The organism is Oceaniovalibus sp. ACAM 378, assembly GCF_008085915.1.
Classification (GTDB): domain Bacteria; phylum Pseudomonadota; class Alphaproteobacteria; order Rhodobacterales; family Rhodobacteraceae; genus Oceaniglobus.
In genome coordinates this window covers 1-112,439 of the sequence record NZ_VSJK01000003.1, presented here as the reverse complement: position 1 = coordinate 112,439, position 112,439 = coordinate 1, and the positions used below count along the sequence as shown (strand labels likewise).

The window sequence follows — 112,439 nt, the reverse complement described above, 5'->3', positions numbered from 1 at the left end:
TCCAGATGATAGGCGATGATGAATGAGATCAAGAGACTGAGCGGCGTGCCGATCAACAAGTATTTGAAGGTGTTGGCAAACACTTTCCAGAACACCGGATCATTGAACAGCTTGATGTAATTGTCGAACCCGGCCCAAGTCCGGGTGCCCAGCAGGTTCCAGTTCTGAAAGCTGATCAGGATGGCATTGCCCGTCGGATAGAACCGGATCACCGTATAGAACAGCACCGGAAGGGCCAGGAAGCCCCAGGCCCAGACGATCTGCTTCTGACGGATGGTCAGGCTCTTGTACATCGCGCGCGCCTTTGGTTGGCCCCTCGCTGGAGATCGGGCGGCCCCGGAGGCCGCCCGCACCTTGCGGCGTCGTTACTTTGCGTCGTCGATAATCTTCTGTTCTGCGGCTGCCGCCTCGGACAGGGCGGCCGCGGGATCGCCGCCCTCCAGAATGATCTTGTCGACCATCTGAACCAGCACGTCGCGCTGGGCGCTTTCATTCACGAACTTGGTTGTGTGAGCATACTCAAGTCCGCGGATGAACGGGCCGAACACCGGATCGTTGGCGTTCTTTTCCGTCATGCCGACCGACGGTTTGGCGGGCAATTCACCGACCACATCCAGCCACAACTGCATCGCTTCGTCGCTGACGATATATTCCATGAACTTGACCGACGCGTCGAATTTTTCGCCCTCGGCCTTGGTGGTGATCGCGTTGACCCAATAGGAGGAATAGTTGGATTTTGTCCCGTCCGGCCCGGCGGGCAGTTCGGCCACCCCCCATTTCAGCCCACGGATTTCGGCCAGTGCGCCAATGCGGAACGATCCGTCGATGTGCATGCCCGCACGGCCCGCCTTGAACGCCGCCTGTGGTTCATCCATGAATCCGAATGACGTGGCGGGCGGCGTGCCCGATGCCAGACCGGTATAGAAATCCAGGGCCTTGCGCCCTGCCTCGGTGTCATAGTTCACCTTGGTATAGTCATCCAGATAAGGCTCGCCACCCATCTGCCGCACCAGAACCTCGCGCAGCCAATGGTGGTCTTGCGCGGTCATTCCTGCGGTCAGGCCAACGGTTGTCACATTGCCCGCACCGTCAAGCTTGGTCATCGCCTGTGCGGCTGCGACCAGTTCGTCCAGCGTTGCGGGCGGGGCGTCTATCCCCGCCTCTTCCATCAGCCGTTCGTTGTAAAACAAGGCAAGGCTGCGCACGGCGGTCGGCAGTGCCCAATAGGAATCGCCCTCTTTCATCGCCTGAACCATCGGGAAGAATTCGGCATCAATTCTGTCGACCGGAAAGACATCCGCGGGCAGCGGCTGAATCAGCTTGGCATCGACATAGTCGTTCAGCCAGCCATAGAACAACTGCACCACATCCGGCCCCTCGCCGGCCGGAACCGCCGCTGCAACCTTGGTGCGATAATCGGCATAGGGGAAATGGGTCATCTTGACCGTGATGTCCGGGTTTGCTGCCTCGAACTTCTCGATCAACTGTTCCATCGCCGCGATGCGGGCGTCAAAGAAATACTGCCAATACTGGATTTCAACAGCATGGGCCGCGCTGCCCAAAAGACCGGCGACCGAAGTTGCTGTCGCAAACAGTGTCGCGCGGGCAAGGCCCGGGATCCGTCTGATTGTCATGGTGAACTCCCTGTTCGGCCCGATCCGGGCGTTGGAGATGGCGTGGCAGTTCTTTGACCGCCTTCCCTAATAAATAACGCAACCCATTTCAGTAAACAAGCGACGTGGTATACCCGCGAATTGTGGTCGTTTCCTGCGGCCCCTGCGCATATCATCGCAATTGTCACGGTCGCACGGTTGCCGACTGATACGCGTCGTGGCGGATGACGACGGCCCCGGGCCGTAACTTATCGGTCGTCCACCACATATTCACGCCACAGATCGCCGTCGCGGTCTGACCATACCGGAGCCGATATGCCCCTTTCCAATTCCGCCCGTATCGCCGCGCAAACACCTCGTATCATCGCCCTGTGGCGCGCATTGAATCCCCTGAGATCCTGCGTCAGCTTCATGAACACCGGCGCACATCCCGATGACGAGATCTCGGGCATGCTGGCAGCACTTTCATGGCGCGACGGGATCGACCTGTCCTATGCCTGCTCGACCCGGGGCGAAGGCGGGCAGAATGACATCGGCACCGAGGCGGGTGCCGTACTCGGTGCACTGCGCACCGCGGAAATGGAGGCGGCGGCGCAGGTCCTGCCTCTGCGCCTGTATTGGCTTTCTGACAGCGCAGACGATCCGGTGCATGATTTCGGCCTGTCGAAAAGCGGGGTTGAAACGCTTGCCAAATGGGGACGCGCGCGGACGTTGGCGCGTTTCGTCCATATCCTGCGCACCGAACGGCCCGACATCATCTGCCCGACGTTTCTGGACGTGCCCGGCCAGCATGGTCACCACCGGGCAATGACCGAGGCGGCGCATCTGGTGATCGATCTGGCCGCCGATCCGGAGTTTTCGGGCTGTGATCTGCCGGTGTGGCAGGTGAAAAAGCTGTATCTGCCCGCTTGGTCGGGCGCGGGGCAGGCTTATGATGATGCGCTGCCACCCCCGCCTGCCACGCTGGCGATCCCCGGTCAGGGCTGCGATCCAGTCACCGGCTGGACGTGGGAGCAGATCGGCCAGCGCTCGCGCGTGTTTCACGCGACGCAGGCGATGGGGCGCTGGGTGCCCGCCGATACGTTCCGCGACTGGCCGCTGCATCTGGCAGACACACGGGTTGCCGGGCCGGACGTTGGCTTGACCGCCGGATTGCCCGCGTCGCTCGCACAACTGGCCGGATATGCCGGGGCAGCCGGATTGGACGACACTCTGGCTCAGGCGCAACAGGCGATGGATGAGGCCCGCGCCGCATTTCCGGATGGCGCGGCGATCCTACCCCATGCCGTGCGGGCGCTGACGCTGATCCGAACGGCGCGCGAAACCTGCCCGCCCAGCGCAGAGGCCGAGGTGCTCCATCGTCTGTCCCGCAAGGAGATCCAGCTTTCGCACCTGATCCGCATCGCTGCGGGTGTGACGGTGATCGGACGCACCGCCGATGACTGGCTGCGCCCGGACGAAACAACCGCCGTCACGCTGGAAACCCATGTGGGTAGGGCGGATTCGGCCACGGTCGACCTGCTGCTGCCGCACGGCTGGCGGGCCGACGAATCCGGCCTGACACCGGGCACCGATGCCACACCCTTTGACGCCTATCGCGACACATTCCTGCCCGACACGCCCCCTGCCCCCGCATTGGCCGTCACCCTGCGTATCCTCGGAGTGGACTCCACAACGCGCATCGCGTTGGAAACGCCGCCGGTGCTGCAACCGGCGCGATCCGCCACGATGAGCCCCGCCGCCGAGGTGTTCAACATTGCCGCACCCCGCGCCCTTTCAGTAACTTTGGGCGATATCCATCCGCCCAAAGCCATCGCCGCTTTGATCCTGCCAGAAGATTGGCAGACCATGCGCACCGAAAACGGATTCGCCCTGACCCCGCCCGCCGATGTCGCGCCGGGCCTGCACCAGATCGACCTGACGCTGGACCGGCAGCCGGCATTGGCCGCGCGGCGCATTCTGCATCACCACATCGCGCCGACCCTGCATCTTGCTCCGGCGCGGCTGGCGCTGCGGGTTGTCGATGTTGCCGTCCCAAAGGCGCGGATCGCCGTGTTTTCGGGGGGCAACGACCGGGTGGCACATTGGCTGTCGGCGATCGGTTGCGATGTGCAGCAGCCGGACACCACCCTGTCCGACCAGGCACTGAACGGGTTTGATACCGTGTTGATCGGCATATTCGCACTGAAGTTTCGCAACGGGTTGGCGGCGCTGATGCCGCGCCTGCGCGATTGGGTCGAACGGGGTGGCAACCTGTTGACGCTGTATCATCGGCCTTGGGACAACTGGTCGGCGGCGGGGCTGGATATCGAGATCGGCCAGCCGTCACTGCGTTGGCGGGTGACAGATGAAAACTCGACGGTGACGCAACTGTCGGATCACCCGCTGTTGACCACGCCCAACGCCATCGGCCCGCAGGATTGGCAGGGATGGCACAAGGAACGCGGGCTGTATTTCGCCAAGGGCTGGGGCGATGCCTATCGCCCTCTGCTGGAGATGGCCGACCCGGATGAGGCGCCACACCGGGGCGCTTTGCTGACCGCAGACATCGGCAAGGGTCGGCACACCCACACCTCCCTGATCCTGCATCACCAGTTGGAGCACCTGACCCCCGGTGCGTTCCGCCTGATGGCCAATCTGGTGACGCCACGCAGATAATCCCCGCCGCGCGATACGCGCAGAGGCAGGCCATGGATGCTCTGCCCGACCTGACCCTGAACATCAGGCCCAAGGCCGCGATATACCCCGTGCATCTGCATCTCCTGCGCGTCGTGCCGGTGCTGATCGCGCCCGCAGCATAGAGCCCGTGACGGGTCGGCGCGCCCGTGCTACTCCACCAAAAATACTCAGGAGGCATCATGGCACCGAAATTTGGCACGAGCGGATTGCGCGGTCTGGTCACTGAGCTGACCGACGAGCTCTGCGCCCGCTATACCCGCGCGTTCCTTTCGGTGACCCCGCACGGCGGAACGCTGCTGGTCGCCTGCGATCTGCGCCCCTCGTCGCGCCAGCATCTGCGGGCCGTCGCCGCAGGAGCACGGGCGCTGGGGGTCAATGTGATCGACTGCGGCGAAATCGCCACCCCCGCGCTGGCGCTGGAGGGGTTGCGGCAAAAGGCTCCGGCGGTGATGATCACCGGCAGCCACATTCCGGCAGATCGCAACGGGCTGAAATTCTATACGGCGACGGGTGAAATAACCAAAGACGACGAGACGGCGATCATCGCCGCGCTTGTCCCATGGAACGGGCCGATGGACCTGTCGGATCCGCTCGCCGACACCAGCACGGACGCGCGGTATATCGACCGGTTCACCGGTTTCTTTGCGCCGGGCGCACTGTCGGGTCTGACCGTCGGCGTCTATGAACATTCGGCGGTCGGGCGTGACAGCCTGTCGGCGATCCTGCGCGCCCTGGGTGCAACCCCCCGTCCGCTGGGCCGCAGCAATACGTTCATTCCCGTCGATACCGAAGCCGTGCCCCCAGCCACCCGCGTGCAACTGGCCGAATGGGCGGCGGGCGGCGATCTGGACGCCATCGTCTCGCTGGACGGGGACAGTGACCGCCCGCTTGTCACCGACGCGACGGGTACGGTCATTCCCGGCGATATCATCGGTGCACTGACCGCCCGGCATCTGGGCGCGACGGAGGTCGTCACGCCGGTTTCATCAAACACGATGGTAGAGCGCATGGGCTTTGCAACCACCCGCACCGGGATCGGATCGCCCCATGTCATTGCCGGGATTGAGACGATTCTGGCCGGGGATCCTTTGGCAAAGGTCGTGGGATACGAGGCGAACGGCGGGTTTCTGACCGGGTTCACGGCCATATCAGAACACGGCACCCTGCCGCCGCTGATGACCCGCGACGCGGTGCTGCCGATCCTCTGTGCGCTGAGTGCCGTGCCGCTGGCCGCAACGATGGCCACGCTGCCGCCGCGCCGCACGGCGGCCGACCGGGCCGAAGGGTTGCCGACGGTTGTTTCACAGGCGCTGATCGCCGATCTGACGGCCAGCGCCGAAAGCCGCGCCGCGATATTCCCCACCATGGGGTCTGAAGCGGGGATCGATCTGACGGATGGGTTGCGTATCACCTTTGACAGCGGTGAGATCCTGCATCTGCGCCCCTCGGGCAACGCACCAGAGCTGCGCTGTTATGCCGAAGCGGCGAGTTCTGCGCGGGCCAAGGAGATCGTGGCCGATGCACTGGCGCGAATTCTACACCACGTCGGCTGACATTGCCTTGGCCAGATCGTCGAAGGCGCGCAACTGGCCGATCAGCAGGGGCATCGCGTCCAGCGGAATCCTGTTTGGCCCGTCGTTGAGCGCGGTGTCGGGTGCCTTGTGCGTTTCGAAAAACAGGGCAGCCACCCCACGGCACGGGCCAGCACCGGGGCGAATTCGCGCTGTCCGCAATTGGTCGTGCCCTGCCCGCCGGGCTGCTGCATCGAAGGGGTGGCGCCGAACACCACCGGATAACCCGTGGCCGCCATCACCCGCAAAGCGCGATAATCGCTGACGAACGGGGCCTGCAATGCCATCCCGGCCCGGGTCAGCCGCTGAACAGGAAGTGCAGCACGTCGCCGTCCTTGACAAGATAACCCTTGCCCTCGACCCGCATCTTGCCGGCCTCTTTGACCGCTGCTTCGCCACCCAGCGTGACATAATCGTCAAACCCGATGGTTTCGGCCCGGATAAACCCGCGTTCGAAATCGCCGTGGATGACCCCTGCCGCCCGGGGCGCCAAGGTGCCCTTGGGGATCGTCCAGGCGCGTGCCTCTTTCGGGCCGACGGTGAAATAGGTCTGCAACCCCAACAGATCGTATCCGGCGCGGATCAATCGGGTCAGTCCAGCCTCTTCCAGCCCCAGTTCCTCAAGGAACATCCCGGCATCTTCGGCATCAAGCTGACTGATATCTTCTTCGATCTTCGCGGAAATCACGACGATTCCGGCGCCCTGTTCGTTGGCCATTTCAGTGACCCGGGCGCTTTGGGCGTTGCCGGTCGCAGCCTCGTCCTCGGCCACGTTGCACACAAACAGGATCGGTTTTGCGGTCAGCAGTTGCAGCATCGCCCAGGCGCGGCGATCATCTTCGGCCACTTCAATGGTGCGTGCGGGCTTGCCCGCTTCAAGAGCCTGTTGCGCGGCCTTCAGCAGGCGTTCTTGCGCCACGGAATCCTTGTCGCCACCCTTGACCTTGCGTTGCAGCCCGGAAATGCGGCGCTCGATGTTTTCCAGATCGGCCAGCATCAATTCGGTCTCGATGGTTTCGGCGTCGGCCACGGGATCGATCCGGCCCTCCACATGGGTCACATCATCGTCTTCAAAACAGCGCAATACATGGGCGATGGCATCGCATTCGCGGATGTTGGCCAGAAACTGATTGCCCAGCCCCTCGCCCCGGCTTGCGCCTTTGACCAGTCCGGCGATGTCGACAAAGGTCATCCGCGTCGGGATGATCTGTTTGCTTTTCGAAATCGCGGCCAACTGATCCAGCCGGGCGTCGGGCACGGCCACTTCACCCACGTTCGGTTCGATCGTGCAGAATGGAAAATTCGCGGCCTGCGCGGCGGCGGTCCGGGTCAGCGCGTTGAACAGGGTCGACTTGCCCACGTTCGGCATGCCGACGATACCCATCTTGAAACCCATGGCGCGCTCCTTTTTCTGCCCTCCGCGCTTCTAGGCGGCGGCGGCGCGCGGTGCAAGCCGTGGTGGCTCAGCCGTCTTCGCGGCGGTCAGCATGCGACTGATAGATCAGCAGCCAGGCCAGAAGGATAAAGATCGGATGGCCCAATCCCCCTGAAATCAGGATCGCGGGCACCCAGATCAGGAACACGACAATCGACAGGATCAACCGACCCGTAAACAGGATCGACAGCGGCGGCAGGAACAGGGCAAGGACATAATTCATCAGCGTCATATGGGGCGACACGGCAAAGGTTCCAGTACCGGGCTGCGGAATTTCCCGCGCACCATTGATCTTGCCGCCGGTTTCACGCACACCCAAGGGACGATGCCAGAGGGGACGGATATGGGACGGATCGACGCAAAATTTGCAGAATTGCGGGCAAAGGGGCGCAAGGCCTTCGTGTCCTATGTCATGGCAGGCGACCCGGGTTTCGATACCTCGCTGGCGCTGGTCCGGGGCTTGCCCGAGGCGGGCGTGGATATCATCGAACTGGGTTTGCCGTTTACCGATCCGATGGCCGACGGCGAAACGATCCAGCTTGCCGGACAACGGGCGCTGGCGGGGGGGATGACCCTGCTGCGCACACTTGATCTGGTGCGCGCGTTCCGCAAGGACGACAATGTGACGCCGATCGTCCTGATGGGATATTACAATCCGATCTATTCGCGCGGTGTCGACCGTTTCCTCGCCGAGGCGAAAGAGGCCGGTATCGACGGGTTGATCGTGGTCGACCTGCCGCCCGAGGAAGACAGTGAATTGTGCATTCCGGCGCAGGCGGCGGGGCTGAACTTTATCCGTCTTGCCACGCCCACCACCGACGACGCGCGCCTGCCCAAAGTCCTGACCAACACGTCGGGCTTTCTCTATTACGTCTCGATCACCGGAATCACCGGCGCGGCAGCCCCCCAGGCGGTCGACGTCGCTCCCGAGGTCGCACGGATCAAGGCGGCAACGGATCTTCCCGTCATCGTCGGCTTTGGCATCCGCACCCCCGAGGCATCCCAGGCCATCGCGGAAATCGCCGATGGTTGCGTCGTGGGATCGGCCATCGTGGCGGAAATGGCGTCAGGCAAACCCGTGGAACAGGTGCTGGAGTTTGTCCGCGGGTTGGCCGAGGGGGCGCACCGGGCCTGATCCGGCGGTTCTGCCATTCAGGCTCGCGCGGGTTCCCCCACCTTTGCGATCGGCTTGAAAACCGTGGGTCCGGCCCTGCGTGACCCCTGAATTGAGAGTTGCCGTGCCCCCCGGGCGTTGGTAACCATTTCTTACCAATTTCACCGGAGCCGCCCAATGCCCGTCATCACCGAGATCGAAGACCTCAAGCGTATCTACAAACGTCGCGTGCCGAAGATGTTCTTTGACTATTGTGAATCGGGCGCATGGACCGAACAGACCTTTCGCGACAACTGCGCCGATTTCGACCTGCTGCGCCTGCGTCAACGGGTTGCGGTCGACATGGCCGGGCGCAGCACGGCCAGCCAGATGATCGGCGAGGATGTGTCGATGCCCGTCGCGCTGGCCCCCGTGGGCCTGACCGGGATGCAGCATGCCGATGGCGAGATTCTGGCCGCCAAGGCCGCCGAAAAGGCGGGCGTGCCATTTACCCTGTCCACCATGTCGATCTGCTCGATCGAGGATGTGGCGCAGAACACCACCAAACCTTTCTGGTTTCAGGTCTATACCCTGAAAGACACCGATTTCATGGAGCGGTTGTTCGACCGGGCCCGCACCGCAAACTGTTCAGCCATCGTGATTACCGTTGATTTGCAGATCATGGGCCAGCGTCACAAGGACATTCGCAACGGGTTGTCCGCCCCGCCCAAACTGACCCCGAAATCCATCGCAAACATGATGACCAAGGTGCCATGGGGCCTTGAGATGCTGGGCACCAAACGGCGCAGCTTTGGCAATATTGTCGGCCATGCCAAGGGGGTCAGTGATCCGTCATCCCTATCATCGTGGACTGCCGAGGCGTTCGATCCCTCGCTCGACTGGGACCGGATCGCGCAGTTCAAAGAGATGTGGGGCGGCAAGGTGATCCTGAAAGGGATTCTCGACTCCGAAGACGCCCGCCGCGCCGTGGACGTGGGCGCCGATGCCATCGTTGTGTCAAACCACGGTGGGCGACAGTTGGACGGCGCGATCAGCTCGATCCGCGCATTGCCCGAAATCGTCGAGGCTGTGGGCGATCAGGTAGAGGTGCACATGGACGGTGGAATCCGGTCAGGTCAGGACGTGCTGAAGGCCATCGCCATGGGTGCAAAGGGCACCTATATCGGGCGGTCTTTTGTCTATGGACTTGGCGCGATGGGGCAGCAGGGCGTCGAAACCGCGCTTGAGGTGATCCGCAAGGAGCTGGACACCACCATGGCGCTGTGCGGGCGCAGGTCAATCGCTGGAATCGACCGCGACATCCTGCTGATCGACGATGAGTTCAACCGCTGGCGACGCAAGGTCTGACCTGACCGGCGCTGTCCTCCGGGCTATTCTCCCACAAGATCGCCGGGTCGCCCCGGCGTTCTTTCATCGCCGGGAAGGATTTCAGCCGGCGGCCTGCCACAGCCACGCGCCGTCGTCGCGCCGCGTCTTGGTGGCGCGCGCCCCGTGCCACAAATGCTGGCAATGGGCGAAGCTTTCGACCAGAGCCAGCCCATATTCACCCGGCCCGATCTCGCGCTTGAACATCACACGGAAACACTCGGCGGCGGTTTTCGGTTCGCTCAGGTATCCGTGCAGCCGGTCCAGAGCGCCGTGGTGATTGGCGATCAGTTGGCGCAGCCGCAGCGGCAATCCGTGAAACGGCAGCTTGTGACCGGGCAGAATCAACGCGGCATCATCGGCCAGCGGCAGGAACCGTTCGCAGGATTCCAGCCATTCGCCCACCGGATCGGCCAGCGGTTCGGTGGCATAGACCCCCAGATTTGGCGAAATTGACGGAATCAACTGATCCCCGCCAATCACCAGCCCGTCATCGCGCGACCAGAGTGTCGCGTGTTCCGGTGCGTGGCCGTTGCCGATCCGCACGTCCCAGTCGCGCCCGGCAATCCGCACCACCGATCCCTCAGCGATCCTAGTATATCCCAGCGGCAGCGGTGCCACCACATCGGCAAAGTTGAATGGCCGTTCACCCGCGCGCTGTGCAAACGTCGCGGCGTCCATCCCGGCCCCGCGCCAGAAGTCCAGCGTTTCGGGCAACGGGCGGTCCTGATCGTCCAGCACCAGCATCCGCGCCATCAGCCATGCAGTGCGCGTGGTTATCAATTCGGCGCCCTGCGCCTGAAACCATCCGGCCAGCCCGATATGGTCGGGGTGATGGTGGGTGACCAGAACCTTTGTCACCGGGCGCCCCGCCATCGGCCCGGACAGCAGCGCCTGCCACACCGCGCGGGTCTTGCGACTGTCGAAACCGGTATCGACAACACACCAGCCATCGCCATCGTCCAGCAGATAGACGTTGACGTGATCCAGAGCCATCGGCAGCGGCAGACGCGCCCAAAGCACACCTTCGGCGATTTCGGTCGCCTCGCCCGTTACCGGCGGTACGGCGTGGGGATAGCGCAGCGTGGTGCCAGCCATCACGCGGCCAGATCGTCCGGGCTGAGCGTATACAACCCTTCCGCCCCGACACGCACCTGCGCCAGCAGACCGATATGCTCCGGCAGGATCCGGTCGATATAAAATGCGGCCAAGGCACAGCGCTTTTCATCGCCTGCAATGGCGGATTTCAAGTGAAAGTGCCCGCCAAGCACCCGTGCAAAACCGCGCAGGTATGGAACGGCACCGGCAAACCGGTTCTGCATGTCGTCCTGCGCCACCAACCATTCGGTCGTCTCGCGCAGGGTTTCGGCAGCGCTCCAGACCGCCTGTGCCAGTTCGGGCTGTTTGGCGCGGGCAGATTCGGCCCCCGTCTGGACCTCGTCAAGCAGGCGGAACGCGGCTTCCCCCTCGTCCATCATCTTGCGCGCCACAAGGTCCATTGCCTGGATGCCGTTGGTGCCCTCATAGATCGCGGTGACCCGCACGTCGCGGGAATACTGCGCAGCGCCGGTTTCTTCGATCACGCCCATGCCGCCATGCACCTGCACGCCGGTCTGGCTGACCTCGATCCCGATATCGGTGCCGAATGCCTTGGCGATGGGCGTCAGCAATGCGGCCCGTGCGGCCCAGTCGGCATCACCGGTGGCGCGGGCCATGTCGATGGCCACGGCGCAGGCCAGCGCGATGGACCGGGCGGCCCAGACGTCGGCCTTCATGCCCGTCAGCATCCGGCGCACATCGGCATGTTCGACAATCGTACCCGTCCCGTCCGCGCGCCCCTGTTTGCGGTCCAGCGCATAGGCCAACGCGTGCTGAAATGCGCCCTCGGCCACGCCAATTCCCTGCACCCCTACGCCAAGACGGGCGTTGTTCATCATCGTGAACATCGCCGCCATGCCACCGTGTTCGGGGCCAATCAGCCAGCCTGTCGCGCCGTCATACTGCATGACGGCGGTGGGCGAGCCGTGCAGGCCCATCTTGTGCTCAAGGCTGACGACGCTCAACTCGTTGCGCCGCCCCGGATTTCCATCTTCGTCGGGAATGAATTTCGGCACCATGAACAGGGAAATCCCCTTGGTGCCCGGCACTGCGTCGGGCAATCGCGCCAGCACCAGATGGCAGACATTGGCGGTGAAATCATTGTCGGCCCACGAGATATAAATCTTCTGCCCAGAGATGGCGAAGCTTCCGTCGCCGTTCGGCTCGGCCCTGCTGCGCAACGCGCCCACATCGCTGCCCGCCTGCGGTTCAGTCAGGTTCATCGTGCCGCACCATTCGCCGCTGATCAGTTTCGGCAGATACAGCGCCTTGATCGCATCGCTGGCGTGATGCTCGAGCGCCTCGATCTGGCCTTGGGTCATCAGCGGATTCAGTTGCAGCGACAGACAGGCCGATGACATCATTTCGTTCACCGCGGTCGTCACGGTCATCGGCAGGCCCATGCCGCCCTGTCCGGGGCTGGCCGACATGCCGATCCAGCCGCCGTCGGCAATCGCCGCATATCCTTCGGCGAAACCGGGCGGGGTGCGCACAATGCCGTTTTCCAGCCGCGCGGGGTGCTGATCGCCCGGACGTTGCAGCGGCGCCAGAACGGTTTCGCACAGCCTGCCCGCCTCGGTAAGAATCGCCTCGGTCACGTCGGTGGTAGCCTCGGAAAACAGGTCGGTCGCAATGACCTGATCCAGCCCAACGACATGGTCGAACAGAAAGGTAAAATCACGAATCGGGGCGCGATAGGGCATTGGGTCCTCCGGAGGGGCGCCTTGGCAAGCTGCGGCAACGCATTTATAGGGCGATGTGCGCAATCTGGTCCGGTGGGCGCGATCCGACAACCCCGACGCAGCGTAAAAATCGACATGGCCGAAATCGACACCTCTCTGCTACAGCCTGACCGCCCCGGTCTGGCGCGCGCTGCTGCCCTGCTGTCGGCCGGCGGGTTGGTCGGATTTGCGACCGAAACGGTCTATGGGCTGGGTGCAGATGCGACCGATGACCGGGCGGTGGCGCGGGTGTTTGCGGCCAAGGGGCGGCCATCGTTCAATCCGTTGATCGTCCATGTTCCCGATCTGACCGCAGCCGCCCGGATCGCGGTGATCGACGGCGCGGCACTGATGCTGGCGCAGGCTTTCTGGCCGGGGCCGCTGACGCTGGTGCTTCCTTTGCGGCCCGACAGCGGGGTGTCGCAACTGGTGACGGCGGGTCTTGATACTGTGGCTGTGCGCGTGCCCGCCTCGGCCCTTGCGCGCGAACTGTTGATGCTGGCCGGAGTGCCCGTGGCAGCGCCTTCGGCCAATCCATCGGGGCGTGTCTCGCCCACCACCGCCGCCCATGTGATGGACGGCTTGTCGGGACGGATCGACGCGGTGCTGGACGGCGGCGCCTGCGGTGTTGGTGTGGAATCAACCATTGTCGGGTTCGATCCGGTGCCGACCCTGCTGCGCCCCGGCGGGCTGCCGGCCGAAACTATTGTCGCCTGTCTTGGCGCGCCGCTCGCCCTGCCCGCCCAGAATGGCGCGATCACCGCGCCGGGACAACTCACATCACACTATGCGCCACGCGGCACGGTCCGGCTGAATGCCGACCGGGCTGAACCGGGCGAGACCCTGCTGGGCTTTGGCTCCGTGACCGCTCCGCTGAACCTGTCGCCGGGCGGCGACCTGACCGAGGCGGCGGCGAACCTGTTTGCCCACCTGCGGGCGCTGGATGCCATGGGGGCAACCCGTATCGCGGTGTCGCCGATCCCGCAGACCGGTCTTGGACTTGCCATCAACGACCGTCTGACCCGCGCCGCTGCACCGCGGCGAGGCTGATGCCTTGCACAGGGCCGGGCTGCGCTGTATCGGATCAAGGATGACACAGGTTTCTGTTGTGCCCGTTTTTGACATGGAAGATCGCGCCCGCCTGCCCTGGCGGTTCTTCGGCGCGACACTGACGGCCATTGCCCGTCCCTGATTGTGGCCAGAGGGCGCCCGCCCGCACACCGTTTTCCGAACTTGCAACAAGGGAGAGGACCGATGTCCCCCAAGACGCTCTATGACAAGATATGGGATGACCATCTGGTAGACGAAGCCGAGGATGGCACCTGCCTTCTCTATATCGACCGGCATCTGGTACATGAAGTGACCAGCCCGCAGGCCTTTGAGGGGCTGCGCACCTCGGGCCGCACCGTGCACGCGCCCGAACGCACCATTGGCGTGCCCGATCACAACGTGCCCACCACACCGGGCCGCGACGTGCATATCGACAACGAAGAATCGCGCATTCAGGTCGAGGCTCTGGACAAGAACGCCCGCGATTTCGGCATTCACTATTACCCGGTGTCGGACCTACGGCAGGGAATCGTGCATATCGTCGGTCCCGAACAGGGCTGGACCCTGCCGGGCATGACGGTGGTCTGCGGCGATTCGCACACCGCGACCCATGGCGCATTCGGCGCATTGGCGCACGGGATCGGCACGTCCGAGGTCGAACATGTGCTGGCCACCCAGACCCTGATCGCGCGCAAATCGAAGAACATGAAGGTCGAGATCACCGGCAAGCTGGCGCCGGGCGTTACCGCAAAAGACATCACCATGTCGGTCATCGGCACGACCGGCACGGCGGGCGGCACCGGGTATGTCATCGAATATTGCGGCGAGGCGATCCGCGATCTGTCGATGGAAGGGCGGATGACCGTCTGCAACATGGCCATCGAAGGCGGCGCACGCGCCGGTCTGATCGCGCCCGACGACAAGACCTATGCCTATTGCAAGGGCCGCCCACACGCCCCCAAAGGCGCCCAGTGGGAAGCCGCGCTGAACTGGTGGAAAACCCTGTTCACCGATGACGACGCGAAGTGGGACAAGGTCGTCACGATCCGCGGCGAAGATATCGCGCCCGTCGTCACCTGGGGCACCTCGCCCGAGGACGTGTTGCCGATCACCGGAGTGGTTCCATCGGCCGATGATTTCAAGGGCGGCAAGGTCGATGCTGCGAAACGCTCGCTTGAATACATGGGGCTGACGGCGGGAACACCGCTTTGCGAAATCCCCATCGATACCGTGTTCATTGGCTCTTGCACCAATGGCCGGATTGAAGATCTGCGCGCCGCAGCCGCCATCCTGAAGGGCAAAAAGGTTGCCGATGGCGTGCGTGCAATGGTCGTGCCCGGATCGGGTCTTGTCCGCGCCCAGGCCGAAGAAGAAGGGCTGGCCGACATCTTTAAGGATGCCGGGTTTGAATGGCGCCTTGCGGGCTGTTCCATGTGCCTTGCGATGAACCCCGACCAGCTTGAGCCGGGCGAACGCTGCGCGGCCACATCCAACCGCAACTTTGAGGGCCGTCAAGGCCGCGGCGGACGCACCCACCTGATGTCCCCCGCCATGGCAGCGGCCGCGGCGGTGACCGGCAGGTTGACCGACGTGCGGGAGCTGATGTGATGAAACCCTGGAACAAATGGTTGCTGCTTGGCCTCGTGTCGATCGCTTTTGGCATATTCGCCCTTGGCAACACGGTTCTGGCTTCGCTGGCGATCACCACGCTGACCGGGATCCTGTTCCTGCTCAGCGGCGGGTTTCAGATCGCGGGCAGCTTCATGGGCGAGGACAGCGGGGCGCACAAGGCGCTGAACATCCTTCTGGGCGCGCTTTTGGTGTTCCTGGGGCTGTCGTTCCTGTTCAACCCGTTCGAGGGGGTCGTCTCCCTTGCCCTGCTGGTGCTGGTGCTGCTGATCGCCAACGGCATCGTCCGGGTTGTTCTGGCCTGGCGCATGCGCGCCTCGCCGTTCTTCTGGCCAATGCTGATTTCGGGCGCGGTTTCCGTCCTGCTGGGCGGATATATCGCGGCGAATTTCGCCACCGTCGGACCACAGATCCTCGGCATCCTTCTCGGGGTCGAACTGTTGTTCAACGGGATGGGCCTTGTCGTGCTGTCGTTCTTTGTGCGGGCGATGCGCAAGTAATTCAGGGGCCTGGATACCTACCCCTCAGGAGACCGAGATGGATAAATTCGAAAAACTCACCGGTGTTGCGGCACCTCTCGACATGATCAACGTCGACACCGACATGATCATCCCAAAGCAGTTTCTAAAGACGATCAAGCGGTCGGGCCTTGGCGTGTCACTGTTCGACGAGATGCGGTATGACGACGACCGAAACGAGAAACCCGATTTCGTGCTGAACAAACCAGCCTATCGCAACGCGGAAATCCTTGTTGCCGGTGACAATTTCGGCTGTGGTTCGTCGCGCGAACATGCCCCCTGGGCGATCAAGGATTTCGGCATCCGCTGCGTCATCGCGCCGAGCTTTGCCGATATCTTCTATAACAACTGCTTCAAGAACGGCATCCTGCCCATCGCCCTGCCGCCAGAACAGGTGGACCTGCTGATGCGCGATGCCGACAAAGGCGAGAATGCACGGATGACCGTCGATCTCGAGAATCAGTCGATCACCACGTCGGACGGTGAAGTCCTCACCTTCGAAGTCGACGCGTTTCGCAAGCATTGCCTGCTGAACGGATTGGACGATATCGGCCTGACGATGGAAAAAGCGCCGGCCATCGAAACATACGAAGTCACACTTGCCCAGGCACGCCCCTGGGTCTGACCTGTGGGTCTTGTGCCCGCCGCGCGCCACCACACAAGATCATGAGGCAGCCCCAAGGGCTGCCTTTTTTTCGCTTTACCATTGATGCAAACACGCACCAGTTCCACCCTTAAAAACCCTAAGTCTTTCGTCAAGGTTAACAAGACGTTGAGAACCGAAGTGAAAGTAGGCAAAACTTGGGCAAGATTGAGGCAACCCGTCACAAAGTACGGGAACAGGCTGGAGCAAGGGCGCGACACGCTATCGCGTTCGTCCGCATCGAGGGTACATGGCAGTGATTTCACGGCTTGTCGGCGCGTGCTTGCGAGGGTTTCTCGTCATGCTGCTGATCGCCACTCCGGCCCTGCTTTTGCCGGGTGTGTCGACCGATACCGCGCAGGTGATTGTTTTCATCGGGCTTTTCGCCGCCGTTCTGACGGTATTCGAATACAATGCGGCCTATCCCTGCCTCTATGAATTCCGCGATGCCCCGCCATTTAACCGAATCAGGTTCATCAGCCTGCTGATCACCGTCTTTCTGTTGTCGCTGATTCTGAAGGGTGAAGTGCACCCGACCTTGCTGACAGATCTGACCCGCGCCATCGGATCATTAGTGGGGCAAGCCATCGATGTGCCCTACAGCCCGGTGCGGCTTGTGGTGCTGATGCTGCCCGAAAGCGCCCCGGTCTCCCAGTTGGATCTGCTGCGCGCACTGGCCGGGCTGGCCTATCTGACGTCACTTGTGTCGCTTGCCGTGTTTTATATCGCGCTGCGGCTTCAGGGCTGGCCGTTGCAAAACGGCAGCTTCAACGTCTGGGTCAACCTGCCGACGTTCGATCCCACCTCGGGCGGAGATGTGGTGACCCGGTTACGTCGTGACAGCCATGTTAACATTTCCTTAGGTATTCTCCTGCCATTCCTGATGCCTGCGGTGGTCGCCTCGGCGTCGTCCCTGTTTGGCTCGGTGTCGTTGACCAATCCGCAAACGATGATCTGGACGGTGGCGGCATGGGCATTTCTTCCGGCCTCTCTTTTGATGCGCGGGATTGCGATGGGACGAATTGCAGGGATGATCGCCGACAAGCGGCGTCAGACCACTCTGGACGATTCGGGATTGTTGGCCGCCTGATCACCATCGCCGCTTTTGCCGGTTTGCTCGTGGCCAGTCTGGCACTGAGCACCGCAACGGCCCGGGCAGACACGATTCGCGTCGCCACCTTTCACACAGGGCTGGCGCGCGATGGTCCGGGGCTGTTGTACCGCGATATCCTGAAGGGTGACGCCCAAGCCAGGCTTGTTGCCGGGATCGTCGCCCATATCGCCCCCGACATCCTGATCCTGCAGGACGTGGATTTCGATCATGGACAGTTGGCGCTTGGCGCTCTGGCGGGGCTGTTCGCCAGTGCCGGTCACCCGATGCCACACCACTTTGCGCTGCAACCCAACGCCGGGCAGGCCACCGGGCTGGACATGGATGGCGACCGGCGCAGCGGAACGCCGCGCGATGCCCAAGGATATGGCCGGTTTGCCGGTCAAGGTGGCATGGCGGTGCTGTCACGGTTTCCCATTGATCACGGGGCCAGTCGGGATTTTTCGGCGTTATTGTGGCGTGATCTGCCCGGCGCAGACCCGCCCACCATGGCTGGCGCCCCCTTCCCGTCGGCGCAGGCGATGGCGATTCAGCGTCTGGCCTCGGTCGCCCACTGGCAGGTTGTGGTGACACTGCCCGGCAATCAGGTGCTGAGCCTGTTGACATGGCATGCCACGCCGCCGGTCTTTGACGGCCCGGAAGACCGCAACGGGCGGCGAAACCACGACGAAACCGCGCTGTGGCTGTCCCTGCTTGAAGGTGCCTTGGGCCCGCCCCCCGCGGCTCCCTTTGTCGTCATTGGCAACGCAAATCTCGACCCAGTCGATGGTGACGGGCGCAATGGCGCTCTGATGCGGCTGCTTGAGGATCCGCGCCTGTCCGATCCGCGTCCGTCCTCGCTGGGCGGTGTCGCGGCCGCACGTTCAGACGGCGGGGCGAACCTTGGGCAAAGCGGCGATCCGGCGCGCGACACTGCCGACTGGCGCGACACCGACGGGCAGCCGGGCAATCTGCGGGTATCGTTCATCCTGCCGTCCCGCGATCTGACGGTGCGCGATTCAGGCGTGTTCTGGCCCGCGCCGGACGATCCGCTGCGGGGGTTGCTGGGCGAAGAAGACAACGCGGCGTCGCGCCACCGGATGGTCTGGGCCGATCTGGTGACGGATCGCTGAGATGATCGGAACAGGCAGTGGGTCCGGAAAAATCGCGTCACAACGGCACCGCGCCGACGCCTGTCAGCTTGACCCTTTGCAGGCATGGCGGTACGCCGCTGCTAACCGATTGCAAGGAGTGTCAGATGTCCAACCCCTCCCTTCTCATCCTGCCCGGAGACGGCATTGGCCCCGAGGTCATGGCCGAAGTCCGCAAAGTGATCACCTGGTTCGGGGAGAAGCGCGACATTCACTTTGACGTCTCCGAAGATCTGGTGGGCGGCGCGGCCTTCGATGCCCATGGCACCCCCCTGACCGACGAAACCATGGCAAAGGCACAAGCGGCCGATGCCGTTCTGCTGGGCGCTGTTGGCGGACCGAAATACGACAATCTGGAGTTCAGCCAGAAACCCGAGCGTGGCCTGCTGCGCCTGCGCAAGGAAATGGACCTGTTCGCCAACCTGCGCCCCGCACAGTGCTTTGATGCGCTGGCCGATTTCTCGTCGCTGAAGCGCGATATCGTGGCCGGGCTGGATATCGTCATCGTCCGCGAACTGACCTCGGGTATCTATTTCGGCGAACCGCGCGGCGTGTTCAAGGAAGGCAACGAACGGATCGGCCTGAACACCCAGCGCTACACGGAATCCGAGATCGCCCGGGTGGCACGCTCGGCGTTCGAGCTGGCCCGCAAGCGCGGCAACAAGGTCTGTTCGATGGAAAAGGCCAACGTGATGGAATCCGGCGTGCTGTGGCGCGATGTGGTGACCGAAATTCACGCCGCCGAATACCCCGATGTCGAACTGTCGCACATGTATGCCGATGCGGGCGCGATGCAACTGACCCGCTGGCCCAAGCAGTTTGACGTGATCGTCACCGACAACCTGTTCGGCGACATTCTGTCGGATCTTGCCGCCATGCTGACCGGATCGCTTGGGATGCTGCCTTCCGCATCCCTCGGGCTGCCCATGGAGAATGGCCGGCCTAAGGCGCTGTATGAACCGGTCCACGGTTCAGCCCCCGACATTGCCGGGACGGCCAAGGCGAACCCCTGCGCCTGCATTCTGTCCTTCGCCATGGCGCTGCGATATTCGTTCGATCTCGGGGACGAGGCGTCACGCGTTGAAAAGGCCGTTGAAAAGGTTCTGGCCGATGGTGTGCGCACTGCCGATCTGATGCAATCGGGCGGCGGCACACCCGCATCAACCACCGAAATGGGTCAGGCGATCATCGCCGCACTGGACGCGAGCCTCTGAAAAGCCTTTGACTTGGGGGGGCGATACGTCCCCCCCCCGGTCAGCGCCGGTCAAATTGCGGGCAACCGTTAAATCTGCGCGCCTGCCTGTGCATGGACTTGACCGCCCGGCACATCTGGCCGAACACGGGGCCAGACAATGGCCTGCCGGATTACAGTGGGCCAGAGCAAGGCGGCACGCATGAACGACTCGGCGAGATCCAATATCAAGGGTGCGCTTCTGGCGCTGTTGGCCTTTGGGATTTTTGCCACCCATGATGTCGTGGTCAAGGTGCTGGGCGGCTTTTATGCCCCGTTCCAGATCATCTTCTTCTCGGTTCTGTTCAGTTTTCCACTGGCCACGCTGATGCTGATGCGCGATGCCACCAGCGGTAACTTGCGGCCAGTCCATCCTTGGTGGACCGCGCTGCGCACGCTGGCATCGGTGCTGACCGGTTTTTCCGCCTTCTATGCGTTTTCGACGCTGCCGCTGGCACAGACCTATGCGATCCTGTTTGCGTCGCCGATGTTGATCACGATCCTGTCGATTCCGGTTCTTGGCGAAAAGGTAGGGGTGCACCGCTGGGCCGCCATTATCGTCGGCCTGATGGGCGTCTTCGTGGTGCTGCGCCCGGGTTCGGAACCGCTTTCGCTGGGCCACTTTGCGGCAATGACCGCGGCTGTCGGCAGCGCAACTGCCTCGGTGGTTGTGCGAAAGATTGGTCGGGATGAACGCAGCGCGGTTTTGATGTTATATCCGATGGTGTCGAACTTCGTCGTCATGGCCTGCATCCTGCCTTTCGTCTATCGCCCGATGCCGCTGGAGCATCTGGGACTGATCGGCATGATCTCGGCCCTCGGATTTACCGCCGGATTGATCACGATTGCCGCCTATCGTGCCGGAGATGCCGCTATCGTCGCGCCGATGCAATATTCCCAGATCCTGTGGGCGGCAGGGTTCGGCGTGCTGTTTTTCGACGAGGTTCCCGACAACCTGACGCTGGTCGGGGCCACGATCATCATCGCAAGCGGGATGTATATCGTGCTGCGCGAAACCATCGGCGGTGTGTCGCGCAATACCCCGGTGCTGGAAAACCGTTCGCCCCGGGAGACCGGTTCGCCACCACGTATCGCGGCCCTGCTGCGTGAGCGTGCAAACATGATGCCACCGGGATATCAGGCCCTTGCCAAACGTCGGACAAAGCAGTAACCCCCCTGCACGGTCGGGCTGTAGCGCAGCCTGGTAGCGCACCTGCTTCGGGAGCAGGGGGTCGGAGGTTCGAATCCTCTCAGCCCGACCAATATCTAAAAGCAATTATTTTCAACACCTTGTCGAATCGTGAGCGTTGCACCCGGGGCTTCTGTGTGTAACAGCTCATTCTTCCAGCGGATTGCGAAGTTTCACTCTTTTCGCGATGTCCGGGTGACAAAGCGTCTAGCCGATCTGTGTGCGTCAGGGATTTTCTCGAAGACGCCCCGCAAGTTCATCATGTCGTCGGTCATCTGGGCCTCTCCGGTTGCGATCGGTGGCAACAAGTGCCTGCCGGACGACCGCCTGTGTGACCTGCACCACCCCGCTTGCTCAGGTTTGATCGTGGCTCGGCAATCGACGGTCATGGTCACGAAGTCAGGCTGATCCCGACGGCCCTGGGTTCAGGATTACCGCCACCGTGACAAATCCGGCCAGGCGGATCTGCCGCGCCCATGGGTTGACGATTGAACTGCATATCGAGGGTTTACTGTCGCTTAGCCTTGCGCAGAAACTGCACGGCATCGCGGACAAGCGGTGTTCTGTCGAACCAGCGCAATGCGTGTACATCCGTCCGAGAGGAGCGCTGCGAACCAAGCGTCGGCAGGATCGCCAACGTCACCAAATCGGGTCGGCTGGCTCGGAAATGATTGATCGCACCATCGTAATGCATCGGCCCCCCATCCGGATGGCCCGCAGGGCGTGAGAGGATCACGCTCAGATAGTCGTGAAAATCGGCGATCGCCTGCCCCCGGATGATATAGAAATGTGAGCAAAGAACCGGATGGTTGGGCGGCAGACGGAAAATGTTGGCCTCGGGTCCGACAAGGTCGCCGATCTGGACAGAGGTGTAACCTGCATAAAAGAAGTCCCATGCCTCGCGCCCCATGATGTCGAGAACTGCAGGCAGGCGGGAAAGGAAATCAGGAGCAAAATCGAGATCGTCTTCGCAGATGATTACCGACCTCTCTCCAGCCGAAAGTGTCTGCTCAAGAACGGACTTGTGACTGAGAAAGCACCCCCGCGTGCCCAAAGTCGTGAACCCTGCAAGTTCGGCCGGACGGACCGCCGGAAACACACGGATGCGCGGATGATCGAACGACAGCCCGATCCGGGCCAACTGAGCGTTGAATTCGGCGCGGCGATCCGTCCGCTCAGGCAGGTTGATCAGGAAAAGCAGACCGTGGTCTGCAAGGAAACGCTCGATTGGGTCTATGATCTCAGTCCTCTCGGGTTACCGGACGGTTTTGAACTCTAATTCCGGCGAGGATGGTCAAGACCAGACCCTTCGTCCAGAGGGCATCAAACTGATACAGACAAGTGCGGCGGATTTGTTGCCCTGCCCGCATTCGCCCGTGTCACCGCCAGAGGGAAGATGCAGGTGCTCAGCTTCTTGGCGCTGATCGGCACGTGCTGAGCGCGGTGCGCATGTACCGACAACACAAGCGGCCATGGCCTGATCGGCGCTGTTGCACGGGCTATTCGTATTGCCCCAATCGGATCTGCACCCTCACTGATCGCTTCGCGAAATCCCGCCGGATTGCGGGTCGCCTTCAGGTTAACCCCGAATCCCAACCTCAAAAGCGCGCCTGTGACGGCCCGTGCATCGCTGACGAGATTCATCACTGATGACAGGCGCCGCATCCCCTCGACCCTCAAGATGGGCGCACCCCAGACAGCGGTCCAAAGATCCCGATATCGGACAAGAATGCTGACGTCAGACGGGCCGAATTCAACTCATCGCGAGGACGGGCCCACGCGGCGCCGGACCCTGTTCAGCTGTACTCGATCCGCGGATCCACATAGGCGTAGAGAATATCGACGGTCAGGTTGATGAAGATATAGATCACCAGAATTACGACGATACAGCCCTGAATCAACGGATAATCCCGCGTGTTGATCGCCTGAATCAACAGCCGCCCAAGCCCGGGATAGGTAAAGACCGCTTCGGTCACGACGGCACCACCGATGAAACTGGCCATCATCAACCCGACAATGGTGATAAACGGTAACAGCGCGTTCGGCATGACGTGCCGACGCATGATCGAGCGTTCCGGCAGACCCTTGGAGCGCGCAGTGCGCACGTAATCGGCGTTCATCTCGGTGACCAGCGAGGCGCGCAGGAACCGAGCCAACACGCCCGAAACATAGACCCCCAAAGTGATCGCGGGCAGGATCAGGTTGCGCATCGCCTGTGCCGGATCCTCCCATATCGCATAGTGGCGCGAGGCGGAGGGCAGCCATCGAAGATCCACCGCGAACCATAGGATCAACAGGATACCGAGCCAGAATGTCGGCACGCCAAGGGCGAGCGCGCTCCAACCGCTCAGCACCCGGTCCAGCCAGCCGCCCGGATACATCGCGCTGACCATCGCCACCGGAATTCCCAGCAAAAGCGCCACGATGGTGGCGGCCGCGGCCAGTTGCAGCGTCGCGGGCAAGCGATCCATGATCAAATCGAAGACCGGCTCTCGGCTGTGGATCGAAGTGCCCAGATCACCGCGCACCGCGTGGCTCAGCCAATCAGCGTATTGCACCGCCACGGGACGATCCAGACCGAATTCGCGTCGGGCCGCCTCGATGGTTTCCGGTGTCGCATTCTCACCGACAATCACGCCGATGGGCCCGCCCGGTACGGCAAAAAGCATCGCCCAGATCCCGATCGAGGCGATCAACAGCACCGGGATCAGTTGAAGGATACGGCGACCAATGAATGCGATCATTTCAGCGTTCCCTGCATTGCGGTTTCGCCCGGATTTTCGATCAGGCGCGACAATCCGCGACCGATGGAATCAAAGGCCAGGATCGTCAGCGTCAGAACGATTCCGGGCAGCACCGCGTAATACGGCGCCTCGTGCAGATAGGTTTTGCCGGTGCGCAGCATTTCGCCCCAACTGGGCGTCGGTGGTGGTACGCCGACACCAAGAAAAGCCAACGCCGCTTCCAGCAGAATGGCGACCGAGGACAGCACCACAACCTGCACAAGAATCTGACTGAGCGAATTGGGCAGGATCGTGCGGAACATGTTATATCCCGCCGATCCGCCAAACGCTTCGACCGCGATGACGAAATCGCGTTTGCGCAGGGACATCACCTGCGCCCGTACGATCCGTGCAAAACCGGGAATCCCGGTGATCCCCACGGCCAAAAGAGCCGCCCCCTGAGACCGTCCGAACACCGCGATCAAAGTCATGGCGAACAGGATCGCGGGCAACGCCATCATCACATCGACCATCCGCATCAAGGCCGCATCGCGCCAACCACCAAAAAATCCGCCGATCAGCCCCATGGGCACTCCGATCAGCGCCGCAATCACCACAGCCCCCGCCGCCGTGACAAGTGAGGTGCGCGCGCCGAATACCACTCGGCTCAGGATGTCGCGACCCAGTTCATCCGTGCCGAACCAGTAATCGCGCGACGGCCCTTCCAGCGAGCGGATGAAATCCTGCCCCAAAGGGTCAAGCGGCAACAGATCGGCAAAGACCGCGACCAGCACGATCAAGGCCAGAAACCCAAGGCCAAGCGCCGCTCCGGTCTGGCGCAAAAGCGCATGCAGTGTTGAGAGGATGACATGCAGATATTTCATGTGCCGGTCGCCTTTTGCTCAACCTGTTCCAACGGCCCGGCATGGTAACAGGCCGCGCGGCTTTCGGTTTTGCCGTATCTCTCGAACGGCGGTGGCGCGCTGCGGCAGATCTCGGTTGCGCGAAAGCAGCGGGGTGCAAAGGCACACCCGGGCGGCGGCGCTGCGGGGTCCGGCACTTCGCCTTCCAGCACGATCCTCTGCCGCCTGCGGCCCTCCACCGGGTCGGGGATCGGCGCCGCCGACATCAGGCTTTGGGTATAGGGATGCACCGGTGCATCATACAGCGTGTCGCGGTCGCTTTCCTCGACGATCCGGCCCAGATACATCACGGCCACCCGGTCCGAGATATGGCGCACCACCGAGAGATTATGCGCGATGAACAGATACCCAAGATTCAACTCTTTTTGCAGATCCTCCAGCAGGTTCAGGATCTGCGCCTGGATCGAAACGTCCAGCGCCGCCACGGGTTCATCAAGGATCAACAGCCGGGGTTGCAGCACCAACGCTCGGGCAATGCCGATGCGCTGTTTCTGCCCACCCGAGAATTCTGCCGGATAGCGCCCGAACATCGACGGTGACAGCCCCACCATATCGAACAGTTCGGCGATGCGTTTCGCACCGCCCGCCTCGTCGTACAGGCCGTGGATGTGCAGCGGTTCGGCGACGATATCCTCGACCGTCTTGACCGGGTTGAGCGAGGAAAACGGATCCTGAAAGATATACTGCATATTGCGGCGTGCGTTGCGCATACCGGATGCCGACAGGCCAAGAATGGACTGCTGGTTCAGCAGGATGTCGCCCGCCGTCGCCCGGGTCAGCCCCATCACTGCCTTGCCGGTTGTTGTCTTGCCGCAGCCGGATTCGCCCACAAGGCTGACGGTTTCGCCCGCGTGAACGGTCAGATTCACACCCTCGACCGCGCGCACATGTCCGGTCACCCGTTGCAGGATGCCGCGCCGCACCGGGAAATGCACCTTGAGATCGCGGATCTCCAGCAGCGGCGGTTGATCCGGCACGTTACGGGAAATCTCGCGCACTTCAGCAGGGGCGGCGGCTGTTGGGGTGTCCCGCCAATAGTGGCAGGCCGACGCGCTGGCATCATCGACAATGCGCAGCGCCGGATCCTCGGACAGGCATTTCGGCCGCCCGTTTCCGACACTGCACCGGGGTTCAAATGCGCAACCTTTGGGCAGTGAGGCAGGCGAAGGCGGCTGCCCCGGAATCGGATCGAGCCGCCGATCTGTCATATCCATACGCGGAATACTGTGCAGCAAGGCGGCAGTATAGGGATGGCGGGGCTGGGCAAAGATCTGATCCACCTGCCCGGTTTCCACAATCCGCCCGCCATACATCACCGCCACCCGGTCGGCGACTTCGGCCACCACACCCAGATCATGGGTGATCAGCACGACCGCCGCACCAGTGTCTTTCTGACGCTTGGCCAGCACGCCCAGCACCTGCGCCTGCACCGTCACGTCCAGCGCCGTTGTCGGCTCATCCGCGATGATCAATCCGGGCCGTCCGGCCATGGCCATGCCGATGACGGCGCGTTGCCGCATGCCGCCGGAAAATTCGTGGGGATATTGGCCAACCCGTCCTTCGGGGTTGGCCACATCCACTTCGCGCAACAGTTCAACGGCCCGCGCCGCCGCATCGCGCTTGGCCAACAGGCCCAGTGCGACCTGTCCTTCTGTCATCTGCCGCCCCACGGGCAGGACAGGGTTTAGCGTGGTCGAAGGATCCTGAAACACGAACCCCACATCCCGCCCGCGCATTCGACGCAGGACTTCGGCATCGGCGCCGATCACATCGGTGTCCTTGACCCGCACCGCCCCGCCGACCCGCGCCGAAGCAGGCAGCAGGCCGGTGATCGCCAATGCGGTGACACTTTTGCCCGAACCGGATTCGCCGACGATGCACAGAACCTCGTTGGCGTGCACATCAAAGCTCACGCCGCGCACCACCGGCACCCGATCAGGGGTGCCGGGGAAGTCGACCGTGAGATCCCTGACTTTCAGGACCGGTTCGGTCATTTGAATCCAATGGTACGACCGACCAGCAGATTGTCGATATCGAGCGTGAAACCACCCAGCTTGGGATCTGCAACGATCAGACCCGTCTCATAGGAGTTGGTCGGGATCGCAAAGGCTTCGTCCACCAGAACCGCGTTCAGATTGTCATAAGCCGGCTGAACGTCCGCGCCAAAGCTGGTGTCGACCTGCTTGATCGCCTCGACATAGGCGGGGTGGGGATGCGGGTTGCCGAAGACCGGGTTGTCCACCGTGCGATAGATACTGTTGGTGGCCACCCGCGACGGGAACTTCTGCACGTTGCCGACCCCGCCAAAGGTCGCCGCAAAGTCGCCTGACAGCAGGGCGTCGATGAACTCGGCGCCTTCCCGCACGTCCAATTCGATCTTCAGCCCCGCTTCCTCAAGTGAGCTTTGGACGATCTGGCTGATCGCAACAACGCCCTGTTCCGAGCCATAGACCAGAAGTTTCCAATCGGTCATTTCCTCTGGTGACAGACCAGATTCCGCCAGCAACGCCTTGGCCTTGTCGACGTCATAGGCGTAATTCGCATCATAGGACGGATCAAAGGCCGGGCTGGCAGGGGCCCATGGCAGCGCAGTTCCTTCGCCCAGACCTGCATAGCCGATCTTCAGGATCGCGGGACGGTTCATCAGATGATTGAACGCCTGACGGAACTTCTTGTTCTGGAATGGCCCTCTGGTGGAATTGATCCGGAACACCTGAACCAGTTTGCCGGGGCCCTGAAGCACCTGATACCCGGCATCGCGCAGACGCACCGCCGTGCGCGAGCTGCCGCCATAGATCAGGTCGATCGAACCCGATTCCAGCGCCGATGCGGTTGCGGCATCTTCCGAGAACACGGTAAAGTCGATTCCATCAAGGATCGGCTGGTCCGCGCGCCAGTAATCGGGATTGCGCTTCAACGTGATGCTCTGTCCGACCTTGCGGTTGTCCAGCATGAACGGGCCGGTGCCCGCAGGCACGGTTTCCACGGTGTCGATCCCCGCCTTGTCGATCGGCAACAGGAACTGCAACAGGTCGAGGATCTGCTTTGTCGGCACCGGTTCGTTGAAATTGATCGTTATAGTATGGGCGTCACCCGCGCTCCAGTCCTTGACGATGGACATGGTGGAAAAGACGTTCTTGCCCCTTTCGGGATCGGTCGCCTTTTCCAGCGTCGCCACGACGGAATCGGCATCAAAGGCGTTGCCGCTGTGGAATTTGACGTCATCGCGCAGCTTGACTGTCACCGATTTGTTGTCATCTGCAACCGTCCATTCGGTGGCGAGACTGGGCATCGCCTCGCCGTTTTCGTCGTATTCTATCAGACTGTCATAGAGGTTTTTGATCATGAAGAAGTTGACCGTCGAGAATTGCATCGGGTCATAATTCGTCATGTCGAAAGGCAGGCCAACGCGCAGCGTGCCGCCTTTCAGATCCTGCGCCATCGCGAATTGTGGCAAGCCGATGGTTCCGGCACCAAGCGCTGCAGCACCCACGCCCGCAAGGACGGTGCGCCGCGAAGGACGAAAACTGTTCTGTGTCATATTCTCTCTCCCATTGGTTTCTTGGTTGTTATCGTTTGTTTGCAGGGTGCGCCGCGTGCCAGTCATCGACCTTGTCCAACGGATAGATCGGGCGCGGCAGGCGTTTCCACGGCAGGGTAAAGACGTCGGATTGCCCCGGCCCTGCGGTGTCGGCCCGGATCAGGCGCGACGTGATCGGCTCGAAAAACTGGAAATTCGACGCGGTTTTCAGCACGGCGATCTTATATTCTTCCGGCTCGATCCCGAAGAAGCGGTAGACTTCGGGCAGGTTGCCTGCGACGCCGCGCAATTCGGAAATCATCAAAGTGACCGGCCCGACATCAAAGATCACCACGCGACCCATGTTGATCTGGTCCTGATGCGAATAGAATTTGACCACGACCTTGCTGCCATCGGCGATCTTGCGCACCTTGCCCGTCACCTCCAGCGGAGTGAAGAATGCAGGCGCGGTGCAGCCGCCCAGCTTTATCGTTACCTCGGCCCCCTCGCCCGCCTGCGCCAATTCGGCCACGGCGGATTTCGAGATCATCGGGATCAGCGCGCGGCCCTTGATGTTCTGGCGCAGCATGGACTCGAGGATCAGATTGCTGTCGCCGGACGAGCCACCGAATACCGTATCCCCGGTGTCGCTGATCACAACCACGCCCTTGGGTTCGGCGTCGGCCATGCGCACGGCCTCGTCCACCGGCACCGCCTCGCGCTCCTGAAAGGCATCGCGCAACGCCCAGACATGTTCGGCCATTTCCTCGGCCAGCTTTTGGGCCAGATCCCGGTCACCGTCGGTCACCACCACCGTGGACCAGCCACCTTCAGCCACGTCCAGCCAGGGTTGCATCGGAAAATTCGACACCTGCAACACGCGCGGATCGCTTTCCACTGCGCGGGCCTTGTCGAACCAGTCTTTCATCGGCCCCTTGGACGTCAGAAACTGTTCCTGATGCGACACCAGCGGGATCTTGCGCCAGGCCATCACCGGTTTCGCCCCGCCCGCCACGACCTTCAGGATCATCTCGCCACCCAGTTTTCCGGTGTCGTGCAGATCGTGGGGTTGGGTGCGGTGGCCGACGATGCCATCGACGTTCGCCATGAGTTTCGTGGTGATATTGCCATGGTGATCCATCGCCAGAACGATGGGCACATCTGGGCCGAGGATCTTGCGACACAGTTCTGCCTGCTCACCCTCGACATCGTCGATCCCCTCTGCAGCGCAAGCCCCGTGAAGCTGCAACATCAGGCCGTCGATCTTGCCTGCATCTTTCAACCCATCGCGGATGCACTGCTGAAAATACTCAAAGGATTCACGGTCCAGACGCCCGCCCGCCACGGCAAAGCCCCGCACGATAGGAATCGTCTCGACCTCCAGCCCGGACTCCTGCACCGCCTCCAGATAACCGCCGGTCATGCCGTGTTTGCCCTGTTTCTCGATCATCTCCTGCCCTGCGAGGATGCCGAAGGCGCGGTAATCCTCCATCGTCGTGGGCTTTGGATTGAAATCATTGGTTTCCTGGGCGACGTGTATCAGCGCGATGCGCATGTCTGTTCTCCGTTTCGTATTCATTGGCGACCTTCAGAAAAAGGTCATGATCGCTTTGGTAACTGTGTAGTCGTCATCGACGATCATCAGCAGTTTCCACTTGTCAAAAGTCGTGCAGGGATGGCCGATGCCAAACCCCACCATATCTCCGACCCGCAACGTGCTGTCGGGCGGCACAGTCATGTGGCAGTGTTGATCGTTCAGCGCCTGAACCTCGTGACCTTCGGGCATCGCCTCAGGGCCCGACATGGTGCCGTCATCCCGGTACAACCACATTGGTTTCGGCAGGCCCGCATCGCTTCCCACGTCGCGCTTGCCCATGGTCAGGATCACCTTGTCGGCGTCGGGGCGCGACTGGACGAGCGCCCAGACCTCCAACGCCGGCTCCAACCCGCCCTCGGGCAGGACCAGCGATGTTTCGCGCTGGATCCGCTCGAACGCGCGGGCATAGCCCATGACATCATGGGTCAGATAGCAGCCCGAACGCAGCACAGAGACGACAGGCCGAGCAAACCCGGCGGCGTTCAGACGTTCGCCGACCCGGTCAAAGAACGCCGACCCCCCGGCGCTGAGCACCAGAGGCGCGCCATCCGGCAGCAATCCCGCCGCCAAGACCGCATGTCCGGCGGCCACGATATCATCCACCAATGCGGCGGCGGCGTCGGGATCGGGGGCGACACCCTCGAAACACTCAATCCCCGCAAAGGCCAGACCGGGTGCCGCGGCGATGGCCCGCGCCAGCTCGAGCGCAGCGGCACCACTGCGTACGCCCGTTCGTCCGCCAACAAAGCCAACCTCGACCAACACGCGCAGAGGATTTCCCTCAGGGGGCGGATTGCGCGTGGCCCCCTCGGCCAGTGCGACGACACCTTCGATACTGTCGGCAAGACAGTAGAGTTCGATCCGATCCGTCCCGTGCAGCACCGAAAAACAGGCATCAATATTCTGCCGCCCAATCGGCTGGTTTGCCAGAACCACACGCCCGACACCAAATCGGTGGGCAACCAGAACCTGTTGCGCGGTCGCCAGCGTGATGCCCCAGGCACCATCGGAAATTTGCAGATCATACAGATGCGGCGCCATCGTCGTCTTGCCGTGCGGCGCCAGTTCCAACCCGTTGGCGGCGGTAAAATCGCGCATCCAGGCGCTGTTGGCGCGCAAGCGATCGTCGCGGATCACCGCGATCGGAAACGGCAGATCGCCGCGCAGCATGTTCCAGCCCTGTGCGCCGATATCGCCCAGCCGCATCGCACCGACACCCGGAGGCATCCCCTTGGTCAACGGATCGATCATTGTGTCGTCCAATGGCCCAAGGGTCATTCCCGGCAGGGTATCCTTCATCATGTTCATGGTTGTGAATCCAGCGGAGCGAAGGGGCGGCGCAGCTTGGTAAAGGTCTGTTTGCGGATATCGTATGGAAATGGCCCGCCGGTGTTGAGATACAGGATTTCGGCGGCAACCGGGTGAAAGGCCGCGTGAAAGTGGTTTGACGACTTCACCACCACGATCTTCTTTTGCGACAGGTCGATCCCCAGTTTGCTGAAGGCTTCGGGGCTGAAGGTCTGGGCGCGCGTGCTCGACAGCACCACATCGAGATTGCCGACACTCACCGCCGCCGCAGGCCCGAGCGACACAAGGCTCTGCTCGAACGGGATGATCAGATCGTCACTGACCGCCCGCACCGTGACCTTCGCATCGATGGGTGGGCCGGATGTGGACGCCGCTTTGCCACAGAACCGCAGGTCGATCTCGGCCCCCGGCCCCGCCGCGCGACAGAAAGACACCGCGATCGGATCCCACATCGCACCGATGGCAGATGGAATCTCGGGATGCGCCAGCAGCGCTGTCACCATCACCGTGGCATCCCCGGCAACACCGCCGCCCGGATTGTCCCAACGATCGGCCAGCACCACCGGCTGCCCGGCAATGGCCAAAGCGGCAGCGATGGCTTCGTCGGGTTTGAGATGCGGCGCAGAACCGCCACCCGGCCAGCCCATGATTTCCTGCGCCAGAGTTTCGGCCAGCGCCGGCCCCTTGTCTGACGGACCGTCCGAGATCACCAACACCTTGGTTCCCATGTCATAAACATCGGCGGCGCTGAATCCGTGGGCAATGGAAATCGACAGGATGCCATCCTTGCCCTCCATCGCCAAAAGCCGATCCACGAAACTCCGCCCGGGCTCCCGGCTGGTCATGAAGGCGCAGAGCGAGCGCGTGTCGAAGACATGCATCACCGGCTTCACCTCGCCTCGCGCCGCACGCAGGCACAAATCGGTCATGTCGCGCGCCCGGGCCAGAAAGTCGGTGTGCGGGAACTCTTTGAACGCGACGATCACATCGCCCGACTGCACCATCTGGTCGCTCAGGTGGCAATGCATGTCCAGTTCGGCGCCGATCACACACCCCGGCCCGACGATTTTACGCGCACAGACCATCAGATCGCCTTCGCAATCGTCATACCCGACAGCCACCATCGCCCCGTGCAATCCGAACAATACGACATCCAGCGGCATCGCCGCCCGGATCTGGTCCAGAATTTCGTCACGCAGGCTTTCATAGGCCTGTCGCGCCACCGGGCCGGCAGGCTCGGCCCATGTCGCCGTGCCTTCAATCAGGGTGAAACCATCCCGCTTTGCCGCCTCACGCGCCGCGATCATCGGCCCCGAGCAAAGTGTCGGCGTTTCAGGATGCGTGCCGGGCGGGCAATACAATGCACCCTCAAAGGCACTGCGATCCACGTAAAGCGGTGAAAAAGTGTTCGTTTCAGTCGCCAGCGATGCCACGAATACGCGCATATTACCTTCACCTTAGCTCAATATATCGTTCCATATAGTTGAACGATAATGAATTCCTTCCTGCAATCAGACTTTGCAAAAGGCCACTCTGTCAAGAAAATAAATAATATTCTGCATTTTTTAAGATGTTTCTTGCAAAGCCAACTGAATACTTGCTTAACTCCCTGTATTCCACGATTCGAAACGTTCTATAATGTGGAACAGATGGGGCGACAGTGACGAAGGCAAGAATTCAATCGATCGGCCGCGCGGCGGCTTTGCTTGATGCCATGGGATCGGGTGACTGGGTCGCGCTGCGCGATCTGGCCCGGCATGCGGGCATTGCCAAGACGACCGCCTTCAATTTGATCGGCGCCCTGACCGACGTCGGGCTGGCCGAACACGATCCCGACAAGGGACTGTACCGGCTTGGGCTTTTGCATATGGTTTATGGTCGGGCGGTGGATCGGCGGCTGGATATGGTGGCGTCAATCCGCCCCCATCTCGTGCGTCTCTGTGCCGAAACCCGCGAGACGGTGAACCTTGCGCTGCCCGGCCCGACCGACGCGATCATTGTGGAAAGTCTGGAAAGCAATCAATCGCTGCGTGTCTCGTCCTATGCCGGGACACGGGCGGATTATCATGCAACCGCCTGCGGACGCGCCCTGATCGCATGGCGTGGCGAAGAATTTCTCAAGACGATTTTTGAACTGGCACCGCTGCATTCGAAAACCCCGAATACCACGACCGATCTCACCGCGCTCAATCTGCTGCTGGAGCGGTGCCGCAAGACCGGTTGGAGTTTCGAATTCGAAGAGAACGAGATCGGCAGCGCCTGTGTGGCTGCGCCAATCTTCGACGCGGGCGGCCAGCCCATCGCCTCGGTCAGCGTCGCGGGACCGGCGGCGCGCTTTGACGATGTGATGATGCGGGACATGGGCACGATGCTCGTTGAGCGCATGGCCGAAATATCGGCTGCGCTGCAACACCACTCGAGCGGCGCGGACATGATCCCCAAGGCTTGAAGGCCCGGAAATCAAGGCGCGACCTTAAAGAATAGAAGGAAACCGATATGCCGACCCCACCTCGTGTTCTTCTTGCGGGCATCTTCCACGAAACCCACACGTTCGTTCAGGGCACGACCCCCTTGACCGATTTCACCATTCGCCGTGGTGACGCGTTGTTGCAGCGGGCCGGAGACGGTTCGATGGTGGATGGGTTCCTGGAAGTGGCCAAGTCCGAAGGCTGGAACGTGGTGCCGGTCTGCGACTATCTGGCCGCGCCTTCCGCCACTATGGAACACGCCGCGTTCGAAACATTCTGGAGCGAGCTGGAAACGGGCGTGAAACGTGCGCTGAAGGACGGGCCGCTGGATGCGATCTGGCTGGCGCTGCACGGTGCGGGCGTGACCGATGCCTGTCAGGACATCGAGGGCGAACTTCTGGGCCGCTTGCGTGCCATGGACGGCATCGGCAGCGATATGCCGATCTTTGGCGCCTTCGATCTGCATGCCAATTTCACCGAAGCCATGTCGCGTCATGCCACTGCACTGGTCGGCTACCGCGAAAACCCTCATATCGACGCGCGAGATACGGCGGTCCGCGCGGCTCAACTTCTGGCGCGCACTCTGTCGGGCGCACCGATGCCGCACATGCTGTCGCTGCGCGTGCCGGTAATCTGGCCGCCAACCGGCACGGGCACCGCCGTGTCGCCGATGCGCGACCTTGAACTGCGCGCCCGCGAGATCGAGACGGAAAATCCCGACATCTGGGCGGTGAACGTGATCGGCGGCTTCTCATTTTCCGACGTTCACGATGCGGGCGTGGCGTTTTCGCTCGTGACCACGGGCAACGATACCGCGGCGCAGGCGGCGCTCGACTCGCTGGCGGAAATCGCAATTCGCCTGCGCGACAAAGGCCAGCCCGCCGAATGGGCTCTGGACGACGCCCTGAGCGAGATCAAGGCAAAGACCGACGGCCCCTGGATCATCATCGAACCTGCTGACAACATCGGCGGCGGGGCTGCGGGTGACTGCACCACCGTATTGCGCGGGCTGCTGCGCCACGGCATGACAAACGCCGCCGTGATCATCGCCGACCCGGAATCAGTGGCGGCGCTGAAGGATGTTTGCCCGGGCGACACGGCGCAGTTGAAGATCGGCGGCAAACGGACGCCGCAAGACCCGGGGCCGTTGGATCTGACGGTGACCCTGATCCGCAAAAGCGACGGCAACTTCGATCTGGAGGACCGCAACAGTCACATGGTCGCCTCGCTGGGTGTGCATATCAAGATGGGCCCCTGCGCGGTTGTCGAAACGGCGGGCGTGACCATCCTGCTGACCAGCAAGAAAACCGCGCCCGCCGATCTGGGACAGTTGCGATCTCAAGGGATCATCCCCGAGAGCCTGTCGGCGATTGGCGTCAAGGGTGCAGTGGCCCATCGCCGCGCCTATGACCCGATCGCGGCGGGCAGCTATATCGTCGACACGCCCGGCCCATGCGCCAGTGATCTGAGCACCCTGCCTTATAAGAACCTGCGCCGTCCGATCCATCCGCTGGATCCGACCTGAGCCATGCGAACCACGAAGGAATTGTTATGATCGAATATCCCGACAGCCCCGACACGCCACATTCCCACCTGCCGTTCAGTCCCGCGACCAAAGTGGGCAATCTAATTTTCGTTTCGGGCCAAGCCTCGGTCGATGCGACGGGCAAGATCGTTTTCGACACGCTGGAGGGCGAGATGCGGCGCTCGATTGAAAACCTCGAGAAGGTGCTGAAGACCGCAGGGAGCGATCTGAAACACGTGGTCCAGACCCGAAACTATGTCCGCCTGCACGAGGATATAGCCGAGTTCAACCGTGTCTATCTTGAGTTTTTCTCAAAACCTTTCCCGGCCCGCACCACCATTTCGGGCTGCCTGTCACCCGCCCTGCGCTATGAAATCGACTGCATCGCGGTCGTCGCCAACGAAGGAGAAGGCAAATGACCGCCACCAAAACCGCACCGAACCCGACCAGCGCCGACCGGCCGCGCATGTCTTTCGACGGATCAAAAGCCGCCATCGCGCGAAACTCCGAGTGGCTGGCGGGTGGGGTCAGCAGCAACTTCCGCCTCAACATCTCGCCGACGCCACTGGTGATCGACAGCGCCGATGGCGCCTATCTGACCGATGTGGATGGCAACCGGCTGATCGATTATTACCTCGGCATGGGGCCGATGATCCTTGGTCACAAGCCCAAAGCGCTGACCGATGCTGTGGCAAAGCAGATGGAAACCGGCATCCTGTTCGGTGCCCAGTCCGAGATCGAGGCTGAGGCCGCCCGCCTTGTCTGTGAAATGGTCCCCAGCGCCGAACGGATGCGCTTTGGCGGTTCGGGCTCAGAAGTGATTCAGGCCGCCTTCCGCATCGCCCGCGCGGCGACGGGACGCGACAAGATCCTGAAGTTCGAGGGGCATTATCACGGCTGGTTCGACAACGTGCTGTGGTCCGTTGCCCCCGGCGACGCCCAGCCCGACGCGCATGGCGCCATCGTCCCGCAGCCCGGCTCGCAGGGGCAGTTGGCCAGCACCGCCGATGCCGTTGCCGTGCTGCAATGGAACGACCTTGACGCGCTGAAGGCCCGCCTTGCCCGCAAGGACATCGCCGCCGTCATCATGGAACCCGCCATGTGCAACGCCGGTTCGATCCACCCGCACGCGGGATATCTGGAGGGCGTGCGTCAGGCCTGCACCGACACCGGGACCATCCTGATCTTTGACGAGGTGATCACTGGCTTCCGCCTTGGCGCAGGCGGCGCGCAGGAGTTGTTCGGCGTCACCCCCGACATGTCGACCTTCGGCAAGGCCATTGCCAACGGCTTTCCTGTGGCCGCTGTGGTGGGGCGCGCCGATCTGCTGGACCTGACCAACGGCAAGGTTTTGCACGGCGGCACTTATAACGCGCAACCGCTGGCCATGGCGGCCACGGCTGCCACCCTGAAACTGCTGACCCCGGACCTCTATGCCCAGATCGGCAAACAGGGCGAGCGGTTGAAAGAGGGGTTGCAACGGATCTTCCACGACGCGGGCATTACCGCCTCGGTCGTCGGCTTTCCGCAGGTGTTCCATGTCGCGCTCGGGCTGAGCAAACCGGCAAGGAACTACCGCGAGCTGAGCACGATGAACCGCGCCGGATATGTCGCACTGACCACAGAGATGATGTACCGGGGCGTGCGCGCTCTGGAACGGGGCGCATGGTTTATGTCGTCGGAACACAGTGACGACGTGATCGACGAAACCCTTGCCGTCGCAGCAGAATCCGTACGGGCCGTGAAGGACGCCGGGAAAATTTGACACCGGCACGCCGACTTTTGCACACCCGTTTTCGTAATCCTGGGAGGATAGACAATGACCACCAGACCCAAGACCGATCCATTCGACATGTCCCGCCGCTCCATGCTGCGCCTTGGCGTTGCTGGCGGAGTTCTGATGATGAGCCCCGCCGCCTTTGCGGCGTCGGGGGGCGATCCAGACGCCAAGCGCGGTGGCACCCTGACCATCGGTGCCGACGCCGATCCCATCGGTCTGGACCCGGTGACCAATACGGCATTTTCGTCGGGCGACTTCACCGGATTGCTCTATACCGGCCTGCTGCGCTGGAGCCCCGATATGCAGATCGAACCCGATCTTGCCACGGGATACGAGATGCCGGACGAAACCACCTATGTCTTCACGCTGCGTGACGGCGTGACGTTCCACAACGGTCAGGCATTCTCGGCCGAGGATGTGAAACACACCTTTGACCGGATCATGGACCCGGCGACGGGTGCGCGGTGGGCTTCGTCCTATTCCAGCATCGAGTCGGTGACAGTGAAAGACCCGCTGACCGTCGAATTCAAGCTCAAGACGCCGGATGCCGCTTTTCTGCGCTATCTGGCGACCAACCCGGCCGGGGCGATCGTGCCCCAGGGCGTTGAGGATCTTGTGACCCAGCCCGTCGGCACCGGGCCGTTCATGTTCGAATCCTATGAACCGAACCGCGAATTTGTGCTGGTTGCCAACCCGAATTACTATGAGGATGGTCAACCCTACCTCGACAAGGTGATCTTTCGCTTCTTCAAGGATCAATCGGCGCTGGCTTCGGCGCTGCGGTCGCGCAGCATCGATATGACCTGGCTGAAAAACCCCAAGGTGGCCGATCTGATCACCCGCACGCAGCCGGATCTTGTCTCGGCGCCGGGTCAAACCTCGCGGACCTTCCCGGTGTGGTTCAATCTCAAGGCCGCCCCGATGAACGACGTGAACGTGCGCCGCGCACTCAGCCTTGCCACCGATCGGCAGGCCTGTCTTGATACCGTTCTTGGCGGATCGGGCAAGGTCGGCGCCGCGCTGCCCGAAAGCCAGATCGGCGGTTATGACGGCACATCCGATCTGCCCTATTACGGTCAGGACATTGAAGGCGCAAAGAAACTTCTGGCCGAAGCCGGGCATCCCGATGGCATCGACCTTGGCGACTATATCGTCGTGGCGGCCAACGATCTTGACGTTGCCTGTGCGCAGATCCTGCAACAGCAATGGGCGCAGGCCGGTATCAATGTGAATATCAAACCTACCGAAACCGCGCCTCTGCTGGAGATGTGGAACAAGGGCACGTACAGCACCCTGCTCTCGGTGGCTGATTCATGGACCCCGGACCCGGATGCAATTTTTCTACGGATGTCGTCGCGCGGAACTTTTGGTGCGAATATGGGCATGGACGACGAAGCGATGGATCAGATGATCGCAGAGGCCCGCACCATTACCGACCCGGAAAAGCGCGCCGCAGCCAATCAGGACATCCAGCGGCGGATCGCGGATCAGGCCTATGTCCTGCACATCTATCAGTATCCCCTGCGTTGGGAGGCATGGTGGAACTATGTTCAGGGCTATCACGCATTGGCCGCCAATACCCGGACCTATGTGCGCACCACCTGGATCGACAAGTAAGGGAGCCGACGTTACGTGACACGCCTTGTTCTGATCCGTTTCGCCCTGGCGGTGCCTATCCTGCTGGGCGTGTCCGTTGCGGCCTTTGCCTTGATGCGGCTTCTGCCGGGCGATTTTGCTCAGGCGGCGGCCGGATCAGCCAATGTTTCAACCGAAATGCTGGAGAAGGTCCGCCGCGATCTGGGGTTGGATCAACCGATCTGGGTGCAATACCTTGCATGGCTCGGGGACGCCCTTCGCGGAGATTTCGGAACCTCATTTGTCACGCGACGTCCGGTGACATCGGAAATTGGGGGCCGTCTGGGTGTGACGTTCGAGTTGACGGCACTGGCCGCGCTGATGGCCATGGTCATGGGCGGGCTGACCGGTCTTGCCTCGGCCCGTTTCCGAGGGCACACGGATTGGATCGTGCGGCTCTGGAACGGATTGATGCTGGCGATTCCGAATTTCGTTGTGGGCACTCTGATCGTGCTGCTGGCGGGGCTGTATTTCCCGCAGATTCGCATCTTTTATTTTGTTCCCTTCACCGAAGATCCGCTCGGCAGTATCGGCAGCCTGCTGTTGCCGGCCTTTGCGCTGTCGCTGGCCGTCTCGGTCACGGTATCGGAAAACACCCGCGCGGCGGTGCTTGAGGTGGCCAGTCAGGATTTTGTCATGGTTGCCCGTGCCAAGGGGCTGCGCCCGCGTACCGTGCTGCGCAACTATCTGGTCCGCAATGCGCTGACCCCGGTCATTACTGTTACGGGCCTGCAAATCGCACAGCTTTTGGGCGGGTCCATCTTGATCGAAACGATCTTTGCCATTCCCGGCATGGGCCAATACCTGTTCGATTCAATCACCAGCCGGGATTATCCGGTGATTCAGGCCATCGTGCTGACCACTGCCGCCGTCGTGGTTCTGGTTAACGTGCTCGTCGATATCGCCTATATCCGCGCCGACGCGAGGGTCGAGGGATGAGCGATACTGACTTCGTCACCGACGACGATGCCCCCCTGCCCCAGCGGCGCAAGGCTGCCAATGGTGATCGGTGGATGGTCGGACTGGGTCTGGCCATGCTGGCGCTGATGCTCATCCTCACCCTACTTGGCCCGCTGATTGCGCCCTACGATCCATCGATGACCTCGCCCAACTCGCTTGCGCCAGCCAGCGCCCAGCACTGGCTGGGAACCGACAGCATCGGGCGTGATATCCTGTCCCGGCTTATCATCGGTGGCCGCACAACCCTGCTGATCACCGTGGTCGCGGTCTGTCTGGCGCTTGCCGCCGGGTTGGTTCTGGGGCTGACGGCGGGTTATATTGGCGGTGCGGTCGATCAGGTGATCATGCGGGTGCTCGACGTGATCTTTGCGTTTCCCGTTTTCCTGCTTGCCATTGCGGTTGTGGCCGCGCTGGGGCCGACGGTGCCGAACCTGATCCTGACCATCGCGATCGTCTATACTCCGATCCTTGCCCGCGTGGTGCGCGCGCCGGTCCTCTCGGTCAAAAGCTGGGATCATGTCGAAGCCGCGCGCAGCGTTGGCGTCAGCGAATTCCGTCTTGTGACCCGGCACATCCTGCCGCTGGCGATCTCACCGATCCTTGTGCAGGTCAGCCTGACGCTGGCCAATACCATTTTTACCGTCACCGCGCTTTCATTTCTGGGTCTCGGCCCGCCTCCACCCGATCCCAACTGGGGCGGCATGCTGGCCGAGGCGCGACAATTCATGGAGCTTGCCCCCTTGACCGTCATTGCCCCCGCTGGTGCCATCGTCTTTGCCACCCTCACCTTTATCGTGCTGGCAAACGGGTTGCGCGAAATGCTGGATGTGGCAGGTAAAAGATGAGTGATCCATTTCTCAAGGTCCGCGGGCTCACCGCCGCCTTTACCACCCGTGGGCGTGATGTGCAGGTGTTGAACGGGCTCGACTTCGACATGGCGGCTGGCGAAGCGATTGGAATCGTCGGTGAATCCGGCAGTGGCAAAAGCGTGACCGCCCGTGCCCTGATGCAACTGGCCCCCGAGGGGTCCTCGATCCGATTGGGTGGTTCGGTCACGTTTCAGGGTCAGGATCTGTTGCAATATAGCGAGCGCCAGATGCAGACCCTGCGCGGATCACAGATTGCGATGGTCTTTCAGGATCCGATGACCTCGCTGAACCCGACGATGACTGTCGGGGCCCAGATCGACGACATGCTGCGCCGTCACAAAGGTCTGTCCGCCCGCCCCGCCCGCGACCGCACGGTCGAACTGTTGGAACGTGTCGGCATCCACAACGCCCGCCGCCGCGCCGACGACCATCCGCACCAGTTTTCCGGCGGTATGCGGCAGCGGGTGATGATCGCCATGGCGATTTCCTGCGACCCCGCGCTGCTGATCGCGGACGAACCAACGACGGCGCTGGATGTCACCGTTCAGGCGCAAATCCTGCGCCTGCTGTTGCAACTGCGCGAGGATCTTGGAATGGCGCTGATGCTGATAACCCATGATTTCGGGGTCATTGCAGGTATGGTCGAACGGGTCATGGTCATGTACCGGGGCGACATCGTGGAAACCGGCCCGGTCGAGCGTATTTTTGACGCCCCCGAACACCTCTACACCCGTGCATTGCTTGCGGCGGTGCCCCGTCTTGACGCACCGGAGGCCAAGCCATGAGCGCACCGCTCCTGCGCGTTCGCGACCTTGCCGTCACCTTTCCGCCGCGCCGGGGCAATCCGGCAGTGCGCGCCGTCGAGGGGGTGAGCTTCGATCTTGCCGCCGGTCAGACCCTTGGCCTTGTCGGTGAATCCGGCTCGGGGAAAACAACGACGGGCCGTGCGATCCTGCAACTGCAAAAGGCCAGCGCCGGATCAGTCGAACTGTTGGGCCGCAACCTGACCACAATGTCAGGTGCACAACTGCGCGGCATGCGCCGCCACATGCAGTTCGTGCTGCAAAACCCGCATTCGAGCCTCAACCCGAGGATGCGAATTTCCAGCATCCTGACCGAACCGCTTCTGGTTCACCGCCCGATACCCCGCGATCAGTTTGCCGCAAAGGTCGACTCGCTTTTGGAAATGGTCGGGCTGGACCCCGAGGTGCGCAACCGATTTCCACACGAATTTTCCGGCGGCCAACGCCAGCGCATTGTCATTGCCCGCGCTCTGGCCGTCGATCCCGACTTTGTGGTCTGTGACGAGGCGGTTTCGGCGCTGGACGTGCGCACTCAGGCACAGATTGTCACGCTTTTGGCCGATCTTCAGACCCGGCTCAACCTGTCGTCCCTGTTTATCGCCCATGACCTTGCGCTGGTGCGCCGCCTCGCGCACCGCGTCGCGGTGATGTACGGCGGGCGGATCGTGGAACTCGGCACAGCAGCTCAGGTCTATGAGAACACCGTGCATCCCTATACCCGCACCCTGCTTGACGCCGTACCTGTCCCGGACGTGCAAGCGCAACGAAAGCGCCTGCGCAACGCCGCTCCGCCACCGGTGTTTCCCCGCGAATACGATCCGCGCCACCCCTGCGTCTTTGGCGAGGTCCACGCAGAAAGCGGCACACCCGAATGGCACGAAATCGCGCCCGGCCACAATGTTTCGTGCCGGTTCTGGCCTGCAGGGATGACGCCCGGACAGTAGCCCAAGGCAAACTGTCATCGCCTGCCGCCCGTTCCAAGGTGATTTGGCGACCTATCCGCTATCCATCGCCCCGTTGAATCTGGATATGCAGTTTTTCCCGAGGGTGCGGGCTGCTGAGGCCCTGCGTCGGAATAGGTCATGATCGCTGTCTCGCCGAAGCGGTCCAACGGCGTTGATGATGCAATCGCCCTGTTCCATCGTCTTCAAGACAGGCGAAAGATTTCGGCGGTGTCGTGAGCTGAGATGCAGATTTGGGGTTCGGAGGCTTGTCAGTCAGGATCTCTGGCGCGGATAAGCTTTGATGTGCTGCCTCGCAACGCACTTGATCAGGTGGTCGGCTGGTGACCCTAGTCTCCTTTCAGTCCGACCAGTCATTTCCCTGCCGATTGCCAAGATGGTTTGTCATTTCGCCAGACCACTGCTTTGGCAAGGGGCAAGGGTGCGGCTCCGCCGCCGGGAAATCGTGTAATTTCCCGGCGAAGACGGTTAGTCCAACACCTTTTTCAGGAACTGAGATTTCAGGCCCATCTGACCGACTCCGGGAATCCTGCAGTCGATATCGTGATCGCCGCCGACCAGCCGGATATTGCGAACCTTGGTCCCGACCTTGACCACAGAGGATGATCCTTTGACTTTCAGGTCTTTGATCACCGTCACAGTGTCGCCATCCATAAGGATGTTGCCGACACTGTCGCGCACTTCGTCGGCAGCGTCAGAGACTGCGTCTGGCGACCATTCATGCCCGCATTCCGGGCAATTAAACAGGGCATCCACCTGATAGGTGAAAACCGACGAACATTCGGGGCACGGAGGCAGGATCTCGCTCATGGCGCAACCTATAGCCTGCTGGTTGCAGGGCGGCCAGCCAGAGATTGGCATGCCGCCTTCACCGAACGTCGGATTGCTGCCGCAACTTCGCCGTTGGCATGGTTTTGTCCAACCTCGCCCCCCCCTGCACCGCCAACGCGACACGACCAATTTCCCCCTGCAAGCGGTGCCCACCTTTAAATCTCAAAACCTCTGGCCCATCGCTGCTGCGCTGTGGCTGAATGGCGCGGTGCGCATTGTGGCGGCTCCAAAGGATTGTCGGTGACACCGGTTTGAAAACCGCCTACCCATATGTGCCCAGACCTGAAGGGGAGTTTTGCTGTGACCGTTTCGCCCATCGACGCCCGCCTTGCCAGTGCCCGCGCCATCGCAACCCAAGCCGGAGACGTGGCGCTGGAATATTTCCGATCGTTTGACACCCTGACCATCGACCGCAAGGGCCATCAGGATCTGGTGAGCGAGGCGGATCGCAATGTCGAAACCCTCGTGCGCGGATTGATCCGCGAGGCCTTTCCCGACGACAGCATCATTGGCGAGGAAGATGCGCCAGAACCCGGCATCAGTGGATTCACCTGGGTCATCGATCCGATCGACGGCACGGCGAATTTCGTGCGCGGCATTCCCGCCTGGACGGTCGTTCTGGCAGTGACCGACGCGACCGGCATCGTCGCCGGGATCGTCCATGATCCGGTGCATGGTGAAATGTGCCATGCACGCACCGGCGGCGGTGCATATTGCAATGACCGGAAACTGGGTGTGACGCCCGGGGCCAAATTGACCGACGGGTCTGTCGGCATCGGCTTTTCCGCGCGCACCGCCACAGATGGCGTTGTGCGCGCGATCGAGATGCTGACCGAACAGGGCGGCGTGTTTTATCGCAACGCTTCGGGCGCGCTGATGCTGTCCTATGTCGCGCAGGGCAAATTGCTGGGCTATGTCGAGTCGCACATGAACGCGTGGGATTGTCTGGCGGGTCAGTTGCTGATCGCCGAAGCGGGCGGGCGGATCGAAGCACAGGATACCGCAGACATGCTGCGCAACGGCGGGCGTGTGGTCGCCGGGGCGCCGGGGGTGTTTGCCGATCTGGTCGCCATCGCCGATGCTGCATTTTCGCGCGGTTGACAAACCGGCCCGCCTGACCAACCCTACCCGTTCGCCATCCCCTTCTGTAATCACGAAAAAGCGCGCGGCATGACCGATATCCTGGACGGTTTCACCGCCGCCTTTTACCTGCTGATCGGGCTGGATTCCGACCTGATCGAAATCAGCCTGCGGTCGCTGCACGTCAGTCTGACGGCGTTGCTGTTTGCCTGTGCCATCGCGTTTCCGCTGGGCACCTATCTGGCGGTGCAGCGTTTTCGTCACCGGCGAACGGTGATTTCGGTGCTGAACGCGCTGATGGGGCTGCCGCCTGTCGTGGTGGGCTTGATCGTTTATGTCTTCCTGTCCCGGTCGGGGCCGCTGGGGGTGCTGGGACTCTTGTTCACTCCAACAGCGATGATCATTGCTCAGGTGATCATCATCACTCCATTGATTGCCTCCATCACCCATCAGGCCATGCGCGATCTCTGGGCCGATTATCACGACCTGCTGATCTCGCTGAACGCCACCAAACGTCAGCGGATCGCAACGTTGATCATCGACGGACGGCGCAACCTGCTGACCGCCGCGCTGGCCGGATTTGGACGGGCCATCGGCGAGGTCGGGGCGATCATGATCGTCGGCGGCAATATCGATCACGCCACAAGGGTGCTGACCACGGCCATCGCGCTTGAAACAGGCAAGGGTGATTTCGCGCTGGCGCTGGGGCTGGGCTTTGTGTTGATCGCTCTGGCCCTCTTGGTGAACCTTTCGATCCATTGGCTGAGCCGGACTGAAAGTGACGGGCTGTGGTAGAAATGCTCCCCCTGCGCGTGACGGGGGCCATGGTGCGCCGCCGTGGCAAGACCCTGCTTGGCCCCATCGATCTTGAACTGGCGGGAACAGGGCTGACTGTGGTGATCGGGCCGAACGGATCAGGCAAGACGACACTGCTACGCGTCATGCACGGGATCGAGCGATTGACCGCTGGGCAAATCGCATGGGCCGTCCCCATGGCCGAGGCACGCCAGCGGCAGGCCTATGTGTTCCAGCAACCGACCATGCTGCGCCGTTCGGTTGCCGACAATCTGGCCTTTCCGCTGCGGCTGTCTGGCCAACCGCAGGCACAAGCGCGGGAGACGGCTGCCGAGTGGGCCTGCCGGATCGGTCTTGGTGACGCGCTCGACCGTCCGGCGCTGCGGCTTTCGGGCGGCGAGAGACAGAAACTCGCACTGGCCCGCGCCCTGATCCGGTCGCCCAAGGTCTTGTTTCTGGACGAACCCTGCGCCAATCTGGACGGACGCGCGACGCGCGACATTGAAGCCCTGCTGGTCGAGGTACGCGACACCGGAACGCGCATCGTGCTGGCAACTCATGACATGGGACAGGCCCGCCGTCTTGCGACGGAGGGTGTGTTCCTGCGTTCGGGGCAGGTCTGGGAAAGCGGCACCACCCTGTTGACTGCACCGCAGACACCCGAACTCGCCGCATTTCTGAAGGGAGACATCGTACTATGATCCGCGCCGCACTTCTGGCCACGGCAACCCTGCTTGCCTCACCCACCATCGCCGAACCTCTGCGCATGGCGGTCACCACGTCGTTTGAAAACTCGGGTCTTGCCGAGGTGCTTTTGCCGGTGATCGCCAAAGACACCGGGATCGAGGTGCAACTGGTTGTCGTCGGCACCGGACAGGCCCTGAAACTGGGCGAATCCGGCGATGTGGATGCGATCCTTGTCCACTCAAAATCCGCCGAAGACGCATTTGTCGCCGCCGGAAACGCCCCCCATCGGCGGGAAATCATGTATAACGATTTCGTGCTGGTCGGCCCGGCGGGCGACCCTGCCGCGATTGCCGGAACTGACACGGCCATCGCCGCGCTTGGCGCAATCGCAAACACCGAATCCGCCTTTGTCAGCCGTGGCGATGACAGCGGCACACACAAGACCGAGCTGGCGCTTTGGGCCGCTGCCGATCTTGACCCCGCCGGGTTCGGAAAATGGTACAATGCCGTCGGCGCCGGCATGGGTGCGGCGCTGAACACTGCTGCCGGGCTCGATGCCTATATTCTGGCGGATCGTGCCAGCTGGCTCAACTTTGGCAACAAGGCCACGCTCGCGCTGTTGTTTTCAGGCGATCCCGCCCTGTTCAACCAATACGCTTTCCTGCCCGTCAGCGCCGAAAAGCACCCGCATGTACGCGCCGATCTGGCCGAGACATTGGAAAACTGGCTGACCGGGGATGTCGCGAAAGGCCTGATCGACGGTTATAAAATCGCTGGCGAGCAGTTGTTCGTGTTCAATGCAGAGACAAACTGAGCTTCTGGGCGGCGACATTCGCTGCCGCCCGTGCCCGGACCGTTGCAACCGCCGTGTCGCTGCGGCACCGCGTGTGATCCAAGCCGGATTCGCACGTTCCGGCCCGCCATCCCGGCCGCAATGCCACTGACAACCGGCCCCGTGCCGTCGATTGATTATTCTTTCGCGTCAGGCCCGGTGATTGACCCCGTCACCTCATGGGTCAGGCCGATTTCATCGATGGTCAGCACCACCTTGGCGGCGAATTTTCCACTTGAGGAATCGGCGTTGCGCATCGCTTCTTCGATGGCCTGTTGCGATGTCACACCCACCTGTTTCAGGAACTTGCGCATCGACATATTGAATTCTTCACTCATACGGCGCTCCGTTTGATCATTCCCGGCGCACAATATTGCCGCCCGGTCCTGAGCAGACAGACTGGCCCGCTTCAGGCTGAAATGCCAGAGAGTTCGAGACGGACATGGCCATCCGCGCACCATTGCGCTGCTATCCATCCAACCCGGTCTGGAGGGCTGCGGTGTTGCCCTGCGCCGGAATCTGGGCGACAAGGGACATGTTGGCGGGCGAAAACGGTTTAATCTCAGGCAACTGTCGGGGATGCGCCAAGGCGCAAATTCGAAAGATTTGCCGGGGTCATATTACCGCTGTTCAGCAAACGGTCGGTTGATCCGGTCGCCACTAAGGCGCCCGCCCTGTGGGTTGGGCCAATTCAGTGGAACCAAAGTCCACGACCCGCGTTTCAAACAAGGGTTCCATAATCGGAGATTGAAATGAAGAAATTCCTGTTGATTTTGCCACTGGCCGCATCGCTTGCCGCCTGCGACACACCGCAGCAATCCACTCTGACCGGCGCCGCCGCAGGTGCTGCGCTTGGTGCGACTGTTTCGGGTGGGGACGACCGAGTGGTCGGCGCATTGCTCGGGGGTGCTGCCGGGGCCGCAGCCGGCAACTATCTCGGTCGTTCCGCCAACCAGTCCGGACAATGCGTGTATCAGTATCCCAACGGTCAGCGTTACACCGCTGCTTGCCCGTAAAGAGCGACAGCTGAGCTACCAAACCGGGCGCCCCATTGCGGGCGCCCTTTTTTGTTTGTCAGAGTCAGCACCCTGGCCTCACGCGGGGTTACGGTGAACCAAGCTGAGCCTGCAATCGAATCGCTTTTCAGTCGAGTCAATCTTGCCATGTCGATGGATTGGCCCGGTGGTTGCCCGGGGCCACAGGATTAAAGTCTGTGGACTGGACGCCCGAATGCCGCCGTTCAGCGCGGCATCCCTCAGATCGTTTTCGTCTGCAGATGTTGTAGGATGAAGGCGACGACCTCGGCGGGCGGCGGACCGATCGGCACGGTCAATGCGCATTCGTCCGGCGCGGGCGGTTCCAGTGCTGCAAACTGACTGTCCAGCAGGGTCGTTGGCATGAAATGCCCGGTACGTTTGCCCATGCGCCCGGCGATCAGCGCCTTTGACCCGTCCAGATGCAGAAACATCACCGACGGCCCTGCGACAGCACGAATCCGGTCACGATAGATGCGTTTGAGCGCCGAACAGCCGACGATTGCTACCCCCGGCGCCACATTCAACGTCTGCCCAACCTGATCCAGCCAGGGCGCCCGGTCGAGATCGGTCAGGGGCGTGCCCGCCTCCATCTTGGCGATGTTAGAGGCGGAATGCAGATCGTCACCGTCGATATATGTAGCACCCATCGCCTCGGCCAAAGCCGCGCCGATCACACTCTTGCCGCAGCCCGATACACCCATCACAACGAAACGCTTCATCGACAATCCCCTTCGCACAGACGCGTTGTCGATAGCACGGGATTGTCGCGCTGGTCGAGACAGGGTGACAGCCAAGTTTTGCAGGTTCGGAAGGCCAGAAGGTTCAGCTCTCTGGCGTTTCATCCCGTCCGGTGTCATCCGATCCGTGCCGCAGCTTCAGCGGCTCTTTGAATGTCAGGGTCCGATAGGGGAACGGGATCTCGATACCCGCGTCATCCAACCCGCGTTTGACCCCCGAGACCACCTCGTCCTTCGATTTGCGCACCTCGACCGGGGTGGCGCCCGTCCACCATGTCACCTCGAAGTTGATCGATGAGTCGGCAAACTCCTGTGCAAAGACCTGAATTGGCAGATCGCCCTGCCGCACCGTGGAACAGGCAGCAACCGCATCGGCAATGACCTGACGGGCGGCATCCAGATCTTCGTCATAGGCGACGCCACAGATGATGGTGACCCGCCGCACATCGCGATCGGTGCGTACCGTCACCGGGTTCTTGAAAAGGATCGCATTCGGCACGATGACCAACTGACCGTCGGTCTGGCGGATATGGCTTTCGCGGATCGCGATCCGGTCGACCTGACCCTCGATCCCTTCACATTCGATATGATCGCCGATCCGCATTTCGCGCCGGAACAGAATGATGATCCCGGCCAGAAAGTTCTCGAATATATCCTTGAACGCGAACCCGATGGCGACGGAACCAATGCCCAGTCCCGCCAACATGCTGGCTGGTGTCAAACCCGGAAATACAATCACCGCTGCGACCATGCCACCCGCGACCCAGACCAGAATCGACAGCAGTAGCGTCAGCAGTTCTTTCAGGCTGGGCCGCAAACGCGTGCCTTTCAAGGCGCGATTCATCACGCCGCGGGCCAATCTGGCCAGCAGCCAGGTGATGAATATGACGAACAACGCTACGACAATCTGCGGCAGCAGCACGATGGATGCGCGGACGATGTCGGTCAGATGGGCGATCAAAATCTTGACGGGTTCCAGAAGATTTCTCCCACGGGTGCAGGATCACAACCGCTGAAGCCTGAAATTGTTCATTTGCCACAATTGGACTAGCGTCTTCCGCCCGCCAGCGCCGTGAGCGCAAAGCACAAAGCGGCCACGCAGACCATCGTCGGACCGGTCGGAGTATCGAACCGGTAAGACGCCAACAATCCGCCCAGCGCCGAGGCGGCGCCGATCACCGCGGCAATCAACGCCATCGCCTCGGGTGTCCGCGCAAGGGGGCGGGCGGCAGCGGCGGGGACCACCAGCATCGCCGCGATCAGCAGCACGCCGACCACCTTGATCGATACCGCCACCACACAGGCCAGCGCCAGCGTCAGCACCAGTTGCTCGCGCCGCGGATCAATACCGCTGGCCTGCGCCAGATCGGCGTTCAGCGTCGCCATCAAAAGCGCCGACCATCGCCAGGTCAACAGCCCCAGCACAAGCACCGCCCCGCCCCAGATCACCGCCAGATCCCCCCGCGACACAGCCAGTATATCGCCGAACAGATAGGCCATCAGGTCAAGCCTGACACCGCTGAGAAACGACGCGGCCACCAACCCAAAGGCAAGCGCCGAATGGGCCAGCACCCCCAAAAGCGTGTCCATGGCAAAACCCCGGTCCGACAGCAGCGACACGGTCACCGCCATCGCCAGCGCCACGATCAGCGCACCAAGAAACACCGGCAATGAAAACGCAATGCTGAGCGCGATCCCCAGAATCGCCGCATGGGCGGTGGCATCGCCGAAATAGGCCATGCGCCGCCAGACGACAAAACATCCCAATGGTGCGGCGGCCAGCCCCACGCCAACCCCCGCCAGTGCGGCGCGCACCAGAAAACTATCAAGGATCACTGGCCTGCCCCGTCGTCGTCGGAAATGTGGTGAGAATGTTCGGCCCCGGACTCGTGCCCATGATCATGGGTGTGATCGTGCAAATGCCCGTGTTCGTGCCGGTACAGCGCCAGAGCACCCTTGGTGCCGGTGCCAAACAGCGCGCGGTATTCCGGCGCGCTTGCCACCACCTCGGGGTGACCTTCGCAGCAGATATGACCGTTCAGACAAATCACCCGGTCCGACGCGCTCATCACCACATGCAATTCATGGCTGACCATCACAACGGAACATCCGAGGTCGCGGCGCACGTCTTCGATCTGACGATAGAAGGCGGCGGACCCGGGCTGATCCAACCCTTGGGTCGCCTCATCCAGCAACAGCAGATCCGGCGCGTCAAGCAGGGCACGGGCAAGCAGAACTCGCTGGAACTGTCCGCCCGACAGCTGCGCCATCTGCCGCCCGCCAAGATCGGGCACCCCTGCCCGGTGCAAGGCATCGCGGGCACGCACGGCCGAAACCGGACGCGGCAAAGACAGGAACCGCGTCACCGTGATCGGCAGGGTCGGATCGATATGCAGCTTTTGCGGCACATATCCGATGCGCAGCCCCTCGGCCCGCACCACCCGGCCCGAAGTTGGTTTCACCGCGCCGATCATCACCCGCAACAATGTCGATTTTCCCGATCCGTTCGGCCCGACCACGGTCACGATTTCGCCCCGCCGGATGTTCAGGCTCACGCCTTGCAACACCGATACGCCGCCAAGCTGGACATCGACTGATTCCAGCGCGATCAGGCTCACGCAGCCCCGACGCAGTTGGGGCACAGGCCCTCGGCCTCGACCACGGTCTGTTCGATTGTGAACCCGTTTTTCGCCGCCGCAGCATCCAGGGACCGGCCCGGACCCTGCTCCGCCTCGGCCACCGCGCGGCAATCGCGACAGATCAGAAAGGCGGGTGCGTGATCGGAGCCCGGAAAGGCACAGGCAGCAAACGCGCTGAGCCGTTCGATCCGGTGGGCAAAGCCGTGCCTGACCAGAAATTCGAGCGCCCGATACGCCACGGGCGGCTGTGCGCCGCGCCCTTCGGCCCGCAGGCGATCAAGGATGTCATAGGCCCCGAAGGCGCGATGTTCTTCCAGCAAAATCTCTAACACCCGGCGACGTACCGGGGTGAACTGCACACCCTTTTCGGCGCAGTGCCGGGCCGCGCGGGCGACGGCGGTGTCGATGCAACGGGCGTGATCGTGGCGTTCAAAGGCAATGGGGCGCATGGCGGCCTCCTATGGGATTGCAATGTTATAACATCCATCATACAGAGGTTGCAATGTTATAAGATCACAGGATCAATCCAATGTTCAATCCCCGCGCCGCCGCCCTCTGCGCCCTGCTGTTTGCCACCCCCGCAATGGCCGATGTGCCCAGGGTGGTCACCGATATCGCTCCGGTTCACGGATTGGTCTCGAAGGTGATGCAGGGTCTGGGCACGCCCCATCTTATCGTCCGACCGGGCGCATCGCCCCACGATCATGACCTGCGTCCCTCGGATGCCGGCGCGCTGCAATCTGCGGATGCGGTGTTCTGGATCGGCACGGCGCTGACCCCGCAACTGGAAAGCCGGATCGAAACGCTCGCCGGATCGGCGGTGTCGGTGCAACTGCTGAACCTGCCGGGCACCGAGACTTTGGCGTTTCGTCTGGGCGCGACCTTCGGGCCTGATGACCACGGGCATGACGCGGACACGCCCGCCCCCGGCACCGCGCCGGATCACGACCACGATCACGACCATGATCAGTCCGGAACCGACCCACACGCCTTCCTGTCACCTGACAATGCTCGGCTATGGCTGGGTGAAATCGCCTCCACACTCTCCGGTCTCGACCCGGAAAATGCCGCGATCTATGTCGCAAATGCCGCCGCCGGACAGGCCGAGATCGACACGGTGGTGGCCGAAATAGAACCCACACTCGCCGCCCTGTCAGACGTGCGATATGTGGTATTCCACGATGCCTATCAGTACTTTGAACGCCGGTTTGGCCTGGCCCCGATCGGCGCGATCAACCTGTCTGACGCGTCGGACCCCAGCCCGACGCGGCTGGACGCAATGCGCGCAGCAACCAAAGGGCAGAACGTCGTCTGCGCCTTTTCCGAACCACAGTTCAACCCCGGCCTGATCGCCGCTGTGTTCGGCGGAACGGATACGAAAACCGCCGTGCTCGATCCGCTGGGCACCGCGATTCCGATTGGGCCGGGGTTTTACCCTGCGCTGCTGCGTGATCTTGCGCAGGGTATGGCCGACTGTCTCTGATCCGCCGATGCGGGCGCAAGGCGGCGGAATCGGATCCGCCGCACAGGTTCAGGGCAACTTGCCGCCCAATTCGTCGTCGATGTGAATCTGGATAATCTCGTCAAAGCTCGACTCTGCACGAAAGCCCAGTTCAATGGCGCGCTGCGGATCAAAATTCTGCGGCCAGCCAGCGACGATGCGGGTGATCGTGTCATCCGGCTCGACCTTGATCAGATCCACGGCCTTTTGGCCTGCAACGCGGCGCAGCGCCTCGATCTGTTCAGCCACCGTGGCGCTGAGTCCCGGCAGGTTGAGCGTGCGGCGCTGCCCCAGAGGCGCAGTGTCGAGCGTTGCCGCATGCAGCAGAAACTCGACAGCCGAACGCGGGCTGGCGTGCCAGTGACGCACGGTGTCAGCAACGGGCAGGACGGCGGGTTGCCCGGAAAGCGGTTCGCGCAGGATGTTGGAAAAGAACCCCGACGCCGCCTTGTTCGGCTTGCCCGGACGCACGTTGATCGTCGGCAGACGGATGCCGATTCCGTCGAAAAACCCACGACGGGAGTAATCCGCCAGCAGCAATTCGCAAATCGCCTTTTGCGTGCCATAGGATGTTTGCGGCGTATTGTGGAACGTATCGCTGATCTTGTCGGGAAATGGCGCGCCGAATACTGCAATGGACGAGGTAAAGACCACACGCGGGCAATAACTCTCGCGCAGCCCTTCCTGCCGGATCGATTCAAACAGGAACCGGGTGCCATCAAGGTTAATCAGATACCCTTTGTCGAAATCCGCCTCGGCCTCGCCTGACACGATCGCGGCCAGATGAAAGATCACATCCGCCCGCAGCCCCGCAAGACGGTCTGAGACCCCCGCAGTCGTCAGATCCGCCGCCATACAAGTGGCCGGAATGCCAGAGGGCGCGGCGGGTTCGTTGACGTCGACCAGCGTCAGGCGGTCAATGGTCTTGCCGCCCAGCGCGCCATCGGCGACCAGCCTTTGGGTCAGCTTGGTTCCGACCATTCCGGCCGCGCCGATGATCATGATATGCATGTGTCCGTCCTTTTATTGGCATCGCATTATTGGCATCAAAGCGCCCTATGGCCGCACCGGCCTTTTGGCGCGACTGAAAAAGCATGTGACGGTGCCCCCTCCGCCGCACGCGCCCATATTGGTGGACTTACATCGCAAATTGCAAGGCGTGGCGCATAGTGCCGCCTTGCCTGCGATCTTTGAGTCAAACGGTGATCCAGCGTAGCTTTGTAATAACGCGCCAATCCGGCTTTTCCTGCCCGGACTTTCATCGAGCCTCTCAGCCTGACGCTATTTCTTGCCGGGCGTGCCGTCGAATTTCTTTTCGAGATCGGCCCAGCAATCAATATAGTCATCCTGCAACGGGGCTTCTTTTGCGGCGAAGTGGGTTAGATGTTGGGGAAAGCGGGTCTCGAACATGAACGACATGGTGTCTTTCAATTTCTCGGCTTCCAGATCGGCATTCGACGCGCGCTCAAAAGCTGCTTTGTCGGGGCCATGGGGCAACATCATGTTGTGCAGGCTCATCCCGCCGGGAACAAACCCTTTGGGTTTGGCGTCATATATGCCGTGAATGTTGCCCATCAGTTCGGACATCACGTTCTTATGGTACCAGGGCGGGCGAAACGTGTCTTCGGCGACCATCCAACGGTCGCGAAACAGCACGAAATCGATGTTCGCCGTGCCTTCCACCCCCGAGGGCGCGGTCAGAACGGTAAAGATCGACGGGTCCGGATGATCGAACAGCACCGCGCCCACCGGACAATAGGTGCGCAGATCGTATTTACACGGCGCATAGTTGCCATGCCATGCCACCACATCCAGCGGGCTGTGGCCGATATGCGTCACATGAAATTGCCCGGCCCATTTGACGGTCACGGACGATGGTGTCCCACGATCCTCAAAGGCCGCGACCGGTGTCTTGAAATCGCGCCGGTTCGCCATGCAGTTGGCACCGATCGGTCCGCGCCCGGGCAAATCGAATTTCTGACCGTAATTCTCGCAGACGAAACCGCGACACGGGCCGTCGAGCACTTCGACACGGTAAACCAGCCCGCGGGGAATGATCGCGATTTCCTGCGGTTCGATTGTGATGACGCCGAGTTCGGTGCAAAACCGTAACCGCCCCTCTTGCGGGACGATCAAAAGCTCGCTGTCGGCCGAATAGAAATAGGCATCGACCATCGAATCCGTCACCAGATAGACATGGCTGGCCATGCCGACCTGAATGTTGACGTCGCCCGCCGTGGTCATCGTGCGCATGCCACTGAGCCAAGTCAGCGGCTGGTCGGAATGGGGCACCGGATCCCAGCGGTATTGGCCAAGCGACACGACATCCGGATCAACATGGGGGGCGGATTTCCAATAGGGCAGATCGAGACGCTTGAAACGGTGCGTGTGTTTGACCGAAGGTCGGATGCGGTAACACCATGTGCGTTCGTTCTGATGGCTGGGCGCGGTAAAGGCGGTGCCCGAAAGCTGTTCGCCGTAAAGCCCATAATTCACCTTTTGCGGCGAATTCATGCCTTGCGGCAGGGCGTCTGGCAAAGCCTCGGTTTCGAAATCATTGCCAAACCCGGGCATGTACCCGGCGACCGTTCCAACCGGCGTCGCCGCGCTGAGCAGCCTTGCAGGGGGCTTGTCCATCGGATGTCCTTTCGCGACCATGCCTTGCCGGTATTGTTAGCCCCTGAGGCCAACAAGTCCAACATGATCACCAATAGGAAACCGTCGTTCTTTACCGGACGCCACAGCTACATATTGCTGTCGATCCAGCGTGACATCATCACCCGGTCGCGAAAGCATTCCGGGGGGACCTCACGCCGCTTGATGCGGGCGATACGTTCAGCAAAGGCGACCTGTTTCGAACTGGGGTAGTTCGAGAATTTGCTTTTCGCCAGAATAGCGCGGTGTTCATCGATCCAGTTCGACAATGCGCGCCGGTCTGACTGCACCTCGCCCGGAAGGGTTGCTCCGGTGCCCTGCGCGATCTGACGCGCATATCTGATCTGTTTTTCCGTGACCGGCAGGCGGTGATAATCATTGCTGATCAGGCTTGCCGAAGTTTCGTGACTTGCAGAGTCCATTGGTCCGCTCCATCGCTTGTTCCATAACATATAGAACAAGACGGGAACATTGTCAATATATGGCGGAGCTGACCAAATACGCCACAAGATGCATCCCTAGGATGTCTGCCGCGCCGGGCGCCAAAGGATCGTGAACAGCGTCACCAGCGCGCCCAGATTTGCCAACAGGATCACCCAGTAAATCCACGCCGGACCGGTGATCGGCCCCGCAGTTTCGGTGAAAGCGCCGACGCTGCCGATCAGCAGCACCACAAAAGCGAGCCATGCGAGCCAGCGCCAGTTGTGCAGCAGGCCCAGCGCGATCAGCCCATAGAACGGTGCAACCAGTGCCAACAAAAGACCGAACGTCGAAAACCCTCCCAGCAGTGGCACTCCAAGATGCAGTACGCCCGACACCAGCAGGAACACCGCCGCAGACAGGTATAATCTTTCATCACGATCCATGGTCACTCCTCTGGGCAGGGCATGCCGGCGATGCCCCATGCGATGATGTCGTCCAGATGCGATTGCAGGGTTCCGGGCGCGGCATCACGCCCGCCACCGGGATTGAAGCCCCATGAAATCAGACCGCCGACCTCGGCATCGTGGGTGATGTGTTCGATCAGCCCCGCCAGATCCCGGTCGCCGTTGGTGTCGGGATTTCTGACCTGAGCGCAGATTTCGGACGATGTGCGGCCCGTCCAGACAAACTCGACCGGGGCCAACTGCCAGTCCATATTGGCATGGGGCGGTGCGTGGGGAAGGGTGTTGGGCCGTTCGGATGTGACATGGCAGGTGGAGCAGGTCAGCGTTTGCGCGCCGATCCGACTTTCGCCGCCGATGATATTCATGCCGTGGGGCCGGGTTGCCGTCTCGCCCATCAATGTCCAGAGCGGCACGGCATCCGCATCCACATGGCAGTTGATACAGCGGGGATGGGTGAAAACCTCGTTGATCCTGTCCCAGGCGGCCAGCCCCTCGGCCATTGGCACCGATCCCTCGGGCGGGACGGTTACGGTCAGCCCGCCAGTGTCGGCCAGCGCGACGCTGGCAAGCCCCAGAATGGTGCCAAGGAACAGCGCGGGGCGGAGTTTCATAGGGCGCCTCATATAAATGCGATGTGCCGGTTGAACGGCATTTCCCGGATCCGTTGCCCGGTGGCGGCGAATATTGCGTTGGCCAGAGCCGGAGCAGCGGGGGGCACGGGCGGTTCGCCGATACCGCGCACCGAGGTGCCATTTTCCAGCCCCCGCACGATAATTTCGGGCGTCTGATAGAGGCGCAGACCCTCGGCCATGTGATAATTCGTCTGCTGCGCCGCGCCGTCGGAATAGGTGATCTCTGAATTGATCGCATGGCCCAATCCCCAGATCACGCCACCCTGCACGAGATTTTCAAAGTTCAGCGGATCGATCACCCGACCGACATCGGCAGCAACGAACACCCGGTCCAGCCGGATGCCGCGATCCGTCATCGTCACCTCAACCACCTCGGCCACGGGCACCCCAAAGGACGCCACAAAGGCGATACCGCGCCCCTGCCCCGCACCCAGCGGCGCGCCCCAATCCGACATTTCGCCCACAGCCTCAAGCACCTTGCGTGCCACAGGATCGGCAATCAGGCGCAAGCGTTCCGCCAAAGGGTCGGCACCCGCTGCATGGATCAACTCGTCCAGCGCGCAATCGGCAAAGAACCCGGCATGGGACGCCCCGACCGAGCGCCAGGAACTGACCGGCGACAGGCCCGGCACCGCGTATCCGGTGACCCGGTGATGCGGCAATCTGTACGGCACATCCCACGCCCCCGCGACGATCTGATTGTCGGGTCCGGGGATCGACTGCCCCAGCCGCGCCGCCTGTGACCGGGACGGAGAGGCGGCGGCGATGCCAAGATCCAGCGCGTGAACCTTGCCGTCCTTCACCACCCCCCGGGCACGGGCCATGGCGATCTGGCGGGGGAAATCCTGTGCGAAATCCTCCTCGCGGGTGAAGGTCAGCTTAACCGGAACACCCTTCAACGCCGTCGCCACCTCAACCGCGCGGTCGATGTTCTCAAACTCAAGCCGGTGACCGAAACTGCCGCCGACATACTGATTGTGAAAATGCACCGAACTTTCCGGCAGACCGGTCGACTTGGCCACCCGTTGCTGCACAAAACGCGGCATCTGATGACCGACCCACAGATCGGCGCGGTCCCCGGTCACGCGGACCAAAGCACTGAGCGGTTCCAGTGGCTGATGCGCAACATAGGGCGCGCGGTATTCGGTTTCGATCACCGCACCGCCGTTCAGCGCGGCGGGAATATCCCCGTCATCGCGCCAGACGGAATCAAGCCGTTCTTCGGTGAAAGATGCCGCCACCTCGGCCCAGTGATCCGCCTGTTCCGCTGGATATGGCGCAGTATCCCAGTCGATACGTACCGCCTTCATCGCCTGCATCGCGTACCATGTGTTGGTCGCCACCACGGCCACACCGTTTTCCAACGTCACAATGTGCAGGACGCCCGGCATGCCCTCGGCCCTTGATGCATCAAAGCCTCGCATCCCCGCACCCTTGCGCGGGTTCACCCGGCAGGTCGCGTGAACCATGCCCTCCATCGTCAGATCAATGCCATAGGTCAGAGCGCCGGTGGATTTCGCGGGAATGTCGAGCCGTGGCACATCATGGCCGATCAGCCGCCATTCTGACGGATCGCGCAGCTTTGTCACCTTGACCGGGTCGATCCCGGCGGCGATCCCGGCCAGATCGGTATAGGCAATGCGCGTTCCGTCCTTCAGCACGACCGCGCCACTTTCGGTGCGCAGATCGGCCACATCCGTCCCGGTCTTTTGCGCTGCCGCCGCCTTCAGCGTTTCACGCGCCACCGCGCCGGCATGGCGCAGCTTGTCAAAACTGTCGGAGGCGGTGCTGGACCCGCCTGTCACCTGCGCGCCGATCAGTTTGAACGCGCTGCGCGCCATGTCACGCAGGGCTTCTGCGGGGATGCTGTCATCGGTATATCGAAACGGCACGGCGTCGGCCGCCAGCGCGGTATTCCAATAGGCGCCATCGGGGCGGCCGGGATCAGTGGTGAACTGGCCCGGGTCCAGATCCATTTCCTCGGCAATCAGTGTGGATTGCAGCGCCGTCGTCCCCTGCCCCAGATCCACATGGGGTGTGATCAGCACGATCCCGTCGGGCCCGATCCGCACCCAGGCGTTGAACGTCGCCTGCCCGGGCTCGCGCCCCTTGGCCAGCGGATTGTCGGCGGGACGACGCACCGTCCACGTGCCAAAGGCAACCCCGCCGGCAATGGCAACCGATGCGATCAGAAAACCGCGGCGCGCAATGGTGGCAACGGCCATGGATCACGCCCCCCCAAGTTTGGCAGCCGCCCCATGGATGGCTGCGCGGATGCGGGGATAGGTGCCACAGCGGCACAGGTTGGCCGACATGGCGTGATCAATGGTGTCGTCGTCAGGCGCCGGATTCACCGACAAAAGCGCTGCCGCCTGCATGATCTGTCCCGACTGGCAGTATCCGCATTGCGCCACCTGATGTTCAATCCAGGCCGCCTGAACGGCGTGCAGCGCCTCAGGCGTTCCCAGCCCTTCAATCGTTGTCACCTCACCGGACAGATCGCCAATGGCCAGTTGACAGGAACGCACCGCCTGACCTTCGACATGCACCGTGCAGGCGCCACATTGGGCGATACCACAGCCGTATTTCGTGCCGGTCAGTCCCAGTTCATCGCGCAAAACCCATAAAAGCGGCATATCGGGCGATACATCAACCCGGTGCTGCGTTCCGTTAACCGTCAGATCGATCATCGCCGCCCCCTGATTGCGCCTGCTGAACTCAGGACTACTGCCACAGAGCTAACGCCGCCATGCCGAAAGGCAAAATAACGTGTAGGATAACCCTGCGTCGCAAAGGCCTGCGCGATCGCGTCCATTCCCCGCTTCACCTGCCGCCCAACGCCTGTGAGCGCCAAAGGATCGTGCGCGACACTCCTGCGCTACCGTAAGCGCCGCTTTTTAGAAGTTAAGCCCCCTTTCACCCACCCCTGTTAAACCGGGCAGCGGTGGGTAAAGGGGTGAGTTTTAATGACTGCGCATGCAAATGCGCCGGTGATCATCAAACGTAAGAAGATCGTCGGCGGTGGCGGGCACCATGGTGGTGCCTGGAAAGTGGCCTATGCGGATTTCGTGACCGCAATGATGGCTTTCTTCCTTTTGATGTGGCTTCTCGGCGCGACAAACGAAAATCAGCGCAAGGGAATAGCCGATTATTTCAACCCGACGATCACCATCAATCGCGTGTCGGGCGGCGGAACAGGGTCGTTCAACGGCGACACCGTATTTTCCGAAGATCGCCTGGCGCAGAGTGGTGTGGGCGCGACGCAGACCTATCATGCGGACAGCGATAAATCCCGCGGTGAAACCGGAACCGATATCAGCAAAGCAGAATCGACGGACGGCACCACAAACGACGAACAGTTGACCGAACTGGCCGAATTGCTGATGGCGCGGTCCGGCGAAAGCATGCTCGACGATGCGCTTTCCCGCCATATCCTGACGCGCGTGACCGACGAAGGTCTGATCGTCGAGCTGTTCGACCTGCCCGATGAACCGCTTTTCGACGGCGAATCGGACGTTCCGACGCCACTGCTGAACGAGCTGACCGGGATCGTCTCTTCGGTCTTTGGGCTGGCGCGCAACAAAATCGCCGTCGGCGGGCATGTCCACTCAGAGCCCATCGTGCGCCTGAACAATCCGGTCTGGGACATCTCGACCCAGCGGGCGCATCGGGTGCGGGGCATGCTGAATCCCGCATTTATTCCTGAAAACCGGGTACAACGCGTCACCGGCCATGCCGACCGGAATCTTGTGACCGACAACCCGATGTCCGTGCGCAACAACCGGATCGAGCTTACCCTGCTGCGCTGAACGCAATGGCCGCCATTTTAGGTATTAGCGTCATGTTAAGGCTGCTCGCCTAACAGGGAAAGGACTGAGAAAAACGCATCAGAAAGGCGCTTTCATGACCATCTCCTCCTCCCTGGCGGCCAGTGTCGCAGGACTGAACGCCAACGCGCAACGGTTGGCCGGCATTTCGGACAACATCGCGAACTCGTCGACGTTCGGTTATAAAAGGGTGGTGACCGACTTTCACTCGATGGTCGTCGGCGGCCGGGCGGGGCAGCAGGGGACATATACCGCAGGTGGTGTATCCACCACGACGGCGCGCAGGATCGAAGATCGCGGTATGGTTCAGGGCACCAACAATTCGATGGACATCACGATTGGCGGGCGCGGCTTTCTGCCAGTCACCAACCGCACCGCGGTCGGCCAGCCGGGTGTCTTGCCGCTGGCTCTGATGACGACCGGATCGTTCCGACCGGATGCCGAGGGCGTGTTGACCAATTCATCGGGGCAGGTGCTGATGGGCTGGGGTTTGAACGCCAACGGGACCCTGCCTGCCGTGGCGCGCGACACCAGCGCGTCGCTGGAACCCATTGTCGTCACCAAAAATCAGTTCGCAGCCAACCCCACGACCCGGATCACCATGGGGGCGAACCTGCCATCCACAGACACGAATGCCGGCGCGGCAGGCGCGGCGCGGGATCTGTCGGTCGAATATTTCGGCAACCTCGGTCAGGCTGAATCCCTGAACGTCAGCTTTACACCCACGATTCCCGCGGTCGGATCGTCCAACACCTGGACAATGACAATCACCGACTCCGCATCCAACGGCGCCACCGTCGGCGAATATGAGGTGACGTTCAACGACGGCCCGACCAACGGCGGCACCCTTGCCACGATCACCGAGACCACAGGCGGCGCCTATGACCCGGCCACCGGCAAGGTGACGCTGACACTCGGCGGCGGCGATATCGACCTGAACATCGGCCTGCCCGGTACCCCCAACGGCCTGACCCAGCTTGCCGCCAGCTTTGCCCCGACCGAGTTGACCAAGAACGGATCCCCCGTCGGTAACCTTGTCGGGGTCGAGATCGATCCGAACGGCATTGTAAGCGCAATCTTCGATACCGGCTTCAACCGACCGATCTATCAGGTGCCGCTGATTGACGTTCCCAATCCCAACGGGCTGAACGCGATGAGCGATCAGACCTATTCCCTGTCGATGGAAAGCGGTCCGATGTTCCTGTGGAATGCCGGTGATGGACCCACGGGCGAAACCCAAGGCTATACATTGGAGGCATCGACAACGGATGTGGCACTGGAATTGACCAACCTGATCCAGACCCAGCGCGCCTATTCATCGAATGCCAAGGTGATCCAGACCGTCGATGAGATGATGCAGGAAACCACGAATATCAAACGCTGAATATCCCCCTGCCGTCTGCGAGGAGTAGAACATGAGCATGTCCGCCACATTGTCCAACGCGCTCAGCGGGTTGTCCGCAGTCCAACGGTCCGCACAGGTGGTGTCCGCAAACATCGCCAACGCCCTGACCGAAGGATACGGACGGCGCGAAGTGTCGCTTTCCGCAGCCAGCTTGGGCGGCGTTCAGGTCAACGGGATCGTCCGGGTCGTCGACCCGGCGGTTCTGTTTGACCGCCGGATCGCCGATGCCGGGCTTGAGCGTGACAGCGCCCGCACCGGCTTTCTCGACCGGTTCGCCGCCCTTTTGGGCAGCGCCGACAGCAGCAACTCGCTGACCGGGCGGCTTGCCACGCTTGAGGGCCGCCTGATCGAGGCGGCAAGCCGACCAGACTCCACCACCCGCCTTGAAGGCGTCGCCGCTGCGGCCCGGTCACTGGCCAACCAGATCAATCAGGCGGGCCAAGGGATTCAGGCGGAGCGGCACGCCGCCGATGCCGCCATTGCGCGGGATATCGAAACCCTGAACACCACGCTGGCACAGGTTGCCAAACTGAACGCCGACATCGCCCGCAATGCCGGTAAAACCGATATGAATCCCTTGTTGGACCAGCGCCAGCAACTGATCGACCGGATCGCGCAAATTGTCCCCATTCGTCAGATTCCCCGGGATCGCGATGTGGTCGCACTGGTCACCACCGGCGGGCAGGTGCTGCTTGACAGCCGTGTCGCGACCATCGAATTCACGCCGGCCAATGCGGTCACCCCGGGCATGTCTCTCGCCGGGGGGCAGTTGTCGGGGCTGACGATCGACGGGCGTGCGGTCACGCCGGGGGGCGACGGACGGATGGATGGTGGGCGGCTTGAGGGTCTGTTCGTGATCCGCGACTCCTCGGGACCCGAGGCCCAGGCGCAACTTGACGCCTTCGCCCGGGACCTGATCCAGCGTTTCGAAGATCCTTCGATCGACACCACACGTGCGCCCGGCGCGCCCGGACTGTTCACCGACAGCGGCAATGCCCTGACCGTCTCTCCCACCGAAGGACTTGCCCAGCGGCTGAGCCTGAACGCGCTGGCAGATCCCGAACAGGGCGGTGCCGTTTGGCGGCTGCGGGATGGGTTGGGCGCGGCGACCTCCGGAGCGGTCGGACAGGCCGGCATGCTGCACGCGCTCACTGACGCCCTGAATGCGCCACGCGCCACCGCGTTGGGCGGTGCACAATCGGCCGCCACTTTTGCCTCGGAATTCATGGCGCAAGTCAACGGCAGCCTGTTTCGTGCGGAGGAAACCCAGACCTTTGCCCAATCCCGCGCCGATACCCTGCGCCAACAAGAATTTATGGGCGGTGTGGACATGGATCAGGAAATGCAAAAGCTGCTGCTGATCGAACAAAACTATGGTGCCAACGCCCGGGTAATCCAGGCGGTCGACGAAATGATGCGCCGCCTTTTGGAGATCTGAACCATGTTGCAATCCATCGGAACGCTTTCCGCCAGCTACTCGAACCGTATTTTCAACGCCCGGATCCGCACAGACCTGAATACGCTGGCGCAGGAACTGACCAGCGGACGCAAGTCCGATCTGCGCAGCGCGCTGTCGGGCGACATGGCTCCGGTCGCCGCGCTGGAACGCAGCCTGTCGCGCCTCAGGGCATTCGACACTGTCACCGCCGAGGCCGATCTCTTTACCAACACACTGCAGCAATCGCTTGAACGGGTCAAAACCCAGATCGAAGGTCTGACAGAAGCCGCGCTTGCCATGGAGAACACCACGAGCCCGGCGTTGATCCATAACTTCGGCGAAGAAGCCAGCAGCCGGTTCGAGGCCCTGGTTGGCACTTTAAACACCACTGTCGCAGGCCGGTCGCTGTTTTCCGGTGATGATACCGAATCCCGCGCTGTCGCCGATCCCAAACTGATCCTTAACGATCTTGCAGCACTGCTCCCCGGCACCGCCACCGCCGAAGATGTCTCGGCGGTGGTTGACGCATATTTCGCGCCCGGCGGCACATTTGAAACCGCGCGCTATCTTGGCAGCACGGACCCTCTCGCCCCCTTCAGGCTTACACCCGAAGACACGGTTTCCCCCGGGATCGACGCGCGACAGTCCGAATTGCGCGCCATGCTGGCCGCGACGGCCAAAGGTGCGCTTTTGGCGCGGGGTGCATTATCCGGTGACATCCAAAACCAGTCGAACCTTATTTCCATCGCCCGGGACGATCTATTGGGCGCGACGGCGGGCATCGTGGCGCTGTCGGCGTCGGTCGGCACCGCCGAGGCGCGGATCGATGCGGCGCGCAGCCGAAATGGCGCCGAAACCGCCAGCCTGCAACATTCCCTGGCCAAACTGGTCACCGCCGACCCCTATGATACGGCGACCCGGTTGCAGGCCGTCCAGTCGCAACTTGATACCTTTTACACGGTGACCGCCCGGCTATCGCAGCTGAACCTGACAGGATATTTGCGTTGATCGCCCTGCGCGCATTGATTGTACTGGTTCTGTTTCTGGCGCCACAGCTCGCGCCCGCACAGGTCAGGATCAAGGATTTGGTGGAATTCGACGGGGTGCGGGGCAACGATCTGGTCGGTTACGGCCTTGTCGTAGGGCTGAACGGCACAGGCGACGGCATGCGCAACGCGCCGTTCACCGAAGACATCATGGCAACAATTCTTGAACGGCTGGGGGTCAACGTGACCGGCGAACAGTTCCGCCCGAAAAACGTGGCGGCGGTGCTGGTTACCGCCGCGCTTCCGCCGTTCGCCCGCGCCGGAGCACAGATCGACGTAACGGTCTCTGCAATCGGTGACGCAGGCAGCCTGATGGGCGGAACGCTTGTCATGACACCGCTGAATGCCGCCGACGGGCAGATCTATGCCGTGGCACAGGGTACGATCCTTGCGGGGGGCGTGGTGGCTAAGGGCGATGCCGCATCGGTCACCCAAGGCGTTCCGACGTCGGGCATTATACCCTCCGGCGCCCGGGTAGAGCGCGAAATCGACTTCGATTTTTCGGGGCTCACCTCAATCCGTCTGGCCCTGCGCACACCCGATTTCACCACTGCTGGACGGATCGAACAGGCGATCAACCGCAACCTCAATCGGTCGGTCGCGGTAATGCTGGATGCGGGCACAGTTCTGATCGACATTGCCGCAACCCGTTTGCCTTCGCCGGCCCATGCGCTGGGACGGATCGAAAACATCGAAATCTCGCCTCAACGCAAGGCGCGCGTCGTGGTCGATCAAAGCTCGGGAACGATCGTCATGGGCGAAGACGTCCGGATCAGCAGGGTGGCCGTCAGTCAGGGCAACATCACGCTTCGGATTGAAGAAGCGCCGCAAGCGGTGCAGCCCAATCCGTTTTCCCCCGGCACAACGGTTGTACTGCCCCGCACCGCAGCCGGAATTGAGGAAGAACCCGGGATCGGCCTTGCCGAAGTGCCTGGCGGCACGTCGCTGTCGCAAGTCATTCAAGGCTTGAATGCACTGGGAGTATCGCCCCGCGACATGATCGACATACTGAAAAGCATCAAGGCTGCGGGTGCGCTACACGCCGAATTTATCGTGCGCTGAACTTTGCGGTCTCCGATCAAGTCACGGGGTGATGTTACCATGCATCTATCGCCACCCAAATTCTTCGGTGCTCGCGGCTCAGGGGGCTCGCAATTGAGGGAGCGAAGATCGGGTGGCGCGACTACCGCCATTTTTCCGAGTATAAGGGTTTGTTTTCATTTTAAAGATAGTCAGTCCCGGCCAAGGCGAACATGCTGCAAGTCATTCCTCCGTCTTGACAAAGAACCTTCGGCAACTTCCAGCCGAGTGCACCGCACCCTTACTCAATCCTAACTTGTGTCAGTGCCCGTCCCGCCCGGACAGAGGATATTGAACCTGCACGTCGAACTTCGGGGGAGAGGTCTGCGCGCGATTTCATCCGACAGGGCTCTTGCAAGCAAATTGTGATCCTTCACCAGTTTGAAACAAGGGCACCCTCGGTACTTCCGGCAGGGCACATTTTCCCGAAATGTTCCCGCAAGTCACCTGTTGTCCAGATTGAGGCTGCCATGACAATGTTGAAGCTCGAAGACAAAATAGTCGCGTTGGAACGTCTCATCGCCAGTGCCAGCACCACTGAGAAGAAGCGCGCTGCGCGCCGCCTGTACAGTTTGATAAACGCCACTGAGTTGAAACCCGCATTCAGTGCATCAAACTGTGACGATGACCTGTTATTCGACAATGTACCTGTCTGAGTAACGTCATTCCTCGCGTATCAAGGCAATATCTGTTGCCAAAGGGCCCGATGCGGCTCGGAGCGGGGCGAAACTCAATTGATTTTGATTGAGAGTTTTGCCCCGCACTCCTGCCACCTGCCTTTGGCCGAATACGCGAAGACGGTGGATACCGCTCTGTATATGAGCATTTTCCTGAAATAACAGTCTTTCAATTGAACTGAACAGCGCGACAAAGCCCTGGCTTTATGGGGGCGTTGACACGGTTTCAAAATAGCGCGCCTTGCGGCTCCCGGCGCGGTGTGAGTAATTGGCCATATTACCCCCCGCCCCCGCAAGTGGAAGACGATTGACATGAAGATTGCGACCCGTTCTGGAACCCATTTGGTCGTACTGATGGTTCTGGGTGTGACACATCTTCTGAACGATCTGATGCAATCGTTGATTCCGGCGGCCTATCCGATCCTGAAAGAGACCTATGATCTGGATTTCGTCCAGATCGGTATGATTACCCTCACATTCCAAATCGCCGGTGCCTTGCTGCAACCGGTGATCGGTATGGTCACCGACCGCCATCCCGCACCCTATTCGCCGGTGGTCGGGATGATGTTCACTCTGTCCGGTCTGGTCAGCCTCGCGTTCGCCCAAGGGTATCCGACAATTCTGGTATCTGTGGCGCTGATCGGCATCGGCTCGTCGATTTTTCACCCCGAAGCGACGCGAATGGCCCGCTATGCGGCCGGCGGCCGGCAGGGGCTTGCCCAGGGTATTTTTCAGGTCGGAGGACAGGCTGGCGGGGCGCTTGGGCCGGTGTTTGCCGCACTGATTATCGTGCCATGGGGCCAGCCGACCCTTGCCTGGTTCGCTGTCAGCGCACTTATGGCGATGATTCTGCTGATGTGGATCGGCAGCAAACAACGCCAGATCAGCGCCGAATTCGCGGCGATGCGGGCGCGCAGAAAAACTGACGTCGAGACTGTCCGATACTCTCCGCGGACAATCGGCGTCGGACTTGTCGTGCTAACCTTTCTGATGTTTACCAAAAACGCCTATGGCGAGAGTTTCCGGTCTTTTTACACCTTCTATCTGATCGAACGCTTCGGACTTTCCATTCCTGCCTCACAATTGATGCTTTTTGTCTTTCTGCTCGCTGCGGCGTTCGGAGTATTGATCGGCGGAATCGTCGGCGACCGGATCGGTCGTTACCGGATCATCTGGATCTCGGTTTTGGGGCCCCTGCCCTTGACGCTGATCCTGCCATACGCAGACTTGTTCTGGACCGGCGCACTGACGATCATGATCAATCTGATCATGGCCAGCGCCTTTGCCTCGATCCTGATTTATGCGATGGATCTTCTGCCCAACCGGATCGGGTTGATCGGCGGTCTGTTCTATGGGCTGAATTTCGGACTTGGCGGTGTCGCAGCGGCGTTTCTTGGCGTGTTGGCAGACAGCTATGGCGTCGAAACAGTTTATCAGATCTGTTCTTTCCTGCCGCTTGCGGGGCTGCTGGCATGGTTCCTGCCCCGGATTGACAACGACGTTGGAAATTAAGCAGAAATCCCTCTCGAACGCGACGAGGAACTGGCCCGTCGGCCGGACTGAAATAGCTGTCGCCGGGTCAACAACGCGCTGTTCAAGCCTTGGGTCAGCGCCCCTGCGCATCGCGCCGGGCGCTTTGGTCAGCGCTCGGCGACCAGCATCCTTGAGCTTATCCCTGATCGGCAACGCGGGCTCTGGACGCGCCCTCTGCGCTGGCCTAGCTTGCGCGCCATGAACAACGCGATCCCCGTGCGATTTCTAGACCGCACCACCCCTCCGACAATTTTCACGCTGATTTTGCTGGCCGGCATATCGACGCTTGCTATGAACATGTTCCTACCGTCGCTGCCGGGAATGACCGTTTATTTCGATACTGAATATTCGACAATGCAATTGGCGGTCTCACTTTATCTTGCGGGCAATGCGCTGCTGCAACTTGTGGTTGGCCCGGTGTCCGACAGATATGGTCGTCGTCCCGTGATCCTTTTCGGGCTTGGCGTATTCGTCGCGGCGTCGCTGGGCTGTATTTTCGCGCCGACGATCGAGATATTTCTGCTTCTGCGTGTGATCCAGTCCATCGTTATAACCGGAATTGTCCTAAGCCGGGCGGCGGTGCGCGACATGGTGCCCCAAGATCAGGCGGCATCGGTGATCGGCTATGTCACCATGGGCATGGCGGTGGCACCGATGCTGGCTCCCGCCGTGGGTGGCGCGCTGGATGACGTGTTCGGTTGGCAAGCGTCGTTCTGGCTTTTAACCGGGCTAGGGGCGGCAATCTGGTGGCTGACCTGGCGCGATCTGGGTGAAACCGCCGTGCCGCGTCCGATGACGTTGACGGCGCAGATCCGCGAATATCCCGAACTTCTCAGGTCGCGCAGGTTCTGGGGCTACGCGCTTTCGGCGGCGTTCACATCGGGCGCGTTCTTTGCCTATCTCGGTGGCGCGCCCTATGTCGGTACCAATGTGTTCAACTTGACGCCCGCCAGCCTTGGGTTGTTTTTCGGTTCGCCCGCCATCGGGTATATGGCGGGAAACTTCGTGACCGGGCGATATTCCGTCCGCTTTGGCATCAATGCAATGATCATCTGGGGCGCGGCCCTGTCTGCCGGAGGATTGCTGATCGCAATGCTGCTGTTTCTGGCGGGATACGACTCGGTCTGGGTGTTCTTCGGGTTCATGGTTTTCGTCGGGATCGGCAACGGGCTTGTCCTGCCCAATGCCACCGCAGGAATGTTGTCGGTTCGCCCACATCTGGCGGGCACCGCCAGCGGTTTGGGCGGTGCGATCGCGATCGGCGGCGGAGCTGCGTTGTCGGTTCTGGCCGGTCGCATGCTGGAGCGCGGCGACGGCGCATTGCCGCTGCTGTATCTGATGGTCGTGACCGCGGCGCTGTCGATGGTCTGTGCCATCTATACGGTCCGGCGAGAACGGGTGGTTGCCACTTGACAGCAAGGCTTTGCAAAAGCCAGCGCGACCGCGTCGCACTGGCGATGCAGAAACCCGGTGACGGTTCAGAGCGATCCGATCTGCGCATCCGTCCGTCGCTGATACAAAGCGCATCGACAAAGCACGGACCGGCTTCCTGCCCTGCCACATCCGGGACGGACAGACACAGTTTTCCTGTTGGCGCTTTGTCGGCGCTTGCCAGAAAGCGCGCCGCCCCCTAGCGTTACCCGGAACCGACAGATCGAAGGACCGAATGATGACCCAGAGCGCAATTGCCGCGCTGATGCTGGCCCTGCTAAGTGGGCAGGCCGATGCTGCCGGATGCCGTGTGCTTGATGGCGCATTGATGTGCGATCCGATGCCCTCACCTCGCCCCGGCAACCCCGTCACAAAAGACGCCACACCGGTCACTTTCGAGCAATGATCGATCTGATCTCCGGCCATTTCGTCGTGTTCTTCGAGCACCTGATCGCTGCATTGTTCACCGGGGTGCTGCCCGTCGTTCTGATCGCGCTGGTGATCTTTGTCATCGCATGTTTTGCGACCACCGACGGCCATTCGCGTCGTATTGCGCTCTTGTTTGCCACCGTTGGTGCGACCATCGGGCTAATTCTTGGTGCCAGTCGCGAACCGGTGGTTCAGGCGGTCATCCCGGCTTTGATCACGCTGATCACCGGCTATCTCGGCTGGACGCTGCGTCGGGAATCCCTGGGCCAGGACCGCTGGCTGACGGCCTTTGCCCCCGTCACTGACACCAACGCCGAGATTGCACCTTTGGCAGGCGGCAGTCGGGAAAGCGCGCAGGCGGAAAAGATACGTTATGCCACGCGGCTGGTATTTTCCGCTGTGCTGGCCCTGATGCTGTCCACGGTTTTTGCAACCATGTGGGGCGCGTCGATGCGCGCGGGCAAGGAACAATCCGACCGCGCCCATGAGGCCTGGCTGATCAATTTCAAAGAGCAGCAGGTGCCGCTGGAAACCGAACTGAACCGCCGTGATCTGGGCCTGCCGCCGACCATACCCGTCGAGCAGCCCATCAAGGCCGCCGCAGAATGATGCTTTACCCGCCCGTAACTGCCCGGTATCGCTGGACCTATACAGGGAGAAATTCATGGAACTGACCGGAAGCCGCATCATTTCAGCCGACCGAGCCACGGTCTGGAAACATCTGAACGATCCCGAAACCCTGAAGGCCTGCATCCCCGGCTGCGAAGAACTGACCGGCAACGCCGACGAGGGGTTCGCAGCGGTGGTCAAACAAAAGATCGGTCCGGTCAAAGCGACGTTCAAAGGCGCGGTCACCCTGTCCGACGTGAACGCCCCCGAAAGCTATCGCATCTCGGGCGAGGGCAAGGGTGGCGTGGCCGGATTTGCCAAGGGCGGCGCCAATGTCGTGCTGACCGAGGTCGAGGGCGGCACCGAACTCTCCTATGTCGCCGACGTGTCGATCGGCGGCAAGCTGGCGCAGCTGGGCAGCCGGCTGATCGACGGGGTGTCGCGCAAGCTGTCGGACGAATTCTTCGACCGCTTCAAGACAAGGGTTGAAGGCGGCGACGCCGAGACCTGACGCCCGGAAATCCAAGGCGCAGGCGCTTAAAACTCGGGCACCTACAGCGCGACATCCTTGACCGACTGCATCGCCACATAGGTGGAGGTCTGCGCCACATGGGGCAGTGACGAAATCCGTTCGCCCAGAACCGCGCGATAGCTGACCATATCAGCCGTGCGCACCTTGAGCAGATAGTCGAACGAACCGGCGATCATGTGGCACTGTTCCACCTCGGGCACGGCCAGAACGGCGGCGTTAAAGGCGGCCAGCGCCGATTCGCGCGTGTCGGTCAGCTTGACCTCGACAAAGGCGACATGTTCACGCTTCACGCGCACCGGATCAATCAACGCGCGATATCCGGCGATCACCCCATCGGTTTCAAGACGCTTCAGGCGGGTCTGGGTGGGCGATTTGCTCAGCCCGATCCGTTTGGCCAGATCGGTCACGCTGATCCGGCCCTCGACCGCCAGAACAGTCAGGATCGCGCGGTCGAATCGATCCAAATCGCCACTGTCCGTTTGCATCGAAATCCTCGCTTAAATCAGGCCATTCACCTGACTTTTCCCGATATCCGGGCAACAGTCACGCCAAATCGGCGCTACAGTGGGTAAATTCATTCCGGTTTGGGGAACCTGCCACATGCGTGAGACTTCTACTTCACCCGCCCTGCCCTTTACCGCCGACAAATACGGCGATGCCGACAGCGTGTTGGCCGGTCTGATCGACACAGCCGCACTGTCGCCCAGTGACCGCGCCGCCATATCCGCCCGGGCCGCGACCCTTGTAAGCGGCATCCGGTCGAGCGCAAAACCCGGCTTGATGGAGGTGTTTCTTGCCGAATACGGCCTTTCCACCGGCGAAGGCGTTGCGCTGATGTGTCTGGCCGAGGCCCTGTTACGGGTGCCTGACTCTGCCACCATCGACGATCTGATCGAAGACAAGATCGCGCCGTCAGACTGGGGTACGCATCTGGGACGCTCGTCGTCATCGCTGGTCAATGCCTCGACATGGGCTTTGATGCTGACGGGCAAGGTGCTCGAGGGGGAAAAACCCGGTCTGGTCGGCACCCTGCGCGGCGCGGTCAAGCGGCTGGGCGAACCGGTGATCCGCACTGCGGTGGCCCGGGCAATGCGGGAAATGGGCCGCCAATTCGTGCTGGGCGAGGATATGAAAGCGGCGATGGCACGCGCTGCCAACATGGAAAAGCGCGGCTATACCTATAGTTACGACATGCTGGGCGAAGCGGCACGCACTGCCGCCGATGCCGCGCGCTATACCACCGCCTATGCGCGGGCGATCGATGCCATGGCCCCGGCTGCCATCCACGGCGACATTCGCGCCAACCCGGGGATCAGCGTGAAATTCTCGGCGCTGCATCCCCGTTATGAGGTGGCCCAGACCGACCGCGTGCTGGAAGAACTGGTGCCGCGCGTCACGACGCTGGCCCGGCAGGCGGCGCGCCTCGGCATCGGGTTCAACGTCGACGCAGAAGAGGCCGACCGCCTGACCCTGTCGCTTCAGGTTATCGAACAGGTGCTGGCCGACCGCGAACTGGCCGGGTGGGATGGCTTTGGTGTGGTGGTGCAGGCCTATGGGTTGCGCTGTGCGCCAACCATCGACTGGCTGCACGCCCTTGCCACACGGCTGGATCGCAAGATCATGGTACGACTGGTAAAAGGCGCCTATTGGGACACCGAAATCAAACACGCCCAGACCCTTGGCATGCCGTCTTTCCCGGTGTTCACCGCCAAACCCGCCACCGACGTCAGCTATATCGCCAATGCGCGCAAACTGCTGGCCATGACCGACCGAATTTATCCCCAGCTAGCCACCCACAACGCCCATACGGTCGCCGCGATCCTGCATATGGCCGATGACAAATCCTCGTTCGAATTCCAACGGTTGCATGGCATGGGTGAACGGTTGCACGATATCGTTCTGGAGCAGGAAAACACCCACTGCCGCATCTATGCCCCCGTGGGCGCGCACCGCGATCTGCTGGCCTATCTGGTGCGCCGGTTGCTGGAGAACGGTGCCAATTCATCCTTCGTCAACCAGATCGTCGATGAAGACGTAACCCCCGAACAGGTCGCCGCCGACCCCTTCGATCAGATCCACCGCAAGGCACCGGTGCGCCGGGGTACCGAGTTGTTCGCCCCCGAGCGGGACAATTCCAAAGGCTTCGATCTGTCCAGCGCGGCAACTCTGGCAAAAATCGCGGCGGCGCGTGATATATCCGCCAGTTTCGACGCCGCGCCGATTCTGGCCGGGCCGGTGGCACCCGGCGAGCCCAAGCCGGTGCACAGCCCGACGGACGGCACCCAGATCGGCAAGGTCCAGAATGCTTCCCCTGAGGATGTGGAAACCGCGCTGTCCGCCGCTGCCCCGTGGGATGTGGCACAATCGGAACGCGCGGCAATCCTGAACCGCGCCGCCGATCTTTACGAACAGAACTTTGGCGCATTCTTCACCCTTCTGGCGCGTGAGGCGGGCAAGACGCTGACCGATTGTGTCGGCGAATTGCGCGAGGCAGTGGATTTCCTGCGCTACTATGCCGCCCAATCCGCGCATCTGACCCACCCTGCCTGCGGCGTGTTCACCTGCATTTCACCTTGGAATTTTCCGCTGGCCATTTTCACCGGTCAGATCGCAGGGGCGCTGGCGTCAGGTAACGGTGTACTCGCCAAACCCGCGCCACAAACTCCGCTGGTCGCCCATCTTGCCGTCACCCTGCTCCATGCTGCGGGCGTGCCCCGCGCATCTTTGCAACTGTTGCCCGGAGACGGCACGGTCGGCGCGGCGCTGACCTCGGACGCGCGGATCGCGGGCGTGGCCTTTACTGGATCAACCGCGACGGCGTTGAAGATCCGCGCCGGAATGGCCGCGCATATGGCCCCCGGCGCGCCACTGATCGCCGAAACCGGAGGGTTGAACGCGATGATCATCGACTCCACTGCGCTGCTGGAACAGGCGGTGCGGGATGTGGTGATGTCGGCGTTCCAGTCGGCGGGGCAACGCTGCTCGGCCCTGCGCTGTCTTTATGTGCAAGAAGATATCGCCAGCGATTTCAAAAGGATGCTGTTTGGTGCGATGGATGAGCTTTCGCTGGGCGATCCGTGGGATCTGGCCACCGACACTGGTCCGCTGATCGATGCAACCGCCCGCGCGCAGATCGCGGATCACATAGGTCAGGCCCGAGCCGAGGGTCGGCTGGACAAACAGTTGAGCGCGCCGAAACAGGGCCATTTCATCGCCCCCACCGTGATTGAAATTCCGGGTATTGCGGCACTGAAACGAGAAATATTCGGGCCGGTTCTGCACATCGCCACCTTCCGCGCCGGAGAGATCGACCGGGTGATCGCCGATATCAACGCGACGGGATACGGGCTTACCTTCGGGCTGCACACCCGCATCGACACGAGGGTGCAAGAGGTGACGGATGCCATTGCGGCGGGCAACATCTATGTCAATCGCAACCAGATTGGCGCGGTTGTCGGCTCGCAACCCTTCGGCGGCGAGGGCCTGTCGGGCACCGGCCCAAAGGCGGGTGGCCCATCCTATCTACCGCGTTTCACCGCCGAGCTACCAAAGGATCGCGGGCAGGCAGGCGAGGACAGCCTGCCGCAAAGCGATACTTCCACCCTGTCGCGTACATTAAGTTTACCACTCAAGCCCATGAAACAAAATCCGAAAGACCTGCCGGGCCCAACGGGTGAATCGAACCGGCTCTCGATCCATCCGCGCCTGCCCCTGCTGTGTCTCGGGCCATCAGACAATCTGCGCGCGGCTCAGAAACAAGCCGTCGAAGCCTTGGGCGGCACTGCCATCCTTGCGCGTCTCGACACCGAAACGCTGGAAACTCTTCCGATCTTCGGCGGCACAGTCTGGTGGGGTGACAGCGACACGTCCCGGGCCATCGGCCTTGCCTTGTCGCGGCGCGACGGGCCGATCGTGCCGCTGATCACCGGGACGGTCACGCAAAATGACGTGACCTATGAACGCCACATCTGCATCGACACCACCGCGTCAGGCGGCAACGCTGCCTTGCTGGCCGAGGCCGCCACTGCCTGAGGGGAAACCTTGACGAAGCCGGGAAACATGGGCACATCTTCCGCCCATGTTTCCAATCCGCGACCACAACCCATCCCTGCGCACGCCCTTTGTTACTTGGGCGCTGATCGTGGCCAATGTTGCAGTGTTCCTGCTGACCCTCGCCATCGGCGACGACCAGCGGGCACTGTCCGAGCTTTACTTCAACTGGGCGCTGATCCCTCAAAAATCCGATCCCGTCACCTATATCACCTCACAGTTCATGCATGGCGGGTTCCTGCACTTGGCGGGCAACATGCTGTTCTTGTGGATCTTTGGCGACAACCTGGAAGAAGAGATGGGCCATGGGCCGTTTCTGATATTCTATTTGGCGGGCGGCATCGCTGCAGGGTTGGCGCAAACTCTCTCGGCCCCCGGATCGACCATACCGATGGTCGGCGCGTCGGGCGCAATCGCGGCAGTGATGGGCGGCTATCTGTTGATGTTCCCCAAGGCCCGGGTGGATGTGATGATCATTTTCATAGTGTTTTTCCGCATCTTTGCGATGCCGGCCTGGATCGTTCTGGGTGTGTGGTTCGGGTTGCAGATGTTTTCCAGCCTGAACAGCACCACAGACATGGGCGGTGTGGCCTATTGGGCCCATGCGGGAGGATTCGCGGCCGGAGTGATGATGGCCCTGCCTCTGTGGCGAAGACGCGGTGGCACAGGCTATTGGAGCCGCACTGCCGGTCGCCCGCCGCATCCGGATGCGCAGTACCGATATTCCGCCTCATCGGTGCCACGCGTAGGGCGACGCCGGTGACAGGATTGCGGGCCACATGTCATTGCGGCGCTGTGCAACTGCGCGTCACGCTGAGCGATGGCCTGAACAGCATCAGACGCTGCGATTGTTCGTTTTGTGTAAGGCGGGGCGCCGCAGCAGTGACAGCGCTGCGCGAAAATGTCGAAATTGTGCAAGGTAGCGACAACCTGAGCCGCTATCAATTTGGCACGAAAACGGCTGTGCACTATTTCTGCAAGACCTGCGGAATCTATACCCACCACAACCGACGGTCCAACCCCAAAGAGGTGGGGATCAACGCCGCCTGCCTTGACGGCGTATACCTGCCCGATCTCGATCCAATCCCATGGAGCGACGGGCGCAACCACCCATCCGACAAGAGGTCCTGATCAGCCGCGAACGAGTTTCAGGAACGGATCAAACAGCGCATCGTTTGCGACAACGATACTGCCATCTTCGACGATTGATTGTCCGACCCGCAGCGGCGCCATCAGGGCACCTGCCTCGCGGCAGATCAGAGCACCCGCTGCAATATCCCAGGGCTTCAACCGCTGCTCCCAATATCCGTCAAACCGGCCTGCCGCGACCCATGCGAGGTTCAGCGCTGCGGCCCCCCACACATGCAATGCGGCGGTGGCAGGGGCCACACGGGCGATTTCGGTAATCGCACCGGGAAGACCCGCATCGCCGGAATGCGGGATCGACGTCGCAAAGACGCCTTCGATCAGCGAACGACGCCCCGACACGCGGATCCGACTTTCGTTCATCCAGGCTCCGCCACCTTTTTCCGCCACGAACATTTCGTCCTTCGCAGCGTCGAAGATCACCGCCGAAACGATTTCGCCCTTATGCTCCAAAGCGATGGAAACGCACCAATGCGGCATGCCGTGGAGGAAATTCGTCGTCCCGTCCAGCGGATCGACGATCCAGCGGCGGGTTGGATCCTTGCCTTCGACAGGCGCGCTTTCTTCACCAAGCCAGCCATAATTCGGGCGGGCGTTCATCAGGTCATCGCGGATGATGTTTTCGGCGGCGATATCGGCCCTTGAGACAAAATCGCCCGCACCCTTGACCGACACCTGAAGGTTCTCGACCTCGCGGAAGTCCTTGATCAGGGCCCGTCCGGCGCGGCGCGCGGCCTTGATCATCACGTTCAGATTGGCACTGCCCTGCATGGTCTTCTCCGGCCCCGGTTGAAGCCTGCGTCTTAGGGGAAGGGACGAGCTTTGCCAAGGGCCGCGCCAAAGTGCGGCACCGGTTTACAAACACCCCGTCGCGTCAAACCGCGGCGCGCCGGCCTTCCCGTTGCAATTTCACCGGCTCGCTGCGTGCGAGACGCAGGAAATGCGACATCCAGGGCACTGTCGTATCCTCGGATCTCGTCGCGGCGAAAAGCCGTTTGGTCAGCCCCTTTTCGGTCAGCGGGCGGGTGATGTAGTCAGAGTGGTACCGCACCTCGCGCAGCACCCAATCGGGCAGCACGGCGACCCCGCGGCCCGACGCGACCAGCAAAAGTATGACGGCAGTCAATTCAACCTGTCGCACGCCGCGCGGCTCGACCTTGGCGGGGGTCAGCAGTTCAGTGAAGACATCCAGCCGCGCCCGCTCGACCGGATAGGTGATCAGCGTTTGATCGCGGAAATCTTCCGCCTCGATAAACGGTTTCGCCGCCAGCGGATGCCCGGCCGACGCGACGAACACCGGTTCATAATCGAACAGCGGCGTGAAATCGACGCCGGAAATCTTTTCAGGGTCCGCAGACACCACCAGATCCACGGTTTCCTTCTGCAACGCGGGTAGCGCATCGAAGGCCAGACCGGGGCGGATATCCACATCGACATCGGGCCAGGCATGGCGGAATTTCTCAAGCACCGGAAACAGCCATTCAAAACAGGCGTGGCATTCGATGGCGATGTGCAGCCGGCCCGCCTTGCCACTGACCAATCCGGCGAATTCCTCTTGCGTCGCCTCGATCTCGGGCAGTATCCGTTCGGCCAGACGCAACAGCTTCATCCCCGCAGCCGAAAGTTTCAGCGGTTTCGAACGGCGCACGAAAAGCTCTACCCCGGCCTGATCTTCAAGCCCCTTTACCTGATGGGACAGCGCACTTTGGGTTATATTCAGCTGATCCGCCGCCCGGGCCACGCCGCCCGCGTCATGGATCGCCTTGATTGTACGCAGGTGGCGAAATTCGATATGCACGGCGGGACTCATGATGTTGATGAGAATTATGAATTTGTCTCACAGACCGGATGCTGAAACAAGTGTCCAACCCCCGAGAGGATTCCACCATGACGACGCCAAATGTCTCGTTCGAGTTTTTCCCGCCACAATCGCTTGAGGCGTCATTTCGTTTGTGGGACACGGCAAACATTCTGGCGCCGCTGAATCCCGGTTTCGTTTCCGTTACTTACGGCGCAGGCGGCACCACCCGCACCCTGACGCACGAGGCTGTGGGCCTTTTGCACAAGAATTATGGCCTGACCGTGGCCGCACATCTGACCTGTGTCGATGCATCGCGTGAAGAAACCCTTGCGATTGCACAGTCTTACAAGGACGCTGGCGTAAGCCAGATCGTTGCCCTGCGCGGCGATCCACCCAAGGGCAGTGGCACGTTCACCGCCCATCCCGAAGGTTTCGTCAGCTCCGTCGATCTGATCAGCGCGCTGGCCGAAACGGGCGACTTCGAGATTCGCGTTGGTGCTTATCCCGACCGCCACCCCGAAGCGGCCAACGACACCGCCGACGTGGATTTCCTCAAACGCAAGATCGACGCAGGCGCCACATCGGCGATCACCCAGTTCTTTTTCGAGGCGGATACCTTCCTGCGGTTCCGCGATGCCTGTGCTGCCGCCGGAATTGAAGCGCCGATCATTCCGGGCATTCTGCCGATCGAGAACTGGGGCGGCGTGAAACGGTTCGCCGCGCGCTGTGGTACGTCAGTGCCCCAGTGGCTGGACGATGCGTTCACCACCGCGGTTCGCGACGGACGCGAAGAACTGCTGGCCACCGCGATCTGCACCGAACTCTGCTCCGGGCTGCTGAACGAAGGGGTGAACGATCTGCACTTTTACACTTTGAACAAGCCGCACCTGACCCGCAACGTGTGCCATGCCCTTGGAGTGACGCCGCACGTCGGGCTTGAGAAGGTCGCCTGATCGCGGCACCCTGCGCGGGCACTGACAGGAGCCCGCAATGTACTTTTCCGAATCGACCGACGAATTGCCCGATCCTGCGACGGTTCGGTCGATGTCGGGTCTTGAGTTCATGCAGCGGGTTCACGACGGCACCCTCCCGCAGCCGCCAATCGCGCGGCTGTTGAACTTTCAATTAGATGAGGTTGCGCCGGGCCGCGTCGTGTTTCGCGGCACGCCGTCGTTCGACCACATGAACCCCATGGGCGGCGTACATGGCGGCTGGTACGGCGCTTTGCTGGACAGTTGCATGGCCTGCGCGGTGATGACGAAAGTGCCAAAGGGCGCGGTCTATACGACGCTGGAATACAAGATCAACATCACGCGCGCGATCCCGCCCGGGGTCGAGATACTGGCGACCGGATGGACCGACCATGTGGGCCGCTCGACCGGCGTGGCCCATGGCGAAATGCGCGGGACGGATGACGGGCGACTATTTGCCACGGGGTCGACGACCTGTCTGATTATGGGGACCTGATCCTGCTGGCCTAACCATGCTGGCGTGAGGATGCGAGCCTGATCAGCGAGGTGCGCGACGAATCCGGGCTGCCTCCGGCGGGAGTATTGTCAAGTGGAGAAGCGGCTATTTTTCAGTGCCATTGTAGTGGTATAAGTTATCTGATCTACGTTGATATCTACGTCTTGGCTACGGGTTAAAAGTTGCTTTCGAAAAAAGCAGCACATCAGGCTCATAACCTGAAGGTCGTAGGTTCAAATCCTACTCCCGCAACCAAAAAACAGCGTTAAATCAAATTCTTAAAGCCCGACCTAATCAGTCGGGCTTTTGCTTTTGCAAAACGTGTCAACGCCATGTCAACGTTTGGCGAGTCGCATTTGAAGAGCAGAATACAATAGGCGCTGGTCGCGAGAGAATCCTGTGGAAGCATCACGGTATGATCGAGTTTCGCACCCTCACCGATGACCATCCCGACCTCGCGCATTCGCCCTTGCTGCGGGCGGAATTGCTGACCCGTGTACGAAAACTCAGGCTGACAGGCCGTTCACTGGGGTAGGAAATCTGCGCCTGTTTGATCAGATGACCTTCGTGTGTCGCGCAACAAGCCCATGGCAGATGCGCTGAATAAGTCTTACAAGACGATAATCGGAATCCAGACCCGCCTCGTCGGCGCTCCGAAACAGGAGCCATGCCCATGGTAGAACCAGAAACATTTGCGTTCCTGACAGTTCTCGCAAAGAACAACCGCAAAGCCTGGATGGACGCGCACCGCGCTGAGCGCGATGACGCCCTGCGCAATTTTACCGGCATCGCGATGACATTGCACGACTATGCAGATCGCTTTGATCCTTTCGTGGCTGGGGCGAGGATCAAACCCAAACAGAGCTTCACCAAGTTCTTTCAAGAGCCGCGAGACCGCATCGGACGGGCGCTTTACCGTTCAGATGTGGATGTTTTTGCCAATGCCGGTCATCCCGCAGAAGACTTCGGATACTACCTGCATATCGAACCGGGAAACTGCCACGCAGGTGCCGGGCTTTTCCAACCATCCAAAGAGGCGCTCGCGCGGTCGCGCAACCGTCTGACCGATGATCCGCAGGGCCTGACAGAGGTATTGGCCGATCGTGATTTCAAGAAGACTTTCCCAGACGGATTGGTCACCCGAAAGGCGTTGAGCGCACTGCCAGACGGCTATGAAAATAGCCATCCTGCGGCACCCTATCTGAAAATGTTCGGTCTCGGATGTCGCAAAGACTTATCGGACGCGGCCCTGCTCGACGACGGGGTGATTGATCTGCTGATCGAGATCTTTCGCCCTGCCAGCCAGCTGGTACGCTACTTCGACTGAATACCTGCGAGAAAGAGATCGCCAGCGGAGGTGTCGTCGAGTGATTGATTTTGTCCGGAAACATCGCCAGCACACCGGCTTTGCCGAAGATCGTCTGTGTGTATCTAAATTCTATCGTGCTCAGCCCACAGCCACCGCGCTCGACACTTGGCAAAATGATTTTTGATTTTTATGGGCTTTGTGAAACCAGAAGATGCTAATGCTTTCCCATTAGTGATTGCCTGAAGAACTGGAATTCTAAATTCAGAGGAGACGTTGCAATGCCCTACGTAATCCAATCATTCTTAACCGCGACTGCCATTTTGATTGCCGCTGACTGTTCGGCCCAGTCCCGCACCGACACGATGTTTCTGAAGATGGATGGGGTGGAGCAGCAGCTTAACATTTCACTCATCGATCCGCAGGTCATATCGAAATGGGAAGCGTCGGCCCCAGAGTGGGGAACAATGAACATCGATGGGTTTCTTGGGGAGGCCACCAACGCCGAACTGCAAGTCAATCTCTTCTTTAGTGTCTATGGGTCGGGCAGTGATCAGCGGATCATCGAGCCGAGCATAATGATACTCGAGCGCGGCACGCCAGGTGCATGGGATACATCGGACCGCGACGAAGATCCGATCATCACCGTCACCACCTATGAAAGTTCGGATGCTGGCGTGTTGGTTGAAGGTACCTTTTCAGGCACCCCTGACCTACGGAGCATGAAAATGGCAGATTATGAGAAAATTGGCGAAATCCGAACTGTCAGCGGCAGTTTTTCGATTCTGTATCCAGCTCAGTAAGTTCAAGCGAAACCCGATGTAATCGACCTGACTCAGTAAGGTCGATTACAAGCTCGTTTTCTGGCTCAAGTTCCGTCGACGACGGCAGAAAATGTCCGGTTTTATTCATGTGTTTGGACTTTTCGGGCGTGCTGTGTATCTCCGCTTTCCCGTCGTATTTACTGGCTGTGTGAGGTCCTCGAAACGTGATCGCCTCATTAGTGGCTGTACGGTTGCGCTGCGAACCTGTGCCATGTTCGGACGCTGGAGAGTTATTCGCAGTCCATTGAAACTGTAAGAGTTTGAAGCAAGTTGATCGTTGATCTGTACAATCGAAGCCCTTTGAACTGATTTCACGGGGCATCGCCCCGGCCCGGTTTTCCCCTGCAGGCTCGCGCATCACGGCATAGTTGCTGACCATTCGAACAACGACCGCACCTTCCGGCAGCGCCTCACTCTCGGCAACGCCTCGGGCCTGGACTGTGGTGCTGTACTCAACCACAGGTGGGCAAACGCGTCCTGACCGATCATAACTGCCCGTCGAGGAGGCGCTCAGCGAGAGCATCGCGATCATGAGGGCGGCGGCAGGCGGCGTCCAGCATCTGGCGTTGAATGCCATGCTTTGTCTCCGACGCCTGAAGCCGTTTCGCCAGCCGCCCAGCGCGTTCACCAGCGCGGCGCAGGTTGAGCAGGAACAGGATGACGGTGCCTGATCAGAATTTTGCCAGTGCCGCGGCAGGCGATTTCGGCGCGTGAGAAATTGCGCCAGCGCCAAGCGTCCTTGGGCACATCCCGCCAATGGCCGTAAAGGGTCGTGGTCATCGTGGTCTCCTGCAAATAAAAACCCGCCACTCAGCACTGGGCTGGAAAAGTCCTGTCGCATTCGAGCGCAAGGTGGCCTAAACGAGCACTTGGGGCGGAACTAAAACGGGACAGGTCCAAAATCTTCGATCTAGTTCGTGGTGAAGATCTGCAGACAGCAAATCGGAGCTTACGCCCGTGCCCAGTCTTCGGGGACCACTTCACATTCCTGAGAACGGATCGCACTATCAAACCGTCGGATCAAACACCTTACATTGGAACTGAAATCCCGCCCATCAGTTATCAGTAGATACCTGCTGAGAAGGGCTCCGTCGCAACGAAACGCAAAAGAAAGACGCACATGTTCACCAGGCGCCATTTCATCATATCGGCAGCAGCTCTGCTTTCTCCGCCCTTTGCAGCCCCGGTTTTCGCATCAACCCATCTGCAAGACCAGTGGTTCGCGTGGGATGCTCAGGTAACTCCGCGTGGCTACGACAGTGAAACAACCAACATTTGGGGCTTGCATCCGCGGTTGCTGCCACGTTTGGTCAAAGCACGTGAGGGGCTTGTACCGGGCGATATTCATGTCGATGCAATCGCGCGATATCTGTACCATATTCAAGGTGATGGAACAGCCATGCGCTACGGTGTAGCCATCGGTCGTGACGGTCTGTACGAGCCCGGCACATATACGATCCGGCGCAAGGCAAAGTGGCCGAGTTGGACGCCCACGCCGAACATGATTAGCCGCGAGCCTGAAATCTATGCCAAGTACGCGGACGGGATGGAACCCGGACCGGAAAACGCACTGGGATCGCGTGCGCTCTATCTCTTCGTCGGGGAGCGTGACACCTATTTGCGCATTCATGGCACACCACTTCCGCGTTCAATCGGCAGCCGCGCTAGTTCCGGGTGCGTGCGCATGGTTATGCCACATATCAACGACCTATTTGATCAGGTCGAAACAGGTGCGACCGCCCACCTCTACCCTGCAGAAGAGGGTAACGTGGCTACAACCAGCTGACGCCTCTCCGAAAGCCCGCGCGGTCACCTTAGTTGAGGGCGCGCGGTGTGGCTGTGGATAGCGAAAATGAGTTAACTTCGTCAGAATTCTTGGCCAACAGCGTGCTGCAAAAGCAGCTTTTCCGTCAGCTTGTAACCTGTGGTTCGACCGCAGCCTGCGTGCAGATTGGTCTTCCGTCGACCGTCCGTAGCGGCAACATCGTTATTTCAACCGGACCAGCGTGGCGGTACCAATAGCACCCGTCTTCGGGCTGCAGGATCACCTCTTGAAGGTTCTGATAGGGCGCTGCGATCATGGACACTCCTTCCGGCAATTCTCTGATAAACCCCGTCGACTCGTCAGTTGTCTGACTAAGAGGTATGGTACAGGCGCCGAGTGCCAGAAGTGCGATTAAAATCAAGATCGGCTGATATTGCTTCATGGCATCAGGCGAGACGATGCCCATACAAGCTGCCTCCAGATTTGAGATCGTTGGCGCGTGATGTTTCAATGGAAGCATTGAATATCCTCGATTCTTGTGATGTCCCATTCGAAATTCGGATGGTGCGGCTTTGGCCAAGCGCTGTGTGGATCTTACGATGGGTAGCACCGCCGCAGCATACATGAAAGCAGGCGCGGCAACGCGACCGCCAGGATTCATCCCATGCCATGCAACCCGTGCAGGCTTCCGGTCCAGAGCGCGGGCACCACGACAACGGCTGCAACGGCCAAGACTGCAAGCCGGTCGCGCCATTTCTCCAAGCGCCAGAGTAGGAAAGCGGCCAGCGCAATCACCAGACCTAATTCCAAGGGTGCGAAGATGTCGCCGTAAAAGCGGCCGTCCCAATAGCTGACTGGGCTCTGAAAAACCCAGTCGCTGACAGGCCAGAACTGTCGGCGTGCGTCGTCGTGGTGGGTCAGGAAATCGGCGGAGGCGTGCAGCAGCCCTGAGCCCGCGAAGGCGCGCAGGATGACCGACCCGCGCCAGGCCGCCAGCCCAAACAGACTCCCCCAGACCAGGAACCCGTGGTCGATGGCAAAAACGGCTTGCCAAGTATCTGAAAAATAGAGTTGCCCGAACACCTCATGCTCGGGAATTCCGAGAAGGCGCGTGCTCCACAGAACCATCATCAGTATGGGGAGATCGGGCGCAAGACCGCCAAACAGGGCTGAGAACAGGATTGACGAAGCCATGGGGCGCGAAAAGACGGCGGCGCCGATAAGTATGTGGGATGGTGTGTTCATGTCTTCAGCATGCGAGGGATGGCAACGAAAGCTCGTCGGCAATGTTGCGCCTCAGACGCGAACCAGGCACTGCCCCTTGTATAACCGTGTGTCCGACAACCAAGCCCTGTGTTCCGGCAAAGCCGAACACGTCAGTCAGGGCGCGGATGCGATCAAGTTCAGCCTGAACCGCTGCAGAGTTCATGTCCAGTGCGAGTCGGGCGAAGTCGAGCCCGACGTCGGCAGCATCGACGAGGAGCGCGCGCCGGTCGGCGACAAGTAAAGTGCGTATGACTCGCTGCCGGTTGGGTTGCTGTAAACCTTGTCGCGCCGCAGCCAATTACGCGCGCGCTGCAAGCTCCGAAGGGGCGCAAAGAACGGCAACTCGTGCTGAGCAAGCTGGACGGTGCCAGACTCTTCAGCAGGGATTTCGTCAGGGGCGCGCTCGAGGGCTCGGCAATATGGGCAGAGGAACGCGCTGCAATACGCGATCGAAACAATGCCCGAAGACGGGTTCTTGCCGAACAGCGCCCCGCAGAGATTGGCCTTGACCGCGCCCATGCGTGCGCGACGTGCCGGGGCATCCTCGTCCGGAACATGAAGGCCAATGAGGGCTACGGATGCTTCTGATACCTTTCCGTCTGTCTTCAAGGTTCGCAAAGGTGGCAACCCGTCGATAGCCGAATACGTTGGACTTTGATCAGAAAACCGCTCCCAGAGCATAGCGCGAAGACCGTAGATGGCTCTGATCGTCGCCCCGATGATAAGAAGATACCGGGGTTTGGCCCTCACAGCACTGTCACCAGAGTTCCGACCGGAACCTGCTGATAGAGATCGATGACGTGTTCGTTCAGCATCCGGATGCAACCATTCGAGACCGATGTCCCGATGGACCATGGTTCTGTCGTGCCGTGGATCCGAAAATACGTGTCGATCCCGTTCTTGTAGAGGTAGAGCGCGCGCGCACCCAGAGGATTGTCAGGACCACCGGGAACCCCGTCGGCAAACTGGGCATAGCGGTCAGGGTTTCGCCGGATCATATCATTCGTCGGCCGCCAGGAGGGCCACTCTGCTTTGCGCTCGATGATTGCCGATCCCTTGAACTCCAGACCGGCGCGACCGACACCGACGCCGTAGCGGATTGCGCGCTCGCTCTCAATGATGTGGTAGAGAAAGAACAGGCGCGGGTTCACAAGGATCTGACCCGCAGCATATTGTTCCCGGACACGGACCTCGCGGGGCTGGAATTCGTCAGCCAGGAGAAAGGGCTTTACTGTATGGGCGCGCAAAAGGCTGGGCGTGGTCAGGAACGCGGCTGCCGTGCAACCGATGGCGGAACGTCGGGTTAACATACTGTCTCCAAGTGGCAAACTGTGGTGGGAGAGGCGTTCGTTCAGCACAGCTGTCGTGGAGGGGGTGGCTGAGGCCCAAAAACCAGTCTGGTGACGGGCATTGGGGCGATCACGGAAGCGGCGTCTGCCAGGCCGACATTCGGGATCGACACCGTTGGCGGGGAGTTCCCGACCCACTGGCAAGATCCATGGACTCCGCCCTTGCTACAAAAAAGATCGTAGGAAAGTTCCATCTGCCCGGCGCGATCGACCGCAGACGCAAAGTCGTTCTGCTCCGTGACATTTGGAGCAGCCGTGATGGCCATGAAAAACCAGAAGAAGAGTAACAAAACCCGCATGCCGTTATACTAGCAGGCAGGCACCACTAATGCGGTCATCACAACGCGGTGATTTTGGACATGCCGGTACAACTGCAGCGCGCCAGACACGGGCTCACCCGATTGTGACTTAGCGAAGCGGCAATCCGTTTGACCACCCATAATGGAAGGCTGCATAAAAAAGAAAAGAAGGAGCAGTCGATGCGATTCAGTTGCCGAAGGCTTCTCGTGGGTGCGTCGGCCGCGTTCATGATATCGGCGCAAGGCGTTCTGGCTTCGCAAAACACCGAAGCATCGGTCCGAAATAGTATTTTTTCGTCTCCGGTGCGCGATTGGCAAGACCATTCCGACGCACTCGGTCGCGGGATCATCATTGGCGACACCGCTATCCGGGCGCTGCAGTTCTGGACCAGCGACGGCAAGATGCGACTTTTCTCGACCTCGACCTCGACCTCGACGTCGGTGCCCTTGACCAATGACCTGACACGCCGCGGCTATACCGAGGTAGTGGAAAAACCCGTCGACCGAAGCTGGGCCCCGACCCGATCGGAACCCAAGTGAAACTGATCTGACGTGGGCACGACAAGATCGCCCCTTGCATCCTCTGTTCGAGACCGCCTGCAAGCGGTCCTGATTGCTTTTCGAAGCTGGCTGACAATGTGTCTGATCGCTGTACTCGTCCTCGCTCCCGTGGCCACGTTGGCGTTCGAGCAGGGGCATGACGATCAAACCTCAATTACCGCATCGTCGGAACCTTCCCCCGAACATGCAATGCTCTGCGACAAGGGCCTGTCGTGCTCGGCTTATCTGGTTCTGGAACATGCAGCCGCTGTACGGATTGAAACTGCCACTATGACCTTGGCTCCATCCGGCGAGCAACTTACGCACGACATTGCTGGTCCTGCAATCGATCTTCCGCCTCCACGCTTCGCCGCCTGAAAGCGGGAATCGTTTGCTTTATTGACCCGGCGGACGGGATTATCGGTACGCACCGAAACGTCCGGGCGCGCGGTCGGGAAAGCTGGACATCCCACCTTTACGAGCCTTGCTTTCCGCTGCGCCTCATGCGCGCACGCGGGTTTGAAGGCAGTTCCAACAATAAAAGCACTGGGTGGACAGGCTGATGACATCAGGCACGACGGGCATATTTGCTGCATTTATTTCTTTGGCCGCGGTTGCGGCGCTGGCTCATTCGGGGGCAACAGGGGTTGGCCTCGAGCGCATGACCGGCATGACCGCGATGCGTGACATTGTGAGCGAACTCGCGCCCATGATGCAGGGCACGGTTCCCTACAATGCATTCGTAGTTTCAGATGGCGGCGCGGTGATTGCAGGGCATGCGGGTGATACGATGATGGCACTGTTTCCCGAGGGCAGCCTTGAGGGCGTGACCTACGCCAAACCGGAAATCTGGGTTAAGTGGCGGGATTTTTCCGCGATGGCGCAAGAGCTTCGTGTTTACGCCGAAGCCCTGTCGAAAGCCGCGCCGAACGGGCTGCAGCCCGCCACGCCGCCACCGAATGCTATGGCCGATATGGTTCACTCCGGCATGGCGATGGCCACAACCCCACCGGCAGAAAAGTCCTTTACCGTTGCGGAACTGATGGGCTATGGCGGACCCGCAGACACCGCTTCCTTTGCGCGGGCGACCATCAACTCAGCAACACTCGAAGTTGATCTTGCGTCCCTGGCGGCAGATGACCTGTTTCAGCGGATCACCGCGACCTGTTCTTCTTGCCACGCGCAGTTCCGCGCCGGTCGGAGCTGAACCATGCGGGGCATCATTAGAGCAGGGATCGTTTTACCAACGGTGCTGGTTGGTGCGGGAGCCATAGTGCTATCGCTCTGGGCCATCGGCGCCACGGAGCCTGCCGCTTTTCCGCCAGGAAACGCCGAGCGCGGCGCTTATCTTGCACGGGCCAGCGGTTGCATTTCTTGCCATACCGACGCGGTCACGGCGGGTCCGGCGCTTGCGGGCGGCGCGCCGCTTGACACGCCCTTCGGCAGTTTCGTTCCGCCAAACATCACGCCTCACCTGCAGGATGGTATCGGCAGCTGGACGATCCAGAACTTCGCACAGGCCGTACGGCAAGGCGTATCGCCAGACGGGGACCCCTACTATCCGGTCTTCACCTACGAATTCTATGCTGGATTCACAGATCAGGACATTGCCGACTTGTGGGAAGCCTTCCGGACGGTGCCACCAGTGGCCAACGAAGCAGCGGCCCACAACGTCGGTTTCCCGTTCAGCTTTCGGTCAGGCCTCAAGCTTTGGCGGGCAATCTACCTTGATGCGCCTTCGACAGATGCACGATTGGGCACCTCGAACTCTTGGAACCGCGGTCGACTTCTGGTCGAGGGCGCTGCACACTGCGCGGCATGCCACACTGGTCGCAATCTGGCTGGGGGCCTCGACAGCGAGCGCTTTGGCGGAAATGCTCAACTTCCGGGTGGGAGCAAAGCGCCATCGATCCAGATCGCCGATCTTCTCGCAAATGGCTGGACAGTGGCCAATCTCTCCTACGCTCTGAAGTCCGGCATCCTGCCGAGCGGCGACGCCTTCGGCGGAAGTATGGCCGAGGTGGTGAAATTTGGCACAGCGTTCCTGTCCGAGGACGACCGCGAGGCCATCGCCAGTTACCTCCTTGATCCCGAAGGAACCGGGATCGTGCCACCACCTGACATTCCCGTCGCTGCCACGCCCATGGCCGCCATCATGGACCACTCAACTATGGCTATGACCAATGAAAACTAGGTTTATCGCCGCGATTCTTGCTGTCGGGTTCGTTCTGTTTGCAGGAGCGTTCATCTGGGCAACGGTCCGACCGTCAGCCCAAGGCGAAGCACCGGCAGCGGTTCCGGCGGCAACTGCGACGCTGTCGGAAGTCCTGTCGGACGGGCGCATCGAGGCGCAGGTCTTCGCCCTCGGGAACAGAGATATTCAGCTGGATCTTCAGTTTTTGCACGCAGCAGATGGAATTGAGACGGCTGACATGCGGCCGAGCGTCAATTTTGCCATGGTTCAGATGCACATGGATGGGATCGAACCGCCCTTGCAACCGATCGCGGCCGGTGTCTGGAGGGTGCGCTTCAAGTTGCCGATGGCGGGGCGATGGGTCGTAAACGTCGGCATGGGCGAGGAATTTGCAGAGGTCGAGTTCAATGCAGACTAAGGGTCATTCCATCCTGATCGACAGGACCGAACTTTCGAAACGGGGCTTGCGAGGAACGCTTGTTGCGCTTGCTCTCTTTGTGGTGATTGGGACCGTGTCGGCGGTCTGGGCCAATCCATTATTCACGCGCATGACACCAGTCGGAACTTGGGAGTTGGCGGCGACAGCCATGCTCGCCGCACTCGCGGGTGTCACGTCAGCCTTTTGGGTTCCTCGATGCCGCATGCGCGCGCCCGGAAGTGGGGGCATCGTCGGGTTCCTCGGCATCGCGTGCCCGACCTGCAACAAGGTGCTGATGCTGATCTTTGGTGGCCCTGCGTTGCTCGCGTGGTTTGATCCGTTCCGCCCGGTGCTGTCGGTGTTTGGGATACTGGCAATGGGCTACGCGGCCTTCCGGTCATGGCAGGCGTTCAGGGACCAACTGGTGGCCGCCCCAGTGCCCAAGATTGAAATTTCTGCAGAGGAGCTAAGCTGAATGACTTTCGTCAAGAAGCTATTGGTGCCAATCCAAATCCATATTGGCACGCGAAACACCGCCGTCCGGCACTTACTGGTCGCGGCCCTCGGCTTAAGTCTGCTTGGCGTTTTTGCCGCCGTCCATTCGACCTGGAGCCCGATGCACCGCTGGAACCGCTCCTTTGGAGACGCGGCGATGGTTCTCGTGGCTCTGTCCGTCGGCATCGGCCCCCTCGCGCGGCTGCTCCGGTCTGCAACACGACTTCTGGCGCTCCGGCGAGAGCTCGGCATATGGGCGTGTCTCTATGCCGTGGTCCACACCGCCATCGTTCTTGTCGGCTGGGTGGAGTACGATCTGATGCGACTGTTCGGGTTCGAATGGCACCCGGAGTTGCAGGCCTACGTCATGTTTCAGCAAGGTTTCTCGTTGGCAAATGCCGTCGGGCTTTCGGCACTGTTGCTGGTGATCCTGCTGGCTGCAACATCCAGCAACCTCGCAATGCGTCGGCTTGGAGTGTCGGGCTGGAAGTTCTTGCAGATGGGTGTGCTGCCGTTGTGGTGGTTGACGGTGGCGCATGCCGGCTATTTTCTGTTCATCCATTTCCTGAGTTTCCACCGTGCTGTACCTGACCCCAACCCACTTCGGCCATGGTTTGCCGGTCTGGTCGTCATGGTTTTGCTTTTACGATGGATTGCCTACATCGCGACCGTACGCGCCAAGGGCCGTGCAGTCCGTGGCAGCGCAGGGACGATCCAAGCGCCACTCGGACCGTGAAATGTCCCTAATATCAAAGATCACTACTCGTCGGGGCCTGCGCCGATCGGCCAGAATCCACCCTTGGCACGGTCGCTTTTCAGACCACGAATACTGGAGCGAACCCGCCTCCTGGCGTCCTGAAATTTGTGGTCTGGCCCTGATAGAGACGCGCAGCCACCAGAAGCACGCGGCTGTCATAGGTATAGAGCCGGACATCCATCTTCCGCACCTGAGGTACGTCGTCGATCTTGATCATGCGTTCGCTGGGCCGAACCAAGGTCTGGGCGACGTAGCCGCCCCGTTCGATTTCTGCCCAGACGCCTTTCGTCACCTTGTCGCCACGGTACACCGCCTTGCCGCCATGTCCACCCATCGGCTTGAAGAACAGGCCCTTACGCGACTTCCACATGTCATCGGCGTTTTCAGGAGTGACGAGGACAGTGCGGGGGATCGATCTGAGCCGGGCCAGATGTGTCGGATCCAGACCCCAATCTTCGAGCACCGTCGGATCGGAGAGAAGTGAAAGGTTGCGCTTGTCGGCGAGAAGGGCGTGGTTGTGCGGATTTGGCGTCACGACCACCGCGCCATCACGGTAGGCCTCACGTAGCGCCCGGTACTCTGGCTGCTCAAACGCGAAATCGGTGACCCGGTTGTAAACGAGATCGATTGGTTTTCCCTCGACGCTGAGCTGGCCACCCTCATAGCGGAGGTTGCTGGCGTCCGCGATAACCGCGTCGATACCGCGCGCAGCCAGAACCTGCCGCACGAGCACAAACTCGGGATAGAGGTATTGTTCCTCCGGATTGTCGTCGACGATGGCGATCCGATGTGGTGTGCCGGTTCCGCGTTGGCGCACCCATTCTTCCTGAAACATGCGAACCGCCGCGTACCCAAAGGTTTGCGGCACCAACGGCATGTCCATTTCGGCACAGCACGCGCGCTGCGCCCTGGCGAGAAGGGCATTGAGGAATGCTCCGCCGGCATTGGTATTGATCTCGATCAACCGCGGCCCGTCCACGCCAAGATGGAAGTCGTAGCCCATCAACGCACCGATCGGACCGTGATCTTCGCATGAGATTTCGGGGGCCCATGACAGAACCGCAGCCTTGTATGAAGCGAGCCGGGTCGTCGCTTCGATCGCAACGACCACCGCCTGCATGTCGGCCACCTGGCTGGCCGAAAGGAACACCGGGACGTTCGCGAACAAGTGGGCCTTGGGGCGGATGTACGCCTCGCAGAACTCCGGGTCAGCGGCCTCGTGCTCCAACGCCTCGCAAAGTAACTGACGGTCGAGTGTGACACAGAAACAGTTCTGGTTCAGCCGCTCCGAAAGGGTGTGATCCGCACTGGAGGAAGTGGCGTCTGGATCGCTCATCGACCGCGCCTCTGTTGCTGCGCCCAGTGCAGGCGGGCTTCAATTCCGAGAGGGGCGAGGAATATTCTGACGTTCCTCATTGCCCCAGCGCCTCGGTCAGCAAGCCGATCCCGAGCGTTGCGTTGGTTTTGGCGATCGACTCTTCGGCTTTGCTGATCGTTCCAGTCAATGCCCGGATCGCGTCGATGGTCTCGGGAATGACGATGGCCTGATTATCAACCATGTAGGCGTAGAACAACTCGTCGCCTTCCACTTTCAGCATATCCGACCAAAGCGCCACTTCGTAAAGGCTGTCATGCGGGCGGCCGAGGTCGGCCATCAGTTCCTTGACCGTGTTAAGTGCCGTCAATCCGGCATCCATGCGGATTAAAGCGATCCGTGATGAGGCGGAAAAGGCAGCGAGCACCTCCTCCTTGGAGGCTGGTCGGGTCAACTGCACCGACCAGTAATGCAAATGCGCCAGGGTCTCTGGCACCTTGACCGCCATTGTGATCACATCGAGGTCAGGGTCCACGCTCTGCGCATCCGGCCCTTGATGGCTGGGAATCTCGGGCTCGGGGACAAGTGTGTTCATGATACCGCCAAGGTGGCTTTCCCATGGATCCGTCGCCCGGCGCAGCAGCGTCCCGCGTGCGCGATGTAGCAGACCCGTGTGCTTCAGCGCTGTAAGGGTCCTGACGATCGATGTTGTATTACAAGAGACGACGCGCGTGCTGTCCCGGTTCAACGCGCTGGCATAGCTGGTCTCGGCGACAAAGGAATGTCCGGTCACCTCGTGCTTTTCGCCCCCCTGCACAATGAATTTGATGCCTCTTTGTCGATAGATGTCGACATTGACCGCCGCGATTCGCTTTGGCGTGCAGTCAACCACCAGATCACTCGCCGCGAGCAGATCATCGAGGTTCCCGGCGACATCGAGACCGGCGTTCCGCATCGCCTCTGCATGGTCCCCGGTGGCGCCGCAGAGGCGAAACCCTTTCTGCATTGCCATCCGCGGGCGCCAGTCGACACTGATATCCGCCACCCCTGCAAGTTCCATATCGTCCTGTTGGGCCACGGCGTCGGCGACACGCTTTCCGATCACGCCATAGCCATTGACGGCGACCCGGATCTTTTTCGCTGCATTCATCGGTTTCTCCTTGCGCCGGATACACACCGCTTTGAGGTGTCGCTGTTGATATGCGGTAATCCGGCAAGTACTGCGTTAAACTGGGTCAGTTAGGGCTCATCGACAATCACCTTCGGCGTACATCCTCGCACAACGGTTCGATTTTTTTGGTCGACGAATGCGTGGATGGAACTTGGCGCCGCAGGGCTACACCGCTGTCCCGCTGCACCAGCATAATACCGCCCAGCACCAGGATGACACCCGCGATCTGGATCACCTCGAGTCTCTCACCGAAAAAGGCAGCGCCGATCATGAGACCGAAGATCGGCACCAGAAATGTGAAGGCATTTGCCCGATTGAGCTTCACTTGCTTCAACGCCTCGAACCAAAGCCAGAATGCAAGCGCTGATCCGAAGACCGCGAGAGCCACGAGGATCAGGACAAATTTCGTTGACCACGTCAGCGATGAAACATCTTCTGTCATCATGGATATGAGTGCCAAGGGTACCGCACCGACGAGGAACTGAAAGCCCATTGCCATGATCGGGTCAACCTGACCAGTGAGGCGCTTGATGGCAACATTGCCCACGGAAACACCGGTTGCCGCGACGACGACATAGGCGATACCGAGGGAGTAGCCTTGGGTGTGGCCAGCGCCGAGGCCCGGCGAGGCGATGACGACGATACCAGCCAAGCCGACCGCCAGCCCGATCTTTCCAATTGCATTGAGACGTTCACCCAGGAAGACATGCGCGAGAACCGCCGCAATGATCGGCTGCACGTTCACGATGACAGTCGCGAGTCCTGGCGAAACGAACTCTGCCGCGTGGAACATACCGAAAAAGCCCATGCTCGTTGCCCCGAGCCCAACCGATACGATCAGGATCCAGGAACGACCACCGACAGGTATCGGACGATGAAGAAGCAATCCGAGGGCAATCAGGCAAACCCCGGCCAGCGCGGCCCGCAAGGTCGCGAAGGCGAGATGCGGCGCCAGATCCAGGCCTATGGTGATGAGCGGAAAGCAGGAGGCCCAAAGCACCATGACCGCAAGGAGGCGCAGGGCGGCACCGATGGTCATTTCTCAAGTATCATGCTTCGGCCCCTTGCTGGGATTTAGAAGGTGAAGTCAGAATGTAGTCTCACCGGTCATTGCTGAGTTGATCTAGATCAGTGTGTAACTGGGACGGGTATTCTATGTTACAATTGATCCGGATTCATTTGGGATAGGCAGAATACCGCATGTGGCAACCCCGTACATGGCTGCGCAGAAAGGATCCGCTTTTTGCGACGTGGGGCTTGCGGCGCTGTCTTGTTTTGCTGCTGGTGTTTGCCTTTTCAACGTCAGGCCTCGTCCATGCCAATATGGGCGACCACGCCGCATCCGCAGCATCACTTTCGTTTAAGCTCGCAACTGTGGAACACGCGTTGACCATAGAGCAGCATTGTGCCGATGATGCGGATGAAGCCCATGGCACCCTCTGCTGCAACACCAGCGTATGTTCGTTTTGCACGCCGCTGATCTCAACGGCGGCCATTGCAAGGGCAGCGGTTGCTGATGTTGTTGTGGTGCTGCTCGATGAGGTTCATCCCGGCCTCGCGCCGTCGCCCGGTTTCCGTCCCCCGAGTCTCTCCGCGAACGTCTGAGCCCGCGCGCTATTCCCAGCGCGGCTTCCCCTGCTGCTGATATCGTATCGGCCTGCCACGGCGATACCCACCCCGACCAGCAGCGAGCGTCTTCGACCGCTATCAGGTCTGGTCCGGCAAATAGACACGTAGAAACGGCGTTGGCATAAGCAAACTCCGCGGGTGGGGTCTGGGTCAATCGCGCAATGAACGGCAGGTCGTGCAAGCGCGATCCGCAATGAGAGCCGCTCTCGATCGACCGACGCTGAGAGAACTGATGCCGCACTTGGTGCCCACACGAAGGATGACAGAATGAAAACGAGCGTAATCAAAGTGGGCGACATGTTGTCGGTGTGGAGCCTCGACGAAGTGGAAAGCCGGATTGGCGAGGTGCCTGACGTTGAAAGTGTTACGGTGAATTTCGCAGCGGAAAGCGCCACGGTTCGCTATGACGAAACCCGCGTTGCGGTTGCCGATATTAAATCGACTGTACGTGAGCTTGGCCTGCAACGCGCCAAACAGGCGAAAGATGTGCCCGTTGCCGAAGATCTGCACACCGACAAGCACAAAGGCCACTTAGACAAGGGCGAACCGGATGCCGCGGTCGTGTCGACCGGGCCGAAGTCAAAGACCGATATCCCTGCCGCCACGCTGGGCGCACACGCAGGCAATGACCGACACGACGACAGGGTGTCGGATGCATCGACACCCTCAACTGACAAGCAGACCGACAGGCCGAAACAACCATCCGGCCATGCGGGCCACGAAAACCACGACAAACACCAGGGCCATTCTCCCGCGATGTTCCGGGACCGCTTCTGGCTGTCGCTGGCTGTCACTGTTCCGGTGGTCATCTGGTCTGCCCACATCGAGGATTTGCTGGGCTACCAAGCCCCGGCGTTCCCCGGATCAGACTGGATGCCGGCTGTCTTGTCCACGGCCGTATTCCTCTACGGCGGTCTGGTCTTCCTGCAAGGCGCGTGGCGAGAGTTGAAAGACCGGCTGCCGGGGATGATGACCCTGATCTCGCTCGCCATCACGGTTGCCTTCGTGTTCTCATGGGTTGTTCAGCTTGGATTTATTGACGCGAGTGCGCTGTGGTGGGAACTGGCAACGCTGGTCACGATCATGCTGCTCGGCCACTGGATCGAGATGCGGTCCATAAATCAGGCCGAGGGCGCCCTGAAGGAACTGGCAAAGCTTTTGCCGGATACCGCAACGAGGATCACCGATGCAGGCGAGGAAGAGGTCGCCATAAGCGCCTTGCAGAACGGCGACCTGCTTCTCGTGCGCCCGGGTGAAAGTGTTCCCGCGGATGGGGTGGTTCGCAAGGGAACAAGCGACATCGACGAGGCGATGATCACTGGCGAATCGCGACCCGTGAGAAAAGGCGAAGGCGACGAAGTGATCGCCGCGACGATCAACGGCGAAGGTTCTCTGCGCATCGAAGTCACCGGAACGGGCGACAAGACAAAGCTGTCCGGCATCATGCGGCTGGTGGCCGATGCGCAGACGTCCAAATCCAGAGCGCAGCATCTTGCCGACCGCGCAGCCCGGCTTCTGACGGTTGCCGCGATCGTCGCTGCCGTCTTGACTTTCGCCGCGTGGCAACTGGCCGGGGCAGAGATAGACTTTTCCGTGGTGCGGATGGTGACGGTTCTGGTGATTGCCTGCCCACACGCATTGGGGCTGGCGGTGCCGCTCGTGGTGGCCATATCCACGACGCTGGGGGCGCAGAACGGGCTGCTTGTGCGGGACCGGCGTGGCTTGGAGGAGGCCCGCAATCTCGACACCGTAATCTTCGACAAGACGGGCACGTTGACGCTGGGCGAGTTCCGGGTTGTCGCAATGTCCGTCGCGGACGGCCTTTCAGAGAATGAAGCGCTTCGGATCGCGTCCGGTATTGAAGCCGAGTCCCAACATCCGATTGCCCGAGGGATCGTGAAGACTGCGGAAGACAAAGGCATTGCGGTCCCATCAGCCGACGGCTTCCGCTCGATCACCGGAAAGGGTGTGGCAGCAACGATCGACGGCGCAGAATACCACATGGGCGGCCCGGCGCTCCTCAAGGCCGAGAATGTCCAAGTGCCGCCAGCGCTTTTGGAGGCCGCCGGGGCTGCGGCCGACCGTGGGCAGGCGGCGATATATCTGGTTCGCGAAGGCAAAGCGCTTGCCGTCTACGCTGTGGCGGACGCGATCCGCGAAGAAAGCCGCGAAGCCATCGCAGCGCTGCATGACCGGGGGATCGAAGTCGCCATGCTGACCGGCGACGCGCAAGCCGTGGCCGATGCCGTCGCCAAGGAACTTGGCATCGACACCGTGTTCGCGGAAGTGTTGCCAGAGGAGAAAGCCTCGAAGGTCCGGGAACTTCAGGCCCAAGGCAAGAAAGTCGCCATGATCGGCGACGGCGTCAACGACGCCCCGGCCCTGGCCACCGCCGATATCGGGATCGCGATCGGGGCGGGCGCGGACGTCGCCGTCGAGGCCGGCCACATTGTGCTGGTGCGGTCCGATCCGCGTGACATCCCCCGGATCATCACCCTGAGCCAAGCCACATACCGAAAGATGATGCAGAATCTCTGGTGGGCGGCAGGTTATAACATCTTCGCTATACCCCTTGCTGCAGGCGTTTTGGCACCGTGGGGCATCGTGCTTACCCCCGCGATCGGCGCGGTGCTAATGTCGGCGAGCACAATCGTGGTGGCGATCAATGCGCAGCTGTTGAAGCGGGTCAGGCTATGAACGCGTCTGCAGGCCAACCTCACTTGAAAGCCGTGGATTTGGTCAACAGCATCGCCCTGCACGGCACCGTTGCGATTGGTACCAGCATGATGATTGGCGCAGGCATCTTCGGGCTGAGCGGTCAGATCGCCGAGCTGGCGGGACCGCTGTTTCAGCTTTCCTTCATCGCGGGCGCAATTGCCACCGCATTCAGCGCCTACACCCACTTCAAGATGTCGAACGCTTATCCCTTGTTGTTTGTCGCTCTGTTGCTGGTGAGCGGCGTAGTTGTCGGCGGTGTACCAGCAATCGCGTCGGGATCAGCGAACGCGCAGAAAGTTGCGGCAGTGACGGCGCATCCCGTTCCGTGTTGCGATCAACCCAGTCAGAAGACGCATCATAGCGGGTCAGGGATGCATATCGCTTGTGCCTTCTGCGCGCCGACCCCGCACTCCTTCGAGCAGGCCGTGCCCCGCGCCACTGGCTCAGATATCTTTAAGCGAGACTTTGCCATGACGCTGGGTCGAAACGCAGCACCCGACCCATTTCCACCCAAGATCATCTCAACTGCGTGATGCCGTGGCCTCCTCAGGGATGCCAATTCGTTGGACCCCGGCCTCAATCGGTCGGGAATCAGATCTTAAAGGAAAAGCCAAAATGATACACGAAAATCGGGCCCTTCGGGGCGCAGACCGGATCCTCGGATCCATTCATCCTCATGCTGGCAAGATGCGTCGGCGTAGTCTGATCGTGGCGGTGACCGCCGCCACGATCGCCTGGGGCAGCGCCGGAATTGCCCAGACCGTGGCGGCCCTCCCGGCAGGCGGCATGGTTTTCACCGCGGACGAATATAGCAGCACCCTCAGCCGGATTGATCTGGCGAGCGGCGATGTCACCACCGCTCCGGCCACGATCGTGCCTCACAATGTGCAGATCAGCCCCGATGGCAGCCTGCTGCTTGCCGTTGGTCTTGCAGCTGGTGGCGGCGATGAACATGGCGGAGAACAGACCCCCGGCTCCATGGAGGGCATGGAGGGCGCAGGCGAACTGGTCCTGTTCGATCCCCAAGACCTTGCCGCAGGTCCGATGGCGCACATCCCGGTGGGAATGCATCCTGCGCATGTCATCACTGACATCGACGGCAAACGCGCCTTCGTGACCAATGCCGAAGATGACACGTTGAGCGTCATCGACCTGGCCTCGCGAGAGGTCATCGCGACGGTAGCCACGGGGGATTATCCGCACGGTCAGCGGACAAGCCCCGATGGGCGCGTGATCTGGGTGGCGAACGTGAATAGCGGCAACGTATCGGTCGTCGACACCAGCACGCTGAAGGAAGTGGCCCGGATCGATGTCGGCGTCACCCCGGTGCAGGTTGGTTTCCTCCCTGACGGCAGCCGCGTCTATGTCTCGCTGCGCGACAAGAACAGCGTGGCGGTGATCGATACGAAGACGCAAACGGTTATTGCGACCGTTGAAGTCGGACGCGGCCCGATCCAGCTCAATGCCACACCGGATGGGCGCTTCGTTTATGTCGCCAATCAGGGAACCGAAGCCATTCCTGACGATACGGTGTCAGTCATCGATGTTGCTACAAATAGTGTCACGGCAACAATCCGCACCGGAAGCGGCGCGCATGGCGTAGCGGTCAGCGGCGACGGTAAAGATGTGTTTGTGGCCAACATGTTCGATGGGACCGTCTCGGTGATCGACGTTGCAAGCCAAACGGTTCTTGCCAACATTCCCGTCGGTAAAGGAGCAAGTGGCATCACTTACCGACCTTGATCCGGTCGAGATCCACACGCCGCATTCGGAAATAGGCGCGGCGTGCGGCACTCTCGCGCTTACCATTGTTTCTCCATCCAATTCGACACGTTTTACCCCGGTACACCCATTGCGAGGAATAGCACCATGAACAAGCCGCTGTCGCCCGACCTGATACAAACGATGGACGCCTATTGGCGCGCAGCCAACTATCTCTCCGTTGGCCAGATCTATTTGCACGACAACCCTTTGCTCGAAATTCCCCTGAGCCTTGAGCATGTGAAGCCGCGACTGCTTGGCCACTGGGGAACCACCCCTGGGTTGAACTTCGTCTATGTCCATTTGAACCGTATTATCAACAACCATGACCTGAACGTGCTGTATGTCACCGGCCCCGGGCACGGTGGCCCGGCCCTCGTGGCCAATACCTATCTTGAAGGGAGTTACAGCGAGTTCTACCCGGACATCACGCAGGATGAAGCAGGGATGAAAAAGCTGTTCAAGCAGTTTTCCTTTCCCGGTGGCATCCCCAGTCACGTCGCAGCAGAAACACCGGGCTCCATCAATGAGGGCGGGGAGCTCGGCTATTGCCTGTCACATGCCTATGGTGCCGCCTTCGATAACCCAGACCTTTTGGTCGCGTGCGTTGTTGGCGACGGTGAGGCGGAAACTGGTCCACTCGCCACCAGCTGGCACTCGAACAAGTTTCTCAATCCGGTGCATGACGGTGCGGTCCTGCCGATCCTGCACCTGAACGGCTACAAGATTGCGGGCCCCACCGTACTTGCCCGTATTCCCCGTGACGAGCTTGAATCCCTGTTCCGCGGCTACGGCTACACCCCGCATTTCGTCGAAGGCGACGATCCAATGGAGATGCATCAGCTGATGGCCGCGACCCTCGATACGGTGATCGCAAGCATTCGGGAGATCCAGACAGAGGCACGTGCGAATGGGTTCAAGGTGCGGCCGCTCTGGCCGATGATCATCCTGCGCTCGCTGAAGGGATGGACCGGCCCGAAGGAGGTGGACGGCAAACAGACCGAGGGCACATATCGCTCGCACCAGGTGCCGATGGGCGACATGAGCCACCCGGGGCATGTGAAAATACTGGAGGAGTGGCTGGAGAGTTATCGCCCGCGCGAACTTTTTGACGAGACCGGCAGGCTCAAACCCGAACTTGCTGAAATGGCTCCGCGCGGGACACGGCGGATGGGCGCCAATCCGCACGCCAACGGCGGTCTGCTGTTGCGTGAGCTGACCCTGCCGGATTTTCGCGACTACGCGGTGGAGATACCGAAACCTGGCAGCGTGAGCGCCGAAGCGACGCGCATCCAGGGCCAGATGATCCGCGACGTGGTTAAATTGAACCCGGAGACGTTCCGTGTATTCAGTCCGGACGAAACGGCGTCGAACCGCTGGGGCGCGGTGTTCGAGGTGACGAACCGTTGCTCGACCGCAGAGATTATCCCTGGCGACGATCACGTCGCACCGGACGGCCGGGTGATGGAAGTTTTAAGCGAACACCAGTGCGAAGGCTGGCTCGAAGGCTATCTGCTCACCGGCAGACATGGCTTTTTCTCATGCTATGAGGCCTTCATCCACATCATCGACTCGATGTTCAACCAGCATGCCAAATGGCTCGACGTCGCCAACCAGATTCCATGGCGGCGACCAATTGCGTCGCTCAACTACCTGCTCTCTTCACACGTGTGGCGGCAAGATCACAACGGTTTCAGCCATCAGGATCCGGGCTTTATTGACCATGTCATAAACAAGAAGGCAGAGGTCGTCCGCGTCTATCTTCCGCCCGATGCCAATACCCTGCTGTCGGTCACAGATCATTGCCTGCGCAGCCGGAATTACGTGAATGTCATCGTTGCCGGGAAACAGCCATCGCCGCAGTGGCTCGATATGGATGCAGCCATCCAGCACTGCACCGCCGGGCTGGGCGTCTGGGATTGGGCCAGCAATGACGAAGGCGGCGAGCCGGATTTCGTGATGGCCTGCGCCGGGGATGTGCCGACCATGGAAGCCCTGGCTGCGGTCGATATCTTGCGACAGCATTTCCCCGTGCTGAAAATTCGGGTCATCAATGTGGTGGACCTGATGACGTTGCAGTCACAGAGCCAGCATCCGCACGGCCTTAGCGACGAGGATTTCGACACCCTGTTCACCAGGGACAAACCCGTCATCTTTGCCTACCACGGCTACCCCGCGCTGATTCACAAGCTGACCTATAATCGAACCAACCATCACAATCTGCACGTTCATGGATTCAAGGAAGAGGGAACCACCACGACACCCTTCGACATGGTGGTGCTCAACGAACTCGACCGCTTCCATCTGGCCAAGGCCGCTGTTGACCGCGTGCCCGGATTGGGTGCAAGCACCGCCGATTTCGCTCAATTCATCGACGACAAGCTCGTTGAGCACGCGCGCTACATCCGGCAACACGGCGAGGATATGCCTGAGATCCGCAATTGGAAATGGGGGTCGAATGGTGCAGGGCCCAAAAGCCCCGTGCGCACATGAGCGGCGGCGTCCTTCCACAGATCCATCTTGTCCGGCATGGCGAGACCGCCTGGAGCCTTACCGGGCAGGCGACCGGTCGCACGGATATTCCGCTGACCGATCGCGGTGAACGGGATGCGCAGAAACTGGGGGGGCTATTACAAGGGCAGAGCTTCCTCAAGGTTCTTACCAGCCCGTTGCAACGCGCCCGGCAGACGGCGGTGTTGGCGGGTTTCGGCGATCGGGCGGAACTCGATCCCGATCTGATGGAATGGGATTATGGCGCAAACGAAGGCAGGCGCACGGCGGAGATCCAGGCCGAGCGACCAGGATGGAGCTTGTTCAAGGACGGTTGCCCGGACGGAGAAACACTGCAAGCCGTCAGTGATCGCGCGGACAATGTGATTGCCCGGACCCGGATGCTCGACGGCAACGTGCTCGTCTTCGCCCATCGCGACCTCCTGCGCGTCCTCGCGGTCCGCTGGCTCGGCATTCCTGCGGCAGACGCCCGCCATCTCTATCTCGACACCGCCACACACAGTATTCTGGGGTATCACCACAACCTGGAAGAGCCGGTTATTCGTCTTTGGAACGAAGGCCAACGACGCAACGTTCGTTAACCAGTCGGTTCCAGGTGAGCAAGCCATCCGGGTTTTTGCAGGAGTCCTGGCGTCGAAGTCGATGTTGTCCGGCGTCCCTGAACCGGAATTCACGCACGCCCCCCTCACCCGGGAATAAAACGCGCCCATCTGACAATCCGCTCTGAAAAAGGAAAGTAACATGCAAATCGGAATGATCGGTCTTGGACGGATGGGGGCAAACATGGTGCGGCGCCTGCTCAAGGAAGATCACCAATGTGTGGTTTTCGACAAGTCATCCGAAACGGTGGGGTTGCTGACACAGGAAGGCGCTATCGGGACTTCGTCGCTAGCGGATTTCGTTGAAAAGCCGCACAAACCGAGGGTAATCTGGATGATGGTTCCGGCTGCGTTGGTCGAGCAACTTATCGCGGACATTCTGCCACTGCTCGATCCTGGTGACATTCTCGTCGACGGTGGGAATTCTTACTACGTCGACGACATGCGGCGTGCCACTGAACTTGCGGCCAAGGGGGTTCACTACCTCGATTGCGGCACCAGCGGCGGCATCATGGGGTTGGAGCGCGGCTATTGTCTGATGATCGGCGGGCCAAGCGACGCGGTGAAACACCTTGATCCGGTGTTCAAGACGCTGGCGCCGGGAATAGGCGACATCCCCCGCACTCCAGGACGGGAGAAGCTGGGCGGCACAGCGGAACATGGCTATTTGCACTGTGGCCCAAGCGGTGCGGGTCACTTTGTAAAGATGGTGCATAACGGTATCGAACATGGCCTGATGGCATCGTATGCCGAGGGCATGAACATTTTGAAGCACGCCAATGTAGGCAATAGCGACCGGATCGCCGATGCAGAGACAACCCCGCTCCGCAATCCCGAGGCGTTCCAGTTCGATCTCGATCTTGGTGATATCGCGGAAGTCTGGCGGCGGGGCAGCGTCATTTCCTCGTGGTTGCTGGACTTGACGGCGACCTCCCTGAGCAAGGATCCAACGCTCGCAGCGTTTGGGGGAAGTGTGTCGGATTCCGGAGAAGGCCGATGGACGATCAAGGCGGCGATCGATGAAAATGTCCCAGCTCCGGTGCTCAGCACGGCGCTATACGCGCGTTTCAGCTCGCGCGGCGAGGCGGATTTTGCCGACAGGCTTACGTCCTCGATGCGATTTGAGTTCGGCGGACATCTCGAAAAGTCAACCGATCGGTAGGGCTGCGACAGGGGAGAGACGCGTTCTGTCGGCGTTTCCAAACGGAGGACCATCATGAAGCGGCAACCGCATGCCAGCCCAGCAGATTCGGGGGACGAGAGACTGGATGCGTTGCAGCGTCATGCATTCGACTACTTCCTGAACGAAACCAATCCCGCGAATGGCCTCGTGGCCGACAAATCGCAGGCGGACTCCCCCTCGAGCATCGCGGCTGTGGCTTTCGCGCTCGCGGCCTATCCCGTCGGTGTCGAGCGCGCGTGGATCTCGCGTGCCAACGCAATCGAGCGGACTTTGGCAGCGTTGCGGTTCTTCTGGAACAGCCCGCAGGGCACGGGCTCTGACATGACTGGGCACAAGGGCTTCTACTATCACTTTCTTGACATGACGACCGGGCGGCGTGCAGGCGATTGCGAGCTGTCAACCGTCGATACCGGCTTTCTGCTGGCCGGTATGCTCGCCGCCGCGAGGTATTTCGATCAGGACAGCGAAGACGAACACGAGATCCGGACGCTGGCCGACGCTCTCTACCTCCGGGCCGACTGGCAATGGGCGTGCAACGGTGGTGCGACGATCACCCACGGGTGGACTCCCGAACGCGGATTTCTGCCTTACCGATGGGAAGGTTATGACGAGGCTGCCCTTCTCTACGTCCTCGGCTTGGGCTCGCCAACCTTTCCCCTCGCTGCGGAGAGCTACGCGGCATGGGTCTCGACCTACCAATGGAAGGAAATCTACGGCTACGAATTCATCTATGGCGGCCCACTGTTCATCCACCAGTACTCGCACATCTGGATCGACTTCCGCCGAATCCAGGATGCATACACCCGAAACAAGGACATCGACTATTTCGAGAACAGCCGTCGCGCTACCTATGTCCAGCGAGAGTATGCGATCCGCAATCCGCTTGAATTTGCGGGCTACGGAGAAAACTTCTGGGGGTTGACCGCGAGCGACGGGCCCGGCTGGACGACGCGCCGCATCGATGGCATCGAACGCAACTTCTTCGACTATGTCGCCCGCGGCGCACCCTACGGCCCTGACGATGGCACGGTGGCGCCGTGGGCCGTGGTGGCGTCGCTGCCGTTCGCCCCAGAAATTGTCTTGCCGACGATCATGCATTTTCAGGATGTGTATCCGCAAGTTACCGGCGAATACTGCTTTCGGTGCAGCTTCAATCTGAGCTTTCAGAACGAAGCAGACGCCGGTTCAGGTTGGACGTCGCCCTATCACTTCGGGATCAATCTCGGTCCCGTGATACTCATGTATGAGAATTACCGATCAGATTTTTTGTGGCGGCTGATGCAGGCCTGTCCTTACGTGGTCAACGGACTGCGACGCGCAGGATTCACCGGCGGTTGGCTTTGACGGCTGACCGGGGAGCTGATGCGACGCAGATATTCTGCGCCACCAAACCTGCCGTCCAAGTCGGCGGGGTTGCTTTATCCCGTCACTGGGTTTCTGCTGTCGCCGAAGATCGCGGCGGCGGTGAGCCTCTCGCCGGTTTCGATTATCAGCAAGACGCTGCGGATGCGGCGGGTCGGTCTGTGAAAGGGCACGAAGGTGGGTGACAAGCCGGACAGATGGGAAGGCGTCTATCGGACCAAGGCGGAGGCCGAAACGAGTTGGTTCGAGGACCGCCCTCAAGTATCGCTCGATCTGATCGCTTCGACCGGGGCGACACCCGATGCGGCCATCGTCGATATCGGGGCAGGATCGTCACGGCTTGTGGATTGCCTGCTCGACTTGGGGTTCCGCCAGATCACGGCGCTCGATCTTTCGGAAACGGCACTGGCAAAGACCCGAGCGCGTCTGCCTGACGATATGCCTGTCACTTGGGTCGTAGGAAACGTTCTGGATTGGCAGTCGTCCGGGCACTTCGACGTCTGGCATGATCGGGCAGCGTTCCATTTCCTGACTGAACCGGCCGATCAGGAAGCCTACCTGCGCGTAATGGACCGTGCCTTGGCATCTGGTGGCCACGCGATCATCGGCACATTCGCACCCGACGGTCCGGAAAAATGCAGCGGCCTGCCGGTCGCGCGCTATGACGCTGCCCTGCTGGCGGAAAGGTTGGGGCCGGGTTACCGGTGGGTGACGTCAATCTACCATAATCACCGCACGCCGTGGGGTGCCGTCCAGCAGTTCCATTTCGGCCTGTTCAGGAAGGTTTGAACACCCCGCCCATTCGTCAATCGACCCACGCATCCTGCGACCGCTGCGCCTGCGTCGCGCGAATGCGGTCGGGCCAGGTCGACTTGATGTAGTCAAGAATGGCCGTGATCTCGCTGTCGGTCAGCACCATTCCAAAGTCCGGCATGCCCGAGGTGAAGGACACGTTCATATCGTCCACCACCGCCTGCCCGCCACGCGTGATGTAGTCGGTCAACATCGAATCGTCATGTTGCCAGGTATGGCCGGATTCGTCATGCGGCGGGGCAAGGTAGAGGCCGCCTTTATCCGGGCTGCGCCATTCCGGTTGGCCCTGCAATTCTGCGCCGTGGCAGGATGCGCAATGTTCGACATAGAGGTCGCGCCCGTCCCGAACCTCGGCATCTGCAGCATCAGTCAAAGCGAGAACCATCGCCGCAGATATGGAAACCGACGACGATGTGATCCTTGGGGCTGACGAGTATGGCCACAATGATCTGCTGTGCCGCATCGCAACTTTCCTTGTTATCCACGACCAGTAAGAGGAACCCACCATGAAGAAACTGACTGAAACCCAAACCGTCATCCTCAGCGCCGGTGCCCAGCGCCCCGACAATAGTGCTCTGCCGCTGCCAAAGAGGCTGCACGGTGCGGCGGCGAAGATGGTCATTAGCAAGATGATCGAGCGTGGATGGCTGCAGGAAGTCGACGCCAACCAGCGCCGGGGCTAACCGCTCTGGCGTGAAACCGGCGATGGGCATGGGACTACGTTGGTGGTCGCGGATGTCGGGCTGTTAGCGATTGGGATCGAACCGGTGGTGCTTCAGGCGGAGGTCGCGATCAGCGAACAGGCGGCTGAAACGCTCGTGCCAAAACCGCCGACCCAGCGTGCGGGCACCAAACAGGCGCTACCGATCGCGATGCTTCAAGCGGACGAAGGCTCCACGATGGAGGCGATTATCGCCGCCACTGACTGGCAGGCACACAGCGCGCGAGGGTTTATGTCAGGTGCTTTGGGTAAGAAAAGGGGGCTGGTCGTGACGTCTTCGAAGGAAGAGGGAAGGGGACGGGTGTATCGAATTGGTGCAAGCTGAAACTCAGTAAGACCGTTTTTGCAATAAGTTTTGCCGCGATAAGCACGAGAAACGCAAATGCGCTCATCGGCCTGAATTGCGCTGGGCATGTCGCAGTTCTTCGCTGTCGCTTGTGCCGATCCTTGCTTCCATGTGCTGAACATTTTGTCCTCCTTTCATGCTTATGATGGTTAAAGGTCGAAAGGAAAACACGCGTTAGGTATCGAAACAAATGCGAGGCTGGCCCTCGCCGTTGGCTTTCCGGATTAAGTTTCTGTCACCGTCCCATCGACACAGTCAGATCAGCGATAGCCGACGTTCATCACATAGTTGAACAGCAGATCCTCTTCATGCTGGACTTCATGCCAGAGGTTCTGAAGGACATCGCGGGCGTTCAACACACCGAGAGGTTTGCTGTCGGGATCGACAACCGGGATATTTTTGAGTCGGTGTTTTTTCATCATTTCCCAGACGTCTTTCAACTGGCCCCTGGGTGTTTCTGTCTTGACCTCACGGGTCATGGCCTGGGTCACCGGTGCTGTACAGCTGGCTCCTGTGCAGATGCCGATCTGGCGCACGGCGTCGGTTTTGGTCAGGACGCCGACCATCCGGCCATCGTGGTCGCAGACCAACAGAATGTCATGATCCCGCTCCAGCAGCCTTGCCGCCTGCAAAAGGCTGGCGTCGGATGCGATGCAGTGCATCCGCTTGCGGGCCGTCGGCAGGAATTTCTCGATAAACATGTGATGCCCCGTTCTAACTGGTTATTGCGATCAGCAAGGTTGCCACGATGCCCGCCGCTCCGCCAGCCGCGCAGGCAAGTTGGACAAGGGCGATCACGGCAAAGCGTGCGCGCGAATGAATGTAATCCTCCGCAATGGTCTGAAGCCCAAGGGCTGCATGGTGGAAGGCTGCAATCAGCAACAGGATCATCAGGATCGTGTTGATCGGCGATTTCAGCCAATCTGAGAGCGCCGCGTAGTCAGTCGCGCCACCGTTCGCCAGCGCCCACACAAGCCACAATACCAACGGCACCAATGCGATGGCCGAAACGCGCTGCGCCCACCAATGGCGTGCGGCGTGCCCGGCAGCCCCAAGGCCATGCGCGGCGGAATAGGGCGTAATGCGGGGCCGGGTCATGTCAGCACCCAGAGCCACAGCGCTGAGGTCAAGACCAAGCTTGCCGCCACGACGGCCCAACCGCCAGTGTAAATCGCGCGCAACTCAAAGGCGCGCACGCTGTCCCAGATCAGGTGACGGAAGCCGTTGCAGAGGTGATAAAAGACGGCCAGCGTCAGCAGGAACAGCACGGCACGCCCCGGAATTGACAGCACGACCGCCTGCGCGCAGTCGAACGCTGCCGGTCCCATCGCACCTGCAACCAGCCAGGCGGCAAGGCCGAAGGCGAATAGCGCCAAGGCCACACCGGACAGCCGATGCCCAAAGGACATGACCGAGGTCAGCTGTGGCCGGTAATTTTGCATGTTCGGGGATTTTGGACGGGGATAACTCATGGCGTGCTCCTTCCTATTCAGCCGCCGCGCTCCAGCATCATTCGCTTGATCTCGGCGATGGCCTTGCCGGGATTCAGGCCGCGCGGGCAGGTGCGGGTGCAGTTCAGGATCGTGTGACAGCGATAAAGCCGGAACGGATCGTCCAGCGCCTCGAGCCGCTCGCCGCGCCCCTCGTCGCGGCTGTCGGCCAGCCAGCGCCAAGCGGTCAGCAGGGCGGCGGGCCCCAAGAACCGGTCACCGTTCCACCAATGGCTGGGGCACCCCGAGGTGCAGCAAAAGCACATGATGCATTCGTAATAGCCATCGAGGACTGCGCGTTGTTCGACCGATTGCAGGCGTTCACGCTCGGGCGCGGGCGTTTCGGTTTTCAGCCAAGGCTCGGTCAGGGCGTGCTGTGCGAAAAGATGGGTTTGATCGGGCACCAAATCCTTGATCACTGGCAGATTGGCCAGCGGGTAGATTGTGGCAGGTTCGGACAGCTCATTCATGGCGCGCGTGCAGGCCGTCCAATTGGTGCCGTCGATGGTCATCGCGCAGGAGCCACAGACGCCCTCGCGGCAGGACCGCCGAAAGGTCAGCGTCGCGTCGACCTTCGACTTGATCCAGATCAGCGCATCCAGCAGCATCGGCCCGCAATCGTCAAGATCGACGCGGAAGGTGTCCATCCGCGGGCCCTCGTCGCCATCCGGATCGAAGCGGTAAATGCGCAAGGTCGCGATCCGGGTCGCCCCTTCGGGCGTGGGCCAGGATTTTCCCTCGGCAATGCGCGCGCCTTTCGCCACCCCAAAATCGCGCGGCACCGGAAAGTGGCGCGGCCATTTCAGGCGGGGGACTTCATCCACTTCATCAGAATGGTCAACCATCACATACCCTCAAGCGTTTGCCGGGTGCCCGAAATCAAACCATCATTCATCGTCAGACCTCGCCCGCGAACGAGGCACGCTGATGGCCATAGGATCGCTGGCGAAGAAGCTCTCGTTCAGCGCCTCGTCAAGAAGTGCATCAAGGTGGGCTTTGCGGGTGGTATCAGGGTCTTCCTGCAAATCGGGTGGGGGCGCGTTCTGGCATCGAACCTTTATCGCTGCCTGCCTCGCTGCACGTTTGCAAAACGGCGCTCTCCGCATCGTATTTACTGGTCGACTGCACGGTGCCGTGTTCGTCCACATCGACCCTAATCCCAAACGACACAGAGGCGAAAATCTGATGAGGCTTGTCATCCGCGTCACCTTCCCCCACCTCAAACCACCGGCTGATCGTGCCTATTTCTATGCCGTCATACATCTCCTCGATGCTGATGCCAAATGCGGAGGCTATGGCAGCCATATCGGGCTCAAATCTATCGGCGGGAAGTGTAATTCTTAGCATCGGTTGCCTCCTAATTCCTTGGCGCGTGGTGCCGTCATGCGCGCGCTGCGCTTTCGCATTGACGCACCCCCGTGGCGGAACTGGGCCGCGCCTCTTCAGCATTTACATAACACTTTTTCGTCGGAGGTCTGGCGCTTGATTGCGGCAGGTGATTGACTGTGGAGCCGACGCCAAATCGATCTGGTGTGCTACGGTTGCAGCCGTTCTATTGGCCACGCCGATTATCATATCATTCATTTTGCCGTCCTCTCCGCTTCATATGTGGTTTCACTACCGACATGTTGGCACATTGCGATGCCGTCGGGGAGGGCGGCAACCATCCCATCTATCCATAATGGACACTATCACCCACTCTATCACGCAGGCAGGGCAGTCAGACCGGACGCATACGATCGGCCGCATCCTCGATAACTTCGAGCATCTTGCCAAAAAATGGGCCCCGGAGCCGCGTAAACCAAAAGCCGCACCCAAACGCCTCTGATCAATACGGCGCGCCCACGGCCTTCGCCGAATGCTTACGTTGAACACGCCCCAAGGGATTCGCTTGACGTTGGAGGGGTGCGCCGAGATTCGTTCGCGCCAGATCACAACTTGATCTCCGGTAACGCCTCATCGGCGACCTCGCTGTCGCTGATGAGCTTCTTCTTGGCCATGGCCTCAATTGCCGCGAGGTAACCTATGCTCGTCACCAATAAGGGAATAACGCCCTGCATCCCTGGGCGTAAATCACGCGATAAGCCAATCAAATACGACAAGCGTCGCTACAAACGACGGAACCGGATCGAAATCATGTTCGGCCGACTGAAAGACTGGCGACGGATCGCAACCCGATACGATCGTAGTCCGAAGGTATTCCTATCTGCGATCGCCCTCGCAGCATCCGTCTTGTTCTGGTTGTAAATCAACGAATCTGGAGCCTACGAATTAGCTTCCGAGAACTTCCGGGTTCACGCAATTCAGAGGGGGCTCACCGGCGAGGATCCGGCACATTTCTTCCGCTGCGCCAGTGCTCATCACTCTTGAGCTTGTGGCCGTAATGGCTGCCACATGGGGTGAGAGCATCAAGTTCGGGCAGGAATATATTGGATCATCCTGGGGCAGCGGATGAAGATCATGAACATCCAGTGCCGCGCCGGCAATCTGACCAGTAATGAGGGCATCCCTCAAGGAAGATGTCTCGATGACCGCGCCACGGGAGACGTTGATCAGTACGGCCGTCGGCTTCATCAGGGCGAGGCGCCTTGCATCCACAAGGCCGCGCGTCTCATCGGTCAAGGTACAGCTCAACACGACCACATCGGCCTCCTCGAAGATCCGGTCCAGCTCCACTTCCTGGACACCGGCGGGCAAATTCCCGGTGCGGCGCGACGTGCCGATCACCCGCATCCCGAAGCCATTCCCCGCGATCTGCGCCACGCGAGATCCAATAGCGCCAACTCCGATTATCCCGAGAGTGTCGGGACTGATTTCTGTGGTCTTCTCCGCCCTGCTCCGCGATCTATCCCAGCCCGCGTCCCGTAGATCTCGATCGAAAACGGCGGCCCCCCGGCGCAGGTCAAGAATGGCAGCGAAAACATATTCCGCCACAGCATTGGTGTTGCTCCCGGGGAGGTTGGCGACAACAATCCCTTTGGCCGTGGCCTGAGGGACAGGAATGAAGTCCAATCCGACCCCGTGACGAACAATGCCCTTCAAGCCAGGGGCATGGTCGGCAATGTCATCGGGGAGCTGGGCGCGCACAATAATGCCGCTCACACCCCGCGCCAATTGGCGCAGGGTGTCAGCTTTGGTATCAGGAGCGACAATCAGTCTTGCATGGCGTTCTAGAATTGCTACCCCATCCCCATGGATCGGGTTCGTCAATAAAACTACTTCTTCCGCCATTGCGATAATCCTGTGTTTGCTCGAGGTGCCTGTATGTTCAGTCCCGGCGCATGAGCTACGAGACTGACTCAGCCACTTTGGTGCGGCGCTTGAGGAATTTCATAACCACCGGTCCAAAAAGTGCCACAACCGCGAGGCCAATCAGAAGTGCTGATACGGGTCTGCTGAGGAAGACTGACCAGTCACCACCGCTGATCAGGAGTGCGCGCCGCGCCTCGCTCTCGAGGATCGGACCAAGCACCAAGCCCAGAACGATCGGATAGACCGGGAAGCGAGCCAGAGTTGCGATCACCCCGACGACACCCAGGACGAGCATGACACCCACGTCGAAGATTTGCTTGTTCAGAGCATAGGTACCCACAACCGTAGTCAAAAGTAACGCTGGATAGAGAAGGTGCTTGGGCACATTCAGGATGCGCACCACATAGCGGTAGCCCACGATCGAAATGAAGAACATCATCAGGTTCGCCAGCAAGAACGCTGCGAGTACGGCATAGATCACGCCACTCGAGGAAGCGAAGAGCTGCGGGCCTGGCTGCAATCCGTGGATCATCAATCCCCCGATCAGCATCGCGGTGACCGAGTCCCCTGGGATGCCCACGGTCAGCAGGGGGATAAGCGCCCCGCCGGTCACGCCGTTATTGGCCGCCTCGGAGGCAATCACGCCACCGACCTCACCCTTCCCATAGTTCTTACCCTCCGGGTCGATCCGCCTTTCCTGATCGTAAGCAAGGAGCGAGCCGATGTTTCCACCGAGTGCTGGCACAATTCCGACCCCCACACCGATGACCGATGAGCGCAAGAGCTGCCATTTACGGGAGACGATCTCAGACCAGGGTGGAAGCATGCCCTTCAGGTTAGATGATCCGGCAACCCTCATTTGGGGTCCTGCCATGGCAAAGACGATCTCGGGGATAGCGAAGAGCCCGATCAGAGCTGGGAGGATGCTAATTCCCTGGAACAAGTTGATGGTACCGAATGTCCACCGATCCGCACCGGTGGTGGGGTCGAGGCCAACGATTGAAATGGCAATTCCGATGAATGCGCAGAGGATGCCCCGCACAAGCATGCCTCCCGAGAGGGACACGACGATCGTCAAACCAAAGAATGCCAGTGCCGCGTATTCTGCTGAGCCAAGCTTCAAGGCAAGCTTCGCGAGAACCGGTGCGAATGTGACCAGTGCGATCCAGCCGGTGATGCCCCCTACAACTGAGCCAACCAATGCCCAGCCGAGGGCCCTTCCCGCCTGCCCTTTGCGCGCCATGGGATAACCATCAAGCGTCGTAACCATCGCACTGCGGGTTTCGCAAATTCCCGGACACGGATTTCAGTAATTCCCGGACACGCGTTTCGGTAATTCCCGGACAGTCCCGGGGGGCCTTTGGCCCGGTTGGTCATCGCCTGCGCCGTCGCGGCATTCTC

112 protein-coding genes, 1 tRNA gene and 3 pseudogenes (1 of these 116 running past the window's edge) are annotated in these 112,439 nt (G+C 60.9%); 66 read left to right on the top strand and 50 right to left on the bottom strand.

What is annotated here, in order from left to right; genetic code table 11:
* Positions 1-293, bottom strand: the 5' end (the start) of a protein-coding gene (locus FQ320_RS04540; protein ID WP_148470413.1) for a carbohydrate ABC transporter permease. The gene continues 595 nt to the left of window position 1, outside the view; only the first 293 of its 888 coding nucleotides appear in the window; the start codon lies at positions 291-293; its stop codon lies off the left edge, out of view.
* A 72-nt stretch (positions 294-365) separates the two neighbouring features.
* A complete protein-coding gene (locus FQ320_RS04535) occupies positions 366-1,634 on the bottom strand; it encodes an extracellular solute-binding protein (protein WP_148470412.1) in 1,269 nt (422 codons plus the stop codon).
* 294 nt (positions 1,635-1,928) lie between these two features.
* Between FQ320_RS04535 and FQ320_RS04530 the strand changes: the two genes are divergently transcribed.
* Both FQ320_RS04530 and FQ320_RS04525 read left to right on the top strand, forming a co-directional pair.
* Positions 1,929-4,271: a PIG-L family deacetylase gene (locus tag FQ320_RS04530; protein WP_148470411.1), complete on the top strand. Its 2,343-nt coding sequence runs from the start codon at positions 1,929-1,931 to the stop codon at positions 4,269-4,271.
* A gap of 200 nt (positions 4,272-4,471) precedes the next feature.
* Positions 4,472-5,845, top strand: a complete 1,374-nt coding sequence (locus FQ320_RS04525; RefSeq protein ID WP_148470410.1) for a phosphomannomutase — start codon at positions 4,472-4,474, stop codon at positions 5,843-5,845.
* Here FQ320_RS04525 and FQ320_RS26300 read toward each other — a convergent pair.
* The 3 genes and pseudogenes from FQ320_RS26300 to FQ320_RS04510 form a co-directional block, all read right to left on the bottom strand.
* A pseudogene (locus FQ320_RS26300) lies at positions 5,828-6,129 on the bottom strand (3-deoxy-8-phosphooctulonate synthase); the annotation flags it as partial. The gene FQ320_RS04525 and the pseudogene FQ320_RS26300 sit on opposite strands and share 18 nt — an antisense overlap.
* A 32-nt stretch (positions 6,130-6,161) precedes the next feature.
* Positions 6,162-7,259 carry a redox-regulated ATPase YchF gene (gene ychF, locus FQ320_RS04515; RefSeq protein ID WP_148470409.1) on the bottom strand — a complete coding sequence of 366 codons (1,098 nt, stop codon included), beginning with the start codon at positions 7,257-7,259 and terminating at the stop codon, positions 6,162-6,164.
* Positions 7,260-7,326: 67 nt separating this feature from the next.
* On the bottom strand, positions 7,327-7,521 hold the full coding sequence (locus FQ320_RS04510) for a hypothetical protein (RefSeq protein WP_148470683.1): 195 nt from the start codon (positions 7,519-7,521) through the stop codon (positions 7,327-7,329).
* Between the two features lie 120 nt (positions 7,522-7,641).
* Between FQ320_RS04510 and trpA the strand changes: the two genes are divergently transcribed.
* Positions 7,642-8,433: a tryptophan synthase subunit alpha gene (gene trpA / locus FQ320_RS04505; protein WP_148470408.1), complete on the top strand. Its 792-nt coding sequence runs from the start codon at positions 7,642-7,644 to the stop codon at positions 8,431-8,433.
* A gap of 156 nt (positions 8,434-8,589) precedes the next feature.
* Entirely contained in the window at positions 8,590-9,759 is a 1,170-nt protein-coding gene (locus FQ320_RS04500; protein ID WP_148470407.1) for an alpha-hydroxy acid oxidase, read from the top strand.
* A gap of 81 nt (positions 9,760-9,840) precedes the next feature.
* On the opposite strand, the gene FQ320_RS04495 is transcribed toward FQ320_RS04500, so the two are convergent.
* Together FQ320_RS04495 and FQ320_RS04490 are read right to left on the bottom strand one after the other, a co-directional pair.
* Complete coding sequence (locus FQ320_RS04495; protein ID WP_148470406.1) at positions 9,841-10,875, bottom strand: MBL fold metallo-hydrolase; 1,035 nt, start codon at positions 10,873-10,875, stop codon at positions 9,841-9,843.
* Entirely contained in the window at positions 10,875-12,578 is a 1,704-nt protein-coding gene (locus FQ320_RS04490) for an acyl-CoA dehydrogenase (protein WP_148470405.1), read from the bottom strand. The genes FQ320_RS04495 and FQ320_RS04490 overlap by 1 nt, the downstream gene beginning before the upstream one ends.
* Positions 12,579-12,692: 114 nt before the next feature.
* Here FQ320_RS04490 and FQ320_RS04485 point away from each other — a divergent pair, with 114 nt between their 5' ends.
* The 9 genes from FQ320_RS04485 (at position 12,693) to FQ320_RS04445 (ending at position 21,170) form a co-directional block, all read left to right on the top strand.
* The gene (locus FQ320_RS04485) at positions 12,693-13,646 is read left to right on the top strand and encodes an L-threonylcarbamoyladenylate synthase (RefSeq protein ID WP_148470404.1); all 954 of its coding nucleotides are present in this window, start codon (positions 12,693-12,695) and stop codon (positions 13,644-13,646) included.
* Positions 13,647-13,850: 204 nt separating this feature from the next.
* A complete protein-coding gene (gene leuC / locus FQ320_RS04480) occupies positions 13,851-15,254 on the top strand; it encodes a 3-isopropylmalate dehydratase large subunit (RefSeq protein ID WP_148470403.1) in 1,404 nt (467 codons plus the stop codon).
* Positions 15,254-15,775 (top strand): HdeD family acid-resistance protein, encoded by a 522-nt coding sequence (locus FQ320_RS04475; RefSeq protein ID WP_148470402.1) that lies wholly within the window; start codon positions 15,254-15,256, stop codon positions 15,773-15,775. The genes leuC and FQ320_RS04475 overlap by 1 nt, the downstream gene beginning before the upstream one ends.
* 37 nt (positions 15,776-15,812) lie before the next feature.
* Positions 15,813-16,418, top strand: coding sequence for a 3-isopropylmalate dehydratase small subunit (gene leuD, locus FQ320_RS04470; RefSeq protein ID WP_148470401.1), 606 nt, complete (start codon positions 15,813-15,815; stop codon positions 16,416-16,418).
* A 319-nt stretch (positions 16,419-16,737) separates the two neighbouring features.
* Entirely contained in the window at positions 16,738-17,526 is a 789-nt protein-coding gene (locus FQ320_RS04465; RefSeq protein ID WP_255509367.1) for a hypothetical protein, read from the top strand.
* A gap of 29 nt (positions 17,527-17,555) precedes the next feature.
* On the top strand, positions 17,556-18,659 hold the full coding sequence (locus tag FQ320_RS04460) for an endonuclease/exonuclease/phosphatase family protein (RefSeq protein ID WP_187393785.1): 1,104 nt from the start codon (positions 17,556-17,558) through the stop codon (positions 18,657-18,659).
* 125 nt (positions 18,660-18,784) lie between these two features.
* A complete protein-coding gene (leuB, locus tag FQ320_RS04455) occupies positions 18,785-19,891 on the top strand; it encodes a 3-isopropylmalate dehydrogenase (RefSeq protein ID WP_148470399.1) in 1,107 nt (368 codons plus the stop codon).
* A gap of 180 nt (positions 19,892-20,071) precedes the next feature.
* Positions 20,072-21,079, top strand: coding sequence for a DMT family transporter (locus FQ320_RS04450; RefSeq protein ID WP_148470398.1), 1,008 nt, complete (start codon positions 20,072-20,074; stop codon positions 21,077-21,079).
* Between the two features lie 14 nt (positions 21,080-21,093).
* A tRNA-Pro gene (locus tag FQ320_RS04445) sits at positions 21,094-21,170 on the top strand.
* A gap of 435 nt (positions 21,171-21,605) precedes the next feature.
* Here the strand turns inward: FQ320_RS04445 and FQ320_RS04440 are convergent.
* The gene (locus FQ320_RS04440) at positions 21,606-22,238 is read right to left on the bottom strand and encodes a glycosyltransferase family 25 protein (RefSeq protein ID WP_255509366.1); all 633 of its coding nucleotides are present in this window, start codon (positions 22,236-22,238) and stop codon (positions 21,606-21,608) included.
* Between FQ320_RS04440 and FQ320_RS26295 the strand changes: the two genes are divergently transcribed.
* Positions 22,209-22,376: a hypothetical protein gene (locus FQ320_RS26295; RefSeq protein WP_255509365.1), complete on the top strand. Its 168-nt coding sequence runs from the start codon at positions 22,209-22,211 to the stop codon at positions 22,374-22,376. The two genes, FQ320_RS04440 and FQ320_RS26295, sit on opposite strands and share 30 nt — an antisense overlap.
* A gap of 517 nt (positions 22,377-22,893) precedes the next feature.
* Here the strand turns inward: FQ320_RS26295 and FQ320_RS04435 are convergent.
* From FQ320_RS04435 to FQ320_RS04405, 7 genes are read right to left on the bottom strand one after another with little or no spacing between them, the layout of a single operon-like run.
* Entirely contained in the window at positions 22,894-23,841 is a 948-nt protein-coding gene (locus FQ320_RS04435; protein ID WP_148470396.1) for an ABC transporter permease, read from the bottom strand.
* Positions 23,838-24,704 (bottom strand): ABC transporter permease, encoded by an 867-nt coding sequence (locus FQ320_RS04430; RefSeq protein WP_148470395.1) that lies wholly within the window; start codon positions 24,702-24,704, stop codon positions 23,838-23,840. Before FQ320_RS04430 ends, FQ320_RS04435 begins: the two co-directional genes overlap by 4 nt.
* Positions 24,701-26,737, bottom strand: coding sequence for an ABC transporter ATP-binding protein (locus FQ320_RS04425; protein ID WP_148470394.1), 2,037 nt, complete (start codon positions 26,735-26,737; stop codon positions 24,701-24,703). The genes FQ320_RS04430 and FQ320_RS04425 overlap by 4 nt, the downstream gene beginning before the upstream one ends.
* Entirely contained in the window at positions 26,734-28,284 is a 1,551-nt protein-coding gene (locus tag FQ320_RS04420) for an ABC transporter substrate-binding protein (RefSeq protein WP_148470393.1), read from the bottom strand. Before FQ320_RS04420 ends, FQ320_RS04425 begins: the two co-directional genes overlap by 4 nt.
* Before the next feature lie 28 nt (positions 28,285-28,312).
* On the bottom strand, positions 28,313-29,818 hold the full coding sequence (locus tag FQ320_RS04415; RefSeq protein ID WP_148470392.1) for a M81 family metallopeptidase: 1,506 nt from the start codon (positions 29,816-29,818) through the stop codon (positions 28,313-28,315).
* A 33-nt stretch (positions 29,819-29,851) separates the two neighbouring features.
* Positions 29,852-31,168: an alanine racemase gene (locus FQ320_RS04410; protein ID WP_222861572.1), complete on the bottom strand. Its 1,317-nt coding sequence runs from the start codon at positions 31,166-31,168 to the stop codon at positions 29,852-29,854.
* Positions 31,165-32,613, bottom strand: a complete 1,449-nt coding sequence (locus tag FQ320_RS04405; RefSeq protein ID WP_148470391.1) for a M81 family metallopeptidase — start codon at positions 32,611-32,613, stop codon at positions 31,165-31,167. The genes FQ320_RS04410 and FQ320_RS04405 overlap by 4 nt, the downstream gene beginning before the upstream one ends.
* A gap of 215 nt (positions 32,614-32,828) precedes the next feature.
* On the opposite strand from FQ320_RS04405, the gene FQ320_RS04400 reads away from it, so the two are divergent.
* Genes FQ320_RS04400 through FQ320_RS04360 form a run of 9 tightly spaced genes read left to right on the top strand, consistent with a single transcriptional unit; the run spans position 32,829 to position 42,152 of the window.
* Positions 32,829-33,617, top strand: a complete 789-nt coding sequence (locus tag FQ320_RS04400) for an IclR family transcriptional regulator (RefSeq protein ID WP_222861571.1) — start codon at positions 32,829-32,831, stop codon at positions 33,615-33,617.
* A 47-nt stretch (positions 33,618-33,664) separates the two neighbouring features.
* Complete coding sequence (locus FQ320_RS04395; RefSeq protein WP_148470390.1) at positions 33,665-35,161, top strand: M81 family metallopeptidase; 1,497 nt, start codon at positions 33,665-33,667, stop codon at positions 35,159-35,161.
* 26 nt (positions 35,162-35,187) lie between these two features.
* Positions 35,188-35,580: a RidA family protein gene (locus FQ320_RS04390; protein WP_148470389.1), complete on the top strand. Its 393-nt coding sequence runs from the start codon at positions 35,188-35,190 to the stop codon at positions 35,578-35,580.
* Positions 35,577-36,926, top strand: a complete 1,350-nt coding sequence (locus tag FQ320_RS04385; RefSeq protein ID WP_148470388.1) for an aspartate aminotransferase family protein — start codon at positions 35,577-35,579, stop codon at positions 36,924-36,926. The genes FQ320_RS04390 and FQ320_RS04385 overlap by 4 nt, the downstream gene beginning before the upstream one ends.
* Positions 36,927-36,980: 54 nt before the next feature.
* The gene (locus FQ320_RS04380) at positions 36,981-38,558 is read left to right on the top strand and encodes an ABC transporter substrate-binding protein (protein WP_148470387.1); all 1,578 of its coding nucleotides are present in this window, start codon (positions 36,981-36,983) and stop codon (positions 38,556-38,558) included.
* A gap of 15 nt (positions 38,559-38,573) precedes the next feature.
* The gene (locus FQ320_RS04375; RefSeq protein WP_222861570.1) at positions 38,574-39,515 is read left to right on the top strand and encodes an ABC transporter permease; all 942 of its coding nucleotides are present in this window, start codon (positions 38,574-38,576) and stop codon (positions 39,513-39,515) included.
* A complete protein-coding gene (locus FQ320_RS04370; protein WP_148470386.1) occupies positions 39,512-40,381 on the top strand; it encodes an ABC transporter permease in 870 nt (289 codons plus the stop codon). Before FQ320_RS04375 ends, FQ320_RS04370 begins: the two co-directional genes overlap by 4 nt.
* A complete protein-coding gene (locus FQ320_RS04365; protein ID WP_148470385.1) occupies positions 40,378-41,190 on the top strand; it encodes an ABC transporter ATP-binding protein in 813 nt (270 codons plus the stop codon). The genes FQ320_RS04370 and FQ320_RS04365 overlap by 4 nt, the downstream gene beginning before the upstream one ends.
* Entirely contained in the window at positions 41,187-42,152 is a 966-nt protein-coding gene (locus FQ320_RS04360; RefSeq protein WP_148470384.1) for an ABC transporter ATP-binding protein, read from the top strand. Before FQ320_RS04365 ends, FQ320_RS04360 begins: the two co-directional genes overlap by 4 nt.
* 486 nt (positions 42,153-42,638) lie before the next feature.
* Here FQ320_RS04360 and FQ320_RS04355 read toward each other — a convergent pair whose 3' ends face one another.
* On the bottom strand, positions 42,639-42,980 hold the full coding sequence (locus FQ320_RS04355) for a zinc ribbon domain-containing protein YjdM (protein WP_148470383.1): 342 nt from the start codon (positions 42,978-42,980) through the stop codon (positions 42,639-42,641).
* 321 nt (positions 42,981-43,301) lie between these two features.
* Between FQ320_RS04355 and FQ320_RS04350 the strand changes: the two genes are divergently transcribed.
* The 4 genes from FQ320_RS04350 to FQ320_RS04335 all read left to right on the top strand — a co-directional run bounded on the left by FQ320_RS04350 (position 43,302) and on the right by FQ320_RS04335 (position 46,377).
* Positions 43,302-44,102: an inositol monophosphatase family protein gene (locus tag FQ320_RS04350; RefSeq protein ID WP_255509364.1), complete on the top strand. Its 801-nt coding sequence runs from the start codon at positions 43,302-43,304 to the stop codon at positions 44,100-44,102.
* Positions 44,103-44,171: 69 nt separating this feature from the next.
* Positions 44,172-44,876, top strand: coding sequence for an ABC transporter permease (locus tag FQ320_RS04345; protein WP_148470381.1), 705 nt, complete (start codon positions 44,172-44,174; stop codon positions 44,874-44,876).
* 2 nt (positions 44,877-44,878) lie between these two features.
* Entirely contained in the window at positions 44,879-45,577 is a 699-nt protein-coding gene (locus tag FQ320_RS04340; RefSeq protein WP_148470673.1) for an ATP-binding cassette domain-containing protein, read from the top strand.
* Positions 45,574-46,377: a substrate-binding domain-containing protein gene (locus tag FQ320_RS04335; RefSeq protein ID WP_148470380.1), complete on the top strand. Its 804-nt coding sequence runs from the start codon at positions 45,574-45,576 to the stop codon at positions 46,375-46,377. Before FQ320_RS04340 ends, FQ320_RS04335 begins: the two co-directional genes overlap by 4 nt.
* A 155-nt stretch (positions 46,378-46,532) precedes the next feature.
* On the opposite strand, the gene FQ320_RS04330 is transcribed toward FQ320_RS04335, so the two are convergent.
* Positions 46,533-46,733: a DUF6494 family protein gene (locus tag FQ320_RS04330; protein ID WP_148470379.1), complete on the bottom strand. Its 201-nt coding sequence runs from the start codon at positions 46,731-46,733 to the stop codon at positions 46,533-46,535.
* 414 nt (positions 46,734-47,147) lie between these two features.
* Here FQ320_RS04330 and FQ320_RS04325 point away from each other — a divergent pair, with 414 nt between their 5' ends.
* The gene (locus FQ320_RS04325) at positions 47,148-47,411 is read left to right on the top strand and encodes a glycine zipper 2TM domain-containing protein (protein WP_148470378.1); all 264 of its coding nucleotides are present in this window, start codon (positions 47,148-47,150) and stop codon (positions 47,409-47,411) included.
* Positions 47,412-47,650: 239 nt separating this feature from the next.
* On the opposite strand, the gene FQ320_RS04320 is transcribed toward FQ320_RS04325, so the two are convergent.
* The 5 genes from FQ320_RS04320 to FQ320_RS04300 all read right to left on the bottom strand — a co-directional run bounded on the left by FQ320_RS04320 (position 47,651) and on the right by FQ320_RS04300 (position 51,257).
* On the bottom strand, positions 47,651-48,151 hold the full coding sequence (locus FQ320_RS04320; RefSeq protein WP_222861569.1) for a gluconokinase: 501 nt from the start codon (positions 48,149-48,151) through the stop codon (positions 47,651-47,653).
* A 103-nt stretch (positions 48,152-48,254) separates the two neighbouring features.
* Positions 48,255-49,130: a mechanosensitive ion channel family protein gene (locus tag FQ320_RS04315; RefSeq protein ID WP_255509363.1), complete on the bottom strand. Its 876-nt coding sequence runs from the start codon at positions 49,128-49,130 to the stop codon at positions 48,255-48,257.
* A gap of 86 nt (positions 49,131-49,216) precedes the next feature.
* Positions 49,217-50,002, bottom strand: a complete 786-nt coding sequence (locus tag FQ320_RS04310) for a metal ABC transporter permease (protein ID WP_148470669.1) — start codon at positions 50,000-50,002, stop codon at positions 49,217-49,219.
* On the bottom strand, positions 50,002-50,787 hold the full coding sequence (locus FQ320_RS04305; protein WP_148470668.1) for an ATP-binding cassette domain-containing protein: 786 nt from the start codon (positions 50,785-50,787) through the stop codon (positions 50,002-50,004). The genes FQ320_RS04310 and FQ320_RS04305 overlap by 1 nt, the downstream gene beginning before the upstream one ends.
* The gene (locus FQ320_RS04300; protein WP_148470376.1) at positions 50,784-51,257 is read right to left on the bottom strand and encodes a transcriptional repressor; all 474 of its coding nucleotides are present in this window, start codon (positions 51,255-51,257) and stop codon (positions 50,784-50,786) included. Before FQ320_RS04300 ends, FQ320_RS04305 begins: the two co-directional genes overlap by 4 nt.
* Before the next feature lie 80 nt (positions 51,258-51,337).
* On the opposite strand from FQ320_RS04300, the gene FQ320_RS04295 reads away from it, so the two are divergent.
* Entirely contained in the window at positions 51,338-52,291 is a 954-nt protein-coding gene (locus tag FQ320_RS04295) for a zinc ABC transporter substrate-binding protein (protein ID WP_148470375.1), read from the top strand.
* Positions 52,292-52,339: 48 nt separating this feature from the next.
* On the opposite strand, the gene denD is transcribed toward FQ320_RS04295, so the two are convergent.
* From denD to FQ320_RS04260, 7 genes are all read right to left on the bottom strand, one after another.
* Entirely contained in the window at positions 52,340-53,320 is a 981-nt protein-coding gene (denD, locus tag FQ320_RS04290) for a D-erythronate dehydrogenase (RefSeq protein WP_148470374.1), read from the bottom strand.
* A 270-nt stretch (positions 53,321-53,590) separates the two neighbouring features.
* The gene (gene hmgA / locus FQ320_RS04285; protein ID WP_148470373.1) at positions 53,591-54,946 is read right to left on the bottom strand and encodes a homogentisate 1,2-dioxygenase; all 1,356 of its coding nucleotides are present in this window, start codon (positions 54,944-54,946) and stop codon (positions 53,591-53,593) included.
* Between the two features lie 107 nt (positions 54,947-55,053).
* Positions 55,054-55,386, bottom strand: coding sequence for a hypothetical protein (locus FQ320_RS04280; protein WP_148470372.1), 333 nt, complete (start codon positions 55,384-55,386; stop codon positions 55,054-55,056).
* 96 nt (positions 55,387-55,482) lie between these two features.
* Positions 55,483-55,830 (bottom strand): hypothetical protein, encoded by a 348-nt coding sequence (locus FQ320_RS04275; protein WP_148470371.1) that lies wholly within the window; start codon positions 55,828-55,830, stop codon positions 55,483-55,485.
* 2 nt (positions 55,831-55,832) lie between these two features.
* Entirely contained in the window at positions 55,833-56,462 is a 630-nt protein-coding gene (locus FQ320_RS04270; protein ID WP_148470370.1) for a hypothetical protein, read from the bottom strand.
* An 8-nt stretch (positions 56,463-56,470) separates the two neighbouring features.
* Positions 56,471-58,708, bottom strand: coding sequence for a xanthine dehydrogenase family protein molybdopterin-binding subunit (locus tag FQ320_RS04265; protein WP_148470369.1), 2,238 nt, complete (start codon positions 58,706-58,708; stop codon positions 56,471-56,473).
* Between the two features lie 3 nt (positions 58,709-58,711).
* On the bottom strand, positions 58,712-59,170 hold the full coding sequence (locus FQ320_RS04260; protein WP_148470667.1) for a (2Fe-2S)-binding protein: 459 nt from the start codon (positions 59,168-59,170) through the stop codon (positions 58,712-58,714).
* Positions 59,171-59,449: 279 nt separating this feature from the next.
* Here FQ320_RS04260 and FQ320_RS04255 point away from each other — a divergent pair, with 279 nt between their 5' ends.
* The 11 genes from FQ320_RS04255 (at position 59,450) to FQ320_RS04210 (ending at position 70,469) form a co-directional block, all read left to right on the top strand.
* Positions 59,450-60,292: a flagellar motor protein MotB gene (locus FQ320_RS04255; protein ID WP_148470368.1), complete on the top strand. Its 843-nt coding sequence runs from the start codon at positions 59,450-59,452 to the stop codon at positions 60,290-60,292.
* Between the two features lie 94 nt (positions 60,293-60,386).
* Positions 60,387-61,694, top strand: a complete 1,308-nt coding sequence (locus tag FQ320_RS04250; protein ID WP_148470367.1) for a flagellar hook protein FlgE — start codon at positions 60,387-60,389, stop codon at positions 61,692-61,694.
* A 31-nt stretch (positions 61,695-61,725) separates the two neighbouring features.
* Entirely contained in the window at positions 61,726-63,153 is a 1,428-nt protein-coding gene (gene flgK, locus FQ320_RS04245) for a flagellar hook-associated protein FlgK (RefSeq protein ID WP_148470366.1), read from the top strand.
* Positions 63,154-63,156: 3 nt separating this feature from the next.
* Positions 63,157-64,161, top strand: coding sequence for a flagellin (locus FQ320_RS04240; RefSeq protein WP_148470365.1), 1,005 nt, complete (start codon positions 63,157-63,159; stop codon positions 64,159-64,161).
* Between the two features lie 5 nt (positions 64,162-64,166).
* The gene (locus FQ320_RS04235) at positions 64,167-65,261 is read left to right on the top strand and encodes a flagellar basal body P-ring protein FlgI (protein ID WP_148470666.1); all 1,095 of its coding nucleotides are present in this window, start codon (positions 64,167-64,169) and stop codon (positions 65,259-65,261) included.
* Between the two features lie 488 nt (positions 65,262-65,749).
* Positions 65,750-65,935 (top strand): hypothetical protein, encoded by a 186-nt coding sequence (locus FQ320_RS04230; RefSeq protein WP_148470364.1) that lies wholly within the window; start codon positions 65,750-65,752, stop codon positions 65,933-65,935.
* Positions 65,936-66,268: 333 nt separating this feature from the next.
* On the top strand, positions 66,269-67,468 hold the full coding sequence (locus tag FQ320_RS04225; RefSeq protein WP_148470363.1) for an MFS transporter: 1,200 nt from the start codon (positions 66,269-66,271) through the stop codon (positions 67,466-67,468).
* A 219-nt stretch (positions 67,469-67,687) separates the two neighbouring features.
* The gene (locus FQ320_RS04220; RefSeq protein ID WP_148470362.1) at positions 67,688-68,902 is read left to right on the top strand and encodes a multidrug effflux MFS transporter; all 1,215 of its coding nucleotides are present in this window, start codon (positions 67,688-67,690) and stop codon (positions 68,900-68,902) included.
* 256 nt (positions 68,903-69,158) lie between these two features.
* On the top strand, positions 69,159-69,326 hold the full coding sequence (locus tag FQ320_RS25510) for a hypothetical protein (protein WP_187393769.1): 168 nt from the start codon (positions 69,159-69,161) through the stop codon (positions 69,324-69,326).
* Complete coding sequence (locus tag FQ320_RS04215; RefSeq protein ID WP_148470361.1) at positions 69,323-69,958, top strand: hypothetical protein; 636 nt, start codon at positions 69,323-69,325, stop codon at positions 69,956-69,958. The genes FQ320_RS25510 and FQ320_RS04215 overlap by 4 nt, the downstream gene beginning before the upstream one ends.
* Positions 69,959-70,013: 55 nt before the next feature.
* Positions 70,014-70,469, top strand: coding sequence for a CoxG family protein (locus tag FQ320_RS04210; protein ID WP_148470360.1), 456 nt, complete (start codon positions 70,014-70,016; stop codon positions 70,467-70,469).
* Positions 70,470-70,510: 41 nt separating this feature from the next.
* Here the strand turns inward: FQ320_RS04210 and FQ320_RS04205 are convergent, their stop codons facing one another.
* Entirely contained in the window at positions 70,511-70,975 is a 465-nt protein-coding gene (locus tag FQ320_RS04205) for an Lrp/AsnC ligand binding domain-containing protein (RefSeq protein ID WP_148470359.1), read from the bottom strand.
* A 115-nt stretch (positions 70,976-71,090) separates the two neighbouring features.
* Here FQ320_RS04205 and putA point away from each other — a divergent pair, with 115 nt between their 5' ends.
* The 3 genes from putA to FQ320_RS04190 are packed head-to-tail and all read left to right on the top strand — an operon-like array spanning position 71,091 to position 75,671.
* Positions 71,091-74,522 (top strand): bifunctional proline dehydrogenase/L-glutamate gamma-semialdehyde dehydrogenase PutA, encoded by a 3,432-nt coding sequence (gene putA / locus FQ320_RS04200; RefSeq protein WP_148470358.1) that lies wholly within the window; start codon positions 71,091-71,093, stop codon positions 74,520-74,522.
* A gap of 46 nt (positions 74,523-74,568) precedes the next feature.
* Positions 74,569-75,303: a rhomboid family intramembrane serine protease gene (locus FQ320_RS04195; RefSeq protein ID WP_148470357.1), complete on the top strand. Its 735-nt coding sequence runs from the start codon at positions 74,569-74,571 to the stop codon at positions 75,301-75,303.
* Between the two features lie 5 nt (positions 75,304-75,308).
* A complete protein-coding gene (locus FQ320_RS04190) occupies positions 75,309-75,671 on the top strand; it encodes a GFA family protein (protein ID WP_148470665.1) in 363 nt (120 codons plus the stop codon).
* Here FQ320_RS04190 and FQ320_RS04185 read toward each other — a convergent pair whose 3' ends face one another.
* Positions 75,672-76,457, bottom strand: a complete 786-nt coding sequence (locus FQ320_RS04185; protein ID WP_148470356.1) for an inositol monophosphatase family protein — start codon at positions 76,455-76,457, stop codon at positions 75,672-75,674.
* Between the two features lie 103 nt (positions 76,458-76,560).
* Positions 76,561-77,484: a LysR family transcriptional regulator gene (locus FQ320_RS04180; RefSeq protein WP_148470355.1), complete on the bottom strand. Its 924-nt coding sequence runs from the start codon at positions 77,482-77,484 to the stop codon at positions 76,561-76,563.
* An 89-nt stretch (positions 77,485-77,573) separates the two neighbouring features.
* On the opposite strand from FQ320_RS04180, the gene metF reads away from it, so the two are divergent.
* The 4 genes from metF (at position 77,574) to FQ320_RS04160 (ending at position 81,063) form a co-directional block, all read left to right on the top strand.
* Positions 77,574-78,440 (top strand): methylenetetrahydrofolate reductase [NAD(P)H], encoded by an 867-nt coding sequence (metF, locus tag FQ320_RS04175; protein WP_148470354.1) that lies wholly within the window; start codon positions 77,574-77,576, stop codon positions 78,438-78,440.
* A 37-nt stretch (positions 78,441-78,477) separates the two neighbouring features.
* Positions 78,478-78,954 carry a PaaI family thioesterase gene (locus FQ320_RS04170; protein ID WP_148470353.1) on the top strand — a complete coding sequence of 159 codons (477 nt, stop codon included), beginning with the start codon at positions 78,478-78,480 and terminating at the stop codon, positions 78,952-78,954.
* A 673-nt stretch (positions 78,955-79,627) separates the two neighbouring features.
* Positions 79,628-80,281: a DUF2461 domain-containing protein gene (locus FQ320_RS04165; protein ID WP_148470352.1), complete on the top strand. Its 654-nt coding sequence runs from the start codon at positions 79,628-79,630 to the stop codon at positions 80,279-80,281.
* A 260-nt stretch (positions 80,282-80,541) separates the two neighbouring features.
* A complete protein-coding gene (locus FQ320_RS04160) occupies positions 80,542-81,063 on the top strand; it encodes a hypothetical protein (RefSeq protein ID WP_148470351.1) in 522 nt (173 codons plus the stop codon).
* Here FQ320_RS04160 and FQ320_RS25505 read toward each other — a convergent pair.
* Together FQ320_RS25505 and FQ320_RS04145 are read right to left on the bottom strand one after the other, a co-directional pair.
* Positions 81,026-81,661, bottom strand: a complete 636-nt coding sequence (locus FQ320_RS25505; RefSeq protein WP_187393768.1) for a hypothetical protein — start codon at positions 81,659-81,661, stop codon at positions 81,026-81,028. The two genes, FQ320_RS04160 and FQ320_RS25505, sit on opposite strands and share 38 nt — an antisense overlap.
* A 47-nt stretch (positions 81,662-81,708) precedes the next feature.
* Positions 81,709-81,864 (bottom strand): hypothetical protein, encoded by a 156-nt coding sequence (locus tag FQ320_RS04145; protein WP_255509362.1) that lies wholly within the window; start codon positions 81,862-81,864, stop codon positions 81,709-81,711.
* A gap of 340 nt (positions 81,865-82,204) precedes the next feature.
* Here FQ320_RS04145 and FQ320_RS04140 point away from each other — a divergent pair, with 340 nt between their 5' ends.
* Entirely contained in the window at positions 82,205-82,870 is a 666-nt protein-coding gene (locus tag FQ320_RS04140) for a L,D-transpeptidase (RefSeq protein WP_148470350.1), read from the top strand.
* A 124-nt stretch (positions 82,871-82,994) separates the two neighbouring features.
* On the opposite strand, the gene FQ320_RS04135 is transcribed toward FQ320_RS04140, so the two are convergent.
* From FQ320_RS04135 to FQ320_RS04115, 5 genes are all read right to left on the bottom strand, one after another.
* Complete coding sequence (locus FQ320_RS04135; RefSeq protein WP_370513013.1) at positions 82,995-83,369, bottom strand: hypothetical protein; 375 nt, start codon at positions 83,367-83,369, stop codon at positions 82,995-82,997.
* A 137-nt stretch (positions 83,370-83,506) separates the two neighbouring features.
* Positions 83,507-84,094: a cobalamin biosynthesis protein CobQ gene (locus FQ320_RS04130; RefSeq protein ID WP_148470349.1), complete on the bottom strand. Its 588-nt coding sequence runs from the start codon at positions 84,092-84,094 to the stop codon at positions 83,507-83,509.
* A 180-nt stretch (positions 84,095-84,274) separates the two neighbouring features.
* Positions 84,275-84,634: a DsbA family protein gene (locus tag FQ320_RS04125; RefSeq protein ID WP_148470348.1), complete on the bottom strand. Its 360-nt coding sequence runs from the start codon at positions 84,632-84,634 to the stop codon at positions 84,275-84,277.
* An 86-nt stretch (positions 84,635-84,720) separates the two neighbouring features.
* Positions 84,721-84,846, bottom strand: coding sequence for a PEP-CTERM sorting domain-containing protein (locus FQ320_RS26825; protein ID WP_148470663.1), 126 nt, complete (start codon positions 84,844-84,846; stop codon positions 84,721-84,723).
* A 15-nt stretch (positions 84,847-84,861) separates the two neighbouring features.
* The gene (locus tag FQ320_RS04115; RefSeq protein ID WP_148470347.1) at positions 84,862-85,425 is read right to left on the bottom strand and encodes a L,D-transpeptidase; all 564 of its coding nucleotides are present in this window, start codon (positions 85,423-85,425) and stop codon (positions 84,862-84,864) included.
* Positions 85,426-85,892: 467 nt separating this feature from the next.
* On the opposite strand from FQ320_RS04115, the gene FQ320_RS04110 reads away from it, so the two are divergent.
* From FQ320_RS04110 to FQ320_RS04085, 6 genes are all read left to right on the top strand, one after another.
* The gene (locus tag FQ320_RS04110) at positions 85,893-86,303 is read left to right on the top strand and encodes a hypothetical protein (RefSeq protein WP_148470346.1); all 411 of its coding nucleotides are present in this window, start codon (positions 85,893-85,895) and stop codon (positions 86,301-86,303) included.
* Between the two features lie 562 nt (positions 86,304-86,865).
* A complete protein-coding gene (locus FQ320_RS04105) occupies positions 86,866-87,510 on the top strand; it encodes a cytochrome c (RefSeq protein ID WP_148470345.1) in 645 nt (214 codons plus the stop codon).
* A 3-nt stretch (positions 87,511-87,513) separates the two neighbouring features.
* A complete protein-coding gene (locus FQ320_RS04100) occupies positions 87,514-88,497 on the top strand; it encodes a cytochrome c (protein ID WP_187393766.1) in 984 nt (327 codons plus the stop codon).
* Positions 88,487-88,915, top strand: a complete 429-nt coding sequence (locus tag FQ320_RS04095) for a hypothetical protein (RefSeq protein ID WP_148470344.1) — start codon at positions 88,487-88,489, stop codon at positions 88,913-88,915. Before FQ320_RS04100 ends, FQ320_RS04095 begins: the two co-directional genes overlap by 11 nt.
* The gene (locus tag FQ320_RS04090; RefSeq protein ID WP_148470343.1) at positions 88,905-89,390 is read left to right on the top strand and encodes a hypothetical protein; all 486 of its coding nucleotides are present in this window, start codon (positions 88,905-88,907) and stop codon (positions 89,388-89,390) included. Before FQ320_RS04095 ends, FQ320_RS04090 begins: the two co-directional genes overlap by 11 nt.
* On the top strand, positions 89,391-90,146 hold the full coding sequence (locus FQ320_RS04085) for a ferric reductase-like transmembrane domain-containing protein (protein WP_148470342.1): 756 nt from the start codon (positions 89,391-89,393) through the stop codon (positions 90,144-90,146).
* 79 nt (positions 90,147-90,225) lie between these two features.
* Here FQ320_RS04085 and FQ320_RS04080 read toward each other — a convergent pair whose 3' ends face one another.
* From FQ320_RS04080 to FQ320_RS04070, 3 genes are all read right to left on the bottom strand, one after another.
* Positions 90,226-91,503 (bottom strand): hypothetical protein, encoded by a 1,278-nt coding sequence (locus FQ320_RS04080; protein WP_148470340.1) that lies wholly within the window; start codon positions 91,501-91,503, stop codon positions 90,226-90,228.
* A 76-nt stretch (positions 91,504-91,579) separates the two neighbouring features.
* Entirely contained in the window at positions 91,580-92,632 is a 1,053-nt protein-coding gene (locus FQ320_RS04075) for a type II glyceraldehyde-3-phosphate dehydrogenase (RefSeq protein ID WP_148470338.1), read from the bottom strand.
* Positions 92,633-92,738: 106 nt separating this feature from the next.
* Positions 92,739-93,692 (bottom strand): DMT family transporter, encoded by a 954-nt coding sequence (locus tag FQ320_RS04070; protein WP_148470336.1) that lies wholly within the window; start codon positions 93,690-93,692, stop codon positions 92,739-92,741.
* A 161-nt stretch (positions 93,693-93,853) separates the two neighbouring features.
* Between FQ320_RS04070 and FQ320_RS04065 the strand changes: the two genes are divergently transcribed.
* From FQ320_RS04065 to FQ320_RS04025, 10 genes are all read left to right on the top strand, one after another.
* On the top strand, positions 93,854-94,258 hold the full coding sequence (locus FQ320_RS04065) for a hypothetical protein (RefSeq protein ID WP_148470334.1): 405 nt from the start codon (positions 93,854-93,856) through the stop codon (positions 94,256-94,258).
* Positions 94,259-94,549: 291 nt separating this feature from the next.
* Positions 94,550-96,979 (top strand): heavy metal translocating P-type ATPase, encoded by a 2,430-nt coding sequence (locus FQ320_RS04060; RefSeq protein ID WP_148470333.1) that lies wholly within the window; start codon positions 94,550-94,552, stop codon positions 96,977-96,979.
* The gene (locus FQ320_RS26820) at positions 96,976-97,533 is read left to right on the top strand and encodes a hypothetical protein (protein ID WP_370513012.1); all 558 of its coding nucleotides are present in this window, start codon (positions 96,976-96,978) and stop codon (positions 97,531-97,533) included. The genes FQ320_RS04060 and FQ320_RS26820 overlap by 4 nt, the downstream gene beginning before the upstream one ends.
* A gap of 181 nt (positions 97,534-97,714) precedes the next feature.
* Positions 97,715-98,743 (top strand): cytochrome D1 domain-containing protein, encoded by a 1,029-nt coding sequence (locus FQ320_RS04050; protein ID WP_187393765.1) that lies wholly within the window; start codon positions 97,715-97,717, stop codon positions 98,741-98,743.
* Positions 98,744-98,869: 126 nt separating this feature from the next.
* Positions 98,870-101,254 carry a phosphoketolase gene (locus FQ320_RS04045; protein ID WP_148470329.1) on the top strand — a complete coding sequence of 795 codons (2,385 nt, stop codon included), beginning with the start codon at positions 98,870-98,872 and terminating at the stop codon, positions 101,252-101,254.
* Positions 101,251-101,853 (top strand): histidine phosphatase family protein, encoded by a 603-nt coding sequence (locus FQ320_RS04040; protein WP_148470327.1) that lies wholly within the window; start codon positions 101,251-101,253, stop codon positions 101,851-101,853. Before FQ320_RS04045 ends, FQ320_RS04040 begins: the two co-directional genes overlap by 4 nt.
* A gap of 160 nt (positions 101,854-102,013) precedes the next feature.
* Positions 102,014-103,033: a phosphogluconate dehydrogenase (NAD(+)-dependent, decarboxylating) gene (gnd, locus tag FQ320_RS04035; protein WP_148470325.1), complete on the top strand. Its 1,020-nt coding sequence runs from the start codon at positions 102,014-102,016 to the stop codon at positions 103,031-103,033.
* A 54-nt stretch (positions 103,034-103,087) separates the two neighbouring features.
* Complete coding sequence (locus FQ320_RS04030) at positions 103,088-104,398, top strand: glucoamylase family protein (protein WP_148470323.1); 1,311 nt, start codon at positions 103,088-103,090, stop codon at positions 104,396-104,398.
* 18 nt (positions 104,399-104,416) lie between these two features.
* Entirely contained in the window at positions 104,417-104,581 is a 165-nt protein-coding gene (locus FQ320_RS25500; RefSeq protein WP_187393784.1) for a hypothetical protein, read from the top strand.
* 12 nt (positions 104,582-104,593) lie between these two features.
* Positions 104,594-105,205: a trans-aconitate 2-methyltransferase gene (locus FQ320_RS04025; RefSeq protein ID WP_148470321.1), complete on the top strand. Its 612-nt coding sequence runs from the start codon at positions 104,594-104,596 to the stop codon at positions 105,203-105,205.
* A gap of 16 nt (positions 105,206-105,221) precedes the next feature.
* Here FQ320_RS04025 and FQ320_RS04020 read toward each other — a convergent pair whose 3' ends face one another.
* Positions 105,222-105,602 carry a cytochrome c gene (locus FQ320_RS04020; RefSeq protein WP_255509361.1) on the bottom strand — a complete coding sequence of 127 codons (381 nt, stop codon included), beginning with the start codon at positions 105,600-105,602 and terminating at the stop codon, positions 105,222-105,224.
* A gap of 133 nt (positions 105,603-105,735) precedes the next feature.
* On the opposite strand from FQ320_RS04020, the pseudogene FQ320_RS04015 reads away from it, so the two are divergent.
* A pseudogene (locus FQ320_RS04015) lies at positions 105,736-106,275 on the top strand (DUF3489 domain-containing protein).
* Between the two features lie 281 nt (positions 106,276-106,556).
* Here the strand turns inward: FQ320_RS04015 and FQ320_RS04010 are convergent.
* The 5 genes from FQ320_RS04010 to FQ320_RS03990 all read right to left on the bottom strand — a co-directional run bounded on the left by FQ320_RS04010 (position 106,557) and on the right by FQ320_RS03990 (position 109,133).
* The gene (locus FQ320_RS04010; RefSeq protein ID WP_148470319.1) at positions 106,557-106,997 is read right to left on the bottom strand and encodes a CBS domain-containing protein; all 441 of its coding nucleotides are present in this window, start codon (positions 106,995-106,997) and stop codon (positions 106,557-106,559) included.
* Positions 106,998-107,010: 13 nt separating this feature from the next.
* Complete coding sequence (sdhD, locus tag FQ320_RS04005) at positions 107,011-107,394, bottom strand: succinate dehydrogenase, hydrophobic membrane anchor protein (RefSeq protein ID WP_148470317.1); 384 nt, start codon at positions 107,392-107,394, stop codon at positions 107,011-107,013.
* Positions 107,391-107,768 carry a succinate dehydrogenase, cytochrome b556 subunit gene (sdhC, locus tag FQ320_RS04000; protein ID WP_148470315.1) on the bottom strand — a complete coding sequence of 126 codons (378 nt, stop codon included), beginning with the start codon at positions 107,766-107,768 and terminating at the stop codon, positions 107,391-107,393. The genes sdhD and sdhC overlap by 4 nt, the downstream gene beginning before the upstream one ends.
* A 17-nt stretch (positions 107,769-107,785) precedes the next feature.
* Positions 107,786-108,631 carry a succinate dehydrogenase iron-sulfur subunit gene (locus FQ320_RS03995; RefSeq protein ID WP_148470313.1) on the bottom strand — a complete coding sequence of 282 codons (846 nt, stop codon included), beginning with the start codon at positions 108,629-108,631 and terminating at the stop codon, positions 107,786-107,788.
* Positions 108,632-108,794: 163 nt separating this feature from the next.
* Positions 108,795-109,133, bottom strand: coding sequence for a DUF6522 family protein (locus FQ320_RS03990; protein WP_148470311.1), 339 nt, complete (start codon positions 109,131-109,133; stop codon positions 108,795-108,797).
* A gap of 690 nt (positions 109,134-109,823) precedes the next feature.
* Between FQ320_RS03990 and FQ320_RS03985 the strand changes: the two are divergent.
* Positions 109,824-110,033: pseudogene (locus FQ320_RS03985) on the top strand (transposase); the annotation flags it as partial.
* A gap of 24 nt (positions 110,034-110,057) precedes the next feature.
* On the opposite strand, the gene FQ320_RS03980 reads toward FQ320_RS03985, so the two are convergent.
* Together FQ320_RS03980 and FQ320_RS03975 are read right to left on the bottom strand one after the other, a co-directional pair.
* The gene (locus FQ320_RS03980) at positions 110,058-111,017 is read right to left on the bottom strand and encodes an NAD(P)-dependent oxidoreductase (RefSeq protein ID WP_148470309.1); all 960 of its coding nucleotides are present in this window, start codon (positions 111,015-111,017) and stop codon (positions 110,058-110,060) included.
* A 55-nt stretch (positions 111,018-111,072) separates the two neighbouring features.
* On the bottom strand, positions 111,073-112,308 hold the full coding sequence (locus FQ320_RS03975) for a tripartite tricarboxylate transporter permease (protein ID WP_187393764.1): 1,236 nt from the start codon (positions 112,306-112,308) through the stop codon (positions 111,073-111,075).
* Positions 112,309-112,439: the final 131 nt, after the last annotated feature.

What these genes read in the sequence shown, in the direction of transcription:
- FQ320_RS04535 (WP_148470412.1), bottom strand. Translation starts at nt 1,634, where the DNA reads ATGACAATCAGACGGATCCCGGGCCTTGCCCGCGCGACACTGTTTGCG.
- FQ320_RS04530 (WP_148470411.1), top strand. Translation starts at nt 1,929, where the DNA reads ATGCCCCTTTCCAATTCCGCCCGTATCGCCGCGCAAACACCTCGTATC.
- FQ320_RS04525 (WP_148470410.1), top strand. Translation starts at nt 4,472, where the DNA reads ATGGCACCGAAATTTGGCACGAGCGGATTGCGCGGTCTGGTCACTGAG.
- ychF (WP_148470409.1), bottom strand. Translation starts at nt 7,259, where the DNA reads ATGGGTTTCAAGATGGGTATCGTCGGCATGCCGAACGTGGGCAAGTCG.
- FQ320_RS04510 (WP_148470683.1), bottom strand. Translation starts at nt 7,521, where the DNA reads ATGAATTATGTCCTTGCCCTGTTCCTGCCGCCGCTGTCGATCCTGTTT.
- trpA (WP_148470408.1), top strand. Translation starts at nt 7,642, where the DNA reads ATGGGACGGATCGACGCAAAATTTGCAGAATTGCGGGCAAAGGGGCGC.
- FQ320_RS04500 (WP_148470407.1), top strand. Translation starts at nt 8,590, where the DNA reads ATGCCCGTCATCACCGAGATCGAAGACCTCAAGCGTATCTACAAACGT.
- FQ320_RS04495 (WP_148470406.1), bottom strand. Translation starts at nt 10,875, where the DNA reads ATGGCTGGCACCACGCTGCGCTATCCCCACGCCGTACCGCCGGTAACG.
- FQ320_RS04490 (WP_148470405.1), bottom strand. Translation starts at nt 12,578, where the DNA reads ATGCCCTATCGCGCCCCGATTCGTGATTTTACCTTTCTGTTCGACCAT.
- FQ320_RS04485 (WP_148470404.1), top strand. Translation starts at nt 12,693, where the DNA reads ATGGCCGAAATCGACACCTCTCTGCTACAGCCTGACCGCCCCGGTCTG.
- leuC (WP_148470403.1), top strand. Translation starts at nt 13,851, where the DNA reads ATGTCCCCCAAGACGCTCTATGACAAGATATGGGATGACCATCTGGTA.
- FQ320_RS04475 (WP_148470402.1), top strand. Translation starts at nt 15,254, where the DNA reads ATGAAACCCTGGAACAAATGGTTGCTGCTTGGCCTCGTGTCGATCGCT.
- leuD (WP_148470401.1), top strand. Translation starts at nt 15,813, where the DNA reads ATGGATAAATTCGAAAAACTCACCGGTGTTGCGGCACCTCTCGACATG.
- FQ320_RS04465 (WP_255509367.1), top strand. Translation starts at nt 16,738, where the DNA reads ATGCTGCTGATCGCCACTCCGGCCCTGCTTTTGCCGGGTGTGTCGACC.
- leuB (WP_148470399.1), top strand. Translation starts at nt 18,785, where the DNA reads ATGTCCAACCCCTCCCTTCTCATCCTGCCCGGAGACGGCATTGGCCCC.
- FQ320_RS04450 (WP_148470398.1), top strand. Translation starts at nt 20,072, where the DNA reads ATGAACGACTCGGCGAGATCCAATATCAAGGGTGCGCTTCTGGCGCTG.
- FQ320_RS26295 (WP_255509365.1), top strand. Translation starts at nt 22,209, where the DNA reads ATGATCGAACGACAGCCCGATCCGGGCCAACTGAGCGTTGAATTCGGC.
- FQ320_RS04435 (WP_148470396.1), bottom strand. Translation starts at nt 23,841, where the DNA reads ATGATCGCATTCATTGGTCGCCGTATCCTTCAACTGATCCCGGTGCTG.
- FQ320_RS04430 (WP_148470395.1), bottom strand. Translation starts at nt 24,704, where the DNA reads ATGAAATATCTGCATGTCATCCTCTCAACACTGCATGCGCTTTTGCGC.
- FQ320_RS04425 (WP_148470394.1), bottom strand. Translation starts at nt 26,737, where the DNA reads ATGACCGAACCGGTCCTGAAAGTCAGGGATCTCACGGTCGACTTCCCC.
- FQ320_RS04420 (WP_148470393.1), bottom strand. Translation starts at nt 28,284, where the DNA reads ATGACACAGAACAGTTTTCGTCCTTCGCGGCGCACCGTCCTTGCGGGC.
- FQ320_RS04415 (WP_148470392.1), bottom strand. Translation starts at nt 29,818, where the DNA reads ATGCGCATCGCGCTGATACACGTCGCCCAGGAAACCAATGATTTCAAT.
- FQ320_RS04410 (WP_222861572.1), bottom strand. Translation starts at nt 31,168, where the DNA reads ATGAACATGATGAAGGATACCCTGCCGGGAATGACCCTTGGGCCATTG.
- FQ320_RS04405 (WP_148470391.1), bottom strand. Translation starts at nt 32,613, where the DNA reads ATGCGCGTATTCGTGGCATCGCTGGCGACTGAAACGAACACTTTTTCA.
- FQ320_RS04395 (WP_148470390.1), top strand. Translation starts at nt 33,665, where the DNA reads ATGCCGACCCCACCTCGTGTTCTTCTTGCGGGCATCTTCCACGAAACC.
- FQ320_RS04390 (WP_148470389.1), top strand. Translation starts at nt 35,188, where the DNA reads ATGATCGAATATCCCGACAGCCCCGACACGCCACATTCCCACCTGCCG.
- FQ320_RS04385 (WP_148470388.1), top strand. Translation starts at nt 35,577, where the DNA reads ATGACCGCCACCAAAACCGCACCGAACCCGACCAGCGCCGACCGGCCG.
- FQ320_RS04380 (WP_148470387.1), top strand. Translation starts at nt 36,981, where the DNA reads ATGACCACCAGACCCAAGACCGATCCATTCGACATGTCCCGCCGCTCC.
- FQ320_RS04370 (WP_148470386.1), top strand. Translation starts at nt 39,512, where the DNA reads ATGAGCGATACTGACTTCGTCACCGACGACGATGCCCCCCTGCCCCAG.
- FQ320_RS04365 (WP_148470385.1), top strand. Translation starts at nt 40,378, where the DNA reads ATGAGTGATCCATTTCTCAAGGTCCGCGGGCTCACCGCCGCCTTTACC.
- FQ320_RS04360 (WP_148470384.1), top strand. Translation starts at nt 41,187, where the DNA reads ATGAGCGCACCGCTCCTGCGCGTTCGCGACCTTGCCGTCACCTTTCCG.
- FQ320_RS04355 (WP_148470383.1), bottom strand. Translation starts at nt 42,980, where the DNA reads ATGAGCGAGATCCTGCCTCCGTGCCCCGAATGTTCGTCGGTTTTCACC.
- FQ320_RS04345 (WP_148470381.1), top strand. Translation starts at nt 44,172, where the DNA reads ATGACCGATATCCTGGACGGTTTCACCGCCGCCTTTTACCTGCTGATC.
- FQ320_RS04340 (WP_148470673.1), top strand. Translation starts at nt 44,879, where the DNA reads ATGCTCCCCCTGCGCGTGACGGGGGCCATGGTGCGCCGCCGTGGCAAG.
- FQ320_RS04335 (WP_148470380.1), top strand. Translation starts at nt 45,574, where the DNA reads ATGATCCGCGCCGCACTTCTGGCCACGGCAACCCTGCTTGCCTCACCC.
- FQ320_RS04330 (WP_148470379.1), bottom strand. Translation starts at nt 46,733, where the DNA reads ATGAGTGAAGAATTCAATATGTCGATGCGCAAGTTCCTGAAACAGGTG.
- FQ320_RS04325 (WP_148470378.1), top strand. Translation starts at nt 47,148, where the DNA reads ATGAAGAAATTCCTGTTGATTTTGCCACTGGCCGCATCGCTTGCCGCC.
- FQ320_RS04320 (WP_222861569.1), bottom strand. Translation starts at nt 48,151, where the DNA reads ATGAAGCGTTTCGTTGTGATGGGTGTATCGGGCTGCGGCAAGAGTGTG.
- FQ320_RS04300 (WP_148470376.1), bottom strand. Translation starts at nt 51,257, where the DNA reads ATGCGCCCCATTGCCTTTGAACGCCACGATCACGCCCGTTGCATCGAC.
- FQ320_RS04295 (WP_148470375.1), top strand. Translation starts at nt 51,338, where the DNA reads ATGTTCAATCCCCGCGCCGCCGCCCTCTGCGCCCTGCTGTTTGCCACC.
- denD (WP_148470374.1), bottom strand. Translation starts at nt 53,320, where the DNA reads ATGCATATCATGATCATCGGCGCGGCCGGAATGGTCGGAACCAAGCTG.
- hmgA (WP_148470373.1), bottom strand. Translation starts at nt 54,946, where the DNA reads ATGGACAAGCCCCCTGCAAGGCTGCTCAGCGCGGCGACGCCGGTTGGA.
- FQ320_RS04280 (WP_148470372.1), bottom strand. Translation starts at nt 55,386, where the DNA reads ATGGACTCTGCAAGTCACGAAACTTCGGCAAGCCTGATCAGCAATGAT.
- FQ320_RS04275 (WP_148470371.1), bottom strand. Translation starts at nt 55,830, where the DNA reads ATGGATCGTGATGAAAGATTATACCTGTCTGCGGCGGTGTTCCTGCTG.
- FQ320_RS04270 (WP_148470370.1), bottom strand. Translation starts at nt 56,462, where the DNA reads ATGAAACTCCGCCCCGCGCTGTTCCTTGGCACCATTCTGGGGCTTGCC.
- FQ320_RS04265 (WP_148470369.1), bottom strand. Translation starts at nt 58,708, where the DNA reads ATGGCCGTTGCCACCATTGCGCGCCGCGGTTTTCTGATCGCATCGGTT.
- FQ320_RS04255 (WP_148470368.1), top strand. Translation starts at nt 59,450, where the DNA reads ATGACTGCGCATGCAAATGCGCCGGTGATCATCAAACGTAAGAAGATC.
- FQ320_RS04250 (WP_148470367.1), top strand. Translation starts at nt 60,387, where the DNA reads ATGACCATCTCCTCCTCCCTGGCGGCCAGTGTCGCAGGACTGAACGCC.
- flgK (WP_148470366.1), top strand. Translation starts at nt 61,726, where the DNA reads ATGAGCATGTCCGCCACATTGTCCAACGCGCTCAGCGGGTTGTCCGCA.
- FQ320_RS04240 (WP_148470365.1), top strand. Translation starts at nt 63,157, where the DNA reads ATGTTGCAATCCATCGGAACGCTTTCCGCCAGCTACTCGAACCGTATT.
- FQ320_RS04230 (WP_148470364.1), top strand. Translation starts at nt 65,750, where the DNA reads ATGACAATGTTGAAGCTCGAAGACAAAATAGTCGCGTTGGAACGTCTC.
- FQ320_RS04225 (WP_148470363.1), top strand. Translation starts at nt 66,269, where the DNA reads ATGAAGATTGCGACCCGTTCTGGAACCCATTTGGTCGTACTGATGGTT.
- FQ320_RS04220 (WP_148470362.1), top strand. Translation starts at nt 67,688, where the DNA reads ATGAACAACGCGATCCCCGTGCGATTTCTAGACCGCACCACCCCTCCG.
- FQ320_RS25510 (WP_187393769.1), top strand. Translation starts at nt 69,159, where the DNA reads ATGACCCAGAGCGCAATTGCCGCGCTGATGCTGGCCCTGCTAAGTGGG.
- FQ320_RS04215 (WP_148470361.1), top strand. Translation starts at nt 69,323, where the DNA reads ATGATCGATCTGATCTCCGGCCATTTCGTCGTGTTCTTCGAGCACCTG.
- FQ320_RS04210 (WP_148470360.1), top strand. Translation starts at nt 70,014, where the DNA reads ATGGAACTGACCGGAAGCCGCATCATTTCAGCCGACCGAGCCACGGTC.
- FQ320_RS04205 (WP_148470359.1), bottom strand. Translation starts at nt 70,975, where the DNA reads ATGCAAACGGACAGTGGCGATTTGGATCGATTCGACCGCGCGATCCTG.
- putA (WP_148470358.1), top strand. Translation starts at nt 71,091, where the DNA reads ATGCGTGAGACTTCTACTTCACCCGCCCTGCCCTTTACCGCCGACAAA.
- FQ320_RS04195 (WP_148470357.1), top strand. Translation starts at nt 74,569, where the DNA reads ATGTTTCCAATCCGCGACCACAACCCATCCCTGCGCACGCCCTTTGTT.
- FQ320_RS04185 (WP_148470356.1), bottom strand. Translation starts at nt 76,457, where the DNA reads ATGCAGGGCAGTGCCAATCTGAACGTGATGATCAAGGCCGCGCGCCGC.
- metF (WP_148470354.1), top strand. Translation starts at nt 77,574, where the DNA reads ATGACGACGCCAAATGTCTCGTTCGAGTTTTTCCCGCCACAATCGCTT.
- FQ320_RS04170 (WP_148470353.1), top strand. Translation starts at nt 78,478, where the DNA reads ATGTACTTTTCCGAATCGACCGACGAATTGCCCGATCCTGCGACGGTT.
- FQ320_RS04165 (WP_148470352.1), top strand. Translation starts at nt 79,628, where the DNA reads ATGGTAGAACCAGAAACATTTGCGTTCCTGACAGTTCTCGCAAAGAAC.
- FQ320_RS04160 (WP_148470351.1), top strand. Translation starts at nt 80,542, where the DNA reads ATGCCCTACGTAATCCAATCATTCTTAACCGCGACTGCCATTTTGATT.
- FQ320_RS25505 (WP_187393768.1), bottom strand. Translation starts at nt 81,661, where the DNA reads ATGGCATTCAACGCCAGATGCTGGACGCCGCCTGCCGCCGCCCTCATG.
- FQ320_RS04145 (WP_255509362.1), bottom strand. Translation starts at nt 81,864, where the DNA reads ATGACCACGACCCTTTACGGCCATTGGCGGGATGTGCCCAAGGACGCT.
- FQ320_RS04140 (WP_148470350.1), top strand. Translation starts at nt 82,205, where the DNA reads ATGTTCACCAGGCGCCATTTCATCATATCGGCAGCAGCTCTGCTTTCT.
- FQ320_RS04135 (WP_370513013.1), bottom strand. Translation starts at nt 83,369, where the DNA reads ATGCTTCCATTGAAACATCACGCGCCAACGATCTCAAATCTGGAGGCA.
- FQ320_RS04130 (WP_148470349.1), bottom strand. Translation starts at nt 84,094, where the DNA reads ATGAACACACCATCCCACATACTTATCGGCGCCGCCGTCTTTTCGCGC.
- FQ320_RS04125 (WP_148470348.1), bottom strand. Translation starts at nt 84,634, where the DNA reads ATGGGCGCGGTCAAGGCCAATCTCTGCGGGGCGCTGTTCGGCAAGAAC.
- FQ320_RS04115 (WP_148470347.1), bottom strand. Translation starts at nt 85,425, where the DNA reads ATGTTAACCCGACGTTCCGCCATCGGTTGCACGGCAGCCGCGTTCCTG.
- FQ320_RS04105 (WP_148470345.1), top strand. Translation starts at nt 86,866, where the DNA reads ATGACATCAGGCACGACGGGCATATTTGCTGCATTTATTTCTTTGGCC.
- FQ320_RS04100 (WP_187393766.1), top strand. Translation starts at nt 87,514, where the DNA reads ATGCGGGGCATCATTAGAGCAGGGATCGTTTTACCAACGGTGCTGGTT.
- FQ320_RS04095 (WP_148470344.1), top strand. Translation starts at nt 88,487, where the DNA reads ATGAAAACTAGGTTTATCGCCGCGATTCTTGCTGTCGGGTTCGTTCTG.
- FQ320_RS04090 (WP_148470343.1), top strand. Translation starts at nt 88,905, where the DNA reads ATGCAGACTAAGGGTCATTCCATCCTGATCGACAGGACCGAACTTTCG.
- FQ320_RS04085 (WP_148470342.1), top strand. Translation starts at nt 89,391, where the DNA reads ATGACTTTCGTCAAGAAGCTATTGGTGCCAATCCAAATCCATATTGGC.
- FQ320_RS04080 (WP_148470340.1), bottom strand. Translation starts at nt 91,503, where the DNA reads ATGAGCGATCCAGACGCCACTTCCTCCAGTGCGGATCACACCCTTTCG.
- FQ320_RS04075 (WP_148470338.1), bottom strand. Translation starts at nt 92,632, where the DNA reads ATGAATGCAGCGAAAAAGATCCGGGTCGCCGTCAATGGCTATGGCGTG.
- FQ320_RS04070 (WP_148470336.1), bottom strand. Translation starts at nt 93,692, where the DNA reads ATGACCATCGGTGCCGCCCTGCGCCTCCTTGCGGTCATGGTGCTTTGG.
- FQ320_RS04065 (WP_148470334.1), top strand. Translation starts at nt 93,854, where the DNA reads ATGTGGCAACCCCGTACATGGCTGCGCAGAAAGGATCCGCTTTTTGCG.
- FQ320_RS04060 (WP_148470333.1), top strand. Translation starts at nt 94,550, where the DNA reads ATGAAAACGAGCGTAATCAAAGTGGGCGACATGTTGTCGGTGTGGAGC.
- FQ320_RS26820 (WP_370513012.1), top strand. Translation starts at nt 96,976, where the DNA reads ATGAACGCGTCTGCAGGCCAACCTCACTTGAAAGCCGTGGATTTGGTC.
- FQ320_RS04045 (WP_148470329.1), top strand. Translation starts at nt 98,870, where the DNA reads ATGAACAAGCCGCTGTCGCCCGACCTGATACAAACGATGGACGCCTAT.
- FQ320_RS04040 (WP_148470327.1), top strand. Translation starts at nt 101,251, where the DNA reads ATGAGCGGCGGCGTCCTTCCACAGATCCATCTTGTCCGGCATGGCGAG.
- gnd (WP_148470325.1), top strand. Translation starts at nt 102,014, where the DNA reads ATGCAAATCGGAATGATCGGTCTTGGACGGATGGGGGCAAACATGGTG.
- FQ320_RS04030 (WP_148470323.1), top strand. Translation starts at nt 103,088, where the DNA reads ATGAAGCGGCAACCGCATGCCAGCCCAGCAGATTCGGGGGACGAGAGA.
- FQ320_RS25500 (WP_187393784.1), top strand. Translation starts at nt 104,417, where the DNA reads ATGCGACGCAGATATTCTGCGCCACCAAACCTGCCGTCCAAGTCGGCG.
- FQ320_RS04010 (WP_148470319.1), bottom strand. Translation starts at nt 106,997, where the DNA reads ATGTTTATCGAGAAATTCCTGCCGACGGCCCGCAAGCGGATGCACTGC.
- sdhD (WP_148470317.1), bottom strand. Translation starts at nt 107,394, where the DNA reads ATGACCCGGCCCCGCATTACGCCCTATTCCGCCGCGCATGGCCTTGGG.
- sdhC (WP_148470315.1), bottom strand. Translation starts at nt 107,768, where the DNA reads ATGAGTTATCCCCGTCCAAAATCCCCGAACATGCAAAATTACCGGCCA.
- FQ320_RS03995 (WP_148470313.1), bottom strand. Translation starts at nt 108,631, where the DNA reads ATGGTTGACCATTCTGATGAAGTGGATGAAGTCCCCCGCCTGAAATGG.
- FQ320_RS03990 (WP_148470311.1), bottom strand. Translation starts at nt 109,133, where the DNA reads ATGCTAAGAATTACACTTCCCGCCGATAGATTTGAGCCCGATATGGCT.
- FQ320_RS03980 (WP_148470309.1), bottom strand. Translation starts at nt 111,017, where the DNA reads ATGGCGGAAGAAGTAGTTTTATTGACGAACCCGATCCATGGGGATGGG.
- FQ320_RS03975 (WP_187393764.1), bottom strand. Translation starts at nt 112,308, where the DNA reads ATGGTTACGACGCTTGATGGTTATCCCATGGCGCGCAAAGGGCAGGCG.